The organism is Pseudomonas sp. TSRC2-2 (genome assembly GCF_049897785.1).
Lineage (GTDB): Bacteria > Pseudomonadota > Gammaproteobacteria > Pseudomonadales > Pseudomonadaceae > Aquipseudomonas.
The window spans coordinates 561,790-652,770 of sequence record NZ_JAFCWZ010000001.1; the positions used below are offsets into that span (position 1 = coordinate 561,790).

67 protein-coding genes and 2 pseudogenes (1 of these 69 only partly in view) are annotated in these 90,981 nt (G+C 58.8%); 31 read left to right on the plus strand and 38 right to left on the minus strand.

From position 1 onward, the window contains the following. The 3 genes from ACP7D9_RS02625 to ACP7D9_RS02635 form a co-directional block, all read right to left on the minus strand. Positions 1-637, minus strand: partial view of a DUF1345 domain-containing protein gene (locus tag ACP7D9_RS02625; RefSeq protein WP_101157242.1) — the 5' portion only. 5 nt of this gene lie to the left of the window's left edge; the window shows 637 of its 642 coding nt (coding positions 1-637); its start codon is at positions 635-637; the stop codon falls past the left edge of the window. Between the two features lie 146 nt (positions 638-783). Then, on the minus strand, positions 784-3,876 hold the full coding sequence (locus ACP7D9_RS02630; RefSeq protein ID WP_426155507.1) for a multidrug efflux RND transporter permease subunit: 3,093 nt from the start codon (positions 3,874-3,876) through the stop codon (positions 784-786). 15 nt (positions 3,877-3,891) lie between these two features. Continuing rightward, the gene (locus ACP7D9_RS02635) at positions 3,892-5,049 is read right to left on the minus strand and encodes an efflux RND transporter periplasmic adaptor subunit (RefSeq protein WP_101157246.1); all 1,158 of its coding nucleotides are present in this window, start codon (positions 5,047-5,049) and stop codon (positions 3,892-3,894) included. 265 nt (positions 5,050-5,314) lie between these two features. Here ACP7D9_RS02635 and ACP7D9_RS02640 point away from each other — a divergent pair, with 265 nt between their 5' ends. Further along, positions 5,315-6,016: a response regulator transcription factor gene (locus ACP7D9_RS02640; RefSeq protein ID WP_016774890.1), complete on the plus strand. Its 702-nt coding sequence runs from the start codon at positions 5,315-5,317 to the stop codon at positions 6,014-6,016. A 4-nt stretch (positions 6,017-6,020) separates the two neighbouring features. Next, a complete protein-coding gene (locus ACP7D9_RS02645) occupies positions 6,021-7,322 on the plus strand; it encodes an ATP-binding protein (protein WP_426155510.1) in 1,302 nt (433 codons plus the stop codon). Between the two features lie 5 nt (positions 7,323-7,327). Here the strand turns inward: ACP7D9_RS02645 and pncA are convergent, their stop codons facing one another. The 3 genes from pncA to ACP7D9_RS02660 form a co-directional block, all read right to left on the minus strand. After that, positions 7,328-7,954, minus strand: a complete 627-nt coding sequence (gene pncA / locus ACP7D9_RS02650; RefSeq protein WP_426155512.1) for a bifunctional nicotinamidase/pyrazinamidase — start codon at positions 7,952-7,954, stop codon at positions 7,328-7,330. 51 nt (positions 7,955-8,005) lie between these two features. Next, positions 8,006-8,173 (minus strand): hypothetical protein, encoded by a 168-nt coding sequence (locus tag ACP7D9_RS02655; RefSeq protein ID WP_157830861.1) that lies wholly within the window; start codon positions 8,171-8,173, stop codon positions 8,006-8,008. A gap of 65 nt (positions 8,174-8,238) precedes the next feature. Further along, positions 8,239-8,598, minus strand: a complete 360-nt coding sequence (locus ACP7D9_RS02660; RefSeq protein WP_426155593.1) for a DUF2834 domain-containing protein — start codon at positions 8,596-8,598, stop codon at positions 8,239-8,241. Between the two features lie 250 nt (positions 8,599-8,848). On the opposite strand from ACP7D9_RS02660, the pseudogene ilvA reads away from it, so the two are divergent. Then, positions 8,849-9,838 (plus strand): annotated as a pseudogene (gene ilvA / locus ACP7D9_RS02665) (threonine ammonia-lyase, biosynthetic); the annotation flags it as partial. 30 nt (positions 9,839-9,868) lie between these two features. Here ilvA and ACP7D9_RS02670 read toward each other — a convergent pair. Together ACP7D9_RS02670 and eco are read right to left on the minus strand one after the other, a co-directional pair. Further along, the gene (locus ACP7D9_RS02670) at positions 9,869-10,174 is read right to left on the minus strand and encodes an NIPSNAP family protein (RefSeq protein WP_101157256.1); all 306 of its coding nucleotides are present in this window, start codon (positions 10,172-10,174) and stop codon (positions 9,869-9,871) included. Positions 10,175-10,188: 14 nt separating this feature from the next. Beyond that, positions 10,189-10,674 carry a serine protease inhibitor ecotin gene (gene eco, locus ACP7D9_RS02675; RefSeq protein ID WP_101157258.1) on the minus strand — a complete coding sequence of 162 codons (486 nt, stop codon included), beginning with the start codon at positions 10,672-10,674 and terminating at the stop codon, positions 10,189-10,191. 370 nt (positions 10,675-11,044) lie between these two features. Between eco and ACP7D9_RS02680 the strand changes: the two genes are divergently transcribed. Then, a complete protein-coding gene (locus ACP7D9_RS02680) occupies positions 11,045-11,314 on the plus strand; it encodes a DUF1652 domain-containing protein (protein ID WP_426155595.1) in 270 nt (89 codons plus the stop codon). On the opposite strand, the gene ACP7D9_RS02685 is transcribed toward ACP7D9_RS02680, so the two are convergent. From ACP7D9_RS02685 to ACP7D9_RS02780, 20 genes and pseudogenes are all read right to left on the minus strand, one after another. After that, positions 11,311-11,709, minus strand: coding sequence for a hypothetical protein (locus ACP7D9_RS02685; RefSeq protein WP_313001529.1), 399 nt, complete (start codon positions 11,707-11,709; stop codon positions 11,311-11,313). The two genes, ACP7D9_RS02680 and ACP7D9_RS02685, sit on opposite strands and share 4 nt — an antisense overlap. A 90-nt stretch (positions 11,710-11,799) precedes the next feature. Then, positions 11,800-12,069 carry a DUF2790 domain-containing protein gene (locus ACP7D9_RS02690; protein WP_313001527.1) on the minus strand — a complete coding sequence of 90 codons (270 nt, stop codon included), beginning with the start codon at positions 12,067-12,069 and terminating at the stop codon, positions 11,800-11,802. Between the two features lie 357 nt (positions 12,070-12,426). Then, positions 12,427-13,368 (minus strand): PoNe immunity protein domain-containing protein, encoded by a 942-nt coding sequence (locus ACP7D9_RS02695; protein ID WP_426155515.1) that lies wholly within the window; start codon positions 13,366-13,368, stop codon positions 12,427-12,429. 3 nt (positions 13,369-13,371) lie between these two features. Continuing rightward, positions 13,372-14,940, minus strand: a complete 1,569-nt coding sequence (locus ACP7D9_RS02700) for a hypothetical protein (RefSeq protein ID WP_426155517.1) — start codon at positions 14,938-14,940, stop codon at positions 13,372-13,374. Then, positions 14,937-16,127, minus strand: a pseudogene (gene tssI / locus ACP7D9_RS02705) (type VI secretion system tip protein TssI/VgrG); the annotation flags it as partial. The pseudogene tssI (ACP7D9_RS02705) and the gene ACP7D9_RS02700, both read right to left, overlap by 4 nt. Positions 16,128-16,188: 61 nt before the next feature. Beyond that, complete coding sequence (locus ACP7D9_RS02710) at positions 16,189-16,839, minus strand: DUF2931 family protein (RefSeq protein WP_313001507.1); 651 nt, start codon at positions 16,837-16,839, stop codon at positions 16,189-16,191. Next, on the minus strand, positions 16,832-20,329 hold the full coding sequence (gene tssI, locus ACP7D9_RS02715; RefSeq protein WP_426155520.1) for a type VI secretion system tip protein TssI/VgrG: 3,498 nt from the start codon (positions 20,327-20,329) through the stop codon (positions 16,832-16,834). The genes ACP7D9_RS02710 and tssI (ACP7D9_RS02715) overlap by 8 nt, the downstream gene beginning before the upstream one ends. Positions 20,330-20,609: 280 nt before the next feature. Then, the gene (locus tag ACP7D9_RS02720; protein WP_426155522.1) at positions 20,610-21,230 is read right to left on the minus strand and encodes a hypothetical protein; all 621 of its coding nucleotides are present in this window, start codon (positions 21,228-21,230) and stop codon (positions 20,610-20,612) included. A 44-nt stretch (positions 21,231-21,274) separates the two neighbouring features. Beyond that, a complete protein-coding gene (locus ACP7D9_RS02725) occupies positions 21,275-22,213 on the minus strand; it encodes a carbohydrate kinase family protein (protein ID WP_426155597.1) in 939 nt (312 codons plus the stop codon). Between the two features lie 13 nt (positions 22,214-22,226). Next, the gene (xylB, locus tag ACP7D9_RS02730) at positions 22,227-23,723 is read right to left on the minus strand and encodes a xylulokinase (protein ID WP_426155524.1); all 1,497 of its coding nucleotides are present in this window, start codon (positions 23,721-23,723) and stop codon (positions 22,227-22,229) included. Positions 23,724-23,846: 123 nt separating this feature from the next. Further along, positions 23,847-25,322 carry a mannitol dehydrogenase family protein gene (locus ACP7D9_RS02735; RefSeq protein ID WP_426155526.1) on the minus strand — a complete coding sequence of 492 codons (1,476 nt, stop codon included), beginning with the start codon at positions 25,320-25,322 and terminating at the stop codon, positions 23,847-23,849. Between the two features lie 15 nt (positions 25,323-25,337). Next, on the minus strand, positions 25,338-26,441 hold the full coding sequence (locus tag ACP7D9_RS02740; protein WP_426155528.1) for an ABC transporter ATP-binding protein: 1,104 nt from the start codon (positions 26,439-26,441) through the stop codon (positions 25,338-25,340). Positions 26,442-26,603: 162 nt separating this feature from the next. Further along, on the minus strand, positions 26,604-27,434 hold the full coding sequence (locus ACP7D9_RS02745) for a carbohydrate ABC transporter permease (RefSeq protein ID WP_101160473.1): 831 nt from the start codon (positions 27,432-27,434) through the stop codon (positions 26,604-26,606). An 8-nt stretch (positions 27,435-27,442) separates the two neighbouring features. Then, complete coding sequence (locus ACP7D9_RS02750) at positions 27,443-28,369, minus strand: carbohydrate ABC transporter permease (RefSeq protein WP_313001886.1); 927 nt, start codon at positions 28,367-28,369, stop codon at positions 27,443-27,445. Positions 28,370-28,525: 156 nt separating this feature from the next. Then, positions 28,526-29,836 (minus strand): ABC transporter substrate-binding protein, encoded by a 1,311-nt coding sequence (locus ACP7D9_RS02755; RefSeq protein WP_426155531.1) that lies wholly within the window; start codon positions 29,834-29,836, stop codon positions 28,526-28,528. Positions 29,837-30,173: 337 nt separating this feature from the next. Beyond that, on the minus strand, positions 30,174-31,079 hold the full coding sequence (locus tag ACP7D9_RS02760; protein WP_426155533.1) for an AraC family transcriptional regulator: 906 nt from the start codon (positions 31,077-31,079) through the stop codon (positions 30,174-30,176). Positions 31,080-31,158: 79 nt separating this feature from the next. Continuing rightward, entirely contained in the window at positions 31,159-32,016 is an 858-nt protein-coding gene (locus ACP7D9_RS02765) for a phospholipase (protein ID WP_426155535.1), read from the minus strand. Positions 32,017-32,141: 125 nt separating this feature from the next. Further along, complete coding sequence (locus ACP7D9_RS02770; RefSeq protein WP_426155537.1) at positions 32,142-33,434, minus strand: glycosyltransferase; 1,293 nt, start codon at positions 33,432-33,434, stop codon at positions 32,142-32,144. 106 nt (positions 33,435-33,540) lie between these two features. Then, positions 33,541-37,371 carry a hypothetical protein gene (locus ACP7D9_RS02775; RefSeq protein ID WP_426155539.1) on the minus strand — a complete coding sequence of 1,277 codons (3,831 nt, stop codon included), beginning with the start codon at positions 37,369-37,371 and terminating at the stop codon, positions 33,541-33,543. A gap of 154 nt (positions 37,372-37,525) precedes the next feature. Next, the gene (locus ACP7D9_RS02780) at positions 37,526-37,891 is read right to left on the minus strand and encodes a response regulator (RefSeq protein ID WP_101160460.1); all 366 of its coding nucleotides are present in this window, start codon (positions 37,889-37,891) and stop codon (positions 37,526-37,528) included. 263 nt (positions 37,892-38,154) lie between these two features. Here ACP7D9_RS02780 and ACP7D9_RS02785 point away from each other — a divergent pair, with 263 nt between their 5' ends. Genes ACP7D9_RS02785 through ACP7D9_RS02805 form a run of 5 tightly spaced genes read left to right on the plus strand, consistent with a single transcriptional unit; the run spans position 38,155 to position 44,681 of the window. Beyond that, positions 38,155-41,628 carry a response regulator gene (locus ACP7D9_RS02785; protein ID WP_426155541.1) on the plus strand — a complete coding sequence of 1,158 codons (3,474 nt, stop codon included), beginning with the start codon at positions 38,155-38,157 and terminating at the stop codon, positions 41,626-41,628. Further along, the gene (locus ACP7D9_RS02790; protein ID WP_101160455.1) at positions 41,628-42,461 is read left to right on the plus strand and encodes a CheR family methyltransferase; all 834 of its coding nucleotides are present in this window, start codon (positions 41,628-41,630) and stop codon (positions 42,459-42,461) included. Before ACP7D9_RS02785 ends, ACP7D9_RS02790 begins: the two co-directional genes overlap by 1 nt. Beyond that, on the plus strand, positions 42,458-43,051 hold the full coding sequence (locus ACP7D9_RS02795) for a chemotaxis protein CheB (protein ID WP_101160452.1): 594 nt from the start codon (positions 42,458-42,460) through the stop codon (positions 43,049-43,051). Before ACP7D9_RS02790 ends, ACP7D9_RS02795 begins: the two co-directional genes overlap by 4 nt. After that, positions 43,045-44,259, plus strand: coding sequence for a hybrid sensor histidine kinase/response regulator (locus ACP7D9_RS02800; RefSeq protein ID WP_101160450.1), 1,215 nt, complete (start codon positions 43,045-43,047; stop codon positions 44,257-44,259). Before ACP7D9_RS02795 ends, ACP7D9_RS02800 begins: the two co-directional genes overlap by 7 nt. Before the next feature lie 44 nt (positions 44,260-44,303). Then, positions 44,304-44,681 (plus strand): response regulator, encoded by a 378-nt coding sequence (locus tag ACP7D9_RS02805; protein ID WP_016774860.1) that lies wholly within the window; start codon positions 44,304-44,306, stop codon positions 44,679-44,681. Positions 44,682-44,739: 58 nt separating this feature from the next. On the opposite strand, the gene ACP7D9_RS02810 is transcribed toward ACP7D9_RS02805, so the two are convergent. The 3 genes from ACP7D9_RS02810 to ACP7D9_RS02820 form a co-directional block, all read right to left on the minus strand. Continuing rightward, positions 44,740-46,416, minus strand: a complete 1,677-nt coding sequence (locus ACP7D9_RS02810) for an ATP-binding protein (RefSeq protein WP_426155544.1) — start codon at positions 46,414-46,416, stop codon at positions 44,740-44,742. Further along, the gene (locus ACP7D9_RS02815) at positions 46,413-47,915 is read right to left on the minus strand and encodes an ATPase domain-containing protein (protein WP_101160445.1); all 1,503 of its coding nucleotides are present in this window, start codon (positions 47,913-47,915) and stop codon (positions 46,413-46,415) included. The genes ACP7D9_RS02810 and ACP7D9_RS02815 overlap by 4 nt, the downstream gene beginning before the upstream one ends. 132 nt (positions 47,916-48,047) lie before the next feature. After that, on the minus strand, positions 48,048-49,103 hold the full coding sequence (locus ACP7D9_RS02820; protein WP_101160442.1) for a tetratricopeptide repeat protein: 1,056 nt from the start codon (positions 49,101-49,103) through the stop codon (positions 48,048-48,050). Between the two features lie 170 nt (positions 49,104-49,273). Here ACP7D9_RS02820 and ACP7D9_RS02825 point away from each other — a divergent pair, with 170 nt between their 5' ends. From ACP7D9_RS02825 to ACP7D9_RS02835, 3 genes are read left to right on the plus strand one after another with little or no spacing between them, the layout of a single operon-like run. Next, positions 49,274-51,409: an FUSC family protein gene (locus ACP7D9_RS02825; RefSeq protein ID WP_313001423.1), complete on the plus strand. Its 2,136-nt coding sequence runs from the start codon at positions 49,274-49,276 to the stop codon at positions 51,407-51,409. Beyond that, positions 51,399-51,599, plus strand: a complete 201-nt coding sequence (locus ACP7D9_RS02830; protein WP_101160436.1) for a DUF1656 domain-containing protein — start codon at positions 51,399-51,401, stop codon at positions 51,597-51,599. The genes ACP7D9_RS02825 and ACP7D9_RS02830 overlap by 11 nt, the downstream gene beginning before the upstream one ends. Positions 51,600-51,624: 25 nt before the next feature. Further along, on the plus strand, positions 51,625-52,548 hold the full coding sequence (locus ACP7D9_RS02835; protein WP_409519665.1) for a biotin/lipoyl-binding protein: 924 nt from the start codon (positions 51,625-51,627) through the stop codon (positions 52,546-52,548). 223 nt (positions 52,549-52,771) lie between these two features. Here the strand turns inward: ACP7D9_RS02835 and ACP7D9_RS02840 are convergent, their stop codons facing one another. The 4 genes from ACP7D9_RS02840 to ACP7D9_RS02855 form a co-directional block, all read right to left on the minus strand. Next, a complete protein-coding gene (locus ACP7D9_RS02840; protein ID WP_101160431.1) occupies positions 52,772-54,193 on the minus strand; it encodes an efflux transporter outer membrane subunit in 1,422 nt (473 codons plus the stop codon). After that, positions 54,190-57,381 (minus strand): efflux RND transporter permease subunit, encoded by a 3,192-nt coding sequence (locus tag ACP7D9_RS02845; RefSeq protein ID WP_101160428.1) that lies wholly within the window; start codon positions 57,379-57,381, stop codon positions 54,190-54,192. Before ACP7D9_RS02845 ends, ACP7D9_RS02840 begins: the two co-directional genes overlap by 4 nt. A gap of 15 nt (positions 57,382-57,396) precedes the next feature. Continuing rightward, complete coding sequence (mexE, locus tag ACP7D9_RS02850; RefSeq protein ID WP_426155548.1) at positions 57,397-58,650, minus strand: multidrug efflux RND transporter periplasmic adaptor subunit MexE; 1,254 nt, start codon at positions 58,648-58,650, stop codon at positions 57,397-57,399. A gap of 270 nt (positions 58,651-58,920) precedes the next feature. Continuing rightward, the gene (locus ACP7D9_RS02855; RefSeq protein WP_426155550.1) at positions 58,921-59,373 is read right to left on the minus strand and encodes a DUF805 domain-containing protein; all 453 of its coding nucleotides are present in this window, start codon (positions 59,371-59,373) and stop codon (positions 58,921-58,923) included. 308 nt (positions 59,374-59,681) lie between these two features. On the opposite strand from ACP7D9_RS02855, the gene gcvA reads away from it, so the two are divergent. From gcvA to ACP7D9_RS02870, 3 genes are all read left to right on the plus strand, one after another. Beyond that, entirely contained in the window at positions 59,682-60,587 is a 906-nt protein-coding gene (gene gcvA, locus ACP7D9_RS02860; protein ID WP_426155551.1) for a transcriptional regulator GcvA, read from the plus strand. A 75-nt stretch (positions 60,588-60,662) separates the two neighbouring features. After that, complete coding sequence (locus tag ACP7D9_RS02865; protein WP_426155553.1) at positions 60,663-61,490, plus strand: EamA family transporter; 828 nt, start codon at positions 60,663-60,665, stop codon at positions 61,488-61,490. A gap of 27 nt (positions 61,491-61,517) precedes the next feature. Continuing rightward, complete coding sequence (locus tag ACP7D9_RS02870) at positions 61,518-62,279, plus strand: SDR family oxidoreductase (protein WP_426155554.1); 762 nt, start codon at positions 61,518-61,520, stop codon at positions 62,277-62,279. Positions 62,280-62,297: 18 nt separating this feature from the next. Here the strand turns inward: ACP7D9_RS02870 and ACP7D9_RS02875 are convergent, their stop codons facing one another. After that, positions 62,298-63,212: a LysR family transcriptional regulator gene (locus tag ACP7D9_RS02875; protein ID WP_101160410.1), complete on the minus strand. Its 915-nt coding sequence runs from the start codon at positions 63,210-63,212 to the stop codon at positions 62,298-62,300. Between the two features lie 270 nt (positions 63,213-63,482). Between ACP7D9_RS02875 and ACP7D9_RS02880 the strand changes: the two genes are divergently transcribed. From ACP7D9_RS02880 to pgm, 4 genes are all read left to right on the plus strand, one after another. After that, complete coding sequence (locus tag ACP7D9_RS02880) at positions 63,483-64,505, plus strand: zinc-dependent alcohol dehydrogenase family protein (protein ID WP_101160407.1); 1,023 nt, start codon at positions 63,483-63,485, stop codon at positions 64,503-64,505. A 547-nt stretch (positions 64,506-65,052) separates the two neighbouring features. After that, positions 65,053-66,519, plus strand: coding sequence for a hypothetical protein (locus ACP7D9_RS02885; RefSeq protein ID WP_426155556.1), 1,467 nt, complete (start codon positions 65,053-65,055; stop codon positions 66,517-66,519). Between the two features lie 50 nt (positions 66,520-66,569). Further along, entirely contained in the window at positions 66,570-67,970 is a 1,401-nt protein-coding gene (locus ACP7D9_RS02890) for an aminotransferase class I/II-fold pyridoxal phosphate-dependent enzyme (RefSeq protein ID WP_101160522.1), read from the plus strand. 108 nt (positions 67,971-68,078) lie between these two features. After that, the gene (gene pgm / locus ACP7D9_RS02895) at positions 68,079-69,725 is read left to right on the plus strand and encodes a phosphoglucomutase (alpha-D-glucose-1,6-bisphosphate-dependent) (protein ID WP_313001384.1); all 1,647 of its coding nucleotides are present in this window, start codon (positions 68,079-68,081) and stop codon (positions 69,723-69,725) included. Positions 69,726-69,779: 54 nt separating this feature from the next. Here the strand turns inward: pgm and ACP7D9_RS02900 are convergent, their stop codons facing one another. Beyond that, the gene (locus tag ACP7D9_RS02900; RefSeq protein WP_426155558.1) at positions 69,780-70,475 is read right to left on the minus strand and encodes a pirin family protein; all 696 of its coding nucleotides are present in this window, start codon (positions 70,473-70,475) and stop codon (positions 69,780-69,782) included. 257 nt (positions 70,476-70,732) lie between these two features. Between ACP7D9_RS02900 and ACP7D9_RS02905 the strand changes: the two genes are divergently transcribed. Next, the gene (locus tag ACP7D9_RS02905; protein WP_426155560.1) at positions 70,733-73,207 is read left to right on the plus strand and encodes a UvrD-helicase domain-containing protein; all 2,475 of its coding nucleotides are present in this window, start codon (positions 70,733-70,735) and stop codon (positions 73,205-73,207) included. A gap of 49 nt (positions 73,208-73,256) precedes the next feature. Here the strand turns inward: ACP7D9_RS02905 and ACP7D9_RS02910 are convergent, their stop codons facing one another. Then, entirely contained in the window at positions 73,257-73,529 is a 273-nt protein-coding gene (locus ACP7D9_RS02910) for a DUF1652 domain-containing protein (protein ID WP_101160516.1), read from the minus strand. Positions 73,530-73,794: 265 nt separating this feature from the next. Between ACP7D9_RS02910 and ACP7D9_RS02915 the strand changes: the two genes are divergently transcribed. The 11 genes from ACP7D9_RS02915 (at position 73,795) to ACP7D9_RS02965 (ending at position 90,799) form a co-directional block, all read left to right on the plus strand. Beyond that, positions 73,795-74,610 carry a helix-turn-helix domain-containing protein gene (locus ACP7D9_RS02915; RefSeq protein ID WP_101160513.1) on the plus strand — a complete coding sequence of 272 codons (816 nt, stop codon included), beginning with the start codon at positions 73,795-73,797 and terminating at the stop codon, positions 74,608-74,610. 51 nt (positions 74,611-74,661) lie between these two features. Next, positions 74,662-76,068: an NAD(P)/FAD-dependent oxidoreductase gene (locus ACP7D9_RS02920; RefSeq protein WP_397478101.1), complete on the plus strand. Its 1,407-nt coding sequence runs from the start codon at positions 74,662-74,664 to the stop codon at positions 76,066-76,068. A gap of 31 nt (positions 76,069-76,099) precedes the next feature. Then, positions 76,100-76,444 carry a cupin domain-containing protein gene (locus tag ACP7D9_RS02925; protein ID WP_426155562.1) on the plus strand — a complete coding sequence of 115 codons (345 nt, stop codon included), beginning with the start codon at positions 76,100-76,102 and terminating at the stop codon, positions 76,442-76,444. 55 nt (positions 76,445-76,499) lie between these two features. After that, positions 76,500-77,585 carry a polyamine ABC transporter substrate-binding protein gene (locus ACP7D9_RS02930; protein ID WP_426155564.1) on the plus strand — a complete coding sequence of 362 codons (1,086 nt, stop codon included), beginning with the start codon at positions 76,500-76,502 and terminating at the stop codon, positions 77,583-77,585. A 456-nt stretch (positions 77,586-78,041) separates the two neighbouring features. Beyond that, positions 78,042-79,487: a serralysin family metalloprotease gene (locus ACP7D9_RS02935; RefSeq protein WP_426155566.1), complete on the plus strand. Its 1,446-nt coding sequence runs from the start codon at positions 78,042-78,044 to the stop codon at positions 79,485-79,487. Between the two features lie 121 nt (positions 79,488-79,608). After that, the gene (locus tag ACP7D9_RS02940) at positions 79,609-80,001 is read left to right on the plus strand and encodes an AprI/Inh family metalloprotease inhibitor (protein ID WP_313001357.1); all 393 of its coding nucleotides are present in this window, start codon (positions 79,609-79,611) and stop codon (positions 79,999-80,001) included. 180 nt (positions 80,002-80,181) lie between these two features. Then, a complete protein-coding gene (locus ACP7D9_RS02945; protein ID WP_313001354.1) occupies positions 80,182-81,954 on the plus strand; it encodes a type I secretion system permease/ATPase in 1,773 nt (590 codons plus the stop codon). 11 nt (positions 81,955-81,965) lie between these two features. Continuing rightward, complete coding sequence (locus ACP7D9_RS02950) at positions 81,966-83,300, plus strand: HlyD family type I secretion periplasmic adaptor subunit (RefSeq protein ID WP_426155600.1); 1,335 nt, start codon at positions 81,966-81,968, stop codon at positions 83,298-83,300. A gap of 2 nt (positions 83,301-83,302) precedes the next feature. Next, positions 83,303-84,673, plus strand: coding sequence for a TolC family outer membrane protein (locus ACP7D9_RS02955; protein WP_426155568.1), 1,371 nt, complete (start codon positions 83,303-83,305; stop codon positions 84,671-84,673). Positions 84,674-84,736: 63 nt separating this feature from the next. Beyond that, entirely contained in the window at positions 84,737-87,682 is a 2,946-nt protein-coding gene (locus tag ACP7D9_RS02960) for an autotransporter domain-containing protein (protein WP_426155570.1), read from the plus strand. A gap of 39 nt (positions 87,683-87,721) precedes the next feature. Beyond that, positions 87,722-90,799 (plus strand): autotransporter domain-containing protein, encoded by a 3,078-nt coding sequence (locus ACP7D9_RS02965; protein ID WP_426155572.1) that lies wholly within the window; start codon positions 87,722-87,724, stop codon positions 90,797-90,799. The last annotated feature ends 182 nt before the right edge of the window (positions 90,800-90,981 follow it).

The following is a 90,981-nucleotide window of genomic DNA, read 5'->3' on the forward strand; positions in this document are numbered from 1 at the left end:
CAAACAAACCGGCGGCGATATTGATGGAAAAACCCAGAATCGCAGTGTTGAACACAAAGCCGATCAGCGACTGCGCCAGGACGATTTTGCGCATGCCCCGCGTTGCGACGCCTACATCCGAAGTTTGCACAGCGACGCCGATGGTGAAGGAGAAGTACAGGAAATCCCAGTAATTGGGCGTAGTCAGCCCTTCGGCGAAACGCAGTGCCGGCTCCTTGCCGTCCCAGGTGTAAAACAATCTGGCGTAGTGCACGCAGAAAATCACACCAATCAGCAGCCATGAACCGATCACCGTTAGTGCGGTGAACGCGTAATGCAGCAGTTTCTGGCTGCTATCCAGGTCCTTGCTGCCGGCCAGTTCGAGGGTAATGGTGGCCAGGCTCGCCAGCGCGGCAATGCACACCACGAACAGCACCAGGCCGGCGTTCTCGTCTTCGACTTCAGCGATGCGTTTGACGTCCGGTGCCTTGGCGCGCACGGTCAGCCAGAGCATCAGGATCAGATAAGTCCAGACACCCGCGTTCCAGCCGCTGAGGATTTTGCTGACGATGGAATCGGCAGGGGCCAGCAGACCGGTGGCAAGACCGAGCAGGGCGGCAGCGGAAAGGCGAGGGTGGGTGCGGGCGAGGAAGCGCATGGTGACTCACGTTGGTGAACTGTCAGCGCACCATAGCGCAGGCGATCCGGCTTTTGTAGGAGCTGCCGAAGGCTGCGATTTTTTGATCTTTTAAAAGCAAAGTCAAAAGATCGCGGCCTTCGGCCGCTCCTACAATTGGATCAGTGCTATTTGGTAAATCGTTGTACGAGCTTCATGACCACGACGAAGAACACCGGCACAAAGATAATCGCCAGCGTCGCCGTAATCATCCCGCCGATCACGCCCGTGCCGATCGCCTGCTGGCTCGCCGAGCTGGCGCCGGTGGCAATGGCCAACGGCACCACGCCGAGAATGAACGCCAGCGAGGTCATCACGATCGGCCGCAACCGCAAGCGCGCTGCCTGCAAGGTCGCGTCGATCAGGTCGTGCCCCTCGTCATACAGGCTCTTGGCGAACTCGATGATCAGAATCGCGTTCTTCGCCGACAGGCCAATGATGGTGATCAGGCCAACCTTGAAAAACACATCGTTGGGCATTCCGCGCAGCGTCACCGCCAACACCGCGCCCAGTACGCCCAAGGGCACCACCAGCAACACCGAGGTCGGAATCGACCAGCTCTCGTACAACGCCGCCAGACACAGGAACACCACCAGCAACGACAGGCCCAGCAGAATTGGCGCCTGATTGCCGGACAGGCGCTCCTGCAGCGACAGACCGGTCCACTCCTGGCCCAGGCCTTTAGGCCCCAGCGCTACCAGACGCTCGACTTCGGCCATGGCCTCACCGGTGCTGTGCCCCGGCGACGGTTCGCCGGAGATCGCAATGGCCGGGTAGCCGTTATACCGGGTCAACTGCGCAGGCCCTTGTATCCAGTTGGCCTGAACGAAAGCCGACAGCGGCACCATGTTCCCGGCGTTATTGCGCACGTGCATTTTCAGCAAATCATCTACCTGACTGCGCTGATCGCCTTCGGCTTGCACGACCACGCGCTGCATGCGGCCCTGATTGGGAAAATCGTTGATGTAGCTGGAACCCACCGCCGTGGACAGGACATTGCCGATGTCGGCAAACGACACACCCAGGGCATTCGCCTGCTTGCGGTCGACGATCAACTGCACTTGCGGCGCTTCGGCCAGGGCGCTTTCACGGACGTTCATCAATACCGGACTTTTCTCCGCAGCGGCGAGCAGTTCCGTGCGCGCTTGCATCAACGTCGCATGCCCCAGGCCGCCGCGATCCTGCAGGCGAAACTCGAAACCGCTGGAATTGCCGAGGCCATCCACCGGCGGCGGTTGCACCGAAAAGGCCATGGCGTCCTTGATCTGGCTCAGGGCAGCATTGGCGCGGTCGGCAATCGAGCTGGCGGCATCGTCACTGCCACGTTCAGACCAATCCTTGAGTGTCGAAAACGCCAGCGCTGCGTTTTGCCCGCTACCGGAAAAGCTGAATCCGAGAATGACCACGCTGTCACTGATTCCCGGCTCACCGGCGTTGTGCGCTTCGAGCTGTTCAGCCACTTGCACGGTACGGTTCTTGGTCGCGCCGGGCGGCAGCTGGATATCGGTGATGGTGTAGCCCTGATCTTCGGTCGGCAGAAACGAAGAGGGCAGGCGCGCGAAACAGATTCCGAGTCCAATCAGCAGGACGACGTAAATCAGCAAGTAGCGACCGGTGCGCTTGAGCGCGTACCCGACCCAACCCTGGTAGCGATCGGTCAACCGCTCGAAACGGCGGTTGAACCAGCCAAAGAAACCGGACTTCTCGTGGTGCTCGCCCTTGGCAATGGGTTTGAGCAATGTCGCACACAGCGCTGGCGTCAAGGTCAGGGCGAGGAATGCCGAGAACAGAATCGAGGTGGCCATCGACAGTGAGAACTGCTGATAAATGACCCCGACCGAACCCTGCATGAAGGCCATCGGAATAAACACCGCCACCAGCACCAGGGTGATGCCGATGATCGCCCCGGTTATCTGCGTCATCGCCTTGCGCGTGGCGTCCTTGGGCGACAAGCCCTCGCTGGCCATGATGCGCTCGACGTTCTCCACCACAACGATGGCGTCATCCACCAGAATGCCGATGGCCAATACCATGCCAAACATGGTCAATACGTTGATCGAGAAGCCCAGCGCCAGCATGGTTGCAAAAGTGCCCATCAACGCCACCGGCACCACCAGTGTCGGGATCAGGGTGTAGCGCACGTTCTGCAGGAAGAGGAACATCACCGCAAACACCAGCAGCATCGCTTCGCCGAGGGTATAGATCACTTTGGTGATCGAGACTTTGACGAACGGCGAAGTGTCGTAAGGGATCTTGTATTCCACGCCGGCCGGGAAGTAGCGCGCCAGTTCATCCATCTTCGCCCGCACCAGCGTGGCAGTGTTCAGTGCGTTCGCGCCCGGTGACAGTTGCACGCCGACGGCGGTAGATGGCTTGCCGTTCAGACGGGTGCCGAACTGGTAATCCTGACTACCGATCTCGACCCTCGCAACATCACCGATGCGCACCGTGGAGCCGTCGCGATTGGCCTTGAGCACGATGTCGGCGAATTCCTGCGGTGTCGACAATTGGCCTTTGACCAGAATCGTCGCGGTGATTTCCTGCGTCGAAGGTGACGGCAGGTCGCCGATGCTGCCGGCCGAGACCTGCGCGTTCTGCGCAATGATGGCTTCGTTGACATCAGCCGGCGTCAGGTTGAAGGCGATGAGCTTCTGCGGATCGATCCAGATGCGCATGGCTCGCTCGGCGCCGTACAGCTGCGCTTTGCCGACACCGTCCAGACGTTTGATCTCGTTCATCACGTTGCGCGCCAGATAATCGCTGAGCGCCACGTCATCAAGTTTGCCGTCGCTGGAGGTCAGGGTGATCAGCAACAGGAAACCGGAAGAGACTTTCTCCACCTGCAAACCCTGTTGATTGACCGCTTGCGGCAGGCGCGACTCGACCACCTTGAGGCGGTTCTGTACATCGACCTGCGCCAGCTCGGGATTGGTACCCGGTTGGAACGTTGCTTTGATCGTCGCGCTACCGAGGCTGCTTTGCGATTCGAAATAGAGCAGGTGGTCAGCGCCGTTGAGCTCTTCCTCGATCAGGCTGACCACGCTTTCATCGACGGTCTGCGCCGAGGCGCCCGGGTAGACAGCATAGATTTCGATCTGCGGCGGTGCGACGTCGGGGTATTGCGCGACCGGCAACTGCGGAATGGCCAGCGCACCGGCCAACAGGATGAACAGGGCGACTACCCAGGCGAACACCGGGCGGTCGATAAAGAACTGCGGCATAAAAGAGCGTCCTGCTTACTGACCAGCGTTCTGGGCAAGTGGAAGAGGGGTTTCGTCGATCTGTACTTTTTCCCCGGGGCGGGCGTGTTGCAGGCCTTCGATGACGATACGATCGCCGGGCTTCAGGCCGCCGGTGACGATCCAGCGATTGTTCTGCACTGCACCCAGTTGCACCGGTTGCTGCGCCACGCGCATTTGCTCATCGACGGTCAGCACTTGAGCAATGCCGGCGCTGTCACGCTGCACTGCGCGTTGCGGCACGGTGATGCCGTTCTGGATGGTTGCCTGCTCAAGGCGAACGCGGATGAAACTGCCCGGCAGCAGGTCAAGATCCGGATTGGGAAATTCGCTGCGAAGGATGATCTGACCCGTGCCCGGATCGACGGTGATGTCGCTGAACAGCAGCTTGCCGGGCAAGGGATACAGACTGCCGTCATCCTCAATCAGCGTGGCCTTGGCCTGATCCTGGCCGACTTGCTGCAACTGCCCGGAACGGAACGCACGTCGCAGTTCATTGAGTTCTCGGGTCGATTGGGTCAGGTCGGCATGGATCGGGTCGAGTTGCTGTATCAGCGCCAGCGGCGTGGTTTCGTTCTGTCCGACCAGCGCACCTTCGGTGACCAGCGCGCGACCGATACGCCCTGAGATCGGCGCGGTGACGGTGGCATAACCGAGGTTCAGCTTCGCCCGTTCCAGCGCTGCCTTGCTGGCGGCGACGTCGGCAGCAGTCTGCCGGGCAGCGGCGCGGGCGTTGTCGTAGTCCTGACCGCTGATGGCCTGGTCCTCGATCAACTGCGCATAGCGTTGCTCTTGCAGTTTTGCCTGGAAGGCGTTGGCCTCGGCTTTGCGCAGCGCAGCTTCTGCGCTGTCCAGATCAGCCTTGAACGGCGCCGGGTCGATGCGGAACAGCACGTCACCCTTTTTCACGTCGCTGCCTTCGCGGTAGGTGCGCTGCAACACCACACCGGCGACTCGCGCACGCACTTCGGCCATCCGTGGCGCGGCGATGCGCCCGCTCAACTCGCTGCTGATCGATAGCGGCTGGGTTTTGACGGTCTCCACGCGAACCGTGGCCGGTGATGCTTGCTCTTCGGCATTCGAGGACGAATCACACGCGCTCAGCGTCAGCGCCAATGCGATCAGGCCGAGCCCGGCCAGCAATTTTCCAGACATGTACAACCCCCAATATTGAAGGCCGCATCCTACGGCCAGTCGGGGAGGTTAGCGGTGAAGCTTTGTAGCTGCTGTGTGAAATTGTGTAAGGGTTTTGCTCAGGAGCGGGCGGGGGCGTATATCCTGCGATCCTTGAATTCTTTTGTGACGGTTAAACCACTTTCGCGCTGTCAGATGTGTTTGCGAACAATGCAAAACCCATGTGGGAGCGAGCTTGCTCGCGAAAGCGGTCTGACATTCACCACAGCAATATGTGGAACACCCCATGCCCAACATCCTCCTGGTCGAAGACGACACCGCCCTCGCCGAACTGATCTCCAGCTATCTGGAGCGCAACGGCTATTCCGTCAGCGTCATTGGCCGTGGCGACCATGTGCGCGAGCGGGCGCGCATCAGTCCGCCGGATCTGGTTATTCTCGACCTCATGTTGCCGGGCCTCGATGGTTTGCAAGTGTGCCGCTTGTTGCGGGCTGATTCGGCGACGCTGCCGATCCTCATGCTGACGGCTCGCGATGACAGTCATGATCAGGTGCTGGGCCTGGAAATGGGCGCTGACGACTACGTCACCAAACCCTGCGAGCCCCGGGTGCTGCTGGCGCGGGTGCGCACGTTGTTGCGGCGTAGCAGCCTCGGCGAACCGCTGGCGGTCAATGACCGCATTGTCATGGGCAATCTGTGCATTGATCTGTCCGAGCGCACCGTGACCTGGCGCGATCAAGCGGTTGAGCTGTCCAGCGGCGAATACAATTTGCTCGTAGTGCTGGCCCGGCATGCCGGCGAAGTGTTGAGTCGCGATCAGATTCTGCAGCGCCTGCGCGGTATCGAATTCAACGGCACCGACCGCTCGGTGGATGTGGCGATTTCCAAACTGCGGCGCAAGTTCGATGATCACGCCGGCGAGGCGCGCAAGATCAAGACCGTGTGGGGCAAGGGCTATCTTTTCAGCCGCTCCGAGTGGGAATGCTGAGCTGATGTTTCGCATCCTGTTTCGCCTGTATCTGGTGACGATCGTCTCCTATAGCGCGGCGATCTATCTGGTGCCGGATCTGGTGGTGATGGTCTTTCGCGATCGATTCGTCACCTACAACCTGGAGTTTTCCCGAGGTCTGCAGTCGCTGATCACCAAGCAGTTCCATGCCGCGCCGCAAGAGCAGTGGCCGGCGATTGCTGCGGCGATGGACAAGGAATTCCAACCGTTGCACATCGTCCTGACGCCAATTGATGACCCGGCGTTTACGCCCATCGAGCAGGAACGTCTGCACCGTGGTGAAAACGTCGTGCGCATCGGCGACTGGGGCTGGCGGACGCTGGCGGTGACTCCGTTGAATGCGGACATGGCCGTGCGCATGGTCGTGCCGCCCGATCCGGTTGACGTCGATCTGTTGTACTGGAGCATCAATGTGCTGATCGGCGCCATGTTGCTCGGCTGCCTGTTGCTCTGGCTGCGGCCGCACTGGCGCGATCTTGAGCGCTTGAAAGGCACCGCCGAACGCTTCGGCAAAGGCCATTTGAGCGAGCGGACCAAAATCGCGCCGAGTTCGAACATTGGCAGCCTGGCCAACGTGTTCGACACCATGGCGGGCGATATCGAAAACCTGCTCAACCAGCAACGCGATCTGCTCAACGCTGTTTCCCACGAGCTGCGTACACCGCTGACGCGCCTGGATTTTGGCCTGGCCCTGGCGTTGTCCGAAGACCTGCCCGCCGCCAGCCGCGAGCGTTTGCAGAGCCTGGTCGCGCATATCCGTGAGCTGGATGAATTGGTGCTGGAATTGCTTTCCTACAGCCGCTTGCAGAACCCGGCACAATCGCCCGAGCGCATCGAGGTGTCGCTGGACGAGTTTATCGACAGCATTCTTGGCAGTGTCGACGAGGAGCTGGAATCGCCAGACATTATTATTGACGTTCTGCTGCACGGTCAGCTCGAACGATTTGCACTGGATCCGCGCCTGACTGCCCGGGCCATTCAGAACCTGTTGCGCAACGCCATGCGCTATTGCGAAAAACGCATTCAGATTGGCGTGCAGGTCATCGCCGGTGGTTGTGAAATCTGGGTCGACGATGACGGCATCGGCATTCGCGACGACGAGCGCGAGCGGATCTTTGAACCCTTCTATCGACTTGATCGCAGCCGTGATCGCGCGACAGGTGGTTTCGGCCTTGGCCTGGCGATCAGCCGTCGCGCGCTCGAAGCGCAGGACGGTACGTTGACCGTTGAGAGCTCGCCCTTGGGTGGAGCGCGATTCAGGCTGTGGTTGCCGGCCACGGCCTGAATCTCCTAACGGATATCAGATGATTGAATCAGGCTGACGCCGGCCTCTTGCATCCGCGTAATGGCGGCCGCAAGCGAACCGTCCAGATCAATTGCCCGACACGCATCCACCACCACACAGGCATTGAAGCCCGCCGCCCGCGCGTCCAGCGCCGAAAACATCACACAGAAATCCAGGGCCAGGCCAACCATATAAACGGTGTCCACGCCACGCTCTTTCAAATAGCCGGCAAGCCCGGTGGTGGTACTTCGGTCCGCTTCGAGAAAGGCCGAGTAGCTGTCGATGTCGGGGTTGCAGCCCTTGCGGATGATCAATTGCGCGTGCGGTAAATCCAGTTCTGGATGCAATTCGGCGCCGGCGCTGGCTTGTACACAATGCTCGGGCCACAGCGTCTGTGGGCCGTAGGGCAATTGGATGACCTCGTAGGGCTGCCGTCCGGGATGACTGGATGCAAACGAGATGTGCCCACTCGGGTGCCAGTCCTGAGCAATCACGACTTGCTTGAACTGGCGCGCGAGCCGGTTGATCAGCGGCACAATCCGCTCACCTTCAGGCACCGGTAATCGGCCGCCGGGAATGAAATCGTTCTGAACGTCGATAACCAGTAATGCAGCGCGGGACGAAATTGGCACAGGGAGATCTTCCTGAGAATAAAAACCTTGGCCAGTCTAGCAGGGCTCCTGTCAGCCGCTGGTCTGCAATACGCACTGCTGGGTTTTACTGTCCCAGACCTGGCCTTTCGGACACTCAGGCTTTTTCACGGCGTCACTTTCATCGACGGCGAAAACAGCAGGGCTGGACAGGGCGGCGACCAGCAGCGGGACGGCGAACAACATTTGACGGATATTCATGGTCAATCTCCACTTTCATCGGCTTGGAGCGGAAGTTGTTGTGCTCTTTTGCAGTGACTGTTCAGTCATTCGGAAGATTCAAATTTGTGGGGCCAGGCGGACGCCTTCGTGCCTGATTTGCGCCGGTCTCGGATCCCGCGAACCACCAGATACAACAGCGGCCCTATCGAAACGAACACTGCCGTCAGCAGCAAATACGGCACCACAGACCAGACCGATCGGCCGCGACCCTTGGCGTCCTTGACCATCCACACCCCGGCGAGCGTCGCCAGCAGATACAGATCGATCACCACCTGCGCGGTGTCTGGCCGCGACATAAGGCTGATGCCGAAGTCGATCAGGGATTGTTCAGCCTGGAGCATTACCGAAACGGTGTAGCCGCTGAACGCGAGCAAAGCGCTGAGAGGCAGGGCGATGGGCATCATGCTTTCCTTCCTTGGTGTGATGAGCAGAATCGCCAGCCTACCGGCGCGACGCACAATTGACCATTGACTTGTCATCCGCCGACAGGCTAATTTCCAGCCCATGACTTTCATCGTATCGCGCTGCCAGCCAAGCATTATTACCGCCATTCCTCATTTGGCGGGCTAGCTCACGACTGCAGCACCCAACCCGCCCTAGAGGCGGGTTTTTACTTTCTGTCTCCGGGGTACTGAAAAATGTCAGGAGACGACCATGCCGCACAGCCCCGACCAGCAAGCACTGCTTGAGCACTACGTGAAAAAGATCCTGGCTGCGCCGGTTTACGACATTGCGCTGCGTACACCATTGCAGTCGGCGCCGGCGTTGTCGGAAGTACTGGGCAACCGGGTTCTGCTCAAGCGCGAAGATCTGCAACCGACGTTCTCTTTCAAAATTCGTGGTGCCTACAACAAGCTCGTGCAACTGAGCGATGAGCAGAAAGCTCGGGGAGTAATCACTGCATCGGCAGGTAATCATGCGCAAGGTGTAGCGCTGGCGGCGCGGGAGTTGAACATTGCCGCGACGATCGTCATGCCGTCCACTACTCCTGAGCTCAAAGTACTGGGCGTGCGCAGTCGCGGTGCTAAAGCATTGCTGCACGGCGAGAGCTTCCCGTTTGCCTTGGCTCATGCGCTGCAATTGGCCGAGCAGACGGGGTGCACGTTCGTTTCACCGTTCGATGACCCAGACGTGATCGCCGGCCAAGGAACCGTGGCCATGGAGATCCTGCGGCAGCATCAAGGCGCGCTGGACGCCATTTTCATCCCGGTTGGCGGCGGCGGCTTGATCGCCGGCATCGCGGCTTACGTCAAATATTTGCGCCCGGAAGTGCGGATCATCGGCGTTGAGTCTGAGCACTCGGCCTGCCTGCAGGCGGCTTTGCGCGCGGATGAGCGTGTGGTTTTGCCCAGCGTTGGTACTTTCGCCGATGGTGTGGCAGTGGCGCAGATCGGCGCATATGGCTTCGAAGTTTGCCACTTCTGCGTAGATGAAGTGATCACGGTCAGCAACGATGAACTCTGCGCCGCGATCAAGAACATCTACGACGATACCCGTTCGATCACCGAGCCATCCGGTGCCCTGGCAGTAGCGGGGATCAAGCAGTACGTCGCGCGCAGTGGCGTTCGCGGTCAGATTCTCATCGCCATCGATTCAGGGGCGAACATCAACTTCGACAGCCTGCGCCATGTTGCCGAGCGCGCCGCTGCTTGCGGCGTGCCGGCGTGATGTTGATCAGGGCAGCAACGGGCGCAGAAACGTGCGCTCGTAACTGACAATGAATTTCTTCTCGACCAGATCGGCTACCAATGCGGTGCTTTCCGAGTCGGTCATTGCGATATGCCGATAGCTTTCGTAATCGGCCAGCGACGGGAAGCTGAACAGGCAGTAAGCGATGTTGCTCGCGCCCTCGGATGGCAGAAAGTAGCCGTGATGGGTGCCGCCCAAACGCTCAACAATGTCGAGCCAGGCTATGGCATAAGCCTCGAACGCGGCCAACTGATAAGGATCGATCACATATCTGACGTGGCAAGTAATCAAGGGCTGGGCTCCGGTTATTCCTGCAGGGCGGTGCCGACTTTGTCCGACGCCGACCAGATGCGATAGCGCACTTCGACGTCCGAAGGCGCGTACACCACGACTGGCAACTTGCTGTTGTAGCGCAACATGAAGCCGTCACCGACGACCGGAACGAAAGCACGTTTTTTCTGACTGCCGGGTGGGCAGGCCATCATCGTGCTCATCGGGCCGATGACCTTTTCCAGGCGATAGAACGGATAGCCCCAGCCTTGCAGGTTCTTTTCGTCGAGAACACCGCCCAGACGTTGACGGTTGCAATCCACTTCCAGAGTTTTGCCAGCGAGAATTTCAACCTGGAAATTCTCTTCCTGCTCTTGCTTGGGCAGATGGATGACCTGTCGGGTAAACCCGGCTTCGGCTTTGGGATACGGCGCCACGTCTTCGAGCTTGGCGGCGTGGGCGAGGGTGGCAAGGTTGGCGATCAACAGGCCAGTGATCGCGCAAATGCGTAAGGAATTCATGGAAGCCTCCGTGCGGGTTGAATTGCAATGGGAGACATTCTTGCCGTCATAGACTTCGAAAGCAAATTCGCTCAGAGATTGCAGATTGCAGGGGACGGATGGTCGGTTCATGCATTTTGCAAATAGCAGGATACTGGCCACTTTTCCAAGTGCTTGATTTTGAAGGAAGCAAAACGAACCGATCAAAGGCACGTTTTATGCGTGCTCTCGGTGAGGCGCACCGGATTTGGGCGCCTACACTCCAATGGGCATTTCGCAGTACCACCACTTGCCGCACCAAGGAAACAGCGGGGGGCACACCCGCGAAGGCGCAGCAAAGGGTCAGCGTGAATACTTGATTGGCAATCGCACAGAAAGGAGAGGGTTCGCCATGTTTTTATCTGCCTTGGAACTACGCAACATCATTGAAAGCAGCTTCCTGCCGAAACGCTGCCAGTGCACGTTGACACCCGACTTGTCGATGTCCGTCAAAGTATTTGGCGACCATCGAACCGACCAAGCGGATCTCTACGTCAGCGGAATCGACGCCAGCCGATTGAACAGCTGCCGTGAAATCAACAATCTGGTCGCAGGCCTGCGTTCAGATCTCGCTCAGCAAACCAGTACACATCAAACCAGCGCTCGTTCTCGAGCCGTTTAACCGACCGGTTCACCCAGTTCGACCGTCACGCGCCGGGCCTGTACAAAACCAAGGCCCAGCGCGAACTCGACCAGCACCGCGAGCAAAATCCCGGGGCCGACATGGCCATTGAGCCATTCGCCAAAACCCAACGCCGCCAAACCGAAACAGCCAACGATGAAACCATTGCTCAGTGCACTGCGTGCTGCTGAGGGCGGAGCATTGCGCAGCAAATAAAACATCACCCCCAACGCCGCAAACAGCACCGCGCTGCGCCGAGCGACTACGCCGGTGCCATCCGAATAACCGATACTCCAGATCGCCAGCAACACCTCCGGAAAAAATCCCCAGACCAGCGCCAGCAGAAAACACAGGATTGAAGTGAAGCTCGACAACGTGCGGAACGACAACTGCATGGCCAATCCTTGCGGCAGTAGTGAAGGCCCCGAGCATACCCGCCGAAACCACCCCACGCCTACGGCCAACCGGAAATTCAGAATCGTCTGTCAGTTCTGCTGACTGCATGCGTCAGACAATTTCCTGTAGCTGATTTGTGCGGGCTTGCCGGTGTCGTCGATGTATTTCATGTCGGCAGTGATGACTTTGCATTTCAGGGTCGGCGGTTCGGTTAGCGAAAGCACCTTCGCCACGTGTAGTGGCATGCCGTATTGGTAGGGTGTTTGATTAGATGTGGCGGAGGTGTCGTTGGCTTGGGCCAGTGCGGCGTATGAGCAGCAGGCGAGGGTGGCGGTGAGCAGGAAGGGACGAATGTTCATGAGAGGACTCCAGCGTAACGGATAGGCGCCCGGGCAAGAAGCCGGGCGAGCCTGCCGCACTGGGCTTCAGCGGGGCAGAGCTGAGGGTGTGCGGTGGTATGGAGTCTCTGACTGTGGCGTTAAGGTTGAGTTAACCGCGGTGAATATGAGCTGCGCTATAGAATCAGAATTACGATTGCTGAAGATCGGCGTTTCCATCGTCGTTCATTCGAGCTATTCATAGTCAGCGACATCAATGTTCCCTGTGTCATTTTACAAAGCGATGTTATATAGAAATTGAGAATTCAGTCAGACAGCTGCTCATTTGACCAAGCGCTTATCAACAGCCCGGATCATAACCGAGAGATGCGGCAATGGTTACTCTTCGCCAGACCAGTACCAGATAGTTTCGCCCCATTTGGAATCACTGAATCTTGGCATAATCTCGCCTTGCTGGAAATGTTGTCTTGAGTCAGATTTTGCAGGAGTAAACCAGTAACCAGTTCTACTGCAGGGTTGGCCGCCGTCGATTCGCAAGACCTGAGAATTATTGGTTGGTTGATAGTTGCGGGCGTATTCAACTAGATCCTTTGGATAAACCATGTGGTCTATTTTGCTGTCGTCAATACCGTATAGAAACGCAACGGCGCCAGCCTCGAAAGCCCAGTATCCAACATAGTTTCCTTCCTCTCCCTGAAGGTGGGTGTCATGCCAAGGGGCCTGTTTGAAAGCTGGATACCATTGGCTACAGAATTTCTTGAGAAGGTCCGAAGCTTCTTCTCCTGTATCTGCATAAATCGCTTGAATTAGAAGAGAATAAACCTCGTGATACCACTGATCTACATCTGTTCGGTCAGGCAGGATTTTGCAGAGCAAGTCTTCATATAGTGTGTCGTCACCGGCATATCCCGCATTGTCGAGCAGTCTTACGAATCGCTTAAGGAGGTCTGTGCGATGAAGCAAAATACATAGACTGATAACTTGCACGCATTCTTCATATTCATGCACCCAATCATCAATGGCTAACGGTGATATTTCGGGTAGGTTTTCAGATTTCGCTAGCGTGGCCTGCCTAAGCTCATACTTTTCAACTAAATTTTCAAGGAGGGGAATCAAAGACTGAATCTCTTCTCCCGCCGTATAAGTCGCGGTCAACTTGCGAAGTGTCAAACGCTGAATATATCTCGCGCGGATTGTTTGTTCGCCTTCTGGAGTGTCGGATTTGAATATAGTGGTTTTCAGAAGCTCAGTTGCTTCGTCGTGCTCTCGTAAAAAGTTTTTATAATGAGCTTCGCTAAAGAATTTTTGTCTTTTAGTCATTTTTTACACCTCTAGCTTAAGCGAATCTATTATGCCATACTTCTTTGTTAATGATTTTTTACGTTTATTGACAAAACTCTTCACTTCAACTTCCGAATAGTGGAACGCTTTATGGTTTTCATGAGTCGATTCGTTTGTATTGTTAAGGCGAGCGCTAGCGTGTTCCTTAGGGCTGGAGCTGATGTGGTAGAGAGGGGTGTAAAACAAATGGCGACTATACGAGCCAGCTACTTGCAGTTGTAGCGAATATCCCGATACCGCTTTCTCCAGATTTTCCTCAATCCATTCGTCACTCATCTGCACGAGTATTCTTTTCATTTTTTTAGTTGTAGGTTTCTCACTTTTTTGGGCGTGAGTTTGTTTCTTGCCTTTGTTGATTTTTCTCTTGGTTGCAGCGATGGCTGTGGGTTCGGCGTTTTCGGCAGGTTCTATGAGTTCACTCGGTTCCGTGAGCCCAGAAACGCCTAACTTCGATGCGACCCCTGGCTTTCTCGTATTATTCAGTTTCCGCATGAACTTCGGTGCATCTTCATCACGGCTTGCCTTTGCCTCCACAATGGCGAACTTTTCGCCGCCATTGTTTGCGGGATTAGCCCGCCAAACCGCGTCTATCCCGGTGCCGTTAGCACCGTCCGTGAGCTTGTACAACACATGTTTGGCCTTGGGACTGCCGCCCGCCGAAAGTTTCCCCAACTTGCTCGCGCTTGGCACTCCCTCAAGCCACTTACCGTCAGCGCCCTTGTCGTGTCCATCCCAGTCCTTGCCCCAGCCAAGCTCCACGGCACAGATGTAGTCGGCGATGTGCTCGCCGCTGACACCCAAGCCCTCGTTCAAAATGCTGGAAGGAGCCTGAAGACCAACTTTGGAGGCTTCGACCTGATTGGAGTGAGTGCCACTGGCACCGTCTGTGCCTTTGGCTGCAACGGCGGCATCTTTGTTCGCAGGCTTTTCCGCTCTTTTCGGATGGCTTGAACCGGAGGAGGCAGCAGAGCTGTTGCGCTGCATGCCTTTCCATTTGACCAAGCGCTTTTCAACAATTGCGACCATGGCCGGCATGTTGTCGCGGGAGGCGGCAAGGACGGTGACGACTGAGGTCTTTGCCCAGTTGGGCAGGCTTTGAAAAGTCGAAGAGCCTTTTACGCCGGTGATGATTTCGTCGAGTTCGGCGCGCAGCTTGCCGGCGTCGAATATCTGCTTGAGCAGTTCTTCCGGGCTGGTTTTGATGCCGCACTCTTGCAGAACGAAGCGCAGCAGGTCGAACAACACCGGGGCGTAGCGTTGTGGGTCTTTGTTGACGATTCGCAGGCTCTTTTTCAGGCCGTCGCCGGGACCGGGGATCCAGCCGATGACGGCCATCAGCAGGTCGAATTGCGCATCTTCCTTGCCATCGGTCGACTCTGCGTTGTAGAGGACGATGGAGGATTCGATGGTGTCGTAGGCGTCAATGGCCTGTCCCAGAAACGGCACTGCGCCCAGCGCGATACCTTTCGCCAGTTCAACTGCAGCCTCTTGATAGGCGGCGCTACGGTCTTGGCCACCGTCGTTCGCGCTTTCAGCTACTGCCTCGCTCATGTCAGCCTCCCTGCGGCTTTTTCCACCAGTGCCTGTAAATCGACCTGATTCGGGTCGAGCCCGAGTTTGCGCAGGTCTTCGTTAACCTTTTCATCCGAGTTCTGCACGACCGCCACGCTTTCACGGGTGAATGGCCGCGGGTCCTCACCGTAATAAACCTTGGCCGGGCCTTTCGGGACGTCCTCAAGGCGGGCAAAACCGTCATTGTCCAGCACACCTTCGCGAGTTGAACCATCTGCAAACTCAACGCGGTAAGAGGCACCAGGGACAGGCTCAAGGTTGTCGTAATGCAAATTTAGTTCAAGCCACGTCGGATTGGCTTTGGCCGTATCCATCAGTCTGCCGGCGGCGTCCAACGCCGCGAGCCCTGGAATCAAAGGCGTCAGAATCCCAATCCCAGTCCCCACCCCCGGCGCACCACCGGTATTCACCTTCACCTCAGCGCCGCTAATCGTGACACCACCGGCATCAACCTTCACAAAACTCCCACCAGCCTTGGCCGTCAGCTCCATGCCACCCTCAACCACCACCTTGTCACCAGCGTGATAGTGAATCTCCGTCCCAGCCTCAACAAACTGCCCCATCCCCACCTTCACATGCTGCGTCACACCCACCGTCAGGTGATCATCCGCGCGCATTTCGCTGATGCGGTCCAGATGAGTGATGCGGTGTTCTTCGACCTTGAACTCGCTCAACACGTTAGCTTCAACAGTGTCATGCCGTTCGTTGCCGACGCGGATTTTCTGGTCGTGTTCGATGTTTTCGTCCCAGTCGCGCTGGGCGTGGATGTAGATCTGTTCGGCGCCTTTTTTGTCTTCGATGCGGAATTCGTTGTAGCCCTTGCCGCCCGGGGAGCTGAGGGTTTTGAAGGTGCTGCGGGTCTTGTTGGCCGGCAGGTCGTAGGGGACGACGTTTTCCTTGTGGTACAGGCAGCCGGTGACGAGGGGCTGGTCAGGGTCGCCTTCGAGGAAGGTGACGAGGACTTCCATGCCGATGCGCGGGATGGCGATGCCGCCGTAGGCGCTGCCTGCCCAGCCGCTGGCGACGCGCATCCAGCAGGTGGTTTTGTCGTCGGACTGGCCGTCGCGGTCCCAGTGGAATTGGACTTTGATGCGGCCGTGCTGGTCGCAGTGGATTTCTTCACCGGCGGGGCCGGTGACGACGGCGGTCTGGCTGCCGAGGACTTTGTTCCATAGGACTTTTAGCCCTCAGCATCGTTAATTCACAGATCAAACCGGTGCACTTACATCACCAAGAGCCATACGGCACGCCGAACGTCTCGACGTATTTTTTGGAATTATCTGAGAGCGAATCGTATCGACCACCCGATTTGCCTTCGTATGGCCCAAGTGGGTCAACCTCGGCCTTCACTTGCGTGACCTCGATTGGTGTCAGACATGGGCCAAGCACCCACACTTTTGCGATGCCACCCGGCGCGAGACCGATTGCAATTGCTTTTCTGTAACCCGTCGTCCACTTACCTGTAGCTTCGCAATATGTTTTTTCAGCTGTACGCATAATCTCTCGGGTTGACTCAGGTATATCAATGCCGACTTGGTAAGTCTGCGGCTCCGCCAATGATTGCCAACGTACAAAAATCTTTTTTGGTAAATCTGCACCGATAACGTACTTGCCTTTCCCCCAACCCGATCTTTTTGGCCAGCCCTTTGGGTCGCCCGCATTATTTTTAGGAGTATGAATAGCGGAAACTCCGCTCATTGCCCGTCGATATACCTGCCCCTGCATATCGATAACATCTGCAGTTTCAATCCAAACTTCCATGTAGTCAGGAGCTGAAAAACCTAACCGCCAAGCGTCATATGGCAACGAACCTGCGTGTGCAAATGTTGAACCCACCAACAACATGGCGGCAAGCAGAAAGCGAGTAAAACTACTCATTTGGATGAACCGTCCGTAGCAGGTTATCATTGGGGCGATTAATGAAAAGTATGCCAAGATCACTGTTGTTTAATCCCTTCGCAGCATTCCAGTTATCAGACAGATGAACATAACGCTGAAACAGCAGCTGTTCTTGTTGCAGGGTCAGGCCGATTGTTTTGCTTTTGCCCAATGCGTATGCCATTAACTTTTCAGAAATCTCACCTAGTTCCGTCGGTAGAGCAAGTCTCGGATCGTTATCAGAAATTTCCCCGAATGGGACGTCATTATCGATAGCCAGCTCACGCATAATCCGCAGATAGACCAATGACAGCTCACTACGCACTTCGCGTTGGCTGCTTACTGCCGCATAGACATGCTTTTTGGGGGTTCGATCATCTCTGTCCATGCTGTTAAAATTTACCTCCCACGTCCGAAGTTCGAGAGGCAAATCGTACTGAGCCATCTGGTCTTGGATGCGGCGAAGATCCTGCTGTGCGAGTTTGTAACTATTAGCTTCGGTCGCCAATGATCTCCGCTCGACGTCGCTTCGGCGTGGCTTACTAATCAGCACTTTTTCAGTGGCTTTTGGTAGATAGCCTCCCCCTAGATCAGAATGAACGCCGGGCAGAATGATGTCTGCGGCCCCTGCGCTGTTTAACGAAAAGTTATATCGACGCTCGTTTTTTGCGACAAGGTGCACAATTTTTTTTGCAATATCTGGGCCTAAGGCAATATTAATACCTGGATTCCACGAGCCATGACCGCCGAAATCGAAAATCAATGGATTTGCCACAGCAGCGACAGTGTCAAAAATACCGATGAAATTGATTGAGACGTCTGTTTTTGCTTGCCACTTGAAGGCGTCTGCCAACGCGGGGGAACCCGAAGGTAGCTCTTTTGCAATAATACTTTTCTCACCCTTAAGAACTTCATTCGCAAAGTCACGAGCCGCCGCCGCACCGCGACTGAAACCGAAAATATCGAACTCGATCTTTTTCACGCGTTTATCTGGATTGTTATCCCGGAAGACTTTAATTGCTTCCAGGAACTTGCTCGGTACTTCTTCAACTCGGCTCCTGACTCCCATCGTCCCTATACCGGTGGCTTGAGAAAAAAGAGAGTCTTCTTCGGTGCTACTCGTGCCAATTCCATCCACATAAATAGGAATGCTCGCTTTTTCTGCTTCAGCAGGAAGCTCTTTATCCCCTTGGTTGAGGTAAAGGTCATACAACCGAGCCACATTACTAACGTCATTCCCATAACTGTTATCGGGCGTGCTACCGTTGCCGTCATAGCCATGAGACGCGCAGAACTTGCGGATTTCCTCTGCGAGATCCTGCAGATTCACATCCGGTGCGTAGCAGCCATAAACCCGCTCACTATTACTACGATTGTTCCCTGTACCATCGAAAAAGACCCCAATCCGCAGGGTAATGTCTTCGATTTCGACTTCCTCTTCCTCTTCCTCGAGTTCTTCATCTGCCACCATTGGCGCGGTTATTGCTGGAGTCGCTTCTGGGACAAGGCTAGATTTGCCCATCGGTGGTGCGTTGAGGAGTTTGCCCTTGGCATCTGCTGCCGCTAGCCCAGGGATGAGCGGCGTCAGAATCCCAATCCCTGCCCCCACGCCCGGCGCACCACCGGTATTCACCTTCACCTCAGCGCCGCTAATCGTGACACCACCGGCATCAACCTTCACAAAACTCCCGCCTGCCTTGGCGGTGAGTTCCATGCCACCCTCAACCACCACCTTGTCACCAGCGTGATAGTGAATCTCCGTCCCAGCCTCCACAAACTGGCCAGTCCCAACCTTCACATGCTGCGTCACTCCCACCGTCAGGTGATCATCCGCGCGCATTTCGCTGATGCGGTCCAGATGGGTGATGCGGTGTTCTTCGACCTTGAACTCGCTCAACACGTTAGCTTCAACAGTGTCATGCCGTTCGTTGCCGACGCGGATTTTCTGGTCGTGTTCGATGTTTTCGTCCCAGTCGCGCTGGGCGTGGATGTAGATCTGTTCGGCGCCTTTTTTGTCTTCGATGCGGAATTCGTTGTAGCCCTTGCCGCCCGGGGAGCTGAGGGTTTTGAAGGTGCTGCGGGTCTTGTTGGCCGGCAGGTCGTAGGGGACGACGTTTTCCTTGTGGTACAGGCAGCCGGTGACGAGGGGCTGGTCGGGGTCGCCTTCGAGGAAGGTGACGAGGACTTCCATGCCGATGCGCGGGATGGCGATGCCGCCGTAGGCACTGCCTGCCCAGCCGCTGGCAACGCGCATCCAGCAGGTGGTTTTGTCGTCGGACTGGCCGTCGCGGTCCCAGTGGAATTGGACTTTGATGCGGCCGTACTGGTCGCAGTGGATTTCTTCACCGGCGGGGCCGGTGACGACGGCGGTCTGGCTGCCGAGGACTTTCGGTTTCGGGTGTTCGAGGGCAGGGCGGTAGTGCGCGTCCCACGGGGTGGCGAGGAAGCTGTTGCGGTAGCCCTGGTGGAAATCGCTTTTGTTGTCGGTGACGTCGCTGGTGACGTTTTCGCCGAGCACTTGCGGTTGTTTGCCTTCGTGGAAGACTTCCAGCAGCAGCCACAGATCGTTCCACTCGGCGCGCGGATGTTCGGCGAGTGTGAGGAAATGGCCGCTGGTCAGGGTCGGTTCATCACCTTTGCCTTCGGCGAGTTTGTAGTCGCTGCGATGGCGTTCGAGGGCGCGGGTCGAGAGGAACTTGCCGCGCTCGCGGGTGGTGAAGCGGCCTGGGTAATCGTAGTCTTCCAGGTCCGGGGCAAACTCGGATTTCGCCGCGCCTTCGGGCAGCAGCTTGGGTTTTTCGAAATCATAGTCGCGACGGCTGACGCGGGTGGTGCGGGTTTCCAGGCGCAGGTTGAAGCGCTTGATCACCGGCTTCTCGGCGGCCATGCCGGAGTCCTGCTGGTAGCTGACCGGCTTCAGTTTGCGGAACACCGTCTGATCGTCGCCGAACACCAGTTTGTGGCCGCTGCTGCTGTGCTGGAAGTGGAAGTGAATGCCTTCCTCTTCGCACAGGCGCTGAATGAAATGCAGGTCGGACTCATCGTATTGCACGCAATACTCGCGTTCCGGGTACTCGGCGCCGAGCTGGAAGCTGTAGGCGTCGGAGAGAATGCCGCGATCTTCCAACACCTGGGCGATGATTTTCGGCACCGTCAGTTGCTGGAAGATCTGCTGATCATGGTTGTGCTGCAGATAGGCCAGTTGCGGCACCAGGCTGATGCTGTAGCGGGTCAGGGTCTTGCCGGAGTCGCCCTGCTCGATGCGATAGACCTGGCCGTGAATCTTGCCTTCGCCGGTGGCGCCGAAGGTCAGGCAGGCGCGCTTGTGCAGCAGCTCTTCGAGCTTCAGGTCGGGGCGGGCGCTGACCAGTTCGAGGTCGAAACGGAACGGTTCGTTGAGGGCTTCGCGACCGGTGAAGCTGAGGACTTGCAGGTCGGCGTTGGCGTCTTCGATCGAGAGGGTGATGTGGGTTGCATTGGCGTCCAGCATGCCTTGAATTCCGTCCGTTGAATAAGCAGGTGATGGATGTTGCAGGATTAGACGGCCTCATTCAAGGCGCAAATGGCGTAGGTGTGGGGCGTCAGTGCCATAGGGAAAACCCTTAGGAGGGCGATTTGGGTCAGTGAAATCGGGCCTTTCATAGACTTTGATGGTGTTTGAGAGATTGCCATCGCGGGCAAGCCCGCTCCCACAGGTTTCTCCGGTGTACACAAAATCGGCGTTCACTAAGGTCCTGTGGGCCTTGCCCGCGATGGCGTCTTCAACACCGCTACAACCAATGCCAGAACCGGCTCCAGAACCCGCGATTCAAGTCTTCCTTGCACCCGGCATATTGCTGCGCATACAGATCCGAACGGTTCTGCACCTTGCGCGCGGTCGGCGGTAGCCAGGCTTTGCTCGCGTACGTCTTGTTGCGGAAGCCGCCCCAGCCTTCGTGGTAGTTCAGGTACTGGTTATAGGCGTCGTATTTGTACACGCCGTTGATCGAGGTGGTCTTGTCCATGTACCAGCCGACGAAGTCGATGGCGTCGTCGAAGTCTTCGCGATCGGCCCAGTTGCGGCCGGTGCTTTTCTGGTAGTCGGCCCAGACTTCATCCTTGGCTTGCGCGTAACCGGAAGCGGTTGAGACGCGGCCCCACGGAATCACCCAGAGCAGGTATTTGCGCGGCGTCTTGGCGTCGTAGCGGTAGCCGGATTCCTGATACATGATCGCGAACGGCACCTGGATCGGCACGCCCCAGCGTTTCTGCGTGACTTGCGCAGCGTCGTACCAGTCGCTTTTCTCGCGGAAGATTGCGCAGATGTCTTCCGGCGAGCGGGGCGGCGAGGTGCCGCAACCGCTCAGCAGGGTGGCCAGGGTCAGGAGGGCGAAGATGTGCCTGTGATTCAAGAGCTGTTTTCCGTCGTGCGCAAAAAGGCCGACAGTCTACGCGCTCAGCTCAATTGATGACGATAGGGCAGATCCGGACCGGTTTTGCTGCAAGTCAGCGCGGCGGCTTGTACGGCGAACCTGAGCATGCCGTCGATTTGCTCTCGACTGAGCTGCTGCACGCCTTCTACCGAGTCCAGCGAGTGCTCGGTCAGCCAGGTGATCAGCGCGGCCTGGAAGGTGTCGCCAGCGCCTACCGTATCGGCAATCTTCACCGGATTCGCCGGTACCGACCACGAGCCATGGGCGCGACTGAACACCGTTGCGCCGTCGCCTCCGCGCGTCAGGAAGACGATCTGGCAGCGATGCTCGAGCCAGCCTTCAATCACGTTTTGCGGATCCTGCTCGGGATAGAGCAGGCTCAAATCCTCGTCGCTGACTTTGATCAGATCGGCCAGTTGCACCAGTGTGGCGATGCGCTCGCGCCATAGCCCGATGTTGGGCTCGGGATTGAGGCGCACGTTGGGGTCGAGGCTGATCAGGCGTTTGCCGCTTTCGCGCCGGACCAGTTTCAGCAACGTGTCGCCAATCGGCTGCACCACCAGCGAAAACGAGCCGATGTGCAGGCCGCGAACCTGGTCGCCGAGTGTCGGCAGATGCGCCTCGCTCAATTGCCGATCTGCACAACCCTCGCCGCGAAAGCTGTAATGCGGCGAACCATTGGCGCCCACGGCAACCATCGCCAGGGTAGTCGGCGCGGCGAAATCCACCAGATAATCCGCACGCACGCCTTCGTCCTGCAGCACTTGCTGCAAACGGCGGCCGAGGTAGTCGGTCGACAAGCCGCCGAACAGCGCCGAGTCCACGCCCAAACGCCGCAAACCGACGGCGACGTTGAACGGCGAGCCGCCGGCAATCGCCTTGAAATTGACTTTCGAGGCCAGACCGCTGGCATCGTTTTCGCTGAAGAAATCAAACAGGGCTTCGCCACACACCAGGTACATAGTTGTTTGCTCGTTATAGGGTTGCGACATGCTGTTGATAGCGTTCGTAGGCCTGCTGGAACGCCGCGACATTGGCGGCGATCGGCAGGGTTTCGCTGCGCGCGTCGAGTTTCACGCAGCGCTCGCACAGCTCGGCCAGGGACACATCATCGCCGTTAGAGCGCGACGCGCACCACGCCGCTTGAATCGCCGCACCCAGTGCGGCGGCTTCGCTTTGCTCGGTGCAGATCACCGGGGCGTTCATGATGTCGGCGACGATCTGGCGCCACACCGCGCTCTTCGAGCCGCCGCCGATCAGGCAGATGCGCAGGCTTTGTAAACCATTCTGGCGGAGCAAATCCAGCCCGTAACGCAAACCGAAGGTTGTGCCTTCGACAGCGGCGCGGCACAGGTTGGCTTGGGTCAGGTTGTCCATGGTCAGGCCATGCAGGCTGCCGGTGGCGTGGGGCAGGGCGGGGACGCGCTCACCGTTGAGAAACGGCAGCATGCTCACGCCCTCGGCACCGATGGGCGATTGCGCGACCAGTTCGTTGAAGGTCGGCAGATCGAGCTTGAACAGTTCGCGAATCGCACCGGTGGCGTTGGTCAGATTCATCGTGCAGATCAGCGGCAGCCAGCCGCCGCTGGAGGAACAGAACGTGGCAACCGAGGCATCGGCGCTGACGTTCGGCTCCTCCGAATAGGCGTAGACCGTGCCGGACGAGCCGAGGCTCATGGTGATCGCGCCGGGCTGGATATTGCCGGTGCCGATGGCGCCCATCATGTTGTCGCCACCGCCGCTTGAGACCACGGCGTTGGGGTTGATGCCGAGTTGCCGGGCGATTGCCGGCAGGATAGTGCCAACGGCCGCGTGCGCGTCGATCAGCTCCGGCAGCGCGGCTTGCAAACGTCCGCTGGCGTCGATGTCGCGCAGGATCTGCCCGTCCCACTGCCGCGTGCGTACGTTGAAGTAGCCAGTGCCTGATGCATCGCCGTATTCGCTGCAGGCGCGGCCGGTGAGCCAATAGTTCAGGTAATCGTGGGGCAACAGAATGAGTGCGATGCGTGAGAAGACGTCGGGATGCTGCTCTTTGGTCCAGAGCAGTTTCGACACCGTATAGCCCGGCGCAATGACCACCCCGAGGCGTTCCAGCGAACCTTGCTCGCCGCCCAGTTGCGCGAGCAATCGGTCGTTTTCCGGCGTGGTTTCGGTGTCGCACCACAGCTTGGCCGGGCGCAGCACGGCGCCTTGCTCATCGAGCAAGACCAGGCCGTGTTGCTGGCCGGAGACGCCGACGCCGAGTATCGCCTGGCCGTCGACATTGGCCGCTTGCAAGGCCTGGCGAGTGGCGATAACGAATGCGTCGAGCCACTGCTGGACGTCTTGTTCGCGGCGGCCGTTGGCACCGCTGATCATCGTGTGTGGCGCCGCGCCCAGACCGAGCACCTGACCGCTGTCGGCATCGAGGATAATCGCTTTGGTGCCTTGGGTGCCGCAGTCGATACCCAGGAAGAGCTTTGTTGTTGTCATGAAAACTCCACGGCTGCTCGTCCCCATGCTCTGCGTGGGAACGCCTCAATGGACGCTCTGCGTCCGCTTTTGATGGGACGCGGAGCGTCCCGGGCTGCATTCCCCTGTAGAGCGTGGGAACGATCAGGTCGCGAGAACTTTTTCCAGCGTTCGCGTAACCCCAACCTCGCGCAGACTCTGGCAGCACCACTCGAACGCTGCAACAAACTCTGGCGACTCCGGTATCGCCGTGCCGAAAATCTCTTCCACGCCCAGCAGCCGCTCGGTGATCAGCTCATCGTCCGCCACCAATCCCTGAACGAAAGCCGCTCGCGGATCCGGAATCGAATAGGTATCGCCATTCTCATCCACACCCTGCAAATACAGCGCCCACGCTGCGACTACTAGCGCTGCACGCTTGGTCTCGCGGCCATCGGCAATCAGCCGATTGATCGTCGGCACGGTGAACTTGGGAAACTTCGATGAGCCGTCCGAACACACCCGTTCCAGTTGATCGGCAATCGCCTGATTGGAGAACCGCGCGACCAGCGTGTCCTTGTATTCGCTCAGATCAATGCCCGGTACCGCCGCCAGTTGCGGCGTGACATCCAGGTCCATGTAGGCGCGCATGTAGCGCACGAACAGCGGATCGTTCATGGTTTCGTGGACGAAGCGATAACCCTTGAGGAAACCCAGATAGGTCAGCGCCAGGTGACTGCCGTTGAGCAGTTTGATCTTCATTTCTTCGTAGGGCGAAACGTCGTCGGTGAACTGCACGCCGACCTTTTCCCAAGCCGGGCGGCCGTTGACGAATCTGTCTTCCAGCACCCATTGCACAAACGGTTCGCAAACCACCGGCCAGGCATCGTCGACGCCGTGTTTGTCGGCCAGTTGCAGGCGATGCGCGGTGCTGGTCATCGGCGTAATGCGGTCGACCATGGCGTTGGGGAAACTGACGTTCTGATCGATCCACTCGCACAGTTCCGGGTCGCGCAGTGCAGCGAAGGCCAATAGCGCTTTGCGCGCTACGGCGCCGTTGTGCGGCAGGTTATCGCAGGACATCAGCGTGAACGCCGGAACGCCCGCCCCGCGGCGTTTGGCCAACGCGGCGCAGAGGAAGCCGAACACGGTGGTCGGTGCTTCGGGATGCGCCAGGTCGTGTTGAATCTGCGGCAGATGCGCCATGAACTCGCCGTTGCTGTCGTCGATGCAGTAACCGCCCTCGGTGATGGTCAGCGAGACGATGCGGATTTGCGGCTCGGCCAGTTTGGCGATCAGCGCCTGTGCGTCATCTTCAGCCAGCAGCATGTCGCGAATTGCGCCGATGACGCGTACTTCGGTGTCATCGCTATCCCCCAGTTCGAACAGGGTGAACAGGTAATCCTGCTCGCGCAGATCATCGCGGGCACGGCGATCTTCCGGGCGCAGGCCAACGCCGCAGATTGCCCAGTCCAGCGCTTCGCCAGTGTTCATCAAGGCGTCGGTGTAATAGGCCTGATGCGCGCGGTGGAAACCGCCGACGCCGATGTGGGCGATGCCCTGACGCGTGTCGCTGAGGCTATAGGCCGGCAGTTGGACTTCGGCGGAGAGGCGGTTGAGATTCTGTTGGTTGAGTTTCATTGGATAGTCTCGAAGTCAGGCGGCAGCGCGCAGTGGACGGATCAGCGCCACACCTTCAGCGTCGAACAGATGGCAGTGAGCCGGATCCAGGCGCAGGCTCAATTGCTCGCCGTAACGGCTGGCCAGGTCGCCGCGCACGCGCATGGTCAGGGCTTCGCCGGCGCTGGTAGTGACGTGGCAGAAGGTATCGCTGCCGAGGCGTTCGCTGACGTCGGCAGTCACCTGCAGCGTGCAGTCGCCGGGTTGCGCCAGCTCCAGATGTTCGGGGCGAATGCCCAACGTCACCGCGCTGCCGACGCTGAGGTTGGCCGCGTTGAATGGCAGGGTGATGCGTGTGCCGGCGTCCAGCGAGACTTCGCAGCTGGAGCCGTCGATGCGGGCAATCTTGCCTTTGAGGAAACCCATTTTCGGCGTGCCGAGAAAACCTGCGACGAACAGGTTGGCCGGGTTGTGATACAGGTCCAGCGGCGAGCCGACCTGCTCGATTCTGCCGCCATTAAGCACCACGACTTTATCGGCCATGGTCATCGCTTCGACCTGGTCGTGGGTCACGTAGATCATCGTCGCTTGCAGGTCTTTGTGCAGGCGCAGCAGCTCCAGCCGCATCTGCACGCGCAACGCCGCGTCGAGGTTGGACAGCGGTTCATCGAAAAGGAAAATCTTCGGGTTGCGCACGATGGCCCGACCGATCGCCACGCGCTGACGCTGGCCGCCGGAGAGCTGTTTCGGTTTGCGTTCGAGCATCGGCCCGAGTTCAAGAATACGTGCCGCTTCGCCAACCTTGCGCTCGACCTCGGCTTTCGGCACGCCGGCCAGATCGAGGGCGAACGACATGTTCTTCTTCACGGTCATGTGCGGGTACAGCGCGTAGGTCTGGAACACCATCGCGAGATCGCGCTTGGCCGGGCTGACTTCGGTGATGTCGCGGCCATCGAGTTCGATGGTGCCGCCGCTGACCTCTTCAAGGCCGGCGATCAGCCGCAACAAAGTGGACTTGCCGCAGCCCGACGGGCCAACGAAGACCACGAATTCCTTGTCGTTCACCTCAAGGTCGATGCCCTTGATGATGGAAAAGCCTTCAAAGCCTTTTTGCAGATTCTTGATTTTCAGGTTGGCCATGAGATGGGCCTCCGCAATATTGTTATTCGTTTGAAGCCTTGCAGGCTTTTTGTGGGAGCGGGCTTGCTCGCGAAGGGGCCCTGTCAGTCACCATCAGTGTTGAATGACACACCGCATTCGCGAGCAAGCCCGCACCCACATGGGCAAGGTTTCGCTTTGAGATCATTTCACGGCACCAAACGACAGGCCGCGCACCAGTTGCTTCTGGCTGACCCAGCCGAAGATCAGTATCGGCGCACAGGCCAGAGTCGAGACCGCCGACAACTTGGCCCAGAACAGCCCTTCGGGACTTGAATACGAGGCGATCAGTGCGGTCAGTGGTGCGGCGTTCGACGAGGTCAGGTTCAGCGACCAGAACGCCTCGTTCCAGCACAGGATCAGCGACAGCAGCACGGTCGAGGCGAGGCCGCCCTTGGCGATCGGCAGCAGTACGCGAACCATTTCCTGCCATAGCGTCGCACCATCGAGGCGGGCGGCTTCGAGGATGTCTTTGGGGATGTCCTTGAAGTAGGTGTAAACCATCCAGACCACGATCGGCAGGTTGATCAGCGTGTAGATCACGATCAGCGCAATGCGTGTGTCGAGCAGGCCGAAACTCTTGGCCAGCAGGTAGATCGGCATCAGCACGCCCACCGGCGGCAGCATCTTGGTCGAGAGCATCCATAGCAGCGTGCCTTTGGTGCGCTGGGTTTCATAGAACGCCATCGAGTATGCCGCCGGCACCGCGATCAACAGGCACAGGGCGGTAGCACTGAACGAGATCACCACCGAGTTCCAGGCGAAGCTGAAATAATCGCTGCGCTCGTTGATGTGCAGGTAGTTCTCCAGCGTCGGCGTGAAAATGAATTGCGGCGGCGTGGCGAAGGCGTCGATTTCGCTCTTGAAACTGGTCATCACCATCCAGAAGATCGGGAAGAAAATCACGATCGCGATGGCCCAGGCCAGCGTGCCGAGCAGCAGGCTTTGCAGGCGGCGGGATTGTTGGAGCGTCATGGCAGGCCTCACGCTTTGTCAGTCAGGTTTTTGCCGATCATCCGCACCAGAATGATCGCGGCGATGTTGGCGATGACCACGGCAATCAAACCACCCGCCGAAGCCATGCCGACGTCGAACTGCACCAGCGCCTGGTTGTAGATCAGGTAGGCGAGGTTGGTCGAGGCGTAGCCGGGGCCGCCGTTGGTGGTGGTGAATATCTCGGCGAACACCGAGAGCAGGAAAATCGTTTCAATCATCACTACCACGGCAATCGGCCGCGCCAGGTGCGGCAGGGTCAGGTGCCAGAAAATCGCGATCGGGCCGGCACCGTCCAGGCGCGCGGCTTCTTTCTGCTCCTGATCCAGCGACTGCATGGCCGTCATCAGAATCAGGATCGCGAAGGGCAGCCATTGCCACGAGACAATGATGATGATCGACAGCAGCGGGTAGTGGGCGAGCCAGTCCACCGGTTGCGCGCCGAACAGCTTCCAGAGGTAGGCGAGGATTCCCGACACCGGGTGGAAGATCAGGTTCTTCCAGATCAGCGCCCCGACTGTGGGCATGATGAAGAACGGCGAGATCAGCATCACCCGCACCAGTCCGCGACCGAAAAACTCGCTCGCTTCGAGCAGCGCGCTGATCAACACGCCGAAGACCACGCTGATCAGCAATACACTGCCGACCAGCAACAAGGTATTGGTCGCGCCGGGCATGAAACCCGAATCCGTGAGGAAATAGGTGAAATTCTCGAGCCCGACGAATTCATTTTCACCGGGGTAGAGCAGGTTGTAGCGAATCATCGAAAAGTACACGGTCATGCCCAGCGGCACGATCATCCACAGCAGCAACAGCGCTACCGAGGGGCTGACCAGAAACCAGCCGGGATTGCGCACGCGCAGCTTGCGCTGGGGCGGCGACAGGTCGATGTGGGCTTTGGCAGTTGAAGTATTCATGGCGATCACAACCGAGTCATACAGACCTATGGAGATCCCCATGTGGGAGCGAGCCTGCTCGCGAAAGCGCTGGGTCAGTGTCATGTGTACTGGCTGACACGATGTCTTCGCGAGCAGGCTCGCTCCCACAAGAGGCAGGAGCAAGTCGTTCAGCGGTTACTTGGGATAACCGGCGCGCTTCATCTCGCGTTCCGAGGTCTGCTGCGCCGCCGCCAAAGCCTGATCTACCGTGGTCTGGCCGATCAGTGCCGCCGAGAACAGCTTGCCGACCTGAGTGCCGACTGCCTGGAACTCAGGAATGGTCACCAGTTGAATGCCGATATACGGCACCGGTTTCAGCGTCGGTTTGCTCGGGTCAGCGGCCTTCAGCGACTCCAGCGTCACCTTGGCAAACGGCGCGGCGCTCATGTACGCATCGCTGTAGGTCGAAGCGCGGGTGCCCGGCGGCACGTTGGCGATGCCATCGGTTTTGGCAACCAGCTCGCCGTATTCTTTGGACGTGGCCCAGGCGCTGAAGGTTTTCGCTGCGTCTTTGGCCTTGGAGCTGGTCGGAATCGCCAGCGCCCACGAATACAGCCACGCCGAGCCTTTGTCGGTGACCTGATGCGGAGCGAAGGTGAAACCGACGTGATCGGCGACCTTGCTCTGGGTCTTGTCGGTGACAAACGAACCGGCGACGCTGGCATCGACCCAGATCGCGCATTTGCCGCTGTTGAACAGAGCGAGGTTTTCATTGAAGCCGTTGCTGGATGCACCCGGCGGACCGGATTTCTTCATGGTGTTGACGTAGAAGTTCAGTGCGTTTTTCCATTCAGGGCCGCTGAATTCCGGTTTCCACTGCTCATCGAACCAGCGAGCGCCGTAGGCGTTGGCGACCGTGGTGATCAGCGCCATGTTCTCGCCCCAGCCGGCCTTGCCGCGCAGGCAGATGCCGTACTGCTCTTTGTCTTTCTGGGTGAGCTTCTCGGCAAACCCGGCAATCTGTTCCCAGGTCGGACGCTCCGGCATGGTCAGCCCGGCGTCCTTGAACAGGTCGGTGCGGTAATAGGTGATCGAACTCTCCGCGTAGAACGGCAGCGCATACAGCGAACCCTTCACCGACAGGCCTTCGCGCACCGATGGGAAAACATCGTCGAGGGCGTAATTGGCCGGCAGGTCTTTCATTGGCTCCAGCCAACCCTTGCCGCCCCAGAGTGCCGCTTCGTACATGCCAATGGTCAATACGTCGAACTGCCCGCCCTGAGTGGCAATGTCGGTAGTCAGGCGTTGACGCAGGACGTTTTCTTCCAGCACCACCCAATTGAGCTTGATGTCCGGGTGTTCGCTCTCGAACGTTTTCGAGAGTTTCTGCATGCGGATCATGTCGCTGTTGTTGACGGTGGCGATGGTCAGGGTCTGAGTGCCAAGGCTGATGCTGCTGAGGGTCATACAGGTGAGAGCGAGCAGAGCTTTTGCAGTGGGTTGCATCGTGCACTCCTTTTCTGCCACCCGACGGGGCAGAAGGACGGTTATTGTTTTTGTGTCTTCCGAATGCAGGAAGAATCTGCGCTGATTACAGCCTTCAATGGCGGGGCTGACAAATCATCCCTAGCACTTTTGCCGATACTTTTTTGCACAGGGGGTTGGTTGAGTGAACGCAGAGAAGGGGCACGCAGCAGAAATGCTCTGGCGGATGCGTACAGGTTTCTGATGCAACATGTCAGCCTGTGGGAGGGGGGTGCTCCCGAAGGCGGTGGCTCAGCAACACAGATTTCGACAAGCCGCATTCGCGAGCAAGCCCGCTCCCACACAGGATGGTGGGTTGTCAGACGTGGTTCTGTTCAGTCAGGCGCTGCACCGCCAGGCGCCGGTAGTGCGAAGGCGTCATGCCCTTGAGTTGCTGGAAGCGTCGATTGAAGTTGGAAATATTGTTGAAACCCGACTCGAAGCAAACCTCCGTCACCGGTTTGTCGCCATCGGCCAGCAGCTCACAGGACTTGCTGATGCGCAGGCGATTGACGAATTCGATGAAGTTACGCCCGGTCGCCTGTTTGAATACCCGGCTGAAATAGGTCGGCGTCATGCCCAGGTGCTCAGCCACTTCTTCCAGCGAAATGTCCCGCGCGTAGTGGCTGAAGATGTAATCGACCGCGCGGTTGGTGCGGTCAATGTTGTGTTCGTCGGCGAGTTGCGGCGTGGTCGCGCCTGACAGCAACTGGAAATCGTCACTCGCCGCAAGCAGCTCCATCAGAATGAAAAAGTGCCCGAGACGAGTGATGCCGCTGCTGTCGGCGATCCGCTGCATGAGCGTCATGGCGTGGCGGATTGTGCGTTTGCAGCGGAACTCGATGCCGTACTGGGCTCGCTCAAGCAGTGGCGCCAGGCTTTTCAGTTCAGCGAAGATCTGATGGCCGCTCTCGAACAATTCGTCAGTAAAGTTGACCAGCATGTCGCGCTTCTCGACCACTTCGTCTTCGGCCACCTGGCTGATCCAGTTGTGCGGCAAGTTGGGTCCGGTCAGAAAGAGTGTTTCGGGATAGAAATTGCCAATGTAATCGCCAATGAACACCTTGCCGGAACTGGCGACAATCAGATGCAGCTCGTATTCCTTGTGAAAATGCCAGCGTACCAGCGGGCAGGGGAAGCCGTGCTGCCGGTAGATGATGGACAACCCGTTATGGTCATCCATCAATTCGTACGAGGGGTCGGTCACGCGAGCGGTTCGGGTCATGACGAGGCACTTTTCCTGTTCTCTGCGCAGGATCATGCCCGGTTTGCCACGCCCGGCGCCAGTCTGCAGGAGAGGCAGATCATGCCGAGCGTTGGTGCACCTTGTTCAAATTGGCCGTGCGGCAAAAATCCACTATTCGCGACTCCTCAATAAAGTCGACATTGATAATGTTGCACTTTTGCGCCCAGTCGCTTTTGTCTGGATCAAACCAGCCGTCCAGTTCGGTATGAATATCCACGGGCCCACCAAGGGCGCTGTAACTTGTTGCCGACAAGGACCAAAGCTCCCAATAGGCAGGCGGGTTTTTCAGTACCTGGCCGATGAAGTGCTGCAGTTCTTGAACGTTGGTCATATTGCTGCCGCTCCATTGGTGATTGATTTTGCCGACAAATACGCTTTCGCTGAGATCCCGGTGAGATTGCGCTGCTACCACAACACGTTGCTGTGGACTGATACGCTTCAATTGCTCGAGCGGCAAGTTGTGATTTCGCCGGGGAACGATGTGCGCACCCAACAAGTGAATGATCATTTGATTGAAATATACGAAGTCAAAGTTCGCGCCGTCCAGTGCATGGAAGTCAAGCACGATAAATTCGTCAGGATATTTTTTAAGGAAGTCTTTAACGTCTGTAAACAGGTTGCCGAGTGTTCGTGAATTACGGTAGCCCTCGTGATGTAGACGGAATTTACCCAGCCCTTCTGCCCCGTGATCATAGGAAAGGCGGATGTCCAGCGCTCTGGAGCCGTGATGGAGCTGATGGAAGAAAGTATCGTGCTGGCACGCCAGCCAATGACGCGGCGGGCTGAAAAAGGGATATGAAGCTTTCCAGTCGCTGCCCGCGTTGTGTGTGCCCGGAAGTGTCAGTTCCAAGAGCGATAAAGTATCAATGGCGGGTGTCGCGGTCATCCATTGATAAGTATTGTATTGATTGTTCATGAACGGAACCTGCATGGATTAATCGATATGCACCAACTGTATGGTTGGTGCGGCAGGTTGTTTATAAATAGGTGTGGCTTTGCTGCCAATGCAATGATTGATGCAAGTTGTTGTTGTATGAGTAGCTATTTGTCGCGATTTTTTTCTTCGATCCACTGCGCCATATATTGTGTGCTTTTAAGCGTGTGATGACGCAACATGCCGCCGGTGAAGTTGTTTCTTCTAAGTTGTGTTAGTTGTCCTCGGCAGTTGTTGATTCGCGCAATTAGCGCGGCAGCGTGAGTCGTTCGCTGATAGCGCTGCTCAAGCAATTGCGAACCCAGATGCTGCGCTTGCTGCCACCGAGTCTCGTCGGTATACAACTGCGCTGCTTGCCGGGCGAAATCGTGCGCCGTATTCACCACAACACCGGGCCACGGATGGTCGCCATGCATGCCCTCAGCGCCGACAGGCGTGGTCACGCTCGGCGTGCCGCACAACATGGCGTCGATCAATTTGCCTTTGATGCCAGCACCAAATCGCAGCGGCGCCAGACAGACCCGCGCCGCTGACATCACCTCCAAGGCATCCTCAGCCCAGTCCATGATATGAAAACCTTGCGCTGCGTTGTGCAGCGCGGTGGCTTTGGGCGGAGTGTAAGCGCCGTAGATGTGTATTTGCGCTGTAGGAATTTGCGCCCGGATCAGAGGCCAGATCGCGTTTTTCAGCCACAACACTGCATCCCAGTTCGGTGCATGGCGGAAGTTGCCGATACTTAAAAAATGCGCGCGCATGGCGTACCCGGTCGGTGCAGCGCCGGGGGCATCAATCATCAGCGGGCACCAGTGCAGCAGCTCGCGAGACAGACCGAAATGTTGGACCAGCAAGTCGATTTCCACATGCGAAATGATCAGGCTGAGGTCGCAGCGGTAGAGCGCGGCGATCTCCCGTTTTGCCAGATCACTCGCGGCCATCAACTCGAATTCGTCGCGCAAGGTCGGTGAAAACAGCTCACTGAAATCGTCCTGATCCTCGTTGGACTTCAAACGATCCTTGAGCCGCTGGTGACGCGCATGACGCAGACTTTGCAGATCCGAGGTTTCGAGAATACGCAGGGCTTGCGGGCAGTGTTTTTCCACACGCCAGCCAAACTGTTCTTCCATCATGAACTGGTCAAACAGCACGATATCCGGCGCCAGCGCGCTGATGAACGTATCGAAACTGCTGTTGTTGAGCTCGATCGGCACTTCGTGAATACCCATCGCGGTGAGATCTTCCTTGTGTTCACCGGGGCCGGCCGGGCTGCTGAAGGTGATGTCCCAGCCCTGATCGAGGAAAGCCTCGAGGATCTGCATGACATGTCCGCTGGCCGCCGACGAACGCGGTTCTGGCCAGACGTAGCCGATGACAAGGACTTTAGTGGTGGAGGGCAGGGTCATGAGGGCAGTCCTGAGCATCAGCCGGGTCGGCAAAAAAAGGGCGCAATTAAACCACAGCGATGGCTGTCTGCGCCCCTCTTGTCAGCGGTGCACCGGTATTGACGTATTAAAAGACCGGTTTAGCCAGATTGAGCAGGAGCGGTCCCGGAAGGAACTCACCAGGAGCGGTGTTATTGATCGTGTTGATGATGACCGAACGGTTGAATTGAAAAGTGGCGGGGCTGGTACGATATTGATCTATCAAAGACACTGCCAACGAATAGGATTCGGCATTCAAAAGCGCCGGGTGCTTTTTGATGATTTCTGGCCAGTCCGTAATAGCCTCAAACTCTTGGAAGTCTTTTAGTTGTGCGTAGCCGTGATGAGGGTTGTACATATTTTTGGGATGCGCCTTGTGCGGGTTTCTGGCGAATTCCAACAACCCGACGGCGTCGTACTCTGCAGGGGTCGCACCTTTGAATACGCCTGCGTAGTAGAAGTCAAGCGTACCTGGAGCGCCATGAGACATTTCATGCACCAAAACATCGCCGATCTTGGCATCGTCAAATTTTGCCACTTCATAAAATTCATCCAGATTGTCGGGGTAAATGGACAGAAAAGTCCTGGTGTTGACGTCCAGTTTCGTATTTGAGTACACAGCTGCTTGCCAGCGCTTATAGGCTTGAGGCTGTAACGCAGCATAAGCATTGCTACCCGGTGGCCGAAAGATCATGTTATCGACGCGGAGAAAGTCGAGATCTTTGCGCATGTTTCGCAGATTTTTTGTTATATGCTCGACTGCTGCATTCGAGTCGACACCAAACACATGCAGGAGGATTGCTCTTACGTCCTCGTTCCGGGCGTCAGAGATCAACTCGATAGTGTTGTCGATTTTACTTTTAGCATGAGGAAACGCTTTTTTCAGATAGCCGCGAGTGTAACTGAACGGTTTTGTTCGTTTGAGAGGATTGCGGAAGAAATTGACAAGTTTCAGGTTCCTTAACGGCGGACCCCACGGTTCGCCCAGACGGTTTACGGCGTACCATTCATCTGTGTGGCGGATGCCCCAGACCTGGAAGAGGTCGGTGGAGGTTTGCGCATATTGTCGCGTGCCCAGTCGTAGAACGTCCGTATCGGCTCCCGCGGAAAGTGCGTTGTAGGCCGGTTTTGCGGTCCACTTTCGGGCATCCTGGATAGCGCCTTCAAGCGCGGCCACACCGCTGTGCCAGCCCTTGCGTAATAATTTCGCCCCTTTGACCAGCACATCGGTGGCCCCGTCCAGCGGGTTGATCAGGCTGCTTACCAGCCCAATGCCTGTCGAAGCTATTCTGCCGGCTTTTGTGGCAGCACTCACTCCCGTGGCGACCACGGTTGCAACTTTTGCGATGGCCGCGACTACTAGCAGAACTGTCATTGCGGCTTCCAGAGTGCAAGCTGCGCCACCCTGTATTTGTCGTTCTACATCGTCGGAATTCAAATCTTCAATACAGGATTTGAACGGCACGACGACGTTGAGAAACGTATCCAGATCCTTGTCCCGTTTGATCCGCAACGCCTCAAGTCGGGTCTGTCCCCAGCATTCTTTGACCAGTTCATCATAAGTCGCTATGGGTCTGTGCTTGAGAACGAAGTTCACCAAGCGATCGAACTCGTTGGAGTGGAAGCTCTGATAGTAACCGTTGATCTGCGGCGGTGGCTCGGCGGGCAACTCATCGATTCTGTCGATTACACCCGAACTTACAGCGATGAGACCGGGTGTTACGCCATGGGTGTAGCACTCCAGATCTGTAGGTAATTGATGCACTTTGGCAGGTGCAGAGTAGTTCACCCCTGTGCGACGAACCGTGGGCAGCAATAACTTTTCCTGCCGAATGAGCGCTGCCAGTTGAGTGTTCTCCCGGCAGATGCCATGCAAAGTGAGCAGTTCGTAACACGAGCCCAGGCCTTCGTACTCGCAATAGATCACCACCCCGTAACGGCCTTTGACTTTGTCTATTTCCTCATGACTTTCAGTGGGTTTACGCCGCGTCGTCTTCACGATCGTGTCAATGACCGACGCGACGGGATTGACGGGCAAAGTGGTAATGTCCTGAAGTTTCGCGACCGAGGGTCTCACTGTGAACATCGTCACGTTTCCCTTGAGCAAACGAGTCCTGTCAGGCAGTGGCAAGAAAGAAAAGGCCTGTTTCAGATGTGTATGCAGGGCTTGCGTGTGCGTTACATAGGCCCTGTTGAACTGACGGTGAAACTCTCCATCGGGTGAAACCAGGTTGCCCAACAGGCCGGGCAACGTTTTATAAATGCTTTCCCCCTTTTTCAGATCCCAGTCGCCGGTCGCAAGGTCGTTGGACATGTGCAGTTCAACCGGGGACAGATGCAACGTGGCGTATGCATCCTCCAGCGGTACATTGCGCACTTGTTTGAGGACGTCTTTTTCAAGATAAGTGCAACCCTTGGCGACCTGCTTGAGAATGTCCAGTGCAACGCCTTTGCGCGTCGGCAAAGGACGCGCCAACGTCTCAGCATTTGCGGCAAGAGTCCTGGCATGTTGTACGTACGCCTCGGTGGCGACTTTCAGTGCGTCAGGGACCGATTTTTCGACGTCTTCAATTGAAACGACTTTATTGAGCACTGCCCAGTCGATGACAGGATCCACCGCCGCCAGAGCATCGAGTTTCTTGCGCGATTCGGACGCAGGTTCCAATGTCGAGAGTTGTTGCAGCTGCGCGTAACTCATCGAGCGGGTCGAACCTGGCGCGACGATTTCTTGCACTGCCACGATTCGGCAGTATTCGACGCATTGCGGTGTGCCTACTAATAGCGTGGCGGGCAGATGTTTGACCAGAAACTCAGGCGCGGGCTCCGCCAGTAACAGGTGAGCGGCCAGCGCGACGTTGGTTTGACTCACCCGATGATGTGCGATCAGATGATTTTCGAAACGGGTTTGAATCTCTGCGAAGGACTTTTCCAGATGCTCGGCAGCATATAAATCGAAGCCAGCTACATGGTTGCGCGGTGCTTGCTCTCCGACTTGCGGATGAAGATCGAGCAAAAGAGAGGTAAGGATCATTTGTTTGCGCGACGCTGCCGATTGTGGCTGATCCGGCTGCGCGCCATACCAGCCCAGATCGCGAACGTAAGCGTCCGCCCAATGCGCGGCGATTGGACTGGAGAGCAGTTGGTCAATGATGTGTTCAGCTTCGGAGCGTTTGAACGGCACCGACCGGCCACCCAGAATGCGTTCCGACAAATGTTCCAGTAGTGACTGTCCTTTCAAATAACTGGCAATCAGCTTACGGAGCTCATCGCGTTGAGCGGCAGACAACGTGGCCGTGTTGTCATCACTGGCCTTGATCATGTCCCGATAGTTACCGAACACTGGACTTGGAGTGGGCGTAGCACTCATGAATGCCACCAGGCGGGAAATGTCGGCGGCGCTGCGCGGGATCAAAAAGCCATGGAATGCCAGCCATTGCGCTAGATCGATCTGATCGGTGTTGGAAATCTTGCCACCGGTCAACTGTGCCATTTCAAACAGTGTCTGCAGGTCTTCTTTCAGGTCCGGAGAAAGTACAAAAGCGTTTGCAAAATCAGTGGTGTTGTTCCAGCTGGCTGCAGAGATCTCGCCAGCAGATGTTACTTCGAAGATGAAACGTTCGGAGAGCTGCAATGTCGCCAGTAATTTTTTGAAGGAGGGTTGTTCGCACAGTTTTTGCAGTAGTTGCCTGCCTGGCAGTAGCGCGTCCTCCAGAGAAGAGCCGGCCAGCAAAGAAAGTTTGGTGCCGGTCAAAGTAATAGTTTGAGAAGGGGTGTGACCCTCTGCGATTTGTTTGAGTTTGTAAATCGCCTCTTCTCTTTCACCAATATCACTGGGAATGTGGTCGCGCTGAAAGCCCGTTATATAAGGAGTGCGGGATAAATTGCGATGGCTCAAAGAGTTCGCATGGTCAATGCTCATAAGTTCACTTGCTGTGGTTTGGTAAGTGCGACTTATGCTCTTCGTTAAATCAGTGGCGATCAACAGGCTTTGTATGAGTGAGTTTTTCAGTACTCGAGCGTTGTTTTTATTGTGTCGAGGTATTGAATGAGAGGCTGCCAAGTCTGGGGGGTTATTAGCCAGAATTGATTATTTGATTTACTTTTTCGCGCAGTTGTTCGATGGAAAAGGGCTTGCCGATCACATGCATGTCGACAGGCACCTCGATATTCTCGGCATAACCGCTGGCAAACAGGATGGGCAGGGCAGGACGCAGATCACGTGCCTTTTTAGCGAGTTCGCGGCCATTCATGCCCGGTAGACCGTGGTCGGTCATCATCAAATTGATCGGTTTTTCATGGGCGGCGAGAATCTCAAGCGCCTTGTCGCCGTCTTCAGCCTCCAACACAGTGAATTCCAGTTCCTCAAGCACATCCACGATGAGCATGCGCACGATGTCGTCATCTTCTACGACAAGGATAGTGGAGGCGTTGGTAGACATGGCGGGACTCTCGAAAAATGAAATCGGGGGATGCCGGGCGATCGGAATCGCCGGACTCTTGCATGAGTAAGTGGCGCGTAGCCACAAGTTCCCGGTCTGATACAAAAAAAACAGATCATTGCGGCGCAGCAAGGATAACTGTTGACGTCGTCTAATGCTCAGGCTTGCGTAGGAAAAAGCCATCATTTATGTGAGAAAAATGGATCCATGCCTGGGTTTTGGGGCAAACTCTCGGGTTTTCAACAGTTCGACAAGGCTGCCCCATGTCCTCTCCGTACTCGGTTGATGAGCAACGGTTCCGCAAACTTCTGAGTCGCAACGTCAGCCTGCCGCTGGGCGTCGGCGTGCTCAGCGCGGTGTTTTTCGTCTCGCTGATCACTTATTTGCTGTCGGTCATCCAATGGGTCGAGCACACCGACCGGGTGATCAATAACGCCAATGAGGCGGTGAAGCTCACCGTCGACCTTGAAACTGGCATGCGCGGTTACCTGCTCAGCGGCGATGAGCACTTCCTCGATCCCTATGAAATCGCCAAACCGCGCATCGAAGTCGCTCTTAATACTTTGCTGGAGCTGACCGCCGACAATCCGGTGCAGACCGATCGACTGCGGCGTTTGCAGGCGTTGCAGGTGGAATGGGCCAACTACGCACAATCGATGATCGACCTGCAGCGTAGCAGCGGTGATTATCGCGGTGCGGTCAAGGCCGGGCGGGGTAAGCGGCTGACGGACGAAATCCGCAAGCAGTTCGAAGACGTCATCGAGACCGAGCAGGTGCTGCGCGCCACGCGCAACGAAGACGTGCGCCGCACGACGATCTGGAGCATCAGCCTTTATCTGATGTTCATCGTCGGTATCAGCGGTTTGCTGGCCTACATCGGCCGCCGTGACCTGCTCAATCTGTCGGCCAACTACAGCGCCAACCTCTCTGCACAACAGGCCAGCGCCGAACGCCTCGAGAAGCAGGCGTGGCTGCGCAATGGTCAGACACAACTGGCCGAGCAGGTGCTGGGGCAACTCACACTGAATTTGCTGGGACGCAATATTCTGCAATTCTGCGCGCAATACCTGGGCACCGCCGTCGCGGCTCTTTATGTGCGCGAAGAACATGGCGGCCTCAAACGCGTTGCAACCTACGGCTTCTCACGCGAGCAGGAGGAGCTGAACCAGACGATCTACAGCGGCGAAGGCATTGTCGGCCAGGTTGCAGAACAGGCACGCCTGATCCGTCTCGACTCGGTGCCTGCCGACTATTTCAAGGTCAGCTCCGGGCTTGGCGCAGGCTTGCCGCATAGCGTGATGGTGGTGCCGACCAGCGATGACGACCGGGTCAACGGCGTCATCGAACTGGGCTTCCTGCGCCCATTGTCCGAACGCGACATCGAGTTGCTGGAGTTGATTGCCGGTAACATCGGCACGTCGATCGAAGCGGCGCGTTACCGTCAGCGTTTGCAGGAAGTGTTGGCCGAAACCCAGCAGCTCAACGAAGAGCTGCAAGTGCAGCAGGAAGAGCTGAAAACCGCCAACGAAGAGCTCGAAGAGCAGTCGCGGATTCTCAAGGAATCCCAGGCGCATCTGGAAACCCAGCAGGTGGAGCTGGAGCAGACCAACGAGCAGCTCGCCGAACAGCGCGATGCGATGGACAAGAAAAACACCGAGCTGAATCAGGCGCAGATTCAGCTCGAAGAGCGTGCCGAAGAGCTGCAACGCTCAAGCAAGTACAAGTCCGAATTCCTCGCCAACATGTCCCACGAACTGCGCACACCGCTGAACAGTTCGCTGATTCTGGCCAAGTTGCTGGCGGAAAACCCGCAACAGAATCTGTCTTCGGAACAGGTGAAATTTGCCGAATCGATTTACTCGGCCGGCAACGACCTGCTTAACCTGATCAACGACATTCTCGACATCTCCAAGGTCGAGGCCGGCAAGCTCGAAGTGATTGCCGAAAATACTCGCGTCGATCGGCTGGTCGATGGTTTGCGTTCGATGTTCGAGCCGCTCGCGGCGGACAAGAAGCTTGCCTTCAACGTCGAAGTGCAGCCGGACGCACCGGGCTTGCTGTTTACCGACCGTCAGCGTCTGGAACAGGTGATCAAGAATCTGCTGTCCAACGCGATCAAGTTTACCGAGCACGGCGCCGTCAGCCTGACGATCACCGCGCAGCCCAACGATCACATCGCTTTCAGCGTCAAGGATTCCGGGATCGGCATCGCTGCCGACCAGCAGGAAAGTATCTTTGAGGCATTCCGTCAGGCAGATGGCACCACCAACCGCAAATACGGCGGCACCGGTCTTGGCCTGTCGATCTCGCGGGATCTGGCGACGCTGTTGGGCGGTTCAATCAGCGTCGACAGCGTACCGGGGCAGGGCAGTACGTTCACGCTGGTGTTGCCGCGCCAGTATCACGAACTTGGTGATACGTCTGCCGCGCCACTGACCTTTCACCCAACACCTTCGGCGCCTGCGCCAGTCAGCGTAGTGGCCCCGGTGGCATCCGCCGTTCCGGCGGTTATTCCGCGTTTTGCCGATGACCGCGACAAGGCGCCATTTGCTACGCGCTGCATCCTGGTGGTGGAAGACGAGCCGAACTTCGCCCGTATCCTCTATGACCTGGCCCACGAGTTGGGCTACATGTGTCTGGTTGCCCATGGCGCCGATGAAGGTTATGACCTGGCCCGCGAGTTTGTGCCGGACGCTATCCTGCTCGACATGCGCCTGCCGGATCACTCCGGCCTGACCGTGCTGCAACGTCTGAAAGAACGCGCCGAAACCCGGCACATTCCAGTGCACGTGATTTCCGTCGAGGATCGCGTCGAAGCGGCCATGCACATGGGCGCCATCGGCTACGCCGTGAAACCGACCACCCGCGAAGAGCTCAAGGACGTGTTCGCCCGTCTCGAAGCCAAGCTGATACAAAAGGTCAAACGCGTGCTGCTGGTCGAGGATGACGATCTGCAACGCGAAAGCATCGCGCGGCTGATCGGCGACGAAGACATCGAAATCACCGCCGTCGGTCTGGCTCAGGATGCGCTGGAGTTGCTGCGCACGACCATCTACGACTGCATGGTCATCGACCTGAAGCTGCCAGACATGCTCGGCAACGATCTGCTCAAGCGCATGTCCACCGAAGACATCTGCTCGTTCCCGCCGGTCATCGTTTACACCGGACGCAACCTGACCCGCGACGAAGAGGCTGAGCTGCGCAAGTATTCACGCTCAATCATTATCAAAGGCGCGCGCTCGCCGGAGCGGTTGCTTGATGAGGTCACACTCTTTCTGCACAAAGTCGAATCGCAGCTGTCCCATGAACGGCAGAAGATGCTCAAGACCGCGCGCAGCCGCGACAAGGTCTTCGAAGGTCGCAAAGTGCTGCTGGTGGATGACGATGTGCGCAACATCTTCGCCCTGACCAGCGCGCTGGAACACAAGGGCGCAGTTGTGGTGATCGGCCGTAATGGCCGCGAAGCGATTGAGAAACTTCATGAAGTCGAGGACATCGATCTGGTCTTGATGGATGTGATGATGCCGGAAATGGATGGCTTCGAAGCCACCATGGAAATCCGCAAGGATCCGCGCTGGCGCAAGCTGCCGATCATCGCGGTGACGGCCAAGGCCATGAAGGACGATCAGGAGCGCTGCCTGCAGGCAGGCGCCAACGATTACCTGGCCAAGCCCATCGACCTGGATCGACTGTTCTCCCTGATACGTGTGTGGTTACCGAAAATGGAACGCATCTAGTGGAACGCAGCAGTTCAGCCGAACGCAACAGCGAAATCGAATTACGCTTGTTGATCGAGGCGATTTACCTGAAATACAGCTACGACTTTCGCGACTACTCCGGCGCTTCGATCAAGCGCCGGGTGCAGCACGCGCTGGGTCAGTTCGAATGCGCGACCATCTCGGCCCTGCAGGAGAAAGTCCTGCACGACCCGACCGCGTTCATGCAGCTGCTGCAACTGCTGACGATTCCGGTGAGCGAGATGTTCCGCGATCCGTCGCACTTTCTGGCAATCCGCAACGAAGTGGTGCCGCTGTTGCGCACCTATCCGTCGCTGAAGATATGGATTGCCGGCTGCAGCACGGGCGAAGAGGTCTATTCGATGGCGATTCTGCTGCGCGAAGAAGGCCTGCTCGACCGCACGATCATCTATGCCACTGACATCAACCCGCGCTCGCTGGAAAAGGCCAAACAGGGGATTTTTTCCATGGAAAACGTCCGCGCCTACACCGCCAATTATCAGCAGGCGGGCGGCCAGCGTTCGTTTGCCGATTACTACACCGCAGCCTATGGCTACGCGATTTTCGACAAGAGCCTGTGCGAGAACGTGACATTCGCCGACCACAGCCTGGCCACCGACAGCGTGTTCTCCGAAACCCAGCTGATCTCCTGCCGCAACGTGTTGATCTATTTCAACAAGAAGCTGCAGGACCGGGCGTTCGGGCTGTTCCATGAATCGCTGTCGCATCGCGGCTTCCTGGTGTTGGGCAGCAAGGAAACCCTGGATTTTTCCAACTATTCGAACCAGTTCGAGCCGTTGGTCAAACAAGAACGGATCTACCGCAAATCATGAACGGCGCCCCAGGCCTGCCTCGCATCGAGGCTGTCGTGATCGGCGCCTCTGCGGGCGGTGTCGAGGCTTTGCTGAGCCTGCTCGGACCGTTGCGCAAAGGCTACGTGTTGCCCATCGTTGTCGTTTTGCATCTGCCCGAGGAGCGTCGTAGCCATCTGGCCGAAGTGTTTTCCCGCCGCTTGGCGATGCCGGTCAAAGAAGCCGAAGACAAGCAGGACATCAAACCCGGTACGGTGTATTTCGCCACCCCGGGTTATCACTTGTCGGTCGAAGCGGATCGCAGTCTGTCGCTGAGCCTTGAAGACCGCTTGCACCATTCGCGGCCTTCGATCGATTACCTGTTCGAATCCGCCGCCGATGTTTACGGGGCGACGCTTGCCGCCGTGCTGCTGACCGGAGCCAATCAGGATGGCGCGCGCGGGCTGGCTTACGTCAAGCGTTGCGCCGGCCTGACCATTGTTCAAGACCCCGAGGATGCACAAGTTGCCACCATGCCCCAGGCTGCACTGAACGTTCTGCAGCCGGATCATGTCCTACCCATTCACGGCATCGGCCGTCTGCTAGTCGAGCTGGAACGAATCGCATGCTGAGTAATATCCAAGCCAAACTGTTGATCGTCGACGATCTGCCAGAAAATCTGCTGGCGCTGGAAGCGCTGATCAAGCGTGAGGATCGCACGGTCTACAAGGCTCTGTCGGCGGACGAAGCACTGTCGCTGCTGCTGCAACACGAATTCGCCATGGCCATTCTCGACGTGCAAATGCCCGGCATGAACGGCTTCGAACTGGCCGAGTTGATGCGCGGCACCGAGAAAACCAAGAACATCCCGATCATCTTCGTCAGTGCCGCCGGCCGTGAACTCAACTATGCGTTCAAGGGCTACGAAAGCGGTGCGGTGGACTTTCTCCACAAGCCGCTGGATATCCACGCGGTGAAGAGCAAGGTCAACGTTTTCGTCGATCTGTATCGTCAGAGCAAGGCCATGAAGCAGCAGGTCGAGGCGCTGGAGCAGGCCCGACGTGAGCAGGAAGCGCTGCTGCAACAGCTGCAAAGCACGCAGCTTGAGCTGGAGCAAGCGGTGCGAATGCGCGATGACTTCATGTCCATCGTCGCCCACGAGGTGCGTACGCCACTCAATGGCCTGATTCTCGAAACCCAGTTGCGCAAGATGCATCTGGCCCGGGACAACGCGTCGGCGTTCACCCTCGACAAGATGCAGGCGATGGTCGACCGCGATGAGCGGCAAATCAAAAGCCTCATCCGCCTCATCGAGGACATGCTCGATGTGTCGCGAATCCGCACCGGCAAACTGTCGATCCGACCGAGTCGTTTCGATCTGGTACAGCTGGTGAGCAATCTGCTGCAGAACTTTGCTCCGCAAATGGAAGCGGCAGAAACCAGTGTTTCATTTGAAGCGGGGGCGCCGGTCGAAGGTTGCTGGGACGAGTTCCGCATTGAGCAAGTGGTGTCCAACCTGTTGACCAATGCGTTGCGTTACGGCGGTCGCAGCCCGATTCAGGTGCGCGTTTATCGCGAAGGTGACGAGGCGTGGGTTGAAGTTCAGGACCACGGCATCGGCATCAGCGCTGAGAACCAGAAGCGCATTTTTCAGCAGTTCGAGCGGGTGTCTGCCAAGACGGTGGTGGCCGGGCTCGGGCTGGGTCTGTTCATTTCCGATCAGATCGTCGCCGCCCATGGCGGCTCCATCGTCGTCGAGAGCGAAATCAACGAAGGCGCCCTGTTTCGCGTTTGTCTGCCGATCCAGGAAAACGGCATATCCGACGCAACCTCTGAGTGACCACACGGTCGTATCAGCAGCTATTGACCGAACAAAGGCTTCCCATGAGCGTAGATGCGCAAGATGTAGTACTCGTCGTCGAAGACGAACCGGTTATCTTGATGGTCCTGACGGATTACCTGTCAGGACAGGGCTATCGCGTGTTGCAAGCGGAAAATGGCGAGCAGGCTTTCGAGATCCTCGCCAGCAAACCTCACCTGGACATGCTGATTACCGATTTCCGCCTTCCGGGCGGCATCTCCGGCGTACAGATCGCCGAGCCGGCGGTGAAATTGCGACCGGACCTCAAAGTGATTTTCATCAGCGGCTATCCGCAGGAAATCCGTGAGACCGGCAGCCCGATCACCAGCAAGGCACCGATCCTCGAAAAACCGTTCGATCTGGACGTGCTGCAGGAAAAGATTCAGGAATTACTGGCCTGATAGGTAGGAGCTGCCGAAGGCTGCCGATCGCGGACCGCCTTCGGCAGTTCCCACAGGCTCAGCTATTGATCATCTCCCGCACCTTGGCGGTGAGCAGATCAAATGTGAACGGCTTAGTGATCATTTGCATCCCCGAGTCGAGGAAACCACCGCGCACCGCCGCGTGTTCGGCGTAACCGGTGATGAACAACACTTTCAGACCCGGCCGATACTGGCGGCCGACTTCCGCGAGTTGGCGACCGTTCATGCCAGGTAAACCGACGTCGCTGATCAACAGATCGATGCGCTGCGTCGAGTTGAGGATCGGCACTGCGCCATCGGCATCGCTGGCCTCGACAAAGGCGTAACCCAGCTCACTGAGCACCGCGCTGACCAATACGCGCACCGCAGGATCGTCTTCGACAATCAGCACGGTTTCACCGTCCATCGCATACGGAGCCTGCAGCGAATCCGAGACGGGAATTTCCACTTCTTCGCCACGAAAGCGTGGCAGATACAGTCTCACGGTGGTGCCTTGATCGACTTCGCTGTCAATCGAAACATGCCCTCGTGACTGCTTGCTGAAGCCATAGATCATTGAAAGTCCGAGGCCGGTGCCTTGGCCGATCGGTTTAGTGGTGAAGAATGGATCGAATGCTCGGTTGACCACGCTTTGCGGCATGCCGCTGCCATTGTCGGTGACGCTGAGCATCACGTAGTCGCCCGGTTCCAGATTGCTGTAGGCGTCTGTAAAGTCGCGGTGCAGCACCTGATTACTGGTTTCAACAACCAGTTTGCCGCCTTCGGGCATCGCATCGCGGGCGTTGATCACGAGGTTGAGCAGGGCGCTTTCCAATTGATTGGGATCCGCCTCAGCCACCCACAGGTCATCATCCAGACACATTTCCAGCTGAATGCTTTCATTGAGGCTGCGCTGCAGCAGTTCACCCATCGACAGCACCAGCGTGTTCATCTGCACGGCTTTCGGGTCGAGTGACTGACGGCGCGAGAACGCCAGCAGGCGGTGCGTCAGGCCGGCGGCGCGATTGGCGGAAGTCACGCCGAGGTCGATCAGGCTGTCGAGATCTTCAGTGCGGCCACGAGCCAGACGCCGGCGCAGCAGTTCCAGGCTGCCGATGATGCCCGTGAGCATGTTGTTGAAGTCGTGAGCGATGCCGCCGGTGAGTTGACCGACCGCTTCCATTTTCTGCGATTGACGCAGCGCTTCTTCGTTATGGCGAAGTTGTGCAGTGCGCTCTTCAACCTGCTGCTCAAGGGTTTCCAGGGTTGATTGCAGGCGACGTTCGCTTTCGCTCAGATCGATCAGCCGATCGCGAGCTTCGTATTGTCGTCGCCGTCCGCGCAGAGCAGCGGAAACCAGGCTGACCATGGTCGCAGGGTGGAACGGCCGCTCAAGGAACGTCACATTACCCAGCAGCGCACTCAGGCGTGACGGTGGGCCTTGCTCCTGGCCGCCGTGATGCGTGAGCAGGACAATGGGCAGATCCGACCAGGCTGGCTGCTCGTCGAGGTACACAATCAGGGTTTCAAGTTCCGGTCCGCGAAGCGCTTCTGCGGCGATGAGCAACAGGCCAGCGCCGTGTTCCAGCTCCGTGCACAAGTCCCCGAGACCGGGCGTCACGAGGCCGCTATAGCCGGCCTCGTTGAGAATTTGCAGCGCGATCTGACTGTCGCGCCCCAAAGGCGCCAGAATCAACACCCGTTCGGCCAGAATCAGCGGCGCAGTGTCCGTCACGGGCTTTCATCCTCAAGCAACGGATTGCTCGCTCCAAGATACGTCGGTACGCCCCGCAGCACGCCCTGAAAGGATTCCAGTGGCTGCCCGATGGTCATGCCGCGCGAAGAAATCCGGTATTCGCGAATGGTCGATTCGTGATTGCCGGTACGTTTTTTGATGATCGAGATCGCCCGACGGACTTTGCCGAGGGCTTCGAAGTAACGCAACAGGATCACCGTGTCGGCCAGGTAAGTGATATCGACCGGCGCCTGCATGTCACCGACCAGACCGTGCTGGGCGACAGTCATGAAGGTCGCCGCGCCTTTGCGGTTCAGGTACAGCAGCAGTTCATGCATGTGCAGCACCAACGCATTTTCTTCCGGCATTGCCGCTTGATAACCGTTGATACTGTCGATTACCACGGTCTTGATGCCACGCTCATCGACGCAACGGCGCACACGGTGCGACAGTTCACCGGGAGACAGCTCAGCGGCGTCGACCTGTTCGATCAGCAGATTGCCAGTGGCCTGCAAAGCTTTCAGGTCAATGCCGATATGACGCATGCGCTCGAACAGCAAGCCCAGCTCTTCATCGAAAATGAACAGCGCGGCTTTTTCGCCTCGGGCTACTGCGGCGGCGGCGAAAATCATCGAGATCAGCGATTTACCGGTACCCGCCGGGCCGAGAATCAGCGTGCTCGAGCCGGTTTCGATGCCGCCGCCGAGCAGGGCGTCCATTTGCGCGATGCCGCTGGACAGTTGCAGACGCGCATAGTCGCCGCGATGTTCCGCCGCAACCAGACGTGGGAACACATGCACGCCGTCGCCCATGATGGTGAAGTCGTGGAAGCCACCACGATATTTCTGCCCACGATACTTGACCACCCGCACCCGACGGCGCTCGGCGCCATAGCTCGGTGTCAGCTCTTCAAGGCGAATCACGCCGTGGGCGACACTGTGTACGGTTTTGTCGAGGGATTCGGTGGTCAGATCGTCGAGCAGCAGGACGGTGGCGTCATAGCGCACGAAGTAGTGCTTGATCGCCAGAATTTGCCGGCGATAGCGCAAGGAGCTTTGCGCCAGCAGGCGGATTTCCGAGAGGCTGTCGAGCACTACGCGGGTTGGCTTGAAGCGTTCGACCACTTCGAAGATCTGCTTGGTCGCCTCACCCAGCTCAAGGTCCGAGGAGTACAGCAGACTTTGCTGGTGCTCGGCGTTGAGCAGGCTTTCCGGCGGCGTCAGTTCGAAGATCTTGATGTTCTCGTTAAGCTCCCAGCCATGGGACAGTGCGCCTTGGCGCAGTTCTTTCTCGGTCTCCGAGAGAGTGATGTACAGGCAGCGCTCTCCGGCCAGCGCGCCGGCGCGCAGAAAATGCAGCGCCACCGTGGTTTTACCGGTACCAGGTTCACCCTCAAGCAAAAACACGTGGCCGCGAGACAGGCCACCGGCGAGGATGTCGTCCAGCCCTTCAATGCCGACAGCAGCTTTCGCACTGATCAACTCGTTTGATGTAGTCAAAAAATGCCCTCTTATGACTAGGGTAACCGGCGGCTGGTTTGAGTGAGCCGCCTGAATAACTTGACCTCATGGCGTGTTCACGGTTCCGCTTTTTCTTTAGACCGACGGCAATTGGAGCGCGCTTTACCTTGATTAAAGACCTTGTTGCAAGGCCGGGTCGTCCGGATTCAATTGTTCAAGTTGCGCCAGCAGAATCTGCACATTCTGCAACTGCCCGCTTTCCTTCCAGTAGTTGATCAGCAGTACTCGTGCCTTGCGATCGGCGGGATGGCGCTGGACGATCTCCTGCAATTGTTTCTGCGCCGCTTCGAGTTCTTCAGCACTGTGCAGAGTGGTCGCGAGGTCGTAGCGATAATCCTTGTTGTCCGGTTCCAGCTCGACGGCTTTGGACAGGCCGAGCAGCGCGTATTCGCGCTGACCATGGTGCAACAGCCATAGCCCGAGTGCGTGTTGCAGATAGGCCGAATCAGGCTGCGCCTTCAGTTGCTCGGCAAGTAACTGGCGGGCGGCATCGCTCTGGCCCTGACGGTCAAGTACGTCAATCTGCATGACAAGCGCGGGCAGGTTGGCGGGTTCAAGGCGCAAGGTATTGTCCAGCGCTTGTCGGGCCTGTTTGTATTCAGCGTTGTGAATATACAGGCGTGCCAGTTGCGCGTAGTTGGCGGCGCTTTCCGGCTGGCTTTCCAGCGTCTGTTGCCAGCCATCCACAGCCTGTTGCAGCGGCGCGAAGTAGAGGCCCAGCTCATCCGGGCTCAGGCCGAGAAGGGCGTTGATCGCCGCGAATCGCACAGTTTGCTCTTGATCGTCGAGCAGCGGCCCAAGCAACAGACTGCGCTGCCCGCCGGGCACCAGGCCGACAACACTTTTTATCGCAGCCACGCGTACCAGCGGGGATTCATGGTGCAAGTCGATGTCGGCCAGTTTCAATGCCTGCGGGCTTGGATAATTGGCCAGCTCACCATGCAGCCAGACCCGGCGCTTGACCGAAATGTCCGGGCGGCCCAATTGCTGGTACAACTGGCGCGCCGCACCCGGTTCACCGGTGCGCGCTGCGTTCAGCGCTTCGCTGTAACCATGTTTGATAGCATCGGGGATGGTCGGTGTGCTGCTGCGCAACATCAGCCAGACGACGCCGACGATCAGTACGAGGCCAAGGCCGATCAGCAGGTTGCGGCGGGACTGAGTCATGCGGGTTTCCGAGAGCTTCGAACTTGAGCAGAGCGGCAAGCTTCGGTCAGCTTGGCGCGTGAGTCAAACCCTTGCCAGCGAATCGTCCTACGACACGTGTCGACTGTGAAATCCGTCAGGCTTTTGTGGCAGTGTCTACGCTTGCAGAAGTCGTTTTAAAGAGTGTGCCCATGCCAGCGTTGTTCGCTTATTTCAAGGCTCTGATCCATCCCGGTCAGGCTGTTCTGTTGTTTGCCCTGCGAACCATCGCCGCCGGGCTGTTGACCCTGTATCTGGCGTTCGTTTTCGATCTCGAACAGCCTAAATGGTCGATCATGGCCGTGGTGATTGTCAGCCAACCGTTGGCGGGGATGGCGTTGGCACGCAGTTTCGGCCAGGTGATCGGCACGACCGTAGGCGCGGCGGTGGCGGTGCTGATCATGGCGATCTTTCCTCAGGCGCCGCTGCCGTTCATTACGACATTGGCGTTGTGGCTCGCGCTGTGCACGGCGGGCGGCACGCTGTTGCGCTACACCAGTTCCCAGGCGTTCGTGCTCAGTGGTTACACCGCTGTGGTCGTGGCTTTGCTGGCGATTCCGGATCAGGACGGCACGTTTTTGCTGGCGGTTACCCGAGTTACCGAAACATTGCTCGCGGTCGCCTGCGTGTGTGTGGTCAGTTTGCTGACCGCTCGCCCTGAAGCCGTGGCAAAAGGTTACTTCGCCAAAATCGATCAGGTGATCAAACTGGCCGCCAGCCACGCCGCCGAAGTGCTTCGCACGGAAGAAAGCGAAGCCGATTTCCAGCGCCGGCAAATGCAATTGCTCGGTGAAATCAGCGCACTGGAAGGGTTGCGGCGTCATTTGTATTTCGATGCGCCACGTTTGCGCAGTGCCGATAACCTGGTGTTGCTGCTCGGTAACCAACTGATGTTGCTGACATCCCGATTGACCGCTCTGCGGCATCAACGGGAATTGCTCATCGAGCGATGGGAGGGCGATCTGCCGCTGGACGTTCAGCAACTGCGGGCCGAGGAGCTGGCATTGTTGGAACAACTGGCGCAACAGGGCCGAGCACTGTCTGGGGCGGATCGGCAACGTTTCGTCACGTTGCAGCAACAGTTCGAAGCGTTGGCTTACAAGGCCGAGCAGCAGCACGAGAACATGAGCGCGACCCTGCGTTCACTCGCTTGGGCGCTGCGTTGGGAACAGGCGCGCCTGTTACAGCAACTGGAACAGATTCTTGAACTCAGCGACGCCATTCAGGAAGGGCGCCCGGCCAGCTGCCTCTATCGCGGCCAGAGCAGCCCGTTGCATCTGGATTTCACTTTGGCCTCGATGAATGCCATTCGCGCCTTTACCGCGCTGTTGGTCAGCGGGTTGATCTGGATCGAAACCGCGTGGGATGGCGCACGGGGAGGGATGATTCTGGTGGGGATTCTCTGCTCGCTGATGGCGACTTTTCCGCGGCCGCTGATGGCTGCGCAAAGCTATGCGCGAGGCTTGGGCCTGGCGCTGCTGGTGTCAGCGTTCTACCAATTCATGCTGGTGCCGGCGATCAGTGATTTCGAGCTGCTGGCCTTGCTGCTGGCGCCGCTGCTGTATGCGATTGCCGTGGGCATTTCCAGTCCGGCCACCGCCGGTATCGGCATGGGCCTGGGGTTGTCCAGTTTCCTCATGCTCGGCCCGCAAAATACCGGCACTGGGCAAAACACGGCGATTCAATGGTTCGAGTTTGCCGGTGCCTACGTCAGTGCAGCGATGCTGGCGTTGATCGTCTACGCGCTGATTTTCCCGTTCCGCCCGGCCTTGCGCATCCGCCGCTTGTACGGCGAAGCGCGGGAGCAGGTGTACCAACTGAGCAAAATGCCGGCGACCGATGAACAACAATTCGCCTTCGAGAGTCGGATGACCGATCGCCTGACCAGCATGCTCGGCCTGCTGCCGGCGGCGAATGATCGTGCCATGCAGCGCTTGTATGAAATCAGCCTGGCTTGCGTGGCGTTGGGCGTGGCCATGCATCAACTGAGGCAGCAGGCGCAGAACAACGCGCTGCTCACCGATGCGTTCAGTCAGCGTCTGGCTTCGGCGTTGCGCAAGACCGGTCGTTTGGTTGCCGGACGCGACGATGCGCAGTTTCCAGCACTGCTGGCCACGCTGCATGAGCTCGGAGATGAGCTGGATGAGCTGCACGCCGCCAGTCATGAGCATTTATGGTCAGTGTTCCGCATGCGTGTGGCACTGCTGATAGTGGTGTCGTTCCTTGAGCGCCACGGCGAGCATTTGCAACCTCAAGTTTTGCAAGGAGAACCGCAACTTGCCCATTGATTTCGAGATTGGCGGAGTCTATCTGCCGCCGATTGCCCAGGCGCTGTTACTGGCGATTCCGATTTTCATCGTGCTGGACTGGTGTCTGCGGCGCTTGGGCGTGCTGCGCCTGGTCTGGCATGAAGCGCTGTTCGAAGGCGCGCTGTATGCCTGTGTCTGCGCCACGCTGATTCTGTTGATGGGAGCCTGATGTCTTGAAAGCGTTAGTAGCAAGAATGATGACCGTGGCAGTGGTGATCCTGGCGATCGTACTTGGCTGGTTCGCCTGGGAGTATTACACCCGCGCGCCGTGGACACGGGATGCCCGGGTGAGGGCAGATGTGGTGACGCTGTCGGCGGATGTCTCGGGGCGAATCGTCAAACTGGCGGTGCAGGACAACCAGCATGTCGCCAAGGGTCAGTTGTTGCTGGAGATCGATCCGGCGCGCTATCAACTGGCGGTCGAACATGCCCGGCGTTCGGTTGAAGTGTCCAGGGCCTCGCTGGGGCAATCGCAAGCAGCGATCGTCGCCAGTGAAGCGTTGCTAAAACAACGTCAGAGCGAGGAGCGCCGCCGCCGCGCGCTGAAGCAAGGTTTCGCCATTTCTGGCGAGGAATGGGAGAAATCCAGCACCGACGTGGCGGTTGCCCAGGCGGATCTATTGCGCAATCAGGCCAACCTCGGCCTGGCTGAAGCCAACGTGCAGCTGGCAATTGCCGCGTTGACTCAGGCCGAGCTGGACTTGCAGCGTACCCGCGTCGAGTCGCCCGTCAGCGGTTACGTCACCAACCTGCTGACCCGTCAAGGTGACTACGCACAGGCAGGCGGAGCACTGCTGGCACTGGTGGACAGCGATTCGTTCTATGTCAGCGGTTACTTCGAAGAAACCAAGCTGCCGCGCATCGAGGAGGGTGACCGGGTGCGCATTCAATTGATGAGCGGGGAGAGTTTTGGCGGCACCGTCGAAAGCATCGCCTTCGCCATCGCCGACCGCGAAAACGCGCCGGGCAGCCGGTTGTTGGCGAATATCAACCCGAGTTACACCTGGGTAAAACTGGCGCAGCGGGTGCCGGTGCGCATTGGCATCGACGGCGACTTTGCCGGCAAAAATCGCTTGCGCGCTGGTACCACCGCCACCGTTACCGTCCTGGAACCCTGATTCCCCTGTAGGAGCTGTCGAGTGCAACGAGGCTGCGATCTTTTGATCTTGGGACGCGGAGCGCCCCGGATGCATTGCCATCAAGGATCTCAGCCTCGTTGCACTCGACAGCTCCTACACGGGATCGGTGATTCAGTGGCATAAAAAAACCCCGCGACCGAATGATACGCGGGGCAAAAAATCTGGTTGGTTGCGGCCAACCAAAGGAGCTCTTTAACAATCTTTACTTGCTCGCAACCGTCTCCGGTTGCCAGCCACCGCCAAGGGCCTTGTAGATCGCGACGATGCCGCGATACAGCTCGACTTCGGCCTGCGCCTGACTGTCTTCTGCGTTCAGGCGTTCACGCTGGGCATCGAGGAGGACGAGGAAGTCGGTGGTGCCTTCGCGATAGCGAATCTCGGCCAGATCGGCGGCCTTGCGGCTCGATTCGCTCTGACGAATCAGCGAGATCAAACGTTGCTGACGCTTGCCGTAGTCGCTGAAGGCGTTTTCCGATTCTTCCAGCGCCAGCAGCACTTGCTGCTCATAAGTCGCCAGTGCGCCTTCGGCTTCGGCATCGGCGCCGCGCAAACGGGCGCGGACACTGCCCAGGTCAAACGCAGCCCAGGTGATGCTAGGGCCGAGCGCCCAGGCGTTAGCTGCCGAGGAGCCTATCTGCGAGCCTCGCCCGGCCGTCCAGCCGAGAAAGCCGCTGAGACTGACCCGTGGGAACAGGTCGGCTTTGGCCACGCCGATTCGGGCTGTGGCCGAGGCCAGTTGCCGTTCGGCGCTACGGATGTCCGGACGACGTTGCAGCAGTTCACCGGGATCCCCGATCGGCAGCGCTTTGGCAATCGCTGGCAGGTCTTTCGGGCTCAGGTCTACGGTCAGTTTGTCCGGGCGCTCCCCGAGCAGGGTGGCGATGCGGTTTTTCTGCCGCACCTGTTCCGCCTGCAACTGCGGCACGGTCGCCTCGACATTGGCCAGACGCGCATCGGCCCGCTCAACGTCGAGCTGATCACCGACACCGGCATCACGCAGGCTGACGGTGATCTTGCGCGATTCCACCTGGTTGTTCAGGTTGGCCACGGCGATCTTTTCACGCAGTTGGGCACCGCGCAGTTGACCGTAAGCATCGACCAGCTCGGCAATCATGGTGACTTGCAGCTGATACAGATCGGCTTCGGCGGCCTGCTGATCGGCATCGCTGGCTTCCAGATTGCGCTGGATACGGCCGAACAGGTCAAGCTCCCAGGCCATGTCCAGGCCGAGGTCATAGCGTTCGCTGTTGACCCGGTCGGTGGTCTGGCCGGGAATCTGGCCCTTGCCCAGGTCACTGCTGGCGCGGCTGGTGATGGTCGGCATCGCGTCGTTGCTGGCGTCGTCGCGGATCGCCCGGGCGGCTTTCCAGCGAGCGAATGCCACGCGCAGTTCACGGTTGCCTTGCAGCGATTGCGTCACCAACTGGTTAAGGGTCGGGTCATCGAATTGCTGCCACCAGATGCCTTCGAATTTCGAACGGTCGAAGTTCTTTTGCCCGGCGGCGCCGTCGGTGGCGGTCGTGATATTGGCCGCCTCCGTGGCTGGGGTCTTGTAGTCGGGGCCGACGGCGCAGGCACTGAGGGCCAGCACCAGCAGACTCGGCAGGAAGACTTTCAGGCTCATTGTTGCGCCTCCAGTGGCTTTTGAAGAGTGTGCGCCTTGGCTGCTTTGCGCTGCTCGCCGCGTTCGACAAAGTTACGGATGAGTACGTAGAAGACTGGCGTCAGCAACAGACCAAAGAAGGTCACCCCGAGCATCCCGGAGAACACTGCCACACCCATGGCGTGACGCATCTCGGCACCGGCACCGCTGGAGAACACCAGTGGCACCACACCCATGATGAAGGCGAAGGAGGTCATCAGGATCGGCCGCAGACGCAGACGGCAGGCTTCCAGTACCGCAGCGAGCGGGTCGAGGCCTTCTTCCTGTTTGTCCTTGGCGAACTCGACGATCAGAATCGCGTTCTTGCATGCAAGTCCCACCAGTACGATCAAGCCGATCTGGGTAAAGATGTTGTTGTCACCACCCGAGATGATCACGCCGGTAATGGCCGACAGCAGGGTCATCGGTACGATCAGGATCACCGCCAGTGGCAGGCTCCAGCTTTCGTACTGAGCAGCGAGCACCAGGAACGCCAGCAATACGCAGAGCGGGAACACGAACAGCGCGGTGTTGCCGGACAGAATCTGCTGGTAGGTCAGGTCGGTCCACTCGTAGGTCATGCCGTTCGGAAGTTCTTCCTTGAGCAGTTTCTCGATGGCTTTTTCGGCCTGGCCGGAGCTGTAGCCGGGGGCGGCGGCACCGTTGATTTCTGCGGTGATGAAGCCGTTGTAGTGCATCACGCGATCCGGACCCGAGGTGTCGCTGACCTTGATGAAGGTCGCCAGCGGAATCATTTCGCCCTTGTTGTTGCGTACTTTCAGCTGACCGATCTGATCGGATTCGAGACGGAACTGCTGTTCGGCCTGGACGTTGACCTGATAGGTGCGCCCGAAGCGGTTGAAGTCGTTGGCATACAGCGAACCCAGGTAGATCTGCAGGGTGTCGAAGATGTCGCTGACGGCCACGCCGTGGGTCTTGGCTTTTTCACGGTCGATGGCGGCATCGACCTGTGGCACGTTCACGGTGTAACTGGTGAACAGGCCGGCCAGTTCCGGCACGTTGTGGCTCTTGTTGATGATGTTCATGGTTTCTTTGTACAGCTCGTCGTAGCCAAGGTTGCCTCGGTCTTCGATTTGCAGGCGGAAACCACCAATGGTGCCCAGACCCTGTACCGGCGGTGGCGGGAAGATCGCCATGTACGCCTCTTGAATGTTCGCGTACTGGCCGTTCAAGGCCCCGGCAATCGCGCCGGCGGACATGCTCGGGTCTTTACGCTCGTCGAACGGTTTCAGGGTGACGAAAACGATGCCGGCGTTCGGGCTGTTGGTGAAGCCGTTGATCGACAGGCCCGGGAATGCTACGGCGCTTTCCACGCCCGGCTGTTTCAGCGCCAGGTCGGACATGCGTTTGATCACGTCTTCGGTGCGATCCAGGCTTGCGGCGTCCGGCAATTGCGCGAAGGCCACCAGGTACTGCTTGTCCTGGCCGGGTACGAAACCGGTCGGTGTGCTGGAGAAACCGAAGAAGGTCAACACCATCAGGCCTGCATACACGAGCAGGGCGATGCCGCTGCTGCGAATGACCCGGCGCACAGTACCGACGTAGCCATGGCTGGCGCGATCAAAGAAGCGGTTGAATGGACGGAACAGCCAGCCACCGAAAATTTTGTCGAGCCCTTTCGAGAAGCGGTCTTTCGGTGCGTCGTGGCTTTTCAGCAACACAGCAGCCAGCGCCGGCGACAGGGTCAGCGAGTTGAACGCCGAGATCACTGTCGAGATCGCGATGGTCAATGCGAACTGTTTGTAAAACTGCCCGGTAAGGCCGGAGATGAACGCCGCCGGGATGAACACCGCACACAGCACAAGTGCCGTGGCCACGATCGGGCCGGTCACTTCACGCATGGCACGTTTGGTCGCTTCGACCGGTGTGAGTCCGAGTTCGATGTTCCGTTCGACGTTCTCCACCACCACGATGGCGTCGTCGACCACGATACCGATGGCCAATACCAGACCGAACAGCGACAGCGCGTTGAGCGAGAAACCGAACAGGTGCATGACCGCAAACGTACCGATCAACGATACGGGCACTGCCACCAGCGGAATGATCGAGGCGCGCCAGGTCTGCAGGAACAGGATCACCACCAGCACTACGAGGATCAACGCTTCGAACAGGGTGTGCACCACCGCTTCGATCGAACCACGGACGAAGATCGTCGGGTCGTACACGATGCTGTAGTCCATGCCCTGCGGGAAGCCTTTCTTCAGCTCTTCCATCTTGCCGCGCACTTCGTTGGAAATGTCGATCGCGTTGGAACCCGGACGCTGGAAGATCGGAATCGCTACAGCCGGCTGATTGTTCAGCAGCGAACGCAAGGCGTATTGGCTGGAACCGAGTTCAATGCGCGCGATGTCTTTCAGACGAGTGATTTCGCCGTCGTCGCCAGCGCGAATGACGATGTTCTCGAACTCTTCTTCGGAAACCAGACGGCCTTGAGTGTTGACCGACAGCTGGAAGCTTTGCGCCGTCGGGGCAGGGGGCGCGCCCAATTGGCCGGCGGCGACCTGACGGTTCTGCTCGCGAATCGCCGTGACGACATCGGTCGCGGTCAGATTGCGCGAGGCGGTCTTGTTCGGGTCAAGCCAGACCCGCAGCGAGTAGTCGCCCATACCGAACAACTGCACGTCACCGACACCACCGAGGCGAGCAAGCTCATCCTTGATGTTGAGGATCGCGTAGTTGGACAGGTAGAGCATGTCGTAGCGCTTGTCCGGCGAGGTCAAGTGCACAACCATGGTCAGGTCGGGCGAAGCCTTGTCGACGGTGATACCGATGCGCGTCACTTCCTCCGGAAGCTTCGGCTCGGTTCGGGTCACCCGGTTTTGTACCTGCACCTGCGCGTTGTCCAGGTCGGTGCCCAGGGCGAAGGTAATGGTCAGGGTGATCTTGCCGTCGGCGGTCGATTGCGAGGACATGTACAGCATGTTCTCGACGCCGGTGATGGCCTGCTCCAGCGGAGCGGCCACGGTTTCACCGATGACTTTGGGGTTGGCGCCCGGGAAGTTGGCGCGTACGACCACGGTCGGCGGCACGACTTCCGGGTATTCGCTGATCGGCAACTGGAACAGCGAGATCGCACCGGCGATCAGGATCAACAGCGACAGCACCGCTGCGAAGATCGGCCGGGAAATGAAGAATTGGGAAAAATTCATCGGAGTTGTCGTCCCTTAACCGCGTGGGGTCGTAGCGGCCAGCTTCGCAGCCGAACCCGATGCGCCCTTGGCAGGGGCAACTTTGGGCAGGTTGCTGGCTTCAAGCGCTTGACGTTGTTGAGCGAGGGCGGCGAGGGTCTGCTCGCTGGCCATCGGAATCACTTCGGGGGTGACCGGTGAGCCGGGACGAACCCGTTGCAAGCCTTTGACGATGATGGTGTCGTCCTTTTGCAGACCGGTGCGGACGATGCGCAGCCCTTCGATTTTCGGGCCGAGTTCAACGGCGCGGTAGGCGGTTTTGTTGTCGCCATCCATGACCAGCACGAACTTCTTGCCCAGGTCAGTACCGACGGCTTCGTCATTGATCAGCATGGCGTTGTAGGTGCCGCTGCCAACCAGTTTCAACCGTGCGTACAAGCCTGGGGTGTAGGTGCCGTCAGTGTTGTCGAACACGGCGCGGCCACGGATGGTGCCGGTTTTCGGATTGACCTGGTTGTCGACGAAGTTCATCTGACCCAGGTGCGGGTTGCCATCTTCGTTGGACAGGCCCATGTACACCGGCGTGGTTGCGCCGCGCTGACCGTTGCGGGCCAGTTGGGTGTACTTGAGGAATACACGCTCGTCGGCGTCGAAGTAGGCGTAGACCTTGTCGGTGGACACGACGCTGGTCAGCGCGGTGGTGTCGGCGGTCACCAGGTTGCCGGCAGTGATTTCGGCGCGGCTGACGCGGCCACTGATCGGTGCAGTGACGCGAGTAAAGCTCAGGTTCAGTTTCGCCAGATCCAGTTGTGCCTGCAGAGCACCGACGGCGGCGCGGGCCTCTTGGGCAGCGCTGGTGCGCGAGTCGGCCAATTCAGCGGAAATGGCGTTGCTGGTGCGCAGACGTTCACCGCGAGCGGCTTCGTTTTCACTGCGAGTGGCGGTAGCGCGGGCTTGCGCGACCAGAGCTTCGAGGCGGCGTACCTCGGCCTGGAACGGACGCGGGTCGATCTGGAACAGCAGGTCACCTTTCTTGACCAGTGCGCCTTCGGTGAATGCGACCTGATCGATCTGGCCTGAAACCCGTGGACGGATTTCAACGGTTTCCGGCGCTTCGAGGCGCCCGGTAAATTCGTCCCACTCGTTGACCGGTTGTTCCAGCACCTTGGCTACGCTGACTTTGGCAGCGGGCGGGGCGCCGGCAGTCTCCGAAGTTTTGCCGCAGGCGCTCATCACCAGTACGGCCAGCATGGCCAACGGGAAGCGCAAATGTTTGAGTGATTGTTCCATGGATGCAATCCGCCGAAGTATTGAAGATGGGCGGATGATGCTCGGCGCGGGTGTGATGGCACGAATCGAATGAAGCAAAGGTAACTATCATTCGGAATGATATAAGCGCCGAGGCAGCCCTCTAGCATGCGCCTTTCGTTAGGTGGCTATCAATTGGCTTGCTGGCAAAAGTTTGTTGCTTTAACCGCAACGATCCAGCGCAGCTGTTAATGCGTTCCGCACAAAAAAACGGCCATGAAGGCCGTTTCGATCCGCGATGGCGGCGATTGATCAGTTGAAGCCTTTGCGGTTGGCACCGAACCGATTGGGGCCGGGTTGGCTGTCTTGCGCCAGAAACACAATGTTGACGATGGGCAGCAGAATCCACCAGCCGCTGCGGTCAGTGTCGTGCATGCGCCGTACGCCAACAGCAAGACTCGGCAACAGCATTGCCAGGTTGTACAGGCTTTGCAGGGCACCACCGGTTTTGAGAAGACCGTCCACAATGCTGATGGCAATTGCGATGCCCATGTTGATCAGAAAGAACATCCAGTATTCACGGCGCGTGGCGCGTCCGGTGAACACGGCATATTTCTTCAGTGCTTCCACGTACGGGTTGCCGCTCGCCATGACGGGGCCATTGGCAATGGAATGCAGTGGCGCTTGGGGTGCGCCGCACTGTGGGCATGCCAGCGCCAGCGTACTTATTTCCTTGGCGCAACCACGGCAGAAAACCAGGCTCATGTTTTTTTCCCTAAAAATTGATCAGTCGAAAGACGGGGCAGATGCTTCCCGAGTGTTTCCGTTGGTGCAGACGTCCGCAAAAGAGAGCAGGAGACTGAACGCCCGACTCTCCATTGGCGGGGCGGCGTAATCTAATCGTTAACATGGGTTTTGTCATCGGCTCTCGACTTTCGATGTGTGGGTGTGCTGCTGAAGCAAAACCCGATCATTGCCAAATCCACTTCGGGCAAGAAGCGTGCAAAAGGATTTGGCTCTAACATGAGCGGTAATTCATGCCATGACCTTCAGCCCCGCCGGACCTTTCCTATATGCGAGACCTGCCCCCGACCGCCACATTGCGCGCTTTTGAAGTGGCCACTCGACACCCGACGTTCACTGCTGCCGCGCAGGAACTGCATGTGACCCAGAGCGCAGTCAGTCATCAGCTCCGGCACCTTGAAGATCTTTGGGGATTGCCATTGTTCGAGCGCGGCAAAGCGTTGCGCCTTACAGCCGCCGGGGCTGCGCTGGCGCCGATCGTACGTGAGTTTTTCACCAGCCTTGAGGCGACGCTGCAGGATCTGCGCGAACAAAAAGGCAGGGTTCGGCTGAGCGTCAGCACCACTTATTCGTTTGCTTTGAAGTGGTTGCTGCCACGCTTGCCTGGTCTGTCGCGCCAGCACCCTGAATTGTTGGTATCGTTCGATACCACGGACAAGGTGATCCATTTCGCCAGCGGCGACGCTGATGTCGCGATCCGTTTGGGCAAGGGCAATTACCCTGGCCTGTACTCGGAGTTCCTGTTCGGCGAGCAGGTGTTCCCCGTGGCCAGTCCCGAACTGCTGCAGCGCGTCGGCATGCCGGGCAGTCCCGCCGAATTGCTGCAAATGCCGTTACTTATTCGCGACGGCGCCGAGCTGGCGCCGAAATGGGAAGTGTGGTTTCAGTCAGTCGGGCTGGAGTTTTTACCGCTGCGCGAGAGCGTCAGGTTTGGCGACACCAACATGACGGTGGAAGCCGCGTTGCTCGGGCAGGGGGTGGCGCTGGTGCGCAGCGGGCACGTCGAAAATGAAATCGGCGACGGCCGGCTGGTAAGGCTGTTCGATGTGCCGTTCCAGTCGCCGCTTGCCTATTATTTCGTTTGCCCCAAAGGCATCGAAGCGCAGGCGCACATCCTCAGATTTCGCCAATGGTTGCTGGGTGAGGCGTGCAAGGTGCAGAGCGCACAGTATTGAGCCATGAGGTATTGCTCATGAGGCGATGAGGAGACTTCTCTGTAACGCGAATGCTGCGGATGCCTAGAATGCGGCATGCCTTTGCACCTCGTATTCCTCGTCCTGTTCGCCGCGCTCCTGCACGCCAGCTGGAACGCGATGTTGCGCGGCGGTGCCGATCGGCTCTGGTCGATGACGATAATGTGCGTTGCCATCGCCATGGTTTGCGCCGTCGCCGCCGTTTTCATGGCCCCGCCTGCAGCACAAAGCTGGGGTTATGCGCTGCTGTCGGCACTGCTGCATGTTGGCTACAACCTGTTTCTGGTGCGCAGCTATCGAATCGGTGACCTTGGGCAGATTTATCCGATTTCCCGCGGCTCGTCGCCGGCGCTGATCGCACTTGGTGCCGCGCTGTTCGTCGGTGAAACGATCACTGCGAGCGAGCTGCTCGGCATCGGTCTGGTGTCCGGGGGCATTATTTCGTTGGCATTCCCGGGGCGCAGCCTGTCGGTGCCGAGCCTGCCTTACGCGTTGGGCACCGGTTGTTTCATCGCCGCCTACAGCGTCGTCGACGGCATCGGCGCCAGGCTTTCCGGCGCGCCGCTCGCTTACACAGTGTGGATGAGCGCCCTGTGGGGGATGTTGATGCCAGCGGTCTATATCGGCCTGCGCGATGCCCGCAGTCTGTTTTCCGTTCGGCCAGGAATGTTCACCGCTGTGATCGGCGGACTGGTGTCCTTGCTGGCCTACGCAATCGTGATCTACGCCATGAACGAGGCGCCGCTGGGCGCGGTGTCGGCCCTGCGCGAAACCAGCGTGTTGTTCGCGGCGCTGCTCGGCTCCCTGTTCCTCGGCGAAAGACTCACTGTCCGCCGGATGCTGGCGTGTGTGGTCATCGCCAGTGGCGCCATCATCATCGGCTGATACAGCCCAAACCCGGGAGCACGTCTCATGGATAAAGTCTCGCAGGCCCCGCTGATTCTGATCACCGGCGGCAGTCGCGGAGTGGGCGCCGCCACTGCCAGACTCGCTGCTGCACAAGGTTACGACGTCGCGATCAGCTATGTTGCCAGTGAGTCCGCCGCGCTGGCGGTGGTGGCCGAAGTCGAAGCGCTGGGGCGCAAGGGGCTTGCGGTGCGAGCCGACAGCGCCGAGCCCGAGCAGGTCATTGAGCTGTTCTCGGCGATTGATCGTTCATTCGGGCGCATCGACGTTTTGGTCAATAACGCTGGCGTGCTGGCGCAGCAGTCACGCATGGAAGACCTCGGCTTCGAACGCATGCAGCGGATCTTCGCGGTCAATGCTCTGGGGCCGATTCTGTGTGCGCAGCAGGCGGTGAAGCGCATGTCCCCGCGCCACGGCGGAGCGGGTGGCGTGGTGATCAATGTGTCGTCTGCTTCGGCGCGCTTGGGCAGCCCGAATGAATATGTCGATTACGCAGCGTCGAAAGGCGCGCTGGAAACCTTCACCATCGGCTTCGCCAAGGAAGTGGCGCGGGAGGGGATTCGGGTCAACTGCATTCGTCCCGGGCACATCTACACGGACATGCACGCCAGCGGCGGGGAGCCGGGGCGGGTTGATCGCGTGAAGGACTCCATCCCGATGGGGCGGGGCGGCCAGCCGGAGGAGGTGGCGCGGGCTATCCTGTGGCTGGCCAGCGCGGAAGCCTCGTTTGTCACCGGTACATTTCTGGATGTGACCGGTGGCAAGTAGCTCGGGTAGAGGGACGGGCTACAGGCTATCCGGATCGCCGAAGAACATCTGGATCCGCGACCGCAACCAACGCTCACCTGGGTCGTTGTCCTGCGAACCGCGCCAGGCCATGTGCAATTCAAAAGTGCGCGTCGGCAACGGTGGATCCTCAGCGCGCAGACCACCAGCCGCTGTCAGTGCGTCCGCCGTGTAATCCGGCACGGTGGCGACGATATCGGTGCCCGCCAGCAACGTTCCCAGTCCGTTGAACTGCGGAACAGCCAGCACCACGTGCCGTTTGCGTCCGAGTTTCTCCAGTTCTTCATCGACGAAACCACTGAGATCGCCAGCGAACGACACCAGCGCGTGCGGTCGGGCGCAGTAGTCGTCCAGGCTCAGCGGCCCCGGCACAGTGTCGGCACGTAGCAGCTTCGGTGCGCTGCGGCGCAGAACCTTGCGCTTGGCGTTAGCCGGCAGATCGGTGGTGTAGCTGACGCCAATCGAAATCTCGCCGGAAGCCAGCAGGCCCGGCATCAGTATGTAGTTGACCCGCCGCACGACAAGGACGATGCCCGGTGATTCGGCGCGCAGGCGTTTGAGCAGCATCGGCAGCAGGGCGAATTCGACGTCGTCGGATAAACCGATGCGGAACACCGACGTGCTGGTCGCCGGATCGAAATCGGCGGCACGACTGACAGCCGTTGAGATCGAATCAAGTGCAGGTGAGAGCAGCGCGAAGATTTCCACCGCGCGAGCGGACGGTTCCATGCTGCGGCCGGTGCGGACAAACAGCGGATCGTCAAACAGGCTGCGCAGGCGCGATAACGCGGCGCTGATAGCCGGTTGGCCGAGGAACAATTTTTCCGCGGCCCGAGTCACACTGCGTTCGTGCATCAATGTTTCAAACACGATCAGCAGGTTCAGGTCGACACGACGCAGGTCATTACGATTCATCTGGAGTCCTGGCAGAGTCATCAAGCTTGACGAGAGCGGCCATATGAGAACAATGGCCGGCATGAATCTTACGGGGAAAGGCTGGTACTCTGCACCGGAAAATTCAGCTTTTACGAGACGGCTGCAGCGCTTTTTTGCTGGTTTTTGCCAATGCCGCCCCTGCTGCGGAATCAATGACAGGCATGTCGACTATTAATAGCCACTGATGGTCTTGGGTCGAAAGCCCAGATAGAGTTCATGGCATTAGAGGTTACTTTGACGAGGTTTGCGATGTCCCGCACGATCCGTTTTCACAAGTTTGGTCCGGCCGAGGTGCTCAAATGCGAAGAGCATGCGGCTGCTCAGCCAGGTCCTGGCGAAGTGCAGGTGCGTGTCGAGGCAATCGGCATCAGTTGGTACGACACCCTGTGGCGTCAGAATCTGGCGTCATCCCAGGCCCGTCTGCCTTCGGGTCTTGGTCATGAAATGGCTGGCGTGGTCACGGCGGTGGGTGCCGACGTTGAAGACCTGTCCGTCGGTGACAAAGTCGCCAGTTTCCCGGCTGAAAGCCCGAACGATTATCCGGTCTACGGCGAGTCGATCGTCTTGCCGCGCACGGCACTGACCCGCTACCCGGATGTGCTCAGCCCGATCGAAGCCAGCGTGCATTACACGCCGCTGTTGATCGCCTACTTCGCTTATGCCGATCTGGCGCGGGTCAAACCAGGACAATTTGCGCTGGTCACTGATGCCAGCCACTGCGCCGGCCCCTCGTTCGTCCAACTCGGTAAAGCGCTCGGTGTGCGAGTGATTGCAGCGACCAAGTCGGCGGAGGAGCGCGAGTACCTGCTGTCCCTCGGTGCTGAGAAGGTCATCGTCACCGAAGAGGAAGATTTGTTGATGCGTATCAACAAGATCACCGACAACCGCGGCGTCGACGTTGTGTTTGATGGCCTCGGCGGTCCGCAGATGTCGTTGCTCGGCGATGTGCTGGCGCCACGCGGCAGTCTGGTTCTGTACGGACTGCAGGGCGGTAATCAGACACCGTTTCCGGCGTGCGCAGCGTTCCAGAAGAACATTCAGTTCTTTGTGCACTGCATTGGCAATTTCACCGGTAAGCCGGAACTGGGTATTGTTCAGGACCATGTCGCGCTGCAACGCGCGTTGCGTGACATCAACCAGTTGACCGCTGACCGCGTGCTGCTGCCGCTGAAAACGCGTGTATTTGCCTTCAACGAGTTCGTCGAAGCACACCGCTACATGGACGAATGCCCATGCCGCGAGCGGGTCGCACTGCAGGTCGAACCCGCGTAAATCCGCTAAACAGAGTCCGTGGCCCCACGGACTCTTTTGTTTATATTCCGTTCCGGAACTGATCCTGTCCGTCACCGAAGCGCTGACCATTTCAGCAACTGAACTGGTTTTTGCTCTCGATCTGTATCTTCTAATCACACTATAAGCGCTGATAATTGAATGATTACTTTCATCTCAAGGAATGAGCTATGGCTGTGCGTTCAATTTATTCAGGGCAATATCAAACGGCTGGCCCGGCTGACTTCGTAATTTTCTGTTTATTTGCTGTAGGGCGATTCGGAAGTTACTTCTTCTTTTCTTGTAATGAAATGTCGTGGGACGCTGTAAGAAGTTTCCTCAGACTATTTTTCGACCGAAAATATCCAATGAATACGGGTGTTTGAGCATGCAGGTCGGCGTCTTTTGCGATTTTCTCAGATCAAGTGTTTCAAATAACTACAACTTTGTAAGTGTTAGCATTTCAGCGTCTATTACTTATTGATCCAATTGTCGCGGACCCACTGTTCAGTGCGTGCGGCATGAAACTTTCTATACCGGGTATATTCCGATGAGCACGATCCACGATCAGGCAATGAACTACGTTTACCAGCAAGTCTTGCAACGTTTGCTGGGCTTCTTTTCACGGGCAGAGCGCACGGCCTTGCAGCTGTTGATCCAGCGCCTTGTCGTGGCTGCCGGCGGCATGGAGAACATCGGTCAGTTCAAGGTTCTGGTCAATCAGTCCGGCTCCCGTGACAGCTGCTATACGCTGGCCTTGCTACGAGCTGCTCAGTTGACCATCGCGGGCCGGGCGCCAGCCACATTTCAGCTGCGCGTGGCCACCTTGCGCTGGAATGGCAATGGCCCGACCACCCAGCAAAACCTGCATCGAAGCTACAGCGCACTGTTTCTCTACGACGATCCTCGCGTCGAACTGCTGATGGTCGATAACCGCGAGGTGCTTGCGTTCGACCATCGCACGCCGGTCAGTGCGCAGGGGCATGAAAGCAATCGTGTCAACCTGCTGCTTGTCGGGCACTGTCGTACCTGGATCGAAACACCCGAATTATGGGATGACGCCTATCTGGCCACTGCCGAGTATTACAGCCACATCGCTCGCTGGAGCAATGGTGTCGACGCCATGATCAGCACTGAATCGCGAAGCAGCCAGCGGCATTTTCTCGAGGGTCTGAACCGCGCGATGCAGAGGGTGGCAATCGCGGGTCCCGAACCTGTCCCGTGCGGATTCGAGGCGCTGTTCCCCCTGCTTGACGGGCTCGGCGACGATTTCTATCGCGAGCTGCGTCGCGATGATGACCGTGTCGTCTGGCGCCCCGCAGGCGAATTCGAAGCCTGCCGGCGCACCAGCTTCATCGATGTGAACGACATGATGGTCGGCAAGCTTGAGGATCGCTGGCCGCTGCTGGGTGAATTTCTGGGTTTCGAGCCTGACGAACTGACGCTGTATCAAGGTGAAGTGCTATTTGCCGATCCGCTGATTTCCGCACACGTGCGCGGTATGCACGCCCGGTTCATCGAGGGACGAACCTATGAAGCGGGTGTCGACGACTATTTGCACAGGACGCTGGCCGACCTGCATCGAAAAGAAGCTGCGCAGTCCGTCTGCGAACATTTGATGGGCAGCTTCGACAGTCTCGGGGGGCCAGAGCCGCTGCGTTTACTGGCACAGGATTATCTCTTGCATGGTTTCGCTCTGAACGAAACGCAATTGACGTGCCTGCTGTTCGCACCGTTTATTGACAACGGCAGAGGACTTGAGCGGTTTCTGCGCAACTGTCACCCCGGGATGTTGGTGGCAATGCCCGATCTGCACCGTGCCATGCAAGGCCTGCACGCCCCTGAACAGGTGGTGAAATGGATAACGGAAGTCAGTGGTTTGCCCGTCGGGATGATCATCCGCCTCTATGCCATGGGTCCTGTGCAGGTTCACGCGCCCGCAGAATTCGCCTCGCAGAATGCGGGCCTGGATGAGGTGGTTTCAGCCTCGCCATTCGAGCGGTCGACGGAACGCTGACGGTGAACCGAAGCCTGGGGCGCGAAACAAATGCCTGTGCAAAAGAGGGCGTGAAGGGCGCACGGGACAACGACTTTGTTTATCAGGCGGTCTATCGATATCTGACAACACTGATTGATGACGCCGGCGGTAGCACGGCGGTACGTCTGCCTTCGTTACGCCAACTGGCCGACCGGCTGGATGTGTCGATCTCGACAGTGCAGTACGCCTATTCATTACTGGAGAAAGAAGGGCGGGTCTATTCGATAGCCAAGTCGGGGTATTACGCGCAGGTGCTGCCAGGCATCGATACCCCGGGCAACGGCAGAGATCTGCTGGAAAGCGTTTACGTCAACGCCAGGCGTCCCGGAATGTGCGTTTTGAGCGACGACGACCCGGCTTCGCTGCAACCGCTGGACAGTCCTCTGTTAACGTTGGAGCGCGAGCTCCTGCGTCAATACCCTCGTCAGCTTCAATCCTTCATACAGCCTTGCGGTGAGCTGGAATTGCGAGTTGCCCTGGCTGCGCGATACACCTGCTCGACGGAGCATTTCTGGCATGCCGATGACGTCTACATCGGAGCCGACCTGCGGGGAGTGCTGGAGATCCTGATTTCGGTACTGGAGTTGCGTCAATCCGCCGTCATTGTTGAATCACCCTGTGACTGGGTGATATTGCGCCTGCTCGAGTCTTGCGGAGTGCGTGTGATCGAGTGGCCTGCACTGGTGGAAGGCGAGCTCAATCTCCGCTTGCTCGAGTCGCTGCTGGAGCGGGAGTCGGTGCGCTTGATCCTGTTGTCTTCGGTGTTGAGCACACCCCAAGGCACCGGTTTCACCCATGAGCATCAGCAGGCCATTGCGCAAATGCTGGATCGATATGGCATCTGGGTGCTGGAGAATGACTGTTACAGCGAGCTTGATGAGCGCTGTGATAACCAGCGCCTGCGGCACTGGCTGGATCCGCGACGGCTGCTGGTGTTTTCCACTTTCGAGAAGTTCATCGGCACAGAAGCGCCCTTCGGTTTTGTACTGTCGCGACATTGGCGTCAGGAGCTGCAACGTCATTTTCTGTTACGCGCGTTTCGCTTGTCGCCAATCCGGCAGAAGGCGATTGCCCGATTGTTGAGTGGCGGGCGGCTTGATCAGCATCTTCCTGTGCTGCGGCGCATGCTCTGCGAACGTCGGACCTTGTTGATTCAAGTGTTGCGCGAGCGTTTGGGCGATACCTTGCAGATTGTCGAGCCGCAGGGCGGGGCGACGGTGTGGGTGCGTTCGTTGCGCCCGGTCGACATGGCAAATGTGTTCCAACGATTGCTCAGGCAACAAATCATCGTGGCACCGGGCGAGCTGTTCAGCCTGCAGGGCTTACACGCTGACCACCTGCGGTTGAGTGCGTTGAGCCATGGCGAACGGGATTTGGCGAGTGTCATCTGCTTGCTCGGCGATGCCTTGCGCCTGTCGCCCGATCCATAACGTTAAAAAACATCGGGCGAGGTTTGGATACATCCCGTCGCACAGTGGTCAAACTGCCAGTAAACTGCACAGCATTTCCTGAACCACTCCGATTTCAGAGGTTTTTGCATGACACTCAGTCCTTTTGCGGGCAAACCGGCACCGGCAGAACTGTTGGTCGATATCCCGCGACTGGTTACGGCCTATTACACCGGCCAGCCTGATGCATCTATTTCTACCCAGCGAGTGGCGTTCGGCACCTCCGGCCACCGTGGCAGCTCCTTCGATTCGAGTTTCAACGAATGGCACGTTCTGGCCATCAGCCAGGCGATTTGCCTGTATCGCGAAGCTCAAGGCATTACCGGGCCACTGTTTGTCGGTATCGACACCCACGCACTGTCGACCCCGGCCGGCGCCAGCGCACTGGAAGTGCTCGCCGCCAACGGTGTCACGGTGATGATCGCCGAAGGCGATGAGTACACGCCGACCCCGGCAATTTCCCACGCCATTCTTTGCTACAACCGCGGCCGTACCTCCGGTCTGGCCGACGGTATCGTCATCACCCCGTCGCACAACCCGCCGCAAAGCGGTGGCTACAAATACAACCCAACCAACGGCGGCCCGGCCGATACCCACATCACCAAGTGGATCGAAGCCAAGGCCAATGAACTGCTGGCGAACAAACTGGCCGGGGTCAAACGCATCAGCTACGAGCAAGCGCTCAAGGCCAGCACGACCCATCGCCACGATTACCTCAACACCTACGTCGCCGACCTGATCAACGTTATCGACTTCGATGCGATCCGCGACGCCAAGTTGCGTCTGGGTGTCGATCCGCTGGGCGGAGCAGGGGTGCGCTACTGGTCCGCCATTGCCGAGCACTACCGTCTCGATCTGGACGTGGTGAATAAACAGGTCGACTCGACCTTCCGTTTCATGACCGTCGACTGGGACGGCCAGATCCGCATGGACCCATCGTCCAGCCATGCGATGCAGGGCCTGATCGGTCTGAAAGAACGTTTCGACGTGGCGTTTGCCTGCGACCCGGATCATGACCGCCACGGCATTGTTACACCGTCCGGTGGTTTGCTCGCGCCGAACAATTATCTGGCGGTGGCGATTGATTACCTGTTTCAGAACCGTCCGCAGTGGCGCGCCGATGCCGCCGTCGGTAAAACCGTGGTCAGCAGTGGCCTGATCGATCGCGTGGCCAAGCGCCTGGGCCGTCGCCTGTACGAAGTGCCGGTCGGCTTCAAATGGTTTGCCGACGGTCTGTTCGATGGTTCGCTGGGTTTTGGCGGCGAAGAGAGTGCCGGCGCTTCGTTCCTGCGCAAGGATGGCGGCGTCTGGAGCACCGACAAGGACGGTCTGATCCCAGCCCTGCTTGCTGCAGAAATGACGGCGCGCACCGGGCGCGATCCAAGCCAGGCCTACCGCGCACTCACCGACGAACTGGGCGAACCGTTCTCGGTGCGCGTTGATGCCAAGGCCAACCCGGAGCAGAAGGCATTGCTGAGCAAACTGTCGCCGCAGCAGGTTACCTCGACCGAACTGGCTGGCGAGAAGATCCAGAGCATTCTCAGCCACGCACCGGGCAACGATCAGGCGATTGGCGGTCTGAAAGTCATGACCGAAAACGGCTGGTTCGCTGCGCGTCCTTCGGGCACTGAAGACATTTACAAGATCTACGCAGAAAGCTTCCTCGGCGACGACCACCTCAAGCAATTGGTGGCCGAAGCGCAAACGCTGGTAGATGGCGCTATTTCCAGCAAGTGAGGCGCACATGAAAAAGGGCAACCGTGATGGTTGCCCTTTTTTGCTGCCTGCGGATCAGGCCAGGTCGACCAATACGATCTCGCTGTCTTCGAGCGCCCTGACCGTCAGCACTTGCTCGTGCGCGACCGCCACACCGTCACGCGCATGGGCACGCAAGCCATTGACTTCGATCACGCCGGTAGCCGGTACCAGATAAGCGCGACGCCCTTCGTCAAGCCGGTATTCAGCGGTTTCACCGGCCTTGATGTTGGCAGCGACCAGACGTGCATTGGCGCGAATGCGCAGACTTTCGTCGTCGCCGTCCTTGCCGCTGGCCAAGGTTACAAACCCTTCGCGCTCACCTTTTGGAAATGGCTTGGCTCCCCACGACGGCGGCGCACCGGTTTCCGTCGGCAGAATCCAGATCTGGAAGATCCTGGTTTCCTTGTCCTCCAGGTTGTACTCGCTGTGGGCGATGCCAGTGCCAGCGCTCATTACCTGCACATCGCCGGCTTCGGTACGGCCCTTGTTGCCGAGGTTGTCCTGGTGCGTGATTGCGCCTTCACGCACATAAGTGATGATTTCCATGTCGCGGTGCGGATGCTGAGGGAAACCGGTGCCTGCGGCGATGATGTCATCGTTCCACACACGCAGATTGCCCCAGCTCATCCGTTGCGGGTCGTAGTATTCGGCAAACGAAAAGTGGTGATGCGCGTCCAGCCAGCCATGATGAGCGCCGCCCAGCGAGCTGAAGGGTCTGAGTTCAAGCATGATCGTCTCCTCGATAAGGTTCGTCAGGGAACGGGCCCCGTGGTTGATGACGGCGATCATCTATCAAACAATCATCGATAAAAAGCGCAAAAACTGCCGCATCAGGATCAGAGAATTAGATGGAATCTTGCCTCGGGATCATTTCATCCGACTTTCAATTCGTCGCCTAAACCGATGACCTGTAAGCATTTCGCTAGAACTGAACGGTAAATCCAGACACCATAGCCGCCACAGCCTCTCACCTGGAGTCCGTCAGCGTGGCGCAACACACCCCCGATCTTCCTCCTGAACTTAGCCCACTGGCCGAGATGCCATGGTTCAAGCGTCTGGCCGCGCGATTCTTCGGTCACGGCCTGACAAAACTACGCGCCCAGCACCGGGCGTCGTGGCTGCACGGGCAAGCCGACGGGTTTCGCAGCGGACACACCGCCGGTGTCGAATACGGCTTCAAGGAAGGCAAACTCGAGGGGCTGGAAGAGGGCCGCCAGGTTCTGCTGATTCGCGACAGCCGCAACACCGAGCATCGTCCGCCCAGTGTCGATAACAACCTGTTCGATGACTGGCGTCTGCCACTGACGGCGGAATTGAAAAAACGCATCAAGGCTGACGTCGCCCGTTTGCTCCCGGCTCACGCTCAGCCCAGCGCTGCGCAGTGGAAAATGATCTTCAGCGAGACGCCGTCCACCTCGGTGGTGGCGGGCGCCGGGGCCGGGAAGTCGACTACGTTGGTGCTGCGCATTCTATTGCTCAGCCATTATCTGGGTTTTGAGCTGGATTCAATGACCGTGGTGACCTTCACCCGCGAATCGCGCAAGGACTTCATCAGCAAGCTCATCGAAATCTTCACGCTGTGGGGGCAGTCGCTGAACCTCAAGCAGGCCCGGGAACTGGTGCGAACATTTCACTCGCGCATTCTGCCGATGGTCCGCAGCCTGCCGGGTTTCGAGCGCTTGCAGGCCTTCGAGAACCTCAGCGATCGCCCGCAAAGCGGCGCAGAGGCGGTCGACAGCAATCCGTTTGACCTGCGCATCAATGATGCGCAGCGACAGCAACTGAACGCTTGTTATCACCGCTTGTTCAACGACGATGAGCGTTTCCGTCAGTTGATTCAGCCATTGTCCCGCGCCGGGCTGCAGTTGAAGGAGTTGGAGCGCGATCATCCCGATGTGCAGAAGCGCATGGCGGTCACGGAACTGGCGGCCAAGCGCGATGAAGAACTGTGCGACGTCATCGAGGACCTGTGGATTCGCGCCAAAGCGTGGCCCATCAAAGGCATCGAGCCCAATCGTCAGACCTTCGAAATCAATGGGTCGAACTTCCACGCTCACGGCTATATTCCCAGCCTCGATGCCTGGGTGGTGTTGGGGTTTGATCCCAGGGAAAACGCCCAGCTAAGTCGAGCCAATGCCAAGCTGAGTGTCCGCGCGGAATGGGCGGTCAAGCGCACCCTGTTTCAAGCTTTCTGCCGTAAGCCGTTGATATGGCTTGATACTTATGAGTCATCCAAGCGTGTTCTGGCGACATTGGCCGGTGATGCCAGCGCCGGCCCCGGCTTCGATTACAAGGTCAAGGGCGAGCTGGCATCAGCACCGCTGCTGGATTGTTTCGTCAGTGCCGCAGGCTTCATCGAAAACCTCGGTCTGGATGTGCCGGACGCGGTCAGTCGGATGAGCTTCGCCAAGGACGATCCCGATCGCTTTTTCTTCGAGGCTCTGAGCCTGTTCTGGCGCGCATTTGAGGATCACTTGCTGGATCAGAAACCGCCAGTGATGACTTACAACCGTATGTTCGCGCTGTTCAGTGAACACTCGCCGGAAAACCTCAAGCTGCTCAGCGATGAGTTGCTGCGGCCGATGGCACATTTGATGATCGACGAATTCCAGGACGTATCGCCGCAGATCGTTTCGTGGATTCGTGCCAGCCTCAATGAAATCCGCAGCCGTGGCCCGGCCATGCACATCGGCCGAGGAGCGCAACGGTCGTCGCTGTTGTGCGTTGGCGATGACTGGCAATCGATTTACGGCTGGCGCGGCAGTTCGCCAAGCTACTTCATGGAGTTCAACAAGCAATTCCCTTCGCCGAGCACCACGCGGGTCATGCTCAGTGACAACTACCGCAGCCACCAGCACATCATCGACGCCGCCGAACACATTGTCCGCGCAGCGCCAGCGATCGCGGGCAAGAAGGCCAAGGCGAGTGGCGAGCCTAAATCGCTGCAGCCAGTCAACGTGCTTGAGCGTGACGATGAAGCGCTGGGTCAGCAACTGGCCGAGCATTACCGGCGGGGTGATTCAATCCTGATGCTGTATCGAAAAAGCAGCGATAAGTTATTGATTGAAAAGCACATTGCGCCTGTTCTTAATGTAGATTCGAGCTTGCCGCATGAAGCTCGGCGGCTGAAACAACTGACCTATCACAGCGCCAAAGGCTTGCAGGCCGATGCGGTGTTTCTGCTTGGCGATTGTCAGCACCTGACCAGCTCGCCGTACAAAAATCAGGTCTACCGCATGGCCGGGCTGGGTAAACATGGCGACAGCGAGCCGTACGACACTGCGCAAAAGGACGAAATCCTGCGTCTGGCCTACGTGGGCATCACTCGGGCCGTCAGCCATTGTTACTGGTACGTCGAACCGCAGGAGGCCCAGGCGGTGAACATGCCGCGAGCGTCAGACCGAGTTGCGAAGGACAAGCCATTCTTCGTCGATCACCGGATGGAAAAGACCATTGCCTGAGCAATAAAAAGCCCGCATCGCTGCGGGCTTCTTCTTTTAAATCATAAGGTTAGGCGTAGTTCTTCAGCGATGCAGGAGGAGTGAAAGCTTCCAGCTCATCCTCGATGGCTTCAATGATTCGCTCGACATCCGCGGCGTTCATCACCGTCGCGCAGGGAATGCCGGCGATGGCGATCATGGTTTCGCCGCTGGCGCGATCGAACAGACGGGCAATCATGCTGCCCGGCGCATCCATCGTCGCCTCGAAACCCATGGGATGAAAATGCCAGCGCATCAGCTGGCAAGCGTTGGGAAAGGTGACTTTGCTGAACCCTTTGTTCATGGTGTTGCCCGCCTGCTTCATCGAGCGCTTCCTTTTGCTCATGTTAGGTGGGAAGAGCCTTCATTGGCTCAACCAGTGCTTGAGCTTTAAAAGTAGCATCCGTGTGTGAAAAAACTGTGAGATTTTTCAGTCCGTTTAGCGATTGATTCGCATTTTTTGATGTAAGTCACTGGCTCATCGATTATCGCCAAAATGCCACTATGGATTTTTCATTGAAGCGGCAGAGGAAGTTGGGCAAGCTCGGTTCTTTTTCGCCGAGCCGCTTATGCACGCCGATGACGACGGCCCAGAACAGACCCAGGCCACGGCCGCCACGGTCATGCGCTATCACCTGAGCTGGAAACACCGGGATCTGGACAGCGTCATGGCGCTTTATCACGCCGATATCCGGTACAACGATTTCTTTCAGAACCGCGTGCTTGCTCTGGATGAGTTGCGCGAATACGTGCGCGTAAGCATGCCGCGAGAATCCGACGAACTGCTCGAGCATTGCGATCGTATTCGGGTGGATGGCGACACGGCGTTCATTCAGTACGAAGTGACCTTGCGCGGCGGCGACGGCTTGGTGTCGTTCCGTTCCAGCGAAGCGATCACCGTCAAGGATGGCTTGATCTGGCGCGTCAATGAGTACGCCTCGCTGGTGCGCACCCAAGCCGATGGCAGCACAGCGCCGAATCAGCGCCCGGCGGTCAGCCGTCTGGGGCTGTCGCCACGGCAACTGAGTTTCATGGCTGAGGACCTGCAGCAATATTTCGAAAAACAGCAACCGTATCTCGATCCTGAACTCGACCTGCAACGGGTGGCAAAGGAGTGCGGGTACAGCCGCAATCAGATTTCCTATTTGCTCAACCAGGTGCTCGGGCAGAGCTTCTATCGCTACGTCAATCAGGCGCGCCTGCAGCATTTGCTGCGTGCGCTGAACAGCGCCATGCCGCCGTTGCGCGTGGACGAGTTGGCCTTTGCCGCTGGCTTCAACTCGCTGTCGGCGTTTTACAAGTGCTTTCGCGAGCACACCGGCCAATCACCCAAGGCCTACGCCAAACAAATTTCTCTGCGGGCACGCGCGCAAGACAGCCACTGAAGGCAACCACTAGGATCGACGCCATCGAAGGTTTTCAGGGCGGAGTCTGGCATGTCGGCGTGGCGCACGATCAGTTTATGGATGGATCAGCTCGATGAGCCCCTACTGGCGCGGCCTGCGCTGGAGCGGGACCTGGATGTCGACGTAGCAATCATCGGCGCCGGTTATACCGGATTGTGGACGGCGTACTACCTGAAGAAACACGCACCTGGCCTGGATATCGCCATCGTCGAGGCGCAAACCGCCGGCTTCGGTGCATCCGGACGCAATGGCGGTTGGCTGATGGGCAATCTGCTCGGCGAGGATCGTCTGCTGGCAGCATTATCGCCAGAGCAGCGCCGCGCTTCGTACGACCTGCTGCACAACATCCCGGACGAAGTTGAGATCGTCCTCGAACGCGAACGCATCGACTGCGATTACCGCAAGGGCGGGGTGCTTTATTGTGCGGCGCGCTATCCCGAGCAGGAGGCGGTGTTGCGCGAATACCTGAGCAAGCTGCACGCTCAGGGTCTGACCGACAACGATTACCGCTGGCTCAGCCCCGAGCAGCTGGCCCAGCAGATCCGTGTGGCGAAACCCTACGGCGGAATCTTTGCCCCTCACGTGGCGACCATTCACCCGGCGAAACTGGTGCGTGGCCTGGCGCGGACCGTGCAGAACATGGGCGTGAAAATCTACGAAAACAGCCCGGTCATTCAATGGCAATCCGGCAGTTTGCGCACCGCCAAGGCCAGCGTGCGCAGCCGCTGGATCGTCCCGGCCGTGGAAGGTTACTCGGTGACGTTGCCGCCACTCGGTCGCTACCAGTTGCCGGTGCAAAGCCTGATCGTCGCCACCGAGCCGCTGTCCGCTGCGACCTGGGACGAAATTGGTCTCAATCGCGGGCAGGCCTTCAGTGAGTTCAGCCGTCAGGTCACCTATGGCCAACGCAGTGCCGACAACCGCCTGATTTTCGGCGCCCGTGGCGGTTATCAGTTCGCTGGCAAGCTGCGCCATGACTTCAACCTGACCCGTGACGAGGTCGAGTTGCGCCGCTATCTGTTCGGCGAACTGTTCCCGCCACTGAAAAATGTGCAGATCACCCACGCCTGGGGCGGCAACCTCGGCATGTCGCGGCATTTCAAACCGCACATGCTCTGCGATCGCGCCAACGGCATCGCCCTATCGGGCGGCTACGGCGGCGAGGGAGTCGGTGCCAGCAATCTCGGCGGCCGGACGCTGGCCGATCTGATTCTCGAGCGCGACAGCGAGCTGACCCAACAACCGTGGGTGCTGCCTGACGGCGGCATTCACGCGCTCCGTGCCTGGGAGCCGGAGCCATGCCGCTGGCTCGGTTACAACGCGATCATCAAAAGCTTCGTGCATGAAGACCAGACGCTGGCCAATCCGGCGACCGCACCGTGGCGGCGCAAGCTCGCCAGCCGTGTCGCCGGGTTCATGGAAGGTTTCATGCACTAAACGCCGTTTCCCTCAATAAACAGGTCACGCCATGAGCATCACCCAATTCAAGAACACCGCCACGCTCGAGCTTGAGGAATCCAACCCGGTCGCCGTCCCCCTCGGCGAGCCCGTCGCAATTGCTTCGACCACCAGCGTCGAGCGCGACTACGGCGTTGAAACCGGCGTCTGGGAATGCACCCCCGGTCGCTGGCGCCGGCAGATCACCGCGCAGGAGTTCTGCCATTTCATTTCCGGGCGCTGCACGTTCACCCCCGACGGCGGCGGCGAAACCCTTCACATACAAGGCGGCGACGCACTGATGTTGCCGGCCAACACGCTCGGAATCTGGGATATCCAGCAAACCGTGCGCAAGAGCTACGTGCTGATTTTCTGATTGTTTGATCCTTTGATTGCCTGCCAACAAAAAAAGCCCATACAGGAATCGCCCCATGATCCAGAAAACCCTCGCATTGGCGCCGCTGCTGCTGGCTGCTTCCGTCAGTCACGCGGCCGAGACGGTCAAGGTCTACAACTGGTCCGACTACATTGCCCCGGACACCACAAAGAACTTCCAGAAAGACACGGGGATCGGCGTCACCTATGACGTCTACGACAGCAACGAAACCCTCGACGGCAAGTTGATGACCGGCAAATCCGGTTACGACGTGGTTTTTCCGTCGAACCACTTCATGGCGCGGCAGATTCAGGGTGGGGCGCTGAAGAAACTCGACAAGAGTCAGTTGCCGAACTGGAAGAATCTAAACCCGGCGCTGCTCAAGGCCTTGCAGACCAACGACCCCAACAACGAGCACGGCTTCCCGTATCTTTGGGGCAGCACCGGTATCGGCTACAACATTGCCAAGGTCAAAGCGGTGCTGGGCGACAACGCGCCGGTGGATTCCTGGGATCTGATCTTCAAACCCGAATACATGGAAAAACTGCAGAAGTGCGGCGTGGCGATCCTCGACAACGGCCCGGAACTGCTCCCGGCGGCGCTCAACTACCTCGGCCTGCCACACCACAGCAAGAATCCCGAAGACTACAAGAAAGCCGAAGCGCTGCTGATGAAAGTGCGTCCGTACGTCAGCTATTTTCATTCCTCGAAATACACCAGCGACCTGGCCAACGGCGACATCTGCGTCGCGGTCGGTTTTTCCGGCGACATCCTCCAGGCCGAAAACCGCGCCAAGGAAGCCCAGAACGGCGTCGAGATCGGTTATGCGATTCCCAAGGAGGGCGCTGCGATCTGGTTCGACATGGTCGCCATGCCCGTCGACGCACCGGACGAAAAGGCCGGCTACGCCTTCATGAACTACCTGCTGCGCCCGGACGTCATGGCCGGCATCACCAATTACGTGCATTACGCCAATGGCAACGAACAAGCCGACAAACTGATCGACCCGGCGATCAAGAACGACACCAAGGTTTACCCGAGCCCGGAAATGATGGGCAAGCTGTTTGCGCTGGAGGCGATGCCGTTGAATATCGACCGGATTCGTACGCGGGTGTGGAACAAGATTCGTACCGGTAGCTGAACCTCCGTCCTCTGTAGGAGCTGACGAGTGCAACGAGGCTGCGATCTCTTGATCTTGATCTTAAAAAGGTCAAAGTCAAAAGATCGCAGCCTCGTTGCACTCGTCAGCTCCTACAGTCCGAATAAAGTCATGGAGTTGATATCAAAGCACTGGCACCGCAGCTTGAAAGTGTGACTTGCCCGACAAATCAAAACTTACTGATATTTAATATTTAAATAGAAAATCTTCAGGCAAATCCTGCTATCCCACCAACTAAAAACATTCTTTCCTCGCCGCACGCTTTGTTTACGGCAGTTTCCTGACACCGCCAAATTGGATCGCAAAAAAATCCTTTACGACAGATTTCAAATTGTGTCAGGTTCGTTACGCCTTCATTGGGCGAGTGATAGGACGATCTCGCCAAAGATCGTCCTGTCGGACAAAAACTGTTCCATTGCTAAACAAGGAAGTGTGTTTATGTCGAAAGTTAAAACCAACGCTGTTGATAGCGCCGAACAGGCTTTCCAGCTGGCCGCCTTCAGCTCGGCTTACAACCAGATCAATAGCTTCAGCCATCAGTACGACCGTGGCGGTAACCTCACAGTCAATGGCAAACCCTCGTATACCGTCGACCAGGCGGCTACGCAATTGCTGCGTGATGGCGCTGCCTACCAGGACAAGGACGGCAGCGGCACGATCGAGCTGACCTATACGTTCCTGACGTCGGCCTCGAACAGCACAATGAACAAGCACGGGATCAGCGGATTCAGTCAGTTCAGCGCGCAGCAGCAAACCCAGGCCAAGCTCGCCATGCAATCCTGGGCCGACGTTGCCAATGTCACCTTCACCGAGCGAGCCTCGGGTGGCGACGGGCACATGACCTTCGGCAACTACAGCGGTGGCCAGGACGGCGCTGCGGCGTTTGCCTATCTGCCGGGCACCGGCGCTGGTTATGACGGTACTTCGTGGTACCTGATCAACAGCGGTTATACCCAGAACAAGAACCCGGATCTGAACAACTACGGTCGTCAGACCCTGACCCACGAAATCGGCCATACCCTGGGCCTTGCTCACCCTGGCGACTACAACGCAGGCAATGGCAACCCGACCTACAACGACGCGACTTACGGCCAGGACACTCGTGGCTACAGCGTCATGAGTTACTGGAGCGAGAGCAACACCAACCAGAACTTCAGCAAGGGCGGCGTCGAAGCCTACTCGTCCGGCCCGCTGATGGATGACATCGCGGCGATCCAGAAACTCTACGGCGCCAACACCACGACCCGCACCGGCGACACCACCTACGGCTTCAACTCCAATACCGGCCGTGATTTCCTCAGCGCTTCATCATCGAGCGACAAAGTGGTCTTCTCGGTGTGGGACGCCGGCGGCAAGGACACCCTGGATTTCTCCGGTTTCACCCAAAACCAGAAGATCAACCTCAATGGCGCTTCGTTCTCCGACGTGGGCGGCATGGTCGGCAACGTATCGATTGCCAAGGGCGCAGTCATCGAGAACGCGATTGGCGGTTCGGGCAGTGATCTGTTGATCGGCAACAGCGTGGCCAACGAGCTGAAGGGCGGTGCCGGTAACGACATCCTCTACGGCGCAGGCGGTGCCGACAAACTGTGGGGCGGTGCCGGTTCGGACACCTTTGTGTTCGCCGCCAGTTCGGATTCCAAGCCGGGTGCGATCGATCAGATTCTCGATTTCGTCAGCGGTCTCGACAAAATCGATCTGACCGGCATCACCAACGGCGCGGGCCTGCACTTCGTCAATAGCTTCAGCGGTTCCGCTGGCGATGCAGTGTTGACGTCGTCGGGCGGCAACAGCCTGTTGTCGGTGGATTTCTCCGGGCATGGCGTGGCGGACTTCATCGTCAGCACCGTTGGCCAGGCAGCGACCAGCGACATCGTCGCGTGATGTAAAGGGAAAGCGGCGCCGCGTGCGTCGCTTTCTTCGCTTGCATCGGCCTGATCGCCGGGCAAGGCTACGAGCGGAAGTGAAATTTCCTATGCGTGGATACGTTTTTACTGACACTACGATGGCATGGCTGATGGCAGTCACGCTGATGATGAGCGGAGCGACAAGCATGGCAAGCAGCCTCAGACTCGAAGAACCCTCGGTATTCGCCGGGCGCTGGCAGGCCACATTGACCGGTCACAACGACACGCATGAAGCGCGAACGCTGCAAGACAAGCCGTCGAACACATGCCTGGTCGATCTCGCGCCGAACCAGACTTTGGGTGCAGGCGCCGAGTGCCTGGGCGCGTGGTTGAGCGAAGCGCCGATCGGCTGGTTTCCCGAGCCCGATGGTATTGCCATCACCGGCAAGGAAGGTTCGAGAATCGCTTTCTTCAGCCGCCAGCGTGAAGGCTTGTATACAAGCAGATTGAGTCCGCATTTGCTCATTTTGCTGGAGCGTGTCGAACACTAAGCAACGAATGGAAAGTTGCAGGTAGTTGATATATGGCACTGCCTGCGGGTTATATGCGCGGGGCCCATTTACTTGTTATGAAATTGTAAGCGCTACTTGCTCATCCTCTTTGCAGGCAAGCGCAATATTCAATGGAATGCTCGTTCGACAATGACGAGACTATGAACTCAGGAAGAATCAATGAAGATGGCGAAGTCTCCTGCCGCTCCGTTAATCAAGGCACTGGGCGACTATAAAAGCATCCTGATCAGCGTCGGTTGTTTCACCGCGCTGATCAACGTGTTGATGCTGGTACCGTCGATCTACATGCTGCAAGTTTATGACCGGGTGCTGTCGTCGCAAAACGAAACCACCCTGGCGATGCTGTCGTTGATGGTGGTCGGATTCTTTGCCTTCATCGGGCTGCTGGAAGTGATCCGCAGCTTCATCGTAATCCGCATCGGCAGCCAGCTGGAGCGACGCTTCAATCTGCGCGTCTATCAAGCCGCGTTTGAACGCAACCTGTTCAAGGGCGAGGGCAACGCCGGGCAAGCGCTGGGCGACCTTACCCACATCCGCCAGTTCGTCACCGGCCCGGCGCTGTTCGCCTTCTTCGATGCGCCATGGTTCCCGGTCTATCTGTTTGTCATCTATTTGTTCAACGTTTGGCTCGGGGTGCTGGCGACGGCGGGGGCGTTGCTGTTGATCGCGCTGGCATGCCTCAACGAATACATGACCAAAAAGCCGCTGGGCGAGGCCGCCGGGTTTTCCCAGCAGTCCAGCCAATTGGCCACCAGCCATTTGCACAACGCCGAAACCATTCAGGCGATGGGCATGCTCGGCTCGCTGCGCACACGCTGGTTTGGCGTGCATTCGCGCTTTCTCGGCTTGCAGAACCAGGCCAGCGATACTGGCGCGGTGATCAGTTCCCTGAGCAAGACGCTGCGTTTGTGCCTGCAATCGTTGGTGCTTGGGCTGGGCGCGCTGCTGGTGATCAAGGGCGACATGACCGCCGGCATGATGATCGCCGGTTCGATCCTGATGGGCCGCGTACTGAGCCCGATCGACCAGTTGATCGCCGTGTGGAAACAGTGGAGCGGGGCGAAGCTGGCTTATCAGCGCCTTGATGCGCTGTTGCAGGCCTTTCCACCCAGCGACGAAGCGATGGCGCTGCCGGCACCGAAAGGTCAGATCACTTTCGAGCAAGTCAGCGCCGGCCCGCCGGGGCAACGTGCGGCGACGCTGCACCTGGTCAATTTCAGTCTAGGTGCCGGCGAAGTGCTTGGCGTGCTCGGCGCCTCAGGCTCGGGCAAATCGACGCTGGCCCGGGTGCTGGTCGGCGTGTGGCCCGTTCTGGGCGGCACGGTGCGTCTGGATGGCGCTGATATCCACCGCTGGAATCGTGATCAGCTCGGTCCCTACATTGGCTACCTGCCGCAAGACATCGAGTTGTTCAGCGGCACCATCGCCGAAAACATTGCGCGTTTCAGCGAAGCCGATTCGCAAAAAGTCGTCACTGCCGCGCAGCAGGCCGGCGTCCACGAGATGATCCTGCGTCTGCCGCTGGGGTATGACACGCAACTGGGCGAGGACGGCAGCGGCTTGTCCGGTGGCCAGAAGCAACGTGTGGCCCTGGCCCGCGCGCTGTACGGCACGCCAAGCCTGGTGGTGCTGGATGAACCCAATTCCAACCTCGACACCGTCGGTGAAGCCGCACTGGCCAGTGCTATTGCGCAACTCAAGGCTCAGGGCACCACGGTGATCCTGGTCACGCATCGCTCTTCGGTATTGGCTCAGGCGGACAAACTGCTGGTGCTCAACGATGGGCGCTTGCAGGCGTTCGGCCCGAGTCAGGATGTGCTCAAGGCACTTTCCGGCCAGCACGAACAGCAGCGCGAGAAAGCTGCACAGGCACCGGGCGGGCTCAGTATGAGCAGGCAATATCAGCCCTCGACAAGGAATTCGGGCGTATGAGCAGGGCCAGCATGAACACGCAAAACGAAGCGAGCATGGAACATGCCTACGTCGCTGAACGTCCGGAACGCGACGCGAAATACTTCGTGCGCATGGGCTGGATTCTGGCCATCGTCGGCGCTGGCAGTTTCTTCACCTGGGCGGCACTGGCGCCGCTGGATCAGGGCATCGCGGTGCAGGGCACCGTGGTGGTCTCGGGCAAGCGCAAGGCCGTGCAGTCGATGAGCAGCGGCGTGGTCAGCCGGATTCTGGTGCGCGAAGGCCAGACCGTGAAGCAGGGCCAGCCGCTGTTCCGCCTCGACCAGACGCAGGTCGCCGCCGACGTGCAGTCGCTGCAGGCGCAATACCGGATGGCCTGGGCCAGCCTCGCGCGCTGGCAGGCCGAACGCGACAACCTCAAGCAAGTAAGCTTTCCCGCCGAGTTGAGCAATGATGCTGACCCGCGTCTGGCGCTGGTGCTGGAAGGCCAGCGTCAGCTGTTCAGCAGCCGCCGCGAAGCGTTTTCCCGCGAACAGGCGGCACTGCGCGCCAATATCGAAGGCGCCACTGCGCAACTGGCTGGCATGCGCCGCGCGCGCAGTGACCTCAATGCCCAGGCCAGTTCCTTGCAGCAACAACTGCGCAACCTGCAACCGCTGGCTGACAACGGCTACATCCCGCGCAACCGCTTGATGGATTACCAGCGGCAACTGTCGCAGGTGCAGCAGCAATTGGCAGAAAACACTGGCGAAAGCGGGCGTGTGGAGCAGGGCATTCTTGAATCGCGCCTCAAGCTGCAGCAGCACGGCGAGGAATACCAGAAGGAAGTGCGCACGCAACTGGCCGACGCGCAACTGAAAAGCGTGACCCTGTCCGAGCAACTGACCTCCGCCGGTTTCGACCTGCAACACAGCGAAATCCTCGCCACGGCCGATGGCGTAGCGGTCAACCTCAGTGTGCACACCGAGGGCGCCGTCGTGCGCCAGGGCGAAACCCTGCTGGAGATCGTTCCCCAAGGCACCACGCTGGAAGTGGAAGGGCACTTGCCGGTCAACCTGATCGACAAGGTCGGCACGCATCTGCCGGTGGACATTCTTTTTACCGCGTTCAACCAGAGCAAAACCCCGCGCGTGCCCGGCGAGGTCAGCCTGATTGCCGCTGACCAGATGATCGATGAGAAAAGCGGCGTGCCGTATTACGTGTTGCGCAGCAGCGTCAGCGATCAGGCGATGGAAAAGCTCAACGGGCTGGTGATCAAGCCCGGCATGCCGGCGGAGATTTTCGTGCGCACGGGGGAGCGGTCACTCCTCAACTACCTGTTCAAACCGCTGCTCGATCGCGCCGGTTCTGCGTTGACCGAGGAATAAGGATGTTCGGCTGTATGACTAAGCTTTCAATGTTGGGGGCCGTGGTGCTGCTGCTCGCGAGTCACTCGGCAATCGCCGCCATGGGGCCGTTCGAGATTTACGAACAGGCGTTGCGCAATGATCCGGTGTTTCTCGGCGCAATCAAGGAACGTGATGCCGGCCTTGAAAACCGCGTGATTGGACGCGCCGGGCTGTTGCCTCGGATCGGCTACAGCTACAACAAGGGTCGCAACTCGTCCAAGGCTACGTCTCTGGATGATCGTGCGCGCAACCGCACCGATGAGCGCAACTACAACAGTTACGGCTCGGCGCTGACGGTGCAGCAACCGCTGCTCGATTACGAGGCTTACGCGGCCTATCGCAAAGGTGTGGCGCAGTCGTTGTTTGCCGACGAAGCCTTTCGCGGCAAGAGTCAGGAACTGTTGGTGCGCGTGCTGGACAACTACACCAAAGCCTTGTTCGCCCAGGACCAGATCGACATTGCCCAGGCGAAGAAGAAGGCCTACGAGCAACAGTTCCAGCAGAACGAACACATGTTCAAGCAGGGCGAGGGCACGCGCACCGATATTCTCGAAGCCGAGTCACGCTATGAGCTGGCGACTGCCGAAGAAATCGAAGCGCGCAATGAACAGGACGCTGCCTTGCGCGAACTGGGGGCGCTGGTCGGCGTGCCGGCGGTCGACATCGGCGACCTGGCACCGCTGGGCCAGCAATTCCAGACCTTCACGCTGCAACCGGCCAACTTCGACACCTGGCATGAACTGGCGATCAGCAACAACCCGAACCTCGCTTCACAGCGTCAGGCGGTCGAGGTGGCGCGTTTTGAAGTCGAGCGCAACCGCGCCGGGCATCTGCCGAAAGTGAGTGCCTACGCCTCGATGCGCGATAACGAGTCCGAGAGCGGCAACACCTACAACCAGCGCTACGAAACCAACACCATCGGCCTGGAAGTCAGCGTGCCGCTGTACGCCGGCGGCGGGGTGTCGGCTTCGACGCGCCAGGCCAGTCGCACCATGGAACAGGCCGAATACGAACTGGATGGCAAGACCCGCGAAACCTTGATCGAACTGCGTCGACAGTTCAGCGCTTGTCTTTCCGGGGTGAGCAAATTGCGCGCTTACCAGAAGGCGTTGAAGTCCGCCGAGGCGCTGGTGGTCTCGACAAGGCAAAGCATTCTGGGCGGTGAACGCACCAACCTCGACGCGTTGAATGCCGAGCAGCAACTGTTCACCACCCGCCGCGACCTGGCCCGGGCGCGCTATGACTACCTGATGGCGTGGACCAAATTGCATTACTACGCCGGAACCCTGAATGAGCAGGATCTGGCGCGGGTGGATGAGGCATTTGTGGTCGCGCAACGGCCCTCACCCTGACCGAGGGGGAACGGGCGAAACCGCCATTGAACCGGCATAAAACAAAAAACGAGAGTGATGACCATGGACGTACGCATCAAACCGATTTCGCTCGGCACGCTGTTGCTGGTGACCTCGGCTACGCAGGCGCAATACCTCGAATCCGGCCAGCCCGGCAATCCGGCCAGTTGGCGCAGCGCCGAGTTCCTGCGTGACTGGGGCCTGCAACGCATGCAGGCGGATCAGGCCTACGCTGTCGGCATCACCGGCAAGGGCGTGACAATCGGCGCGCTCGATTCCGGTTTCGATGCCGCCCACCCGGAGTTCTCCGCCGCGCGCTATCACCCGGTCTCCGCCAGCGGCAGCTATGTTGATGGCTCACCGTTCAACGTCGACGGCACGCTCAACCCCAACAACGATTCGCACGGCACCCACGTGGTCGGCACCATGGGCGCTGCGCGTGACGGCAGCGGCATGCACGGCGTGGCTTACAACGCGCAAATCTACGTCGGCAACACCAACAGGAACGACAGTTTCCTCTTCGGCCCCAGTCCTGATCCGCGTTATTTCAAAGCGGTCTACGACAGCCTGGCCGACGCTGGCGTGCGGGCAATCAACAACAGCTGGGGCAGTCAGCCGCCGGATGTCAGCTATCGGACCTTGGCGGATCTGCACGCCGCCTACGCTCAGCACTGGAACAAAGGCACTTGGCTTGACGCCGCCGCCGATGTGTCGCGGCGCGGCGTGATCAATGTGTTCAGCGCCGGCAACAGCGGTTACCCGAACGCCAGCGTGCGCTCGGCGCTGCCGTACTTCCAGCCGGATCTGGAAGGCCACTGGCTGGCGGTGTCCGGGCTTGATCAGGGCAATCAGCAAAAGTACAACCAGTGCGGCATCGCCAAGTATTGGTGCATCACCACACCGGGGGCGAAGATTGACAGCACCATTCCCGGCGGCGGCTACGCGATCAAATCCGGCACCTCAATGGCGGCGCCGCACGCGACGGGCGCGTTGGCGCTGGTAATGGAACGCTATCCGTACATGAACAATCAGCAGGCGCTGGAAGTGTTACTGACCACCGCCACCCAGCTCGACGGCTCGGTCACCGATGCGCCGAACGAGCGCGTCGGCTGGGGCGTCGCCAACCTCAACCGAGCGATGCGCGGGCCGGGGCAATTGCTCGGTGCGTTCGATGCCAATCTGGGGGCAGGGCAGCGCGATGTCTGGAGCAACGACATCTCCGACAAGGCGCTGCTCCAGCGCCAGCGCGAAGACCTCGCCGAGCACAGCGCCTGGCAGCAAACCCTGCAGGACAAAGGCTGGCAGAACGGCGTTCCGACCGGCACCAGTCAGCAGGACCAGACCGATTACGCCGTCGGCATGCTGCGTGATGCGGCAGCGGCGAACCGGGTATATCAGGGCAGCCTGATCAAGTCCGGCGCCGGGCAATTGCTGCTCAGCGGCGCAAACACCTATCGCGGCCCGACCACCGTCAACGGCGGTCTGCTGACCGTCAACGGTTCGCTGACCTCAGCGGTCACCGTCAACGACAGCGGCACCCTCGGCGGCTCCGGACGCATCGCCGCGCTGACCGCCAACAGCGGCGGCCGGGTTGCACCGGGCAATTCCATCGGCACCTTGAACGTCGCCGGTGACGTGACACTCAACCCGGGTTCGACCTACGCCGTCGAGCTATCGCCCACCAGCAGCGACCGCATCGTTGCCGGCGGCGTGGCAACCGTCAGCGGCGCTAACGTCAGCCTGGCGCTGGAAAACAGCCCGACCCTGCTCAGCAGCGCCGAAGCGCAGAGCCTGCTCGGTCGCCAGTACAACATCCTGCAAGCGGCGGGCGGCGTGCAGGGGCAGTTTGCTGCGGTCGTGCCGAACTACCTGTTTATCGGCGGTACCCTCGATTACGCCGCAACCGGCATTCAGCTGAATATCCAGCGCACCGCGACCAGCTTCGCCAGCGTCGGGCGAACGCCGAACCAGCGTTCGGTGGCGGCGGCAGTCGAAGGTCTGGGCGCCGGCAATTCGGTTTATGAAAGTGTGCTTCGTACACCGACTCAAGCCTCGGCGCAGCAAGCCTTCCAGCAACTGAGCGGCGAGATTTATCCGGCGCTGGGCACGATGCTGATCAACGACAGCCGCCAGTTGCGCGATGCGGTCGGCGAGCGGCTGCACGACGAATGGGCGACCCGCAGCAACGGTTGGATCAAAGCACTTGGCGCGTGGGGCAGCACCGATTCGGGCCACGACACCGCAGGTTACACCACCTCGATCGGCGGTCTGCTGGCGGGTGTCGACGGCACGCTCGACGAGCAGACTCGCATCGGGCTGGTCACCGGCTACAGCGACAGTTCGCTGAGCATGGGCTCGGGCACGCATTCTTCCGCGACAGTCGACAGCTATCACCTCGGCGCTTACGCCGGGCACGACCTCGGCGCGTGGCGCTTGAGCACCGGCGCGGCGTACAGCTGGCATCGCGGCGATGTGAAGCGCGATCTACAATACGACGTCGTCAGCGCCAAGCAGAAAGCCAAGCTTGATGCGACCACCACTCAGGTGTTTGGCGAGGCGGCGTATCGCTTGCCGCTGCAACCTCTGGCGCTGGAACCGTTCGCCAATTTGACTTACCTGCATCTGGACACCGAAGGCTTTACCGAAAAGGGCGATGCCGCTGCGCTGAAAAGCTCGGGAGACAGGCGCGACGTGGTGTTGAGCACCTTGGGCGTGCGGGCGAGCAAAACCTTCAACCTTACGAACCAACAAGCACTGGACGTCAATGCCCGTCTCGGCTGGCAGCACAGCCTCAGCGATATCGAATCGCAGCAACATTTGCGCTTTGCCAGTGGCGGCACGCCGTACGCGGTGGAGAGCTCGGCACTGGTACGCGATGCGGCGCTGGTCGGCGTGCAGGCCAGTCTGGCCCTGAGCAAAGACGTGCGGGTCAACCTTGATTACAACGGCCAACTCGCCAGCCGCGAGAAGCTGCATGGCGTTGGGCTGAGCCTGAACTGGCAGTTCTGACACAGGTTTTTTTCGCAACATCACTAAGGAAGGTCGTGGATGGATAACAACAATACCCCCGCGCAATCGGGTGGCCGCTTTGCCCTGAAAACCCTGACAGTCGCGATGCTCTGTGCCAGTGCGATGGCGCAGGCAGCGCCTTACGTGGAAAACGGCCGCAGCGGCGATCCGTCAAGTTGGCGCAGCAATGAGTTCAAGGCGGACTGGGGCCTGGGCGCGATCGGCGCGGATTACGCTTACGCCGCCGGCTATACCGGCAAAGGCGTGAAACTGGGAATTTTCGATCAGCCGGTCTACGCCGCCCACCCGGAGTTCTCTGGCAGTAACAAAGTCGTCACCCTGGTCACCAGCGGAATCCGCGAATACACCGACCCGTATATCCCGGTGAAGGCCGGCGACGCGTTTGTGTATGACGGTTCACCCTCGGTCGGCTCCAACGGCAAGCTTGGCGCCCACGGCACCCACGTTGGCGGCATCGCGGCGGGCAGTCGCGACGGCGGGGTGATGCACGGCGTCGCATTTGGCGCGCAGATCATCAGCGCCGACAATGGCGACCCAGGGCCTGAAGACGGCATCGTGCGTGGCAACGACGGCGCAGTGTACAAGGCCGGTTGGGATGCGCTGATCGCCAGCGGTGCGCGGATCATCAACAACAGCTGGGGCATCGGCATTACCGATCGCTTTGACCTCGGCGGCCGCGATCCGGCGTATCCGCACTTCACCGTCAACGACGCGCAGTTGCAGTTCAACGAAATCCGCACCTTGCTTGGCACCAAACCCGGCGGCGCCTATGACGGTGCGATTGCCGCCGCACGCAGCGGCATCGTCACCATTTTCGCTGCCGGCAACGATTACAACCTTAATAACCCTGACGCCATCGCCGGCCTCGGCTATTTCGTTCCGGACATCGCGCCGAACTGGATCACCGTCGCCGCATTACAGCAGAACCCGGACACGGCCAGCGCCAATCCGTACGTGATCAGCACGTTCTCCTCGCGTTGCGGCTACACCGCGAGTTACTGCGTCTCCGCGCCGGGCACCAGGATCTACAGCTCGATCATCGAAGGCACCAACGCCGGCAACCTGACCACCAGCTATGCCAACTACAACGGCACCTCGATGGCGGCGCCGCACGTCGCCGGTTCCATCGCGGTGCTGATGGAGCGCTTCCCGTACATGAGCGGCGACCAGGTCGCCAGCGTGTTGCGCACCACCGCCACCGACCTTGGCGCGCCGGGCATCGACGCCTTGTACGGCTGGGGGATGATCAACCTGCGCAAGGCCATCGAAGGCCCGGCGATGTTCGTTACCGAGCAGGACATCCCCGAGCAATTCCGAGTGCAGGGCGCGTACGGCTCCGGCCAGTTCGTCGCCGATCTGCCGGGCATCGGCGCGATCATCGATCAGGGCAAACCGACCGAGCGCGTGTGCAGCGACATCACGTGCGGCCTCGACACCTGGCGCAACGACATCGGTGGTCACGGCGGTCTGACCAAGCAGGGCATCGGCACGCTGGTGCTGACCGGCAACAACACTTACAGCGGCCCGACGCTGGTCAATCAGGGTCGACTGGCCATCAACGGTTCGCTGCAATCGGCGGTCACTGTCAACAACGGCGGCATTCTCGGCGGCAATGGCCGCATCGGCGCGTTGGCGGTGAACAGCGGCGGTACGGTGGCGCCGGGCAATTCCATCGGCACGCTGAATGTGGCGGGTGACGTGACCTTCGCCCCCGGTTCGACCTACGCCGTGGAGCTGTCGCCAACCCGCAGCGATCAGATCGTCGCGGGCGGCAAAGCGCTCATCGACGGCGCCACGGTGAGCCTGTCGCTGGAAAACAGCCCGACCTTGCTCAGCACCGGCGAAGTGCAAAGCCTGCTCGGCACCCGCTACAACATCCTGCAGGCAGCGGGTGGCATTGACGGGCGCTTCGGTCAGGTCTTGCCGGATTACGCGTTCCTTGGTGGCACCCTCGATTACTCGGCGGGCGGCATTCAACTGGCGGTCGGGCGCAACGCAGCGTCGTTCGCCAGTGTCGGTCTGACGCCGAACCAGCGCGCCGTTGGTGCGGCCGCCGAGCGTTTGGGTGCGGGCAATGCGCTGTTCGAGACCCTGTTGCTGTCGCCCAACGCGGCGTCGGCGCAGCAGGCCTTCCAACAGTTGTCCGGCGAGATTCACCCGGCTATCGGCACGCTGCTGATCAACGACAGCCGCTACGTGCGCGAAGCGGTTGGCGAGCGCCTGCGTGAGCGTGATCTGTTCAATGCCGATGCGCCGACGGACGAGCGCAGCAACGTCTGGGTCAAGGTGCTCGGATCGTGGGGCGAGAGCGACGGCGGGCATGACAATGCCGATTCCAACAGCTCGATCGGTGGGCTGCTGGCCGGTGTCGACGGTCTGATCGCTGAAGATACCCGTCTCGGTTTCGTCACCGGTTACAGCGACAGCTCGTTGAGCATGGGCAGCGGCACGCATTCCCAGGCGTCGGTCGACAGCTACCACTTGGGTGCGTATCTGGGGCATGAAATCGACGCGTTGCGCCTGACCGTCGGCGGCGCCTACAGCTGGCATCGCATCGACGTGAAACGTGATCTGCAGTTCGGCGACGTGAGCGGCAAACAGAAAACCAAACGTGACGCGACCACCGCGCAACTGTTCACCGAGGCCGCGTACGATCTGGGCCTGCAACCGATGAACCTGGAGCCATTCGCCAATCTGTCCTACGTGCACCTCAACACCGACAGCTTCACCGAGAAGGGTGACGCGGCCGCGCTGAAGGGCGGCGAAGACAACCGCGACGTGGTGCTCTCGACTCTCGGCGTACGCGCCAAGCGCAGCTTCGCCGTATCGGATAAGCATCAGCTGGAACTGGGCGCTAGCCTCGGCTGGCAGCACAACCTGAGCAGCGTCGATGCCGACAGCCATCTGGCCTTCGCCAACGGCAACAGCGCCTTCACCGTGCAGAGTGTGTCGATGGATCGCGACGCCGCTGTGGTCGGCGTGCGCGCCGGGCTGGCGCTCAATCGCGACGTGCGGGTCAACCTCGATTACAACGGTCTGATCGGCTCGAACGAGAAAGATCACGGCGTTGGTCTGACCCTCGACTGGCAGTTCTGAGCGTAACCGGCAGCGCGTCACGGGCTGCCGGGTTTTCAAGAATAAGGAGCACGGCACATGGGACTGTGCGAGTACAACAATCCAAATGTGCAGAAGATCCAAATGTGGGAGCGGGCTTGCTCGCGAAAGCGGTGTGTCAGGTCAAGAAGGTGCCGTCTGACACTTCGCTTTCGCGAGCAAGC

What these genes read in the sequence shown, in the direction of transcription:
- ACP7D9_RS02910 (WP_101160516.1), bottom strand. Translation starts at nt 73,529, where the DNA reads ATGAACAAAGGGTTCAGCAAAGTCACCTTTCCCAACGCTTGCCAGCTG.
- ACP7D9_RS02685 (WP_313001529.1), bottom strand. Translation starts at nt 11,709, where the DNA reads ATGCAGTTGTCGTTCCGCACGTTGTCGAGCTTCACTTCAATCCTGTGT.
- ACP7D9_RS02965 (WP_426155572.1), top strand. Translation starts at nt 87,722, where the DNA reads ATGGATAACAACAATACCCCCGCGCAATCGGGTGGCCGCTTTGCCCTG.
- ACP7D9_RS02835 (WP_409519665.1), top strand. Translation starts at nt 51,625, where the DNA reads ATGATGACCGTGGCAGTGGTGATCCTGGCGATCGTACTTGGCTGGTTC.
- eco (WP_101157258.1), bottom strand. Translation starts at nt 10,674, where the DNA reads ATGAATTCCTTACGCATTTGCGCGATCACTGGCCTGTTGATCGCCAAC.
- ACP7D9_RS02635 (WP_101157246.1), bottom strand. Translation starts at nt 5,049, where the DNA reads ATGTCTGGAAAATTGCTGGCCGGGCTCGGCCTGATCGCATTGGCGCTG.
- ACP7D9_RS02845 (WP_101160428.1), bottom strand. Translation starts at nt 57,381, where the DNA reads ATGAATTTTTCCCAATTCTTCATTTCCCGGCCGATCTTCGCAGCGGTG.
- ACP7D9_RS02735 (WP_426155526.1), bottom strand. Translation starts at nt 25,322, where the DNA reads ATGAAACTCAACCAACAGAATCTCAACCGCCTCTCCGCCGAAGTCCAA.
- ACP7D9_RS02775 (WP_426155539.1), bottom strand. Translation starts at nt 37,371, where the DNA reads ATGAGCATTGACCATGCGAACTCTTTGAGCCATCGCAATTTATCCCGC.
- ACP7D9_RS02640 (WP_016774890.1), top strand. Translation starts at nt 5,315, where the DNA reads ATGCCCAACATCCTCCTGGTCGAAGACGACACCGCCCTCGCCGAACTG.
- ACP7D9_RS02920 (WP_397478101.1), top strand. Translation starts at nt 74,662, where the DNA reads ATGTCGGCGTGGCGCACGATCAGTTTATGGATGGATCAGCTCGATGAG.
- ACP7D9_RS02780 (WP_101160460.1), bottom strand. Translation starts at nt 37,891, where the DNA reads ATGTCTACCAACGCCTCCACTATCCTTGTCGTAGAAGATGACGACATC.
- gcvA (WP_426155551.1), top strand. Translation starts at nt 59,682, where the DNA reads ATGCGAGACCTGCCCCCGACCGCCACATTGCGCGCTTTTGAAGTGGCC.
- ACP7D9_RS02870 (WP_426155554.1), top strand. Translation starts at nt 61,518, where the DNA reads ATGGATAAAGTCTCGCAGGCCCCGCTGATTCTGATCACCGGCGGCAGT.
- ACP7D9_RS02900 (WP_426155558.1), bottom strand. Translation starts at nt 70,475, where the DNA reads ATGCTTGAACTCAGACCCTTCAGCTCGCTGGGCGGCGCTCATCATGGC.
- ACP7D9_RS02795 (WP_101160452.1), top strand. Translation starts at nt 42,458, where the DNA reads ATGAACGGCGCCCCAGGCCTGCCTCGCATCGAGGCTGTCGTGATCGGC.
- ACP7D9_RS02925 (WP_426155562.1), top strand. Translation starts at nt 76,100, where the DNA reads ATGAGCATCACCCAATTCAAGAACACCGCCACGCTCGAGCTTGAGGAA.
- ACP7D9_RS02785 (WP_426155541.1), top strand. Translation starts at nt 38,155, where the DNA reads ATGTCCTCTCCGTACTCGGTTGATGAGCAACGGTTCCGCAAACTTCTG.
- ACP7D9_RS02945 (WP_313001354.1), top strand. Translation starts at nt 80,182, where the DNA reads ATGAAGATGGCGAAGTCTCCTGCCGCTCCGTTAATCAAGGCACTGGGC.
- ACP7D9_RS02655 (WP_157830861.1), bottom strand. Translation starts at nt 8,173, where the DNA reads ATGAATATCCGTCAAATGTTGTTCGCCGTCCCGCTGCTGGTCGCCGCC.
- ACP7D9_RS02770 (WP_426155537.1), bottom strand. Translation starts at nt 33,434, where the DNA reads ATGACCCTGCCCTCCACCACTAAAGTCCTTGTCATCGGCTACGTCTGG.
- ACP7D9_RS02630 (WP_426155507.1), bottom strand. Translation starts at nt 3,876, where the DNA reads ATGCCGCAGTTCTTTATCGACCGCCCGGTGTTCGCCTGGGTAGTCGCC.
- ACP7D9_RS02855 (WP_426155550.1), bottom strand. Translation starts at nt 59,373, where the DNA reads ATGAGCCTGGTTTTCTGCCGTGGTTGCGCCAAGGAAATAAGTACGCTG.
- ACP7D9_RS02755 (WP_426155531.1), bottom strand. Translation starts at nt 29,836, where the DNA reads ATGCAACCCACTGCAAAAGCTCTGCTCGCTCTCACCTGTATGACCCTC.
- ACP7D9_RS02800 (WP_101160450.1), top strand. Translation starts at nt 43,045, where the DNA reads ATGCTGAGTAATATCCAAGCCAAACTGTTGATCGTCGACGATCTGCCA.
- ACP7D9_RS02930 (WP_426155564.1), top strand. Translation starts at nt 76,500, where the DNA reads ATGATCCAGAAAACCCTCGCATTGGCGCCGCTGCTGCTGGCTGCTTCC.
- tssI (WP_426155520.1), bottom strand. Translation starts at nt 20,329, where the DNA reads ATGCTGGACGCCAATGCAACCCACATCACCCTCTCGATCGAAGACGCC.
- ACP7D9_RS02820 (WP_101160442.1), bottom strand. Translation starts at nt 49,103, where the DNA reads ATGACTCAGTCCCGCCGCAACCTGCTGATCGGCCTTGGCCTCGTACTG.
- ACP7D9_RS02740 (WP_426155528.1), bottom strand. Translation starts at nt 26,441, where the DNA reads ATGGCCAACCTGAAAATCAAGAATCTGCAAAAAGGCTTTGAAGGCTTT.
- mexE (WP_426155548.1), bottom strand. Translation starts at nt 58,650, where the DNA reads ATGGAACAATCACTCAAACATTTGCGCTTCCCGTTGGCCATGCTGGCC.
- ACP7D9_RS02805 (WP_016774860.1), top strand. Translation starts at nt 44,304, where the DNA reads ATGAGCGTAGATGCGCAAGATGTAGTACTCGTCGTCGAAGACGAACCG.
- ACP7D9_RS02760 (WP_426155533.1), bottom strand. Translation starts at nt 31,079, where the DNA reads ATGACCCGAACCGCTCGCGTGACCGACCCCTCGTACGAATTGATGGAT.
- ACP7D9_RS02765 (WP_426155535.1), bottom strand. Translation starts at nt 32,016, where the DNA reads ATGAACAATCAATACAATACTTATCAATGGATGACCGCGACACCCGCC.
- ACP7D9_RS02680 (WP_426155595.1), top strand. Translation starts at nt 11,045, where the DNA reads ATGTTTTTATCTGCCTTGGAACTACGCAACATCATTGAAAGCAGCTTC.
- ACP7D9_RS02950 (WP_426155600.1), top strand. Translation starts at nt 81,966, where the DNA reads ATGAACACGCAAAACGAAGCGAGCATGGAACATGCCTACGTCGCTGAA.
- ACP7D9_RS02955 (WP_426155568.1), top strand. Translation starts at nt 83,303, where the DNA reads ATGTTCGGCTGTATGACTAAGCTTTCAATGTTGGGGGCCGTGGTGCTG.
- ACP7D9_RS02875 (WP_101160410.1), bottom strand. Translation starts at nt 63,212, where the DNA reads ATGAATCGTAATGACCTGCGTCGTGTCGACCTGAACCTGCTGATCGTG.
- ACP7D9_RS02710 (WP_313001507.1), bottom strand. Translation starts at nt 16,839, where the DNA reads ATGAGTAGTTTTACTCGCTTTCTGCTTGCCGCCATGTTGTTGGTGGGT.
- ACP7D9_RS02695 (WP_426155515.1), bottom strand. Translation starts at nt 13,368, where the DNA reads ATGACTAAAAGACAAAAATTCTTTAGCGAAGCTCATTATAAAAACTTT.
- ACP7D9_RS02865 (WP_426155553.1), top strand. Translation starts at nt 60,663, where the DNA reads ATGCCTTTGCACCTCGTATTCCTCGTCCTGTTCGCCGCGCTCCTGCAC.
- xylB (WP_426155524.1), bottom strand. Translation starts at nt 23,723, where the DNA reads ATGACAACAACAAAGCTCTTCCTGGGTATCGACTGCGGCACCCAAGGC.
- ACP7D9_RS02700 (WP_426155517.1), bottom strand. Translation starts at nt 14,940, where the DNA reads ATGAGCGAGGCAGTAGCTGAAAGCGCGAACGACGGTGGCCAAGACCGT.
- ACP7D9_RS02885 (WP_426155556.1), top strand. Translation starts at nt 65,053, where the DNA reads ATGAGCACGATCCACGATCAGGCAATGAACTACGTTTACCAGCAAGTC.
- ACP7D9_RS02880 (WP_101160407.1), top strand. Translation starts at nt 63,483, where the DNA reads ATGTCCCGCACGATCCGTTTTCACAAGTTTGGTCCGGCCGAGGTGCTC.
- ACP7D9_RS02940 (WP_313001357.1), top strand. Translation starts at nt 79,609, where the DNA reads ATGGCATGGCTGATGGCAGTCACGCTGATGATGAGCGGAGCGACAAGC.
- ACP7D9_RS02690 (WP_313001527.1), bottom strand. Translation starts at nt 12,069, where the DNA reads ATGAACATTCGTCCCTTCCTGCTCACCGCCACCCTCGCCTGCTGCTCA.
- ACP7D9_RS02645 (WP_426155510.1), top strand. Translation starts at nt 6,021, where the DNA reads ATGTTTCGCATCCTGTTTCGCCTGTATCTGGTGACGATCGTCTCCTAT.
- ACP7D9_RS02840 (WP_101160431.1), bottom strand. Translation starts at nt 54,193, where the DNA reads ATGAGCCTGAAAGTCTTCCTGCCGAGTCTGCTGGTGCTGGCCCTCAGT.
- pgm (WP_313001384.1), top strand. Translation starts at nt 68,079, where the DNA reads ATGACACTCAGTCCTTTTGCGGGCAAACCGGCACCGGCAGAACTGTTG.
- ACP7D9_RS02915 (WP_101160513.1), top strand. Translation starts at nt 73,795, where the DNA reads ATGCACGCCGATGACGACGGCCCAGAACAGACCCAGGCCACGGCCGCC.
- ACP7D9_RS02935 (WP_426155566.1), top strand. Translation starts at nt 78,042, where the DNA reads ATGTCGAAAGTTAAAACCAACGCTGTTGATAGCGCCGAACAGGCTTTC.
- ACP7D9_RS02725 (WP_426155597.1), bottom strand. Translation starts at nt 22,213, where the DNA reads ATGTACCTGGTGTGTGGCGAAGCCCTGTTTGATTTCTTCAGCGAAAAC.
- ACP7D9_RS02745 (WP_101160473.1), bottom strand. Translation starts at nt 27,434, where the DNA reads ATGACGCTCCAACAATCCCGCCGCCTGCAAAGCCTGCTGCTCGGCACG.
- ACP7D9_RS02960 (WP_426155570.1), top strand. Translation starts at nt 84,737, where the DNA reads ATGGACGTACGCATCAAACCGATTTCGCTCGGCACGCTGTTGCTGGTG.
- ACP7D9_RS02750 (WP_313001886.1), bottom strand. Translation starts at nt 28,369, where the DNA reads ATGAATACTTCAACTGCCAAAGCCCACATCGACCTGTCGCCGCCCCAG.
- ACP7D9_RS02660 (WP_426155593.1), bottom strand. Translation starts at nt 8,598, where the DNA reads ATGATGCCCATCGCCCTGCCTCTCAGCGCTTTGCTCGCGTTCAGCGGC.
- ACP7D9_RS02825 (WP_313001423.1), top strand. Translation starts at nt 49,274, where the DNA reads ATGCCAGCGTTGTTCGCTTATTTCAAGGCTCTGATCCATCCCGGTCAG.